Annotated in this window: 81 protein-coding genes and 1 tRNA gene (1 of these 82 running past the window's edge); 32 read left to right on the plus strand and 50 right to left on the minus strand. The window is 37.9% G+C overall.

Annotated features, from left to right (window positions below):
• A partial coding sequence (locus tag K0B81_03050) for a chitobiase/beta-hexosaminidase C-terminal domain-containing protein (GenBank protein ID MBW6515579.1) occupies positions 1–698 on the plus strand: 698 nt, incomplete at its 5' end.
• A gap of 265 nt (positions 699–963) precedes the next feature.
• Here K0B81_03050 and K0B81_03055 read toward each other — a convergent pair.
• Entirely contained in the window at positions 964–1,386 is a 423-nt protein-coding gene (locus tag K0B81_03055) for a hypothetical protein (GenBank protein ID MBW6515580.1), read from the minus strand.
• A 664-nt stretch (positions 1,387–2,050) separates the two neighbouring features.
• Between K0B81_03055 and K0B81_03060 the strand changes: the two genes are divergently transcribed.
• The 4 genes from K0B81_03060 (at position 2,051) to K0B81_03075 (ending at position 8,299) form a co-directional block, all read left to right on the plus strand.
• Complete coding sequence (locus K0B81_03060; protein ID MBW6515581.1) at positions 2,051–4,645, plus strand: helix-hairpin-helix domain-containing protein; 2,595 nt, start codon at positions 2,051–2,053, stop codon at positions 4,643–4,645.
• Positions 4,646–4,670: 25 nt separating this feature from the next.
• Positions 4,671–5,978, plus strand: coding sequence for a hypothetical protein (locus K0B81_03065; protein MBW6515582.1), 1,308 nt, complete (start codon positions 4,671–4,673; stop codon positions 5,976–5,978).
• Positions 5,972–7,666 carry a bifunctional metallophosphatase/5'-nucleotidase gene (locus tag K0B81_03070; GenBank protein ID MBW6515583.1) on the plus strand — a complete coding sequence of 565 codons (1,695 nt, stop codon included), beginning with the start codon at positions 5,972–5,974 and terminating at the stop codon, positions 7,664–7,666. Before K0B81_03065 ends, K0B81_03070 begins: the two co-directional genes overlap by 7 nt.
• 78 nt (positions 7,667–7,744) lie before the next feature.
• Complete coding sequence (locus K0B81_03075; protein MBW6515584.1) at positions 7,745–8,299, plus strand: manganese efflux pump MntP family protein; 555 nt, start codon at positions 7,745–7,747, stop codon at positions 8,297–8,299.
• Between the two features lie 403 nt (positions 8,300–8,702).
• Here K0B81_03075 and K0B81_03080 read toward each other — a convergent pair whose 3' ends face one another.
• From K0B81_03080 to kdsA, 14 genes are all read right to left on the minus strand, one after another.
• Positions 8,703–9,770, minus strand: a complete 1,068-nt coding sequence (locus K0B81_03080) for a bifunctional phosphoglucose/phosphomannose isomerase (GenBank protein ID MBW6515585.1) — start codon at positions 9,768–9,770, stop codon at positions 8,703–8,705.
• Positions 9,767–11,137: a glucose-6-phosphate isomerase gene (locus K0B81_03085; GenBank protein MBW6515586.1), complete on the minus strand. Its 1,371-nt coding sequence runs from the start codon at positions 11,135–11,137 to the stop codon at positions 9,767–9,769. The genes K0B81_03080 and K0B81_03085 overlap by 4 nt, the downstream gene beginning before the upstream one ends.
• Positions 11,138–11,156: 19 nt before the next feature.
• Positions 11,157–12,884 carry a phosphoenolpyruvate--protein phosphotransferase gene (gene ptsP, locus K0B81_03090; protein ID MBW6515587.1) on the minus strand — a complete coding sequence of 576 codons (1,728 nt, stop codon included), beginning with the start codon at positions 12,882–12,884 and terminating at the stop codon, positions 11,157–11,159.
• Entirely contained in the window at positions 12,884–13,150 is a 267-nt protein-coding gene (locus tag K0B81_03095; GenBank protein ID MBW6515588.1) for an HPr family phosphocarrier protein, read from the minus strand. The genes ptsP and K0B81_03095 overlap by 1 nt, the downstream gene beginning before the upstream one ends.
• Positions 13,151–13,177: 27 nt before the next feature.
• Complete coding sequence (gene hprK, locus K0B81_03100; GenBank protein MBW6515589.1) at positions 13,178–14,146, minus strand: HPr(Ser) kinase/phosphatase; 969 nt, start codon at positions 14,144–14,146, stop codon at positions 13,178–13,180.
• A 169-nt stretch (positions 14,147–14,315) separates the two neighbouring features.
• Positions 14,316–14,849: a ribosome-associated translation inhibitor RaiA gene (gene raiA, locus K0B81_03105; GenBank protein MBW6515590.1), complete on the minus strand. Its 534-nt coding sequence runs from the start codon at positions 14,847–14,849 to the stop codon at positions 14,316–14,318.
• A gap of 21 nt (positions 14,850–14,870) precedes the next feature.
• Positions 14,871–15,749 (minus strand): lipoyl synthase, encoded by an 879-nt coding sequence (gene lipA, locus K0B81_03110; protein MBW6515591.1) that lies wholly within the window; start codon positions 15,747–15,749, stop codon positions 14,871–14,873.
• A gap of 124 nt (positions 15,750–15,873) precedes the next feature.
• The gene (gene lpdA / locus K0B81_03115) at positions 15,874–17,271 is read right to left on the minus strand and encodes a dihydrolipoyl dehydrogenase (protein MBW6515592.1); all 1,398 of its coding nucleotides are present in this window, start codon (positions 17,269–17,271) and stop codon (positions 15,874–15,876) included.
• On the minus strand, positions 17,268–18,779 hold the full coding sequence (gene rpoN, locus K0B81_03120; protein ID MBW6515593.1) for an RNA polymerase factor sigma-54: 1,512 nt from the start codon (positions 18,777–18,779) through the stop codon (positions 17,268–17,270). Before rpoN ends, lpdA begins: the two co-directional genes overlap by 4 nt.
• Positions 18,776–19,528 (minus strand): LPS export ABC transporter ATP-binding protein, encoded by a 753-nt coding sequence (gene lptB, locus K0B81_03125; GenBank protein MBW6515594.1) that lies wholly within the window; start codon positions 19,526–19,528, stop codon positions 18,776–18,778. Before lptB ends, rpoN begins: the two co-directional genes overlap by 4 nt.
• 19 nt (positions 19,529–19,547) lie before the next feature.
• On the minus strand, positions 19,548–20,651 hold the full coding sequence (locus tag K0B81_03130; protein MBW6515595.1) for a hypothetical protein: 1,104 nt from the start codon (positions 20,649–20,651) through the stop codon (positions 19,548–19,550).
• Positions 20,620–21,123, minus strand: a complete 504-nt coding sequence (locus K0B81_03135; GenBank protein MBW6515596.1) for a hypothetical protein — start codon at positions 21,121–21,123, stop codon at positions 20,620–20,622. Before K0B81_03135 ends, K0B81_03130 begins: the two co-directional genes overlap by 32 nt.
• A gap of 121 nt (positions 21,124–21,244) precedes the next feature.
• Positions 21,245–21,784: an HAD hydrolase family protein gene (locus K0B81_03140; protein ID MBW6515597.1), complete on the minus strand. Its 540-nt coding sequence runs from the start codon at positions 21,782–21,784 to the stop codon at positions 21,245–21,247.
• On the minus strand, positions 21,785–22,585 hold the full coding sequence (gene kdsA / locus K0B81_03145; GenBank protein ID MBW6515598.1) for a 3-deoxy-8-phosphooctulonate synthase: 801 nt from the start codon (positions 22,583–22,585) through the stop codon (positions 21,785–21,787).
• A gap of 642 nt (positions 22,586–23,227) precedes the next feature.
• On the opposite strand from kdsA, the gene K0B81_03150 reads away from it, so the two are divergent.
• Positions 23,228–26,932 (plus strand): S8 family serine peptidase, encoded by a 3,705-nt coding sequence (locus K0B81_03150; GenBank protein MBW6515599.1) that lies wholly within the window; start codon positions 23,228–23,230, stop codon positions 26,930–26,932.
• Positions 26,933–27,329: 397 nt separating this feature from the next.
• Here the strand turns inward: K0B81_03150 and K0B81_03155 are convergent, their stop codons facing one another.
• Positions 27,330–30,329 carry a CapA family protein gene (locus K0B81_03155; GenBank protein ID MBW6515600.1) on the minus strand — a complete coding sequence of 1,000 codons (3,000 nt, stop codon included), beginning with the start codon at positions 30,327–30,329 and terminating at the stop codon, positions 27,330–27,332.
• 67 nt (positions 30,330–30,396) lie between these two features.
• Positions 30,397–33,405 carry a T9SS type A sorting domain-containing protein gene (locus K0B81_03160; protein ID MBW6515601.1) on the minus strand — a complete coding sequence of 1,003 codons (3,009 nt, stop codon included), beginning with the start codon at positions 33,403–33,405 and terminating at the stop codon, positions 30,397–30,399.
• A gap of 211 nt (positions 33,406–33,616) precedes the next feature.
• Between K0B81_03160 and der the strand changes: the two genes are divergently transcribed.
• From der to rfaE1, 4 genes are read left to right on the plus strand one after another with little or no spacing between them, the layout of a single operon-like run.
• Positions 33,617–34,948 carry a ribosome biogenesis GTPase Der gene (der, locus tag K0B81_03165; protein MBW6515602.1) on the plus strand — a complete coding sequence of 444 codons (1,332 nt, stop codon included), beginning with the start codon at positions 33,617–33,619 and terminating at the stop codon, positions 34,946–34,948.
• A complete protein-coding gene (gene plsY, locus K0B81_03170; GenBank protein MBW6515603.1) occupies positions 34,938–35,555 on the plus strand; it encodes a glycerol-3-phosphate 1-O-acyltransferase PlsY in 618 nt (205 codons plus the stop codon). Before der ends, plsY begins: the two co-directional genes overlap by 11 nt.
• 1 nt (position 35,556) lies before the next feature.
• A complete protein-coding gene (purF, locus tag K0B81_03175; GenBank protein MBW6515604.1) occupies positions 35,557–36,918 on the plus strand; it encodes an amidophosphoribosyltransferase in 1,362 nt (453 codons plus the stop codon).
• Between the two features lie 25 nt (positions 36,919–36,943).
• Positions 36,944–37,933 carry a D-glycero-beta-D-manno-heptose-7-phosphate kinase gene (rfaE1, locus tag K0B81_03180; GenBank protein ID MBW6515605.1) on the plus strand — a complete coding sequence of 330 codons (990 nt, stop codon included), beginning with the start codon at positions 36,944–36,946 and terminating at the stop codon, positions 37,931–37,933.
• 566 nt (positions 37,934–38,499) lie between these two features.
• Here the strand turns inward: rfaE1 and K0B81_03185 are convergent.
• The 3 genes from K0B81_03185 to K0B81_03195 all read right to left on the minus strand — a co-directional run bounded on the left by K0B81_03185 (position 38,500) and on the right by K0B81_03195 (position 53,569).
• Positions 38,500–44,844 carry a M6 family metalloprotease domain-containing protein gene (locus tag K0B81_03185; GenBank protein MBW6515606.1) on the minus strand — a complete coding sequence of 2,115 codons (6,345 nt, stop codon included), beginning with the start codon at positions 44,842–44,844 and terminating at the stop codon, positions 38,500–38,502.
• A 565-nt stretch (positions 44,845–45,409) separates the two neighbouring features.
• Positions 45,410–51,487 carry a M6 family metalloprotease domain-containing protein gene (locus K0B81_03190; protein MBW6515607.1) on the minus strand — a complete coding sequence of 2,026 codons (6,078 nt, stop codon included), beginning with the start codon at positions 51,485–51,487 and terminating at the stop codon, positions 45,410–45,412.
• Between the two features lie 420 nt (positions 51,488–51,907).
• Positions 51,908–53,569, minus strand: a complete 1,662-nt coding sequence (locus tag K0B81_03195) for a nucleoside kinase (protein MBW6515608.1) — start codon at positions 53,567–53,569, stop codon at positions 51,908–51,910.
• A 170-nt stretch (positions 53,570–53,739) separates the two neighbouring features.
• Here K0B81_03195 and K0B81_03200 point away from each other — a divergent pair, with 170 nt between their 5' ends.
• From K0B81_03200 to K0B81_03210, 3 genes are all read left to right on the plus strand, one after another.
• Positions 53,740–54,684: a YitT family protein gene (locus K0B81_03200; protein MBW6515609.1), complete on the plus strand. Its 945-nt coding sequence runs from the start codon at positions 53,740–53,742 to the stop codon at positions 54,682–54,684.
• Positions 54,685–54,803: 119 nt separating this feature from the next.
• Entirely contained in the window at positions 54,804–55,589 is a 786-nt protein-coding gene (locus K0B81_03205) for a formate/nitrite transporter family protein (GenBank protein MBW6515610.1), read from the plus strand.
• Positions 55,590–55,605: 16 nt separating this feature from the next.
• Positions 55,606–56,223, plus strand: coding sequence for a molybdenum cofactor guanylyltransferase (locus tag K0B81_03210; protein MBW6515611.1), 618 nt, complete (start codon positions 55,606–55,608; stop codon positions 56,221–56,223).
• Here K0B81_03210 and fdhD read toward each other — a convergent pair.
• Positions 56,218–57,003 carry a formate dehydrogenase accessory sulfurtransferase FdhD gene (fdhD, locus tag K0B81_03215; GenBank protein ID MBW6515612.1) on the minus strand — a complete coding sequence of 262 codons (786 nt, stop codon included), beginning with the start codon at positions 57,001–57,003 and terminating at the stop codon, positions 56,218–56,220. The genes K0B81_03210 and fdhD overlap by 6 nt on opposite strands.
• Before the next feature lie 184 nt (positions 57,004–57,187).
• On the opposite strand from fdhD, the gene K0B81_03220 reads away from it, so the two are divergent.
• From K0B81_03220 to K0B81_03230, 3 genes are read left to right on the plus strand one after another with little or no spacing between them, the layout of a single operon-like run.
• Positions 57,188–57,550: a DUF2089 domain-containing protein gene (locus K0B81_03220; GenBank protein MBW6515613.1), complete on the plus strand. Its 363-nt coding sequence runs from the start codon at positions 57,188–57,190 to the stop codon at positions 57,548–57,550.
• Positions 57,551–57,553: 3 nt separating this feature from the next.
• A complete protein-coding gene (locus K0B81_03225) occupies positions 57,554–58,780 on the plus strand; it encodes a DUF4097 family beta strand repeat protein (protein ID MBW6515614.1) in 1,227 nt (408 codons plus the stop codon).
• 2 nt (positions 58,781–58,782) lie between these two features.
• Positions 58,783–59,178, plus strand: coding sequence for a hypothetical protein (locus K0B81_03230; GenBank protein MBW6515615.1), 396 nt, complete (start codon positions 58,783–58,785; stop codon positions 59,176–59,178).
• Here K0B81_03230 and K0B81_03235 read toward each other — a convergent pair.
• From K0B81_03235 to K0B81_03265, 7 genes are read right to left on the minus strand one after another with little or no spacing between them, the layout of a single operon-like run.
• Positions 59,166–59,864 (minus strand): DUF4397 domain-containing protein, encoded by a 699-nt coding sequence (locus tag K0B81_03235; GenBank protein ID MBW6515616.1) that lies wholly within the window; start codon positions 59,862–59,864, stop codon positions 59,166–59,168. The genes K0B81_03230 and K0B81_03235 overlap by 13 nt on opposite strands.
• Positions 59,865–59,891: 27 nt before the next feature.
• Entirely contained in the window at positions 59,892–61,130 is a 1,239-nt protein-coding gene (gene rodA, locus K0B81_03240) for a rod shape-determining protein RodA (protein ID MBW6515617.1), read from the minus strand.
• 13 nt (positions 61,131–61,143) lie between these two features.
• A complete protein-coding gene (gene mrdA / locus K0B81_03245; protein MBW6515618.1) occupies positions 61,144–62,949 on the minus strand; it encodes a penicillin-binding protein 2 in 1,806 nt (601 codons plus the stop codon).
• On the minus strand, positions 62,942–63,427 hold the full coding sequence (gene mreD, locus K0B81_03250; protein ID MBW6515619.1) for a rod shape-determining protein MreD: 486 nt from the start codon (positions 63,425–63,427) through the stop codon (positions 62,942–62,944). The genes mrdA and mreD overlap by 8 nt, the downstream gene beginning before the upstream one ends.
• Positions 63,414–64,142, minus strand: coding sequence for a coenzyme F420-0:L-glutamate ligase (locus K0B81_03255; protein MBW6515620.1), 729 nt, complete (start codon positions 64,140–64,142; stop codon positions 63,414–63,416). The genes mreD and K0B81_03255 overlap by 14 nt, the downstream gene beginning before the upstream one ends.
• Positions 64,132–64,926 carry a rod shape-determining protein MreC gene (gene mreC, locus K0B81_03260; protein MBW6515621.1) on the minus strand — a complete coding sequence of 265 codons (795 nt, stop codon included), beginning with the start codon at positions 64,924–64,926 and terminating at the stop codon, positions 64,132–64,134. Before mreC ends, K0B81_03255 begins: the two co-directional genes overlap by 11 nt.
• The gene (locus K0B81_03265; GenBank protein MBW6515622.1) at positions 64,926–65,963 is read right to left on the minus strand and encodes a rod shape-determining protein; all 1,038 of its coding nucleotides are present in this window, start codon (positions 65,961–65,963) and stop codon (positions 64,926–64,928) included. Before K0B81_03265 ends, mreC begins: the two co-directional genes overlap by 1 nt.
• Before the next feature lie 430 nt (positions 65,964–66,393).
• Here K0B81_03265 and K0B81_03270 point away from each other — a divergent pair, with 430 nt between their 5' ends.
• Positions 66,394–68,007, plus strand: coding sequence for an ATP-binding cassette domain-containing protein (locus K0B81_03270; GenBank protein MBW6515623.1), 1,614 nt, complete (start codon positions 66,394–66,396; stop codon positions 68,005–68,007).
• A 177-nt stretch (positions 68,008–68,184) separates the two neighbouring features.
• Here K0B81_03270 and pyk read toward each other — a convergent pair whose 3' ends face one another.
• The 4 genes from pyk to K0B81_03290 all read right to left on the minus strand — a co-directional run bounded on the left by pyk (position 68,185) and on the right by K0B81_03290 (position 73,669).
• On the minus strand, positions 68,185–69,600 hold the full coding sequence (pyk, locus tag K0B81_03275; GenBank protein MBW6515624.1) for a pyruvate kinase: 1,416 nt from the start codon (positions 69,598–69,600) through the stop codon (positions 68,185–68,187).
• 58 nt (positions 69,601–69,658) lie between these two features.
• Positions 69,659–70,996: a replication-associated recombination protein A gene (locus K0B81_03280; GenBank protein MBW6515625.1), complete on the minus strand. Its 1,338-nt coding sequence runs from the start codon at positions 70,994–70,996 to the stop codon at positions 69,659–69,661.
• Positions 70,997–71,161: 165 nt separating this feature from the next.
• Complete coding sequence (locus tag K0B81_03285; GenBank protein ID MBW6515626.1) at positions 71,162–73,138, minus strand: T9SS type A sorting domain-containing protein; 1,977 nt, start codon at positions 73,136–73,138, stop codon at positions 71,162–71,164.
• Between the two features lie 33 nt (positions 73,139–73,171).
• The gene (locus tag K0B81_03290) at positions 73,172–73,669 is read right to left on the minus strand and encodes a hypothetical protein (protein MBW6515627.1); all 498 of its coding nucleotides are present in this window, start codon (positions 73,667–73,669) and stop codon (positions 73,172–73,174) included.
• 236 nt (positions 73,670–73,905) lie between these two features.
• Between K0B81_03290 and K0B81_03295 the strand changes: the two genes are divergently transcribed.
• The 4 genes from K0B81_03295 (at position 73,906) to K0B81_03310 (ending at position 77,651) form a co-directional block, all read left to right on the plus strand.
• Complete coding sequence (locus tag K0B81_03295; GenBank protein ID MBW6515628.1) at positions 73,906–74,508, plus strand: hypothetical protein; 603 nt, start codon at positions 73,906–73,908, stop codon at positions 74,506–74,508.
• A gap of 49 nt (positions 74,509–74,557) precedes the next feature.
• Positions 74,558–75,742: a hypothetical protein gene (locus K0B81_03300; protein MBW6515629.1), complete on the plus strand. Its 1,185-nt coding sequence runs from the start codon at positions 74,558–74,560 to the stop codon at positions 75,740–75,742.
• A gap of 63 nt (positions 75,743–75,805) precedes the next feature.
• Positions 75,806–76,864, plus strand: a complete 1,059-nt coding sequence (locus K0B81_03305) for a formylglycine-generating enzyme family protein (protein MBW6515630.1) — start codon at positions 75,806–75,808, stop codon at positions 76,862–76,864.
• A 1-nt stretch (position 76,865) separates the two neighbouring features.
• On the plus strand, positions 76,866–77,651 hold the full coding sequence (locus tag K0B81_03310; GenBank protein ID MBW6515631.1) for a hypothetical protein: 786 nt from the start codon (positions 76,866–76,868) through the stop codon (positions 77,649–77,651).
• A 220-nt stretch (positions 77,652–77,871) separates the two neighbouring features.
• Here K0B81_03310 and K0B81_03315 read toward each other — a convergent pair whose 3' ends face one another.
• Together K0B81_03315 and K0B81_03320 are read right to left on the minus strand one after the other, a co-directional pair.
• Complete coding sequence (locus K0B81_03315; GenBank protein MBW6515632.1) at positions 77,872–78,666, minus strand: class I SAM-dependent methyltransferase; 795 nt, start codon at positions 78,664–78,666, stop codon at positions 77,872–77,874.
• On the minus strand, positions 78,666–79,424 hold the full coding sequence (locus tag K0B81_03320) for a carbon-nitrogen hydrolase family protein (protein ID MBW6515633.1): 759 nt from the start codon (positions 79,422–79,424) through the stop codon (positions 78,666–78,668). Before K0B81_03320 ends, K0B81_03315 begins: the two co-directional genes overlap by 1 nt.
• A gap of 168 nt (positions 79,425–79,592) precedes the next feature.
• Between K0B81_03320 and K0B81_03325 the strand changes: the two genes are divergently transcribed.
• From K0B81_03325 to K0B81_03355, 7 genes are read left to right on the plus strand one after another with little or no spacing between them, the layout of a single operon-like run.
• Positions 79,593–80,981 carry an aminomethyltransferase family protein gene (locus K0B81_03325; GenBank protein MBW6515634.1) on the plus strand — a complete coding sequence of 463 codons (1,389 nt, stop codon included), beginning with the start codon at positions 79,593–79,595 and terminating at the stop codon, positions 80,979–80,981.
• A 25-nt stretch (positions 80,982–81,006) separates the two neighbouring features.
• Positions 81,007–82,026 carry a dTDP-glucose 4,6-dehydratase gene (gene rfbB / locus K0B81_03330; protein MBW6515635.1) on the plus strand — a complete coding sequence of 340 codons (1,020 nt, stop codon included), beginning with the start codon at positions 81,007–81,009 and terminating at the stop codon, positions 82,024–82,026.
• Positions 82,027–82,045: 19 nt separating this feature from the next.
• Complete coding sequence (locus K0B81_03335; GenBank protein ID MBW6515636.1) at positions 82,046–83,596, plus strand: LysM peptidoglycan-binding domain-containing protein; 1,551 nt, start codon at positions 82,046–82,048, stop codon at positions 83,594–83,596.
• A 16-nt stretch (positions 83,597–83,612) separates the two neighbouring features.
• Positions 83,613–84,092, plus strand: coding sequence for a ribosomal protein S18-alanine N-acetyltransferase (rimI, locus tag K0B81_03340; protein MBW6515637.1), 480 nt, complete (start codon positions 83,613–83,615; stop codon positions 84,090–84,092).
• A 13-nt stretch (positions 84,093–84,105) separates the two neighbouring features.
• The gene (nadB, locus tag K0B81_03345; GenBank protein ID MBW6515638.1) at positions 84,106–85,704 is read left to right on the plus strand and encodes an L-aspartate oxidase; all 1,599 of its coding nucleotides are present in this window, start codon (positions 84,106–84,108) and stop codon (positions 85,702–85,704) included.
• Entirely contained in the window at positions 85,704–86,315 is a 612-nt protein-coding gene (tmk, locus tag K0B81_03350; protein ID MBW6515639.1) for a dTMP kinase, read from the plus strand. Before nadB ends, tmk begins: the two co-directional genes overlap by 1 nt.
• 12 nt (positions 86,316–86,327) lie before the next feature.
• On the plus strand, positions 86,328–87,935 hold the full coding sequence (locus K0B81_03355; GenBank protein MBW6515640.1) for a S41 family peptidase: 1,608 nt from the start codon (positions 86,328–86,330) through the stop codon (positions 87,933–87,935).
• A gap of 202 nt (positions 87,936–88,137) precedes the next feature.
• On the opposite strand, the gene hslU is transcribed toward K0B81_03355, so the two are convergent.
• The 5 genes from hslU to tilS all read right to left on the minus strand — a co-directional run bounded on the left by hslU (position 88,138) and on the right by tilS (position 94,114).
• Positions 88,138–89,508, minus strand: coding sequence for an ATP-dependent protease ATPase subunit HslU (gene hslU, locus K0B81_03360; GenBank protein MBW6515641.1), 1,371 nt, complete (start codon positions 89,506–89,508; stop codon positions 88,138–88,140).
• On the minus strand, positions 89,501–90,046 hold the full coding sequence (gene hslV / locus K0B81_03365) for an ATP-dependent protease subunit HslV (protein MBW6515642.1): 546 nt from the start codon (positions 90,044–90,046) through the stop codon (positions 89,501–89,503). Before hslV ends, hslU begins: the two co-directional genes overlap by 8 nt.
• On the minus strand, positions 90,033–92,048 hold the full coding sequence (gene ftsH, locus K0B81_03370; GenBank protein MBW6515643.1) for an ATP-dependent zinc metalloprotease FtsH: 2,016 nt from the start codon (positions 92,046–92,048) through the stop codon (positions 90,033–90,035). The genes hslV and ftsH overlap by 14 nt, the downstream gene beginning before the upstream one ends.
• Positions 92,049–92,119: 71 nt before the next feature.
• Positions 92,120–92,656, minus strand: a complete 537-nt coding sequence (gene hpt / locus K0B81_03375; GenBank protein MBW6515644.1) for a hypoxanthine phosphoribosyltransferase — start codon at positions 92,654–92,656, stop codon at positions 92,120–92,122.
• A 15-nt stretch (positions 92,657–92,671) separates the two neighbouring features.
• Positions 92,672–94,114, minus strand: coding sequence for a tRNA lysidine(34) synthetase TilS (gene tilS / locus K0B81_03380; GenBank protein MBW6515645.1), 1,443 nt, complete (start codon positions 94,112–94,114; stop codon positions 92,672–92,674).
• Between the two features lie 264 nt (positions 94,115–94,378).
• Between tilS and K0B81_03385 the strand changes: the two genes are divergently transcribed.
• Positions 94,379–94,472: transfer RNA gene (locus tag K0B81_03385), tRNA-Ser, on the plus strand.
• A gap of 700 nt (positions 94,473–95,172) precedes the next feature.
• Here the strand turns inward: K0B81_03385 and K0B81_03390 are convergent.
• Positions 95,173–97,530 (minus strand): MFS transporter, encoded by a 2,358-nt coding sequence (locus K0B81_03390; GenBank protein MBW6515646.1) that lies wholly within the window; start codon positions 97,528–97,530, stop codon positions 95,173–95,175.
• Between the two features lie 205 nt (positions 97,531–97,735).
• Between K0B81_03390 and K0B81_03395 the strand changes: the two genes are divergently transcribed.
• Positions 97,736–98,686 carry a mechanosensitive ion channel family protein gene (locus tag K0B81_03395; GenBank protein MBW6515647.1) on the plus strand — a complete coding sequence of 317 codons (951 nt, stop codon included), beginning with the start codon at positions 97,736–97,738 and terminating at the stop codon, positions 98,684–98,686.
• Between the two features lie 8 nt (positions 98,687–98,694).
• Here the strand turns inward: K0B81_03395 and K0B81_03400 are convergent, their stop codons facing one another.
• The 10 genes from K0B81_03400 to K0B81_03445 form a co-directional block, all read right to left on the minus strand.
• Positions 98,695–100,887 (minus strand): bifunctional alpha,alpha-trehalose-phosphate synthase (UDP-forming)/trehalose-phosphatase, encoded by a 2,193-nt coding sequence (locus tag K0B81_03400; GenBank protein MBW6515648.1) that lies wholly within the window; start codon positions 100,885–100,887, stop codon positions 98,695–98,697.
• 12 nt (positions 100,888–100,899) lie between these two features.
• Positions 100,900–103,293 carry a glycoside hydrolase family 65 protein gene (locus K0B81_03405; protein MBW6515649.1) on the minus strand — a complete coding sequence of 798 codons (2,394 nt, stop codon included), beginning with the start codon at positions 103,291–103,293 and terminating at the stop codon, positions 100,900–100,902.
• 3 nt (positions 103,294–103,296) lie between these two features.
• Positions 103,297–104,883 carry a trehalose-phosphatase gene (otsB, locus tag K0B81_03410; GenBank protein ID MBW6515650.1) on the minus strand — a complete coding sequence of 529 codons (1,587 nt, stop codon included), beginning with the start codon at positions 104,881–104,883 and terminating at the stop codon, positions 103,297–103,299.
• A 382-nt stretch (positions 104,884–105,265) separates the two neighbouring features.
• Positions 105,266–106,045: a L,D-transpeptidase gene (locus K0B81_03415; GenBank protein ID MBW6515651.1), complete on the minus strand. Its 780-nt coding sequence runs from the start codon at positions 106,043–106,045 to the stop codon at positions 105,266–105,268.
• A gap of 3 nt (positions 106,046–106,048) precedes the next feature.
• Positions 106,049–106,216 (minus strand): hypothetical protein, encoded by a 168-nt coding sequence (locus K0B81_03420; GenBank protein MBW6515652.1) that lies wholly within the window; start codon positions 106,214–106,216, stop codon positions 106,049–106,051.
• Positions 106,206–106,946, minus strand: a complete 741-nt coding sequence (locus K0B81_03425; protein MBW6515653.1) for a hypothetical protein — start codon at positions 106,944–106,946, stop codon at positions 106,206–106,208. The genes K0B81_03420 and K0B81_03425 overlap by 11 nt, the downstream gene beginning before the upstream one ends.
• Positions 106,943–108,385 (minus strand): MATE family efflux transporter, encoded by a 1,443-nt coding sequence (locus tag K0B81_03430; GenBank protein ID MBW6515654.1) that lies wholly within the window; start codon positions 108,383–108,385, stop codon positions 106,943–106,945. The genes K0B81_03425 and K0B81_03430 overlap by 4 nt, the downstream gene beginning before the upstream one ends.
• 933 nt (positions 108,386–109,318) lie before the next feature.
• Complete coding sequence (locus K0B81_03435; GenBank protein ID MBW6515655.1) at positions 109,319–110,668, minus strand: chitobiase/beta-hexosaminidase C-terminal domain-containing protein; 1,350 nt, start codon at positions 110,666–110,668, stop codon at positions 109,319–109,321.
• Between the two features lie 520 nt (positions 110,669–111,188).
• Positions 111,189–111,968, minus strand: a complete 780-nt coding sequence (locus tag K0B81_03440) for an ADP-ribosylglycohydrolase family protein (GenBank protein ID MBW6515656.1) — start codon at positions 111,966–111,968, stop codon at positions 111,189–111,191.
• 37 nt (positions 111,969–112,005) lie between these two features.
• Entirely contained in the window at positions 112,006–113,439 is a 1,434-nt protein-coding gene (locus K0B81_03445; protein MBW6515657.1) for a hypothetical protein, read from the minus strand.
• Between the two features lie 740 nt (positions 113,440–114,179).
• Between K0B81_03445 and K0B81_03450 the strand changes: the two genes are divergently transcribed.
• Both K0B81_03450 and K0B81_03455 read left to right on the plus strand, forming a co-directional pair.
• On the plus strand, positions 114,180–114,974 hold the full coding sequence (locus K0B81_03450; protein ID MBW6515658.1) for a hypothetical protein: 795 nt from the start codon (positions 114,180–114,182) through the stop codon (positions 114,972–114,974).
• Between the two features lie 252 nt (positions 114,975–115,226).
• Positions 115,227–115,343, plus strand: the start of a protein-coding gene (locus K0B81_03455) for a TldD/PmbA family protein (protein ID MBW6515659.1). Its footprint extends 1,326 nt past the window's final position; the window shows 117 of its 1,443 coding nt (coding positions 1–117); its start codon is at positions 115,227–115,229; its stop codon lies beyond the right edge, outside the window.

Raw genomic sequence — 115,343 nt, forward strand, 5'->3', positions numbered from 1 at the left:
ATGGTGACAGGACTCTGCAAGGGTATAATGTATATCGTAATGGCATTAAGATAAATCAGCAAGTAGTAATATATACTAACTATTACGACTACAATTTGGGAACTCTGGAAGAGTATTATTATTATGTTACTGCTGTTTATGATTCCGAAGAGTCGATACCATCTAACATTGTCTATGTTGAATTAGAGAACCGTGTTGCTACACCGAACTTTGACCCTATCGGTGGGTATTATAGCGAGCCACAACAGGTGATTCTATCTTCATTAATGGACAATGTAACGATTCGATATACTCTGGATGGTGATGAACCGAATGAGAGTTCTCCGGTTTTTGTTGATCCGATCTCGATAACAGAGACAACTAGGGTCAAAGCAAAAGGATACAAGGATGGTTGGTTACCGAGTCAGACAGGCGAAGAGTATTATGTTATAATGAAAGCTCCTGAGAATGTCACAATCAGTATATCAGGCAATCAGATAAATCTTCAATGGGAGATTTCTGAGGGTGCTACAAGTTATGCTATTTATACTTCAAATAACATCGAAGAAGATAATTGGGAGTTATTAGATATTACCGATAATACAAGCTATCTTCACGAGATAACTCCGCCATTGACTATGGGCTTTTATAGGATCAGGGCAATTTATGGAGAACCGGTTAGGATAGATAGAGCAATACCGAGTCAACTAAATCGGTAATGTTCTGATATTGGTTCGAAAATGCATCCTTCGATACATTCTGCACCAAATTGATCAGCCACATTAAATGTAACAATTCAATTTGGTGCAGAACACTCAGGATGACAGATACGAGTATAAGTTAAGCAATGATGGCACGGTAACTTATTAGAAAGGTAGTTTCTCCTTTTTAGAAATCGAAAACATAACTGAGACAATAAATAGAAAAGCAGATAGGGTTTTCTATCCTATCTGCTTTTTTTATATGTGCTAATAAATTGCTTTGTTACGGTAACCAGTTGGGGTTGATATGACTGCGGGAGACGTTGTCGTCTTTAACCATCCAAGGTCCGGCAGGCAAATAGAAATAGATCTCAGCTCCTTCAACACCAAAGTTTTGATTAGATACAGCTACAATTGTCGTATCGGTCAAAACGTAGTTAAAATAGTTCATCTCAATTAGTTCTTCAACATTTAATTGTCCCAAATCAAAGGCATAGTAACCATTTGCCGGGTCATTTTTAAAAGCGATATTAGCTCTGGTTATAATCCTCATATCTCTAATAGCCTCTCGCACATATTCGTGATTTTTTCTATCTTCTCTGATTGGTATAATTAGGGTAAAAATAATTCCCACTAAAATCAAGATCATTAACAACTCTATAAGTGAAAATTTTTTCTTTACTTCAGGACTCTTCTGGTCACTCATTATTCCTCCACGGAGTGTTTTGATTCTAATGTTGAAAAGAGAGGTGTTCTGTCAAAGTTTTTTTGAAATCTAATTTCACATCCCCCCTTTTTTACAGCAACTAAGTATTGTCATCTCGACTGAACACCCTTCCTTTGTCATCTCGACTGAAGCGAAGCGAAATGGAGAGATCTCAACACCGACTCAAATTATTAAAGCAAAATCATGTATGCTTAGCTAAAATCAGTGATGAGATGCCTCGACTTCGCTCGGCATGACAAAGAGAGGAGGAAGTTTCTCTGGGAGAGAATGTACTATTGCTACTCAAAAAGGAAACTAGTTTTCTGCATGGGATGTCTTCTTAAGAGTTTCACATCAATAAATCGTTATAAACATTAACGGTAAAGCCATTCCTACATTATGTAAATGAATTTTGGGGAGATGTTTGCTTTTTGAAATCTAATTGAGTATGCTACACATCTTAAGCTTAAACATTGGTTAATAAAAAAAAGAATACATTGACCTGCGGTCAAACAGTGTGACATATAATCTTGATAAATAACTTAAAAACAACATGATAGATTTATTAGAGAAAAAGCTTTACAATATATAGTTCGCTAAAATAGTTTACTCGAAATGATACGTAAGGATTTAAAGGATAAATAACATATAAATCGGAGTTGATATGAAAAAAATTCTCCTCTTGAATCTACTGCTTATTAGTGCTGTAATGCTATTGGGACAGTGGGATAAAGTTGACTTAAATACCGCTACTCTCGAAGAATTAAAGAGTTTACCGATCACTAATGAGCAGGCAGAAGACATTTATGATTATCGTCATTATATCTCCTTTTTCCGGACGATTTACGACTTGCGCAACATTCCATCAATTGATCAGGAAACGATGCTGAAGTTACGTCCATTGGTCTCAATATCCTATTATGATGATATGGATGAAGCAGCCCAAAGAAGGGAAGAGATAGCATATTTGATCGAACGTTACGGAAGTTATGAGGGAGAGCAAGAAGCATTGGCTGATATCTGGGAAGATTATTTAATGACCCCTCAGAATCTCAATCGTCTCTCCTATACCGATATTGCTAATATGCCTAATGTTTCTCCTTTAGATGCAGCAGCTATTATTCGCCGACGCAATTTAGGTGAAAAAATAGTCGATTATCGTGATCTGCGTAACACATCAGGTATTTCCTATTATGGAGCAAGTAACCTGCGACATTACATCTATTATGCTGAAGATGAAGAACGAGTAGGGAGACTATTTGTTGATTATCAGTTAAGATATAACGATCGAGAGTATTTCGAAGAACCTGAAGCTATGCTCAAAGAGCTTGTAGTTGAGCAAAATGGACCGAGGAGACGAGATCTCAGTTACTGGGGCTTTTTTGATTTGGGTAGGCATACTGCAGAAGTTACTAATAAGCTTCGTATTCGTTATGAAAACAGGTTTAAAGCAGGATTATCATATACAACAAGGAGAGGAGAACCGACTTTAATGGATGCCAATTTCCGAGATATCTGGGATAATGGTAAGATGTATGTTGGTTGGGAAGATTATGTAGATCTATGGGGTGATAATTCCATGAAGCTATATTTCGGAAACTATCGGGCAGCTTTTGGAGAGGGGTTGGTCATGGAAAATACAGATTTTTATAGTGCCCGAAAAACCGGATATGGCTTCTCAAAACGCCTTACCGGAATCTATGGTGATGTTTCTACTACCCAACAGTATTCTCTAAGAGGTTTAGCTTTCGAATGGAAAAGACCGATGCTGGAATTAGCTCTGTTTGGTTCGATTGATAAGAAGGATGCCCTTGTTCATCTCGATGCCGAGGGAAATCCCACAGATGAAGTATTCTCTCTGATCACAATGACTAACAGATTTGATGATGATGAATTAGCACAGTTTGAAGACCATGTTTATAATAACAGCAACATGCTCCGTAGGATGTGGTTAGCACCGAGAAAAGATTTTGTTGAAGAGAAACTTTTTGGAGGCAACATTGCCTTTTCACCATTCGTAGGAACGCATATCGGGTTTTCAGGTTATGAAGCTATATATGATAAGGACTTCGTGCTTATTCCGGAAGATCCTATATATTCCGATCTACCGAGTGTCTTGATTCGCGAAAGCCGCAATTATCCTAAATTTAAGCTTATAGATAGTGAAATAGCCAATCTATACTCTACAAAGACAGATGAATATGAGAGAGATTATCGTCGTGTCTTGGGTTTGAACTGGCGTACTGTTATAGGGAATACATCTTTTCAAGGTGAGTATGCAGAACTTTCTGTTACTGGAAATGAACTACAGATCGGTGATGATCCTAAAGCTATGGTGGTTAGTTCTTATACCCAATTCGAGAATTTCAATTTCATAGTTCTCTACAGAAATTATGATCTTGCATTTGATAATCCCTATTCCAGAGGTTTCTCCGAACATCCAAAATTCAGGAATTCACTTTTAGATAGTAATGCTCACACTTTAGTTAATCCGTTGATAGCAGATATGTATCTTAATTCGGCACAAGCTCAAGCGGAAGAGGGTGTTTATTTCGAGACCAGATACCGTTTTCATGAAAAGTTTACTATCACCCGAGCTTATTTAGATCTCTGGGAAAGAAAAGCTGATTCCAGAAAGAGTGTCAGATTCCAGGGTGAACTGGAGTACCGACCGATCTTCAGGTTAGTTTCCAGATTAAGATATAAACATCAGATCAATCGTTATGATGACGATGCCGACCGTGGAGTATCGAAAACTGATGAAACTACTGCCTTCATCAGAGCAAATCTTTCTAACAGGGACAGGATACATCTGGAATATCGCTATAATCGTGTTTGGATGTCACCATATACGTATTTAGCCAATAATCCGATACCCGATGGATTTGATATAGCTCAAGGTACTATGCTGATACATGGAGACTATATCTGCGTTGATTATACACATAACTTTAATCAGAATATGAAGATTCAGGGTTCATTCATTTTCTGGGATGGACACGGGATCAGTCATTGGGATTGGGAAGATATGGAGATAGATTTTATGGGAATGCAGGGGATGAAGTACTGGTTAACTTTCTATGACAGGATTTCCAGTAACCTTTATCTCACCCTAAAATATAGAATAAAACGCTATAAGACACGCGATCTTGATATGCGTGCTTGGTGGAATTCGCCCGTAGATGGTATAAACGAAAACTATACTACTGTCTGGAAACAGGTTAACAGTATCAGATTACAACTAGATTGGAAATTTTAAGAAATATATAATTACAGGGGGATAGATGAAGAATATCTTTTTATGCATCATATTGATCGCTTTAGTAGGGCATCTGTTTTCATATTCATTGTATGAGAATTATGAGCTGGGAATAGGAAAACGAATTACTCACCTTGATGCTCGTAGTGCAGCAATGGGAGGAACAGGTACAGCCAGCGGGACAAATATCTTTGATGGGATGCTCAATCCTGCTAATATAGGTTTTCTCAACGACGGATTAGGTTTTCAGTTTGTCTTTGATGTAACCCAGCTGGAAGAGAACCGTTCTATGCCGATGTGGAACTTCTTCGATAGTTATGTAGATGATGCGACTTATGTCAGCAATACAAATTTCTTTACCGATTTTGGATTAGCAATGTCCTACAAGCATAGATTCGGTAATCTGTCAATTGCCGGAGCTTTGGATTATAAGCCATTTGTGAATTTCGATGCTTATTATGAAGAGCAGGTAAGAAATAATGAAGGTTCTGATAATGATAATTACCCTCCGTTGTTAGCAACTAACTTCTTGGAAAATGACGGAAATATTTACTCTTACGGTGTTACTGCCGCTTTTACTTATCATCGTTATGACATACTCTTTAATGAAACATCTTTAGGTTTTAATCTTAATATGCTTTCCGGGAAATCTCGTTCGGAAAGAAAGATTATCTGGTCTGACTATTCTAAAGATGCTGCTGTTGTTGACGATTATGAAATACGATGGGGCTATGATTATAGTGGGTTGAATTTCAGTATTGGTTTAAAATCCGAGATTTCTCAGAGGATAAGTGCCGGGATCATGTACGCACCTAAATTCGAGATGACTGTGGAAGATGCCTTCAGTGATTTAGATCATGATTTCGATTATCCTGCTTCACTCAGACTGGGTGTTCAATACAGACCGAGAAATGTTTTAAGAACGACTTTCCACTTTGACCTCGAGTTTGTTAATTGGTCAGATATATCGGATTTCTATGATAATGTTATGAATTATTATCTTGGGGTAGAACATATATTCCCACATGCTGTACCTTTAAGATTGGGATTTAGTTATGTTACCAGCCCCTCATCATCTGAAACAGATATTCCTTCTCCGATAATTAATCCCATAATATCGGCAGGAACTGGGTTTAGAATTTATGGAGATTTCTTCCTCGATCTGTCAGGCGAGTTTACTCATCGAAAGTATGACACTATGGATCTCTTCCCGGATGGATATTATAATTATTCCGAGTTATGGAATAATTACACGCCAGAAAACAGAACAGAGCCTGATACGGTTAGAGAATATTATGTTCGGGTAAAGAGCTCCTTAACATTTAAATGGTAGGAATTATGAAACAACTTAAAATATTACTTATATTAGCCGGATTGCTGGTAATATTCAATCTGGCTGCTGAAGAGCTACTGCTCGATATTATGTTTACGAATGATATACATGGTGGAATGGATAGGGTAGAGGCGACCTTTATCAATCCGGAGTTTCCACCCATTCTCGGTGGTGGTGGCTCCCATGCCCGCTATATCAAAATGGTCAGAGATAAAGCAGATGGGGTAACAAGAGACAACCTACTTATAGATAACGGCGATTTCTTTATGGGTCGCCCTTTAGGCACAAAAACCGAAGGTCAAGCAATCGTTGATTATTTCAATATGGTCAGCTATGATTATGTGTTAATAGGTAATCATGAATACGATTTAGGCGAAGAACGGTTGATCGAATTGCTGGAAGATGCTGAATTTACTACTCTTGGCGCAAATATTGTATTTGAGGACACAAAAGAACTCGTTCCCTATGTCAAACCTTATGAGATTATCGATAAGATGGGAGTCAAGATTGCGATTATTGGTTTGACTACTTCAGATACGGCTTTGATGAGCTTTCCTGATCATATTCGGGGGTTGGAATTTTTACCCCCTGAAGAAATATTGGGAGATCTGATTGCAGAAGTCCGCGAAAAAGGTGCTGATATAGTTATCGTTGCCGGTCACATGGGTTTACCTTATGAACCATTAGAAGGTTTTGAAGAAAGATATGGTAAAAATGCCGATCCGAACAGAGAAAGACGATGGGGCTATGATGCACAGGAATTGGCTCATGAAATACCAGGGATAGATGTCTTTATAGCCGGTCACATGCATCGCGGGTTTAATGAACCTTGGGTTGATCCTCTGAATCATACATTAGTATTTCAAGGATGGGCTTACGGAAGTTCAATAGCTCATGTTACTCTTAAAATAGATCAAGCGACTAAGACTATTTCCGGCTATGAACTACCATCACTGTATGGTGGAGCATTGATTTCAACTTTTGAAGAGGAATTTATCCCAGTTCCGGAAGTTGGTGCTGAAATAGCCAGACAAACGGCAATTGCCGAAGAGGGTATGGATGATGTTATCGGGGTTACTGAAGTCTATTTATCCCGTGCGGGTGTAGATGCCCAGAACATTATCGGTAACTTTGTCTGTGACGCTATTCTGGAATATGCCGAAGCTGATTTTGCCTTTATAAATCTTGGTGGTATTCGTGGAGAAATTGGGGTCGGTGCGATTACCTATCGTGATATTTATAATGTAATGCCTTTTGATAATCAGCTGACTGTTTTAGAGATCGAAGGTACTATCTTAAAAGATATCTTAGAAACACGTGTTGCCGGAACAAGAGCAGGTTTGAGAGTTGCAGGGATAACAATGGTCTATAGCAGAAGAAGAGATGACTTTGATCGCGTAACCAAACTTCTTATTGGCGGAGAACCATGGCAAGCGGATAAGATATATCGGGTTGCTACAAGTGATTTCCTGGTTGAAGGTAATGCCGGTCTTACTCTGCTGACACGGATTCCCGAAGCACAGATCATCCGCTACGAAACCAATCTTCGGGATGCTTTAGTTGCTTATGTGCAAAATAATTCTCCAATCAGAACGAAAATGGATAACCGTTGGGCTCGAGACGATAACTCAGTACCAACAAAAGAACTTTTACAAGAATTGCAGAAGATCTCTACTAGTTTAAGATAAGTTAATCAAGGGCAGTTTATAACTGCCCTTTTTTATATACCTTAGATATCATAACAAGGAATTGAAGAGGGATCTAATCTGGATTTAATTACCTTCTTTCTCATATCACTCGGTTTATCTATGGATACTTTTGCTGTATCTGTAGCGAGTGGTTCAGCAATAAAGCAACTCCATCTCCATTATGCATTTAGATTTGCACTCTTTTTTGGTTTCTTTCAAGCATTGATGCTCTTGGTTGGCTGGTTTACCGGTCTGACTATCATAAATTATGTGCAAAATTACTCTCATTGGATTGCTTTCGGTTTGTTGACGTTAATAGGTTTTAAAATGATCTATGAATCAACGCTGCTCAAAGATAAGAATAATTCTCAACCGACCGGTTTCTTTATTCTTTTGGGTTTAGCTTTTGCCACTAGTATAGATGCTCTATCAGTTGGGATAAGTTTTTCTCTGCTCCATTATCGGATTCTTATACCTGTTCTTATATTAGGTATTGTAACCTTCTCTGCATCTTTAGCCGGCATTTTTATCGGAGAAAAATTTGGCTCTCTCTTTGAAAAAAGAATGGCTATTTTAGGCGGTATTATACTTATCTTGATCGGACTGATCAATATACTGAAGCATATGAGTTGAGTTTATTAAACAAATAGTCTAATTTTGTTAAATCATACGGGAGCACACGAGTCGGCTCTAGCCCACTCGTGTGCTCCCTATTGATTAAAGAGATTTTTATTATACAATCGATGTCTGTTTTATTGGTCGAGTTTATCAATTGCTGTAGGGGCGACCAAACAACCATCTATGATTCTTTTTTTTTAGTAGTTATATTCTCGAAGTTTCTACATTCACTGATAACTTCTCATAAATATTTAGGATTCTATAAGATCTTGGAGCCGGGATGTTGTAAGCCCATTTTTTCGTCTTCAGTTTACAACGCTACCTGTTTAGTCGAGCTTAGTAGTAAAATGTAATTGTAGGGACGATACACGAATCGCCCTGTTTATTTTTCACTACAAATTCGAGTTCTGTTTATCTTCTAAGAGATTTCATCCTTCAGTTTTTCTATGTAATCGATCTTGGTGGGGTCGATGTTCTGCAAAATGGCTAAATAGTAACTGATCATGTCACTCAAATAGATCAGAGAAAAAACTTTTTCGATATAGTTAGAGCCCTCTGCATAAAAATCGAGGTATTCTATATTTTCTTTTATGAAGAGATCCTGTAGGAATTTTACCCTTTTTTTATAATCAACCTTTTCATCGATATATGAGATAAAGATCGGGATGAATATTTTATGAAAAACCTTATTTTCCCAGGCCTCGATCTCATTATGATTCATTTCCGGTAGAGTGTGAAAGAAGGCAGGATATTTAGCATTCTCATTAATTTGGCACTTCAATCGGTAAGCAACCGGAGTTAAAGAGGGATTAGAAGAATATATTAGAGGGATCTTCTTATAAATCTTTAAAGCAGATTGTTTGGTGATATTGAATTCAGTCATAACATTACCCGATATAGCACCCGCTTTAAGCATCAAAGTAGAAATTGTAGATCTGACATCCCCTTCACGGCGAGGTATTACACCAAATTTTTCCAATACAAGGATGATAGAAAAAAACAAAAACCCGATGGCAGCCCTTGGAGGATATCCATCGGGGAGCTGACACCAGACATGATTATCATCGATCAGTTCATGTAACTTTCCATTGGAGGTAATAGCAGCGAGATAAGCAGCTTTGTTAACACCTTGCTTAAAACAGCTTATTGTCTCTTCCGTATTCCCTGAATAAGAACATATTACGAGCAGATCGTCTTTTTTTATTAATGGTATCTGATAGTCCTTGCAGACCTCGATAGGAATAAGATGAGAGTAGGCAGTTCGCATAATATCACCCGATATGGCTGATCCCCCCATTCCGGCAATAATGACTCTGTTGATCGGTTTACTAAGGTTTAAAACACCATTAGTTGTTGTGAAATGGGCAGGTATATGCATATTAGGGTTAAAATATGCCGTTCTGATTTGATCGGGGAGATGGATAATTTTGTAATACATTTCCTCCCGATCAACGCTATAGACATTATTATTATCGAGTTTACTCATATTTTTGCTCCAAATTTCTCCTTATCTTCTATATGTCTTTCGATTTCTCTCTTTAGTTCTTGAAGGTTTTCTTTACCCATCATTGCCATCGTTGCTTGTTTTCCTGCTTCCACTCCCGGTTGGTCTAAAGGATTTATATTTAAGAGATATCCGGTAAATATAGTTTGTACCTCGAACATCATAATAAACTCACCGAGATGAAATTCTTTGAGAGCAGGGAAAATTATGGAACAGTTAGGTCTTCCGGCATTATTTAAGGCAATTTCTGTTGCAATTTTTTCAGTGTTCAAGAGAGTACTTAGTTTCTTATTGTTTAGATACGAAAAGCTCTCTTCTTGAGGATATAGATCTGGGATTTCGTAATCATAGGCAAATTCTTTGACCTCTAAAAATGTTATTATCTTATCTTCTGGACCTTCAACATAAAGCTGGATCTGGGAATGTTGATCCGTAGTACCCAAAGCTTTTACAGGAGTCTGACCGACCATGATCTCACTTCCTGCTAGATTGTATCTTTTACCCAAACTTTCTGCCCAGAGCTGTCTATACCAATCTGCTAGATCGTAAAGATCATTTGAATAGGGCATCATCACAGAGATGTTTCTCCCTTTGCGATAAAAGATATGGTGTAATAATCCATTCAGATAAGCCGGATTGAGAAATATATTAGGTTCTTCACAATGTGCTCTCATGGCAGCTGCACCTTTGAGCAGTTCTTTAACATCGATGCCTGCAAAAGCTGAAGATAGCAAACCGACAGGAGTGAGGACCGAAAATCTTCCTCCGACATTATCCGGCACTGCAAAGCTCTTATAGCCCTCTTTTTTGATCAGTTCTCTGAGAAAACCCTTCTCTGCATCTGTAGTAATAACGATATGATCTCTGTAACTATCCGGAAATTCTTTTTTCAGGATATCAAGGCAGATGAGAAATACTGCGATAGTCTCGGCAGTGGTACCGGATTTAGTAATCACATTGAAGACGGTTTTTTTAAGGTCCAGGGAATCTAATACCTGATGCAACATATGAGGATCGACATTATCAAGGACAATGACTTTCTTCTTTAGCTGCTTACTATTTGCCAATGCCGAATAGAGTGCTTTATTACCCAAAGCTGAGCCACCAATACCGAGTACTACGAAATTATCAAATCTTTCCTGGAGTTCTGTAGCAGTTTCTATCAGATCATGAATATCCTGATTAGGGAGGTCATAAAAGCCGAGTACTTTATCTGCCCGTTCATTTAAGATTCGTTGATGAGTCTGATTAATGTCACTACAATACTCAGTAATATCGGCATTAGATATGCCGTGAGCCATTTTGTCTGAGCGAAGCAGGTTGCTGAAATCATATACTAATCTTTTCATAGTAAACCTCCGATTAGTCCTATTTGCTGAAGCTATTGATCAATTCTCTGACCTCTTCAGCACGGTTCAATTTAAAAATCTTTCTGATTATTTTCTTAGTTTCAGCAAAATTACAGTTCATGATAGCTTTTTTCACAGCGAGAAGACTATTAGGGTTAACACTGAGTGAATCTACCTCCAAAGCGATCAGCAGGCAGATAAAATCGTATTCTGAAGCTAATTCACCACAAACCGATACATTCTTGCCAAAACGGTGGGCGATGTTCACTGTCATAGCGATGAGTTTGAATATGGCTGGATGATACGAGTCATAATATTTACTTACAATTTCACTGTTTCTATCAGCGGCAAGTGTGTATTGTACCAAATCATTTGTGCCGATACTAAAAAAATCACACCTTTTTGCCAATTCTTCTGCACAGAGAACTGCTGAAGGAACTTCTATCATTATCCCGATTTTTATTTCATTGTTATAGGGTATTTTGTTGATTTTGAGCTCGTTCTTGCATTGAGATACTATTTCTTGGGCAGCAATGAAATCATCTACTGAAGATATCATGGGGAACATCATAGCTACATTTCCATAAAATCCTGCACGTAGAATCGCCCTAACCTGTCTTTTGAACATATCAGGGTATTGAAGCGATAATCTAATCCCCCGGCAACCCAGATAAGGATTGTGTTCTTTTGGGGTATGGACTAGATTAGATATTTTATCTCCACCGAGATCAAATGTTCTTATAATTAGTTGTTTTTCCCCCAATTTCTTGGCAAGAGTACTATATAATTGGAATTGTTCCTCTTCAGTGGGTTGATTATCTCTATTAACAAAAAGAAACTCAGTCCGGAAAAGACCAACACCATCTGCGTTATTACTCAACACAACATCAATTTCTTGTTCTAACTCGATATTCGCCATCAGAGAGATTTTTTTCCCATCCTTGGTAAGACAGGGAAGATTTACAATATCTTCTAATTCCTGTCTGATTTCTTCCTCTTTTCGATATTGAGACAGGTAATTTGATAGAGTTTGTCTATCAGAGTCGACTATAACTATTCCTTTATTACCATCAATAATCAAAGGAGTATTATCAGTGATGTTTTGAAAAAGTGCTGAGATACCAACAATAACAGGTAACCCGAGTGCTCTGGCAATAATAGCAGAATGTGAAGTTTTACTACCCTTTTGCAGGCAAATACCCCTGACATTACTATGATATGATTTAGTAACATCAGATGGTGATATATTATCCATGACCAGAATATAAGATTTATCTTGGTTTTTTAGGAATTCCTCTTCAAAGAGCTTATCCTTCTTTCCAGTAAGACGGTCGATCAGTTTAATGATCACATCTTCATAATCAGCAATTCTTTCGGCAAGATAATCGTTAGACATTTTATCGAAGATATTTGTTATTTCTAATAAGAAATTATAAAGAGCATTCTCTACGGTAAAGTTCTCTTTGTCAATCTGAGCAATAATTCTTTCTGAGAGAAGGGGATCAAGGAGAATGGCTTTATGAGTATTAAGTAGTTCTTTATCTTCTTTAGTTTTAGTATAATTTTCAATGAATCTTTCTAATTCGCTTGTTTCGGCCATTACTGCATGATTAAATCTCTCTATCTCGGAATCTTTATCAGAATTTTCGATATACTTGTTCTCAATACTGATCTTCTTTTTCTGTTTGATGATCGCTTCACCAATAGCAATACCGGGAGAAACAGCAATACCTCTAAGAGTTTTCATTATTCTTCATTAAATTTGGATTTGAAAAGTTCGCTTATCTCATCGACCATGAATTCTTCATCTACCCCGTTAGCAATAAGTTCCAACTCCGATTTGTATTCGGCAGCGAGCATCATGACGCCCATTATACTCTTACCATTGACTTCAATATTGTCTTTTTTAATAAGCAGATCAGATCTATACTTGGATGCAGTTTTAACTAACATCGCACAGGGTCTGGCATGAAGCCCCAATTTGTTCTCAACAATTATCTTTTTCTTGATCATATTTACCAACTCATAATATTGAAGCCATTAAGATTCTTCTTCTGTTTCATTAATCTTTTTTAATCCCGATTTTCGCTGGATGCTCTCCTGAAGCTTTCTTTGATATACTTCTGCTGCCTCGTAACCATAGTTCTTCAAGATATGATTTAAGGCAATTACTTCCAGTATCACTGAGACATTCTTTCCGGGAGAAACGGGTAGATAGATAATGGGGATATTTACTCCTAAGATTTCAACATAGTTGTTAGTTAGCCCAATTCGCTCATAATCCAAATTATCCTGCCAAAGTAGTAATTCTACCTGAGTATCAATTACTGTCTTTTTACGCACTGCCTCGATACCAAACATCCTCTCGACATCAATCAGACCAACTCCACGAACTTCCATAAAATAACCGAAATCGTTGACCGATGTTCCAGTGAGAGTATCATCAGTTTGAATAATTTTTACAATGTCATCGGCGATCATTCTGTGACCTCGCTCTACAAGATCTAGAGCACATTCACTCTTGCCAATACCACTCTTACCGGTGAGGAGCATGCCAACACCAAACGCCTCAACAAGAGTTCCATGCATGGACTTTTGCGGAGCAAAATATTCCCTGAGGAAACGTGTTAAACCGACAATTAACTTATCAGTAGATAATCGGCTGGTCATAATAGCGATATTCATATCATTAGCTAAAAATTCTACCTGCTGAGGGATGGATAAACCCTTAGTTGCTATGATTAGAGGAATGTTAAACTCAAACATCTCTTTGACTCTATCATAGAGAGTTTTATCATCAATGGTTTGCATGTAGCTTATCTCAGTCTCTCCCAGAATCTGGATTCTCTTATAGGCAAATCGTTCTAAATATCCAGTTAAGGCGAGACCTGGTCTGTGTAACTGACTCTCTTGAATATTATTATCTAATGTGTGTGGTTCAGTTATGACCGATAAAGCAAATTCTCTGTTCTTGCTTTCAAAAAAATCTCTTACCGTTAATATCTTCATCTCTTAGTCCCCAACATTGGTCATTATAGGGAATACAAGTAACTCCCCTTCGGTCTATTATGCTTTTTAATATTTACTCTTACAATATATAGTCACCCTGAGTAGTTCTTGGAATGGCTTCCTGCCAGCTCTTACCAAGTATTGTATTGAAGGGCGACACTGATTACGATCACGGCTCAATCAGTTTGTATAACAGGTCACTCTTCTTAACCAATACATTTATCTTGTCTGTTTCCAAGTTTCGAAAAATCATATAGGGTTTATCCTTTTGTGCTAAAAGATCTATAGCATCCGAGACAGTCATTATCTCAGCATGAATTCTTTTTGTTTTAATCATTTTCTTGCCATTGGGATTGGAAGTTCGTTCAAACACATTGGAATAGAAAAAGTTGGGATCTTTCATTACACTCCTCTTCTGATGATCAGTCACTTTATCTTTCAGCTTCTTGAGCTGAATCTCCATCTTATCAACAGCAGTATCGATCGCCAGATACATGTCCATCTCTTCGCTGACACTTTGCAGGTTGAATTTTGCAGCATGTAAGCTCATCTCAACTATGTTTCTGGCATTTTCCAATGAAAGTGTCATATGAATATTAATGATATGGTCAAAATACTTGGTTAATTTGTCACAAGATTGTTCAACATAATCCCGGATTGGTTTAGTTAATTCAAAATGTCTTGCAGTTATTGTAATTTGCATGGTAGGACCCCCTTATGGTTATTAACATTGATTTTTTTTGATGTATAAAGCATTTCTTGCCTTATATGAACTTCTGACAAATGGTCCTGAAAAACACTCTTTGAAACCTAAATTGAGGGCAGTTTGACGATAGAAAGTGAATTTTTCAGGGGTGATATATTCAAAAACTGGATGATGATCTTTTGATGGTGCTAAATACTGCCCAATAGTTAACAGATCTACCTGAACAGAAAGAAGATCTCGCATCAGAGAGATCACTTCAGTCTCAGACTCACCAAGACCAACCATAAAACCACTTTTTGTTAACATGTTCTGATTGTATTCTTTGGCTGCTTTTAACAAATGCAAACTTCTTTGGTAATTAGCTTGTGGTCTCACCTGAGGGTAGAGGCGAGAGATGGTCTCTATATTATGATTAAATACGGTTGGATCAGTATCAATAATCTTTCTCAGATAAAACGCACTTCCCTGTAGATCGGAAATTAAGATTTCAATAGCAACATCCGTTTTGTAAAGAGAACGAATTGCTTGAATTACTTTAATTAAATGTTCAGCACCTCCATCCTCCAAATCATCTCTGGTTACCATCGTTAAGACTACGTAATCGAGTTGAAGTACTTTTACTGCTTCCGCTATTCTTTGTGGCTCTTGCTCGTCTGGTTTTAATAATAGATCTTTGTCTTTACTTACAGCGCAGAAAGTACAATTGCGGGTACAAACATCTCCGAGAATCATAAAAGTAGCGGTTTGGTTATTAAAACACTCTCCCTTATTGGGACATCTGGCGCTTTCGCAAACAGTGTGCAGGTTCAATTTTTGAATAAGTCTCTCTGTAGCAATATTTGCATCGTGGATTCCGGTTCTTTTAATGTGTAACCACTCAGGTTTTCTCATTGCCACTAAACTATCCTTTTTCGTCTTTACTCGTTTCCGTTATCATAGTCTCTGTATATAGATTCTAACGCAAAAAAGATCATATATATCGTTTAATTAAATAATAACTTGCTGCAGTAGAAAAGCAAAATCAAATTTTATGGATTGCTACTTTGTCTAAATCTTCAACAGCTTCCATAATAATTTCGGAAAGAGTCGGGTGTGCATAAACCACTTTGTGCAGTTCGTTGATGGTCAGCCCAAGATTGATCATTATACTGCCCGCTGTAATCAGTTCAGTTGCCTGTGCACCAACAATATGCATTCCCAATATCTTTCTGTTATTTTTATCGGCAATGACTTTTATCATACCATCAGTTGCTCCTAAACCGATGGCTTTTCCATTGCCCATATAGGTGAATTTACCAATCTCTATCTCTGATCCACTTTCTTCTGCCTGTTCTTGAGTCAGTCCGACAGAAGCTACTTCCGGTTCAGTGAACGTACATCTGGGAATATTTTGATAGATCAACTTATACGATTCGGTATCTTTGTTTTGATTGATCCTCCTTTCAATAATCTCTGCTACTAAAAGACCCTGCTTAGATGCTGTATGTGCCAACATTAACTTACCAGTTACATCACCAATAGCAAACATATTCTCAATTGTTGTTTCCATCTCATCATTAATACTCATTGCTTGACGCTCTGTTTCCGGCTGACAATTCTCAAATTCAATATCACAATAAGGAATCCTGCCGGTGCTGATCAATACTTTTTCTGTTACAATCTCTTTACCGTCTGTGAGTTTAAGAAATACTTTTCCGGATTCAATTCTGTATTCATTTACTTTAGTGTTTAGATGAGTCTTAATGCCTTTTTTCTTGAATGCTAAGTGTAATTTTTTTCCGATCTCTCTGTCTTCATTATTTAAAAGATTGGGTAGTAGTTCGATTATTTCGATTTCTACGCCTAAATTAGCACAAATGGAAGCAAATTCACAGCCGATAGTTCCACCTCCAATAATAGTCAGATGTTTCGGTAACTCTGTTAGAGTTAGAATGTGACGGGAAGAGAGAAAATTTTCTCCATCGAACTTCATATTGGGAAGTTCAGCAGGCCGTGAACCTGTTGCTATGACTATGTAATCAGCTTCATAGGATTGTTCGGCTGTCTTGATTGTGAATTTTGATTCTCTCTTTTGTATTGATATAACCTTTTGTGATATGAGATTGATTTTTCTTTTCTTGATTATAAATTCTAAACCAGAAACCAGCTTTTCTACGACATCATTTTTCCGATCACCAATTTTTCTATAGTCAAAGCCAATATTCTCAATGTTGATACCAAATTTTTCTGCATGTTGGATTTCATTGTATAGATCGCCAATTTTTACTAATGCTTTTGTAGGAATACAACCCCAATTAAGGCATTCTCCACCCAGTCGTTCTTTTTCAAATAGAAGTGCTTCAATTCCTTTCTGTTGAAAACGAATTGCTGTTACATATCCACCGGGACCACCACCAATTATTGCTACCCGAAAAGTCATCTCTCTAACCTCCTTAATCTGCTGTTTAATATCCCTAAACTCTCACGATATTTTTGTACAACCCTACGGGAAACACTTATATTCATTTTTTTCAGCATTGCTGTGATCTCTAGATCAGAAAGTGGATGTGCCTTGTCTTCCGAATTGATTATTTGTTGAATCTGCTTCTGGACATTATCACGGGATATATCTTCATAATTCTCCGTCTTACCTGCTGATGTAGTAAAAAAGTCTCTCAGACAGATCATCCCCAATGGGGTATCAGCATACTTGTCTTTTACGACTCGAGAGATTGTAGATTCGCTAACATGTAGTTCCGTGGCTATAACATTATAGGTTAAGGGTTCCAGTATTCCGGAGTGATTGTAGAAGAAATTTCTTTGATGCTCAATAATAGCTTTAGTAACTTTGATGAGAGTCTGATTACGCATATAGAGAGATTTGATCAGGAATTTAGCAGAATTGATTTTATCCCTTATATATCCAAGCATCTCTTTGTCTTTTACTCGTCCCGTCATTATCATATCTCTATAATAACGGCTGATAGTTAGATGGGGGATATTGAAGTCATTGACGATAATCACAAATTCATCTTCAATTTTCTTGATAATCACATCAGGACTGACATAATCAATATTATCGGCTAATAACAATAACCCCGGTTTAGGATTGAGAAGTGAGATCGCATCACGACAGAGAAGAATTTTATCAAGATGAACTGATAATTTAGCCGCTATTTTCTGATATCTGCGGTGAATCAGATCATTAAAGTGATTTTTGATAATATATGAAAGTAACTCGTAATCGTTGTCTCTTTCATTGAGTTGGGCAACAAGACATTCGCTAATAGATCGAGCAGTGATGCCTCTTGGCTTTAATTTTAAGATAGTTTGATGGATTTCTTCAGCTCTTTTCTTAAGTTCTTCATCGTCAGTTACCGATAAGAGATTCTCTTTCGACAGTTCATAAATATCAAAGTCTGGTGTAAGATATCCGAATTCGTTAGTATTCTCTACTAATTCTCGAGCGAATTCCAATTCTTCCTCAGTTAGTGGCAAATCTTCCAGTTGATAATAAAAACTGTTCTTCTTATCTTTTATTGTGTCATCATATTGGGTATTATTATAGGTCTCAAAGATATCCTTATCTCGGATTTCCTCTTTTACTTCCCGGTGGTAATCATTCCATTCGTCTAAGATATCACTAAATTCTTTTATCTCATTGATACTCTCTTTCAGTAGCTGCTCATCCAATGATTCTTCATCAGGAGTTTCTTCAGATTTAACAGTTTCTTCTTGTTCATCAGGTGTCTTTTCCCTGTCTTCTTTTATATTTTCTTCTTCTTCCTCTTGCAATTCGAGTATCGGGTTTAATTCAAGTTCTCGCTTGAGTTGCATCTCAAGCTCCATTTGCGGTAAAACCAACAATTGTAAAGATTGCAACATCTTTGGTTTTAGTGCCAGTTCCTGTACTTGCTTATGAGATAAAACCTGTTGGATCTTAGTCATTTGTTTTCTACAAAAAACGGGTTGAGAAATTTATCGCCTAAATATAATTCTCTTGCCTTTTCATTATGGATCAATTCTTCAGAAGTTCCGGTTAAGAGAATTTGACCTTCAAATATAATATATGCTCGCTGAGTTATAGACAGTGTATCTAAAACATTGTGATCTGTGATCAAAACACCAATATTCTTCTCTTCTTGGAGTTTTTTGATAATGTTCTGAATGTCATTAACGGCAAGAGGATCTACCCCGGCAAAAGGTTCATCCATAAGAAAGAACGATGGTGAGGTGACTAAAGTACGAGTTATCTCTAATTTTCTTCTTTCTCCACCCGATAAAGTATAAGCTTTCTGTTTTGCCAGCTTAGTCATTGATAACTCTTCCAAATGTTCTTCTAATCTTCTTTTACGTTCTTTTTTGCTGATATGCAAGGTTTCCAGAATTGCCATTATATTCTGCTCAACTGTTAGCTTATGAAAAACCGAAGGGGCTTGAGCTAAATAACCAATCCCCAGACGTGCTCTTTTATACATCGGTTTATGGGTGATATCGATATCGTTATAAAAAACTATTCCTTTATTTGGTTTGGTCAATCCTAATATCATGTAAAAAGTAGTTGATTTTCCAGCTCCGTTGGGGCCTAATATGCCGACAATTTCACCCTGTTCTATATGAAGATCAACATTCTTTACAACGGTCTTATTCCCGTATTTTTTCACTAAATTTTCGACTCTGATTTTATCTTGTTTCATAATTCTTTTGATGAGCTTTTTATTCCGTTCTGTCAATTACTTTGTCACTGAACTTGTATCTTCCTGATACTTTACCAAGAAACTTGACCGATTCAATCTCATTTTCATCATTGAAAGTAACCACAAGCTCTTCACTTTCAGCATAATTAATGATCTGATCGCGATCAGATGATTCACTGACGTAATTAGAGATCACATTATAAAATGCCTGCATTTCAGTTATCTTGCCTTCTGAAAATTGCAGCTCCATTAAATTACATTTTACGGAACTCTTTTTCTCTGCACCTTCTTTAGTAGCAAAAAAAGTCAGACAGTTATTTTCCAGAGTTGCACTTTTGATTTTTCTATCTTCGAAATATAGATAGAATTCCTCAGCTACTGCCTCGGCAATATCTGATGTGAATCTAGGTTCTCCAAGGAACACAGCATATTCATCATCAATGAAAAAGAGTAGAAAGTCACTGGTTACCAGATAATCATCATAAATAGTATTAACATTAAATGTAGCTGCAAGGCGATTAAAATCTTTATAGAACTCTATTTTCTCTGCAGTAATTGTCAGCGATTCATCTCCTTCAACTTTGATCTCAGGATTATTAGTGATGAGACCGTAACCTGATTCTATATTGTAATCAAGATAATGACAGTACCCATATATACTCTCCCTTTGATCGTAGAAAAGGATATTGTCATAGGCATAAATCTGACGTTCATTGCGTAAATACTCTCCTTTGTCCGACTGAAAAGTCCTTTCTGTGCCATCTTCATGCTCTTCAAGGATTAAAACATTGCCGGTGAGTATTAACTCTTCTTTCAAACGATAGTAATCAACTATGTCAGAATAGATAGTTAAAGAGTCATCGATTACTTTAACATTACCAAACATCCGTGCTATCTTACTAACTTCGTATAGTTCTGCCTGATCAGAAAAAAATTCAGTATCACCATAAAAGAAATGTACGTTTCCAACCAAACGAGTCAAATATTCATCTTCTATTCGGTCAACATACAATCTGTCTGCATTGATCAATCTATAAGGGCGTAAATCCCTCTCTGCTGCATTAAGCGATATGGAATGCAGAATTAGCATACTACCAAACAATATCAGCAAAATCTTCGTCATCTAAATGACCTTCAGCAGTTACTCTGCTCAGTTCAATCCGAGTAAAATCGGCATCTGTTACCAACTCATATCCTTTCAGAACATTATCCCCTCTGACGATAATAACCTCATTAGGAGCAAATATTTCATCATTGTTCTGATCCCATGTCAGCAAGTCAGTATAGAGAATTGCATTTTCGTGATTGATGACTACATTATCTTTCGCTTCATAAGTATTATACGACTCATCAATGGTAAGAAAATCAGCATAAAGAGTCATCCTTACGGTTTCATCTTCATTATAATCAGTTATGTTAACTACTTTGGCATCAATCCTGTTTTCTTCATAATAACGGTCTATTCTGCGAGCTGTGATCAATCGTTCTATCCGTTCTCCGTATATCTCATATATAGTGACAGAATCACTCTGTTCTTCTGCGTAATCTAGGTCGATGGTTTCATAAAATCTCTGTTCTGTCATATCACAAGCCATTAACTGAAGGATTATTAAGACGAAGCTCAAGCATATAAATCCAAGATAAATAAATCTCTGTTTTCTACCTACTTTCCTGAAATCAGAAGTAGTTCTGTAAAAACTAAAGCTATTCATACCGCTAATTCTGATTTCCTTCTTCTTTGGTATAATCAAGAAACTTCTTGATCACATTGTCAAAGATCCCTTGCCCATGAAGGATATATTCAATAAATTCTCTAACTGCACCATCACCACCACGGTGTTGAGAGATGAAATCAACGATTTCTTTGATCTCTTTTGGTGCCTGTTGAGGTGTTCCAGATAGAGCAACTTTCTTGAGGAGATGAAAATCATTCCAATCATCTCCTATAAAGGCCGTATTCTGCCAGTCCAGAGAGAGAGATTCCAATATTTCGTTAACTACAGAAACCTTATCCTTAACACCCTGAAAGAGAAAATCAATATCAAGATCCTGACAACGCCTTTTTAAAGCATGTGAATTTCTGCCTGTAATTACTGCTGTTTTAATATCTGTAAAGCGTAATAATGATAACCCCAAACCGTCTGATACAGCAAATGCTTTTGACTCCCATCCTTTCTCCGTATAAATAACTTTGCCATCAGATAGTACTCCGTCACAGTCCATGATCAATAACTTTATATTTTCGGTTTTATTCATCTAAGACCTCTCTACAAGTTCCAGCAGTCCATCAAGGATTTGAGATAAGAGTTCAAGCTTGATCATACTCATCCCGTCACTTAAAGCTTCTGCCGGCTCAGGATGGGTCTCTAAAAAAAGGCCATCCACCATCCCGGTTGCCAATCCTGCTTTTGCCATCATAGGTGCCAGTTCGGGAGTACCTCCGGATACTTTAGATATGGAAGGCATCTGTAAGCTATGGGTTATATCAAACACAACCGGATAACCAAGTTGTTTCATGATCGGAAAAGAGCGAAAATCTACTACCAGATTATGATACCCAAAAAAAGTTCCTCGTTCTGTGAGTAAAATCTGGGAGTTATTCTCAGCTAAGATTTTTTCTGTCACTGAACTCATGTCTTCTGGCGCCATAAATTGTCCCTTTTTAATATTAACGATTCTGTTTGTTCTTGCTGCTGCTTTTAAGAGAAACGTCTGACGAGAAAGAAATGCTGGAATTTGTATAATATCTGCTACCTCAGCTGTGATATCTGCTTCTTCTGCTTCGTGAATATCAGTCAATATAGGAATATCAAGAGCATGTTTGATTCTTGATAGTATTTTTAGCCCCTCCTCTTGACCCAAACCACTGAATGATGACTCTGATGTTCTGTTAGCTTTGAGATAAGAGGATTTATAAATAAACGTTAGTCCTCGCTGAGAAGTGAGTTCAGTCAGTTTCTCTGCGACCCGCATAGTTATGTCATAATTCTCGATTACACAAGGACCGGCAATAAGAAAGAAAGGCCTACTGTGAAGAATCTTGTTGTATAATTTCATTTAATCCTCTCTTTGGCAATATTCTTGCATCAATATATACTAAGCAATATCCTTTTGTCAATCATTTATTTCAATTTCTTTGCTATCAATCTGACTGATCAGTTTATTACTGCAACTTAGACAAGTATTGGCTTAAAACAAAATCTTTTCTCTGAACTTTGACAGGGAATGATAGAATAGTGTAGCATATTTATTACACTAATGTCACTATTATATTAATGGTAAGGTTGTTATTCGTTTTCTGTACTTTATAGTCTACCTATCAAAGTATTCGACGAGACAGAATAATTCATCAATTTAGACTGTTTAGCAGCGATGTACAGTTTTTTAAGGATCAAATAAAGCATGATTTGTGCATTAATTAATAGTTCGAGCAATAAAATACTTGACAAAGAGAAATGCAATGGTTTTGTTACTATTAGATGGTTGATGTAATTTTTTTATTTTTTTCAGTGCTCTTGAATAGAGTTTTTACTTATGAAATGTTGATCTATATATTAACATCTGCACCGCTTCTTGCTTTATTCTCAATATATAGCAAACTGCTATTCAGAAAAACAACCGCATTTAAAAATATAAGAATTAGCAATAGAGTAGAGAGAATTTATAGTAAATAGATAGAAAATTATTAAGGAGAGAGTTATGAAAACTATCTTAAGAAGTATGTTTTTAGTTTCTGTCATTTTTCTGATCGTCACTGCTTCTTGGGCTTATGAAGTCCGTTTTGGTGAACGACCGGAGATTGATGTAACTAGAATCCCCGATGATGCGGTATATCACACCCATATTCGCATCAAATTTGAAAGAGATTTAACCGAATATCTTGATAACAATCCTGTCGGTTATGACGATCAGGGTTATGTAATGTTTAAACTCCCTGAGATTGATGAATTGAACCATTATTATTCTGTCAAAGAAGTGAGTCTTCTTTTCGATAGTCCTGCCTTTGATGAAAAGCACCGTGATCGGCGTCGTGCCTGGGGTTTTCATCTTTGGTATGAATTACGCTTTCCTGATTACCATGATATCAGAGAGATAGTCTTAGCTTATGATAAGCTCGATATTATTGCTGTATCAGAACCAGAATATATAAAAGTTCTATTCGATGATACGATCCGAGAAGATTATCTTACTCGTTGGACTCCTGATGATCCTCGCTTTGACGAACAGTGGCATTATCATAACACCGGACAGCAGAATGGAACTCCGGGAGCAGATATTAGTCTGGTAGATGCCTGGGATATTGAGAAGGGAAACCCCGATGTAATAGTCGCCATCATTGATGATGGTATTCAATATACTCATCCAGATTTAGCAGGAAATATGTGGCCTGATTTGGGATACAACTTTGCTCAAGGAACTTCTACTATCAATCCCGGAAATCATGGTACACACGTAGCCGGAACTGTAGCAGCCGTTAACGATAATAATGTTGGAGTATCGGGTGTAGCTGGAGGGTCTGGTGCCAATGATGGTGTTCGTTTAATGTCTTGTCAGGTGTTTTCTTCAGGTGGTAATGGTGGTTTCCATCTTGCTCCGATCTATGCTGCCGACAATGGTGCTTCGATTTCTCAAAACAGTTGGGGATATACAAATGATGGTTATTATGATCAAAATGTCCTTGATGCCATAGATTATTTTAATGCCAATGGTGGTGGCAATGCCCTAAATGGAGGGATAACAATCTTTTCTGCCGGTAATAGCAATTCTACGGGAATGCGTTATCCAGGTTGCTACGAAGGTGCTTTCTCAGTTGCCGCGACCAATAATCAAGACATTAGATCATGGTATTCGACTTATGATACTTGGGTAGATATTTCTGCTCCCGGTGGAGAAACAAATTCTGTTACTGAACGTGGAGTTTTGAGCACTCTTACCGGTAGTAGTTATGCGTTTTATCAAGGTACTTCCATGGCAAGCCCTCATGCTTCCGGAGTTGCTGCTCTAATGATTTCTCATGCCTATGGTCTTTTAACTGCAATGGATGTTGCATCTATTTTACGAGATACTACTGATGAGATCTATCACTTAAATCCGAGTTATATCGGAATGCTGGGGACAGGTCGTCTCAACGCTCACTCGGCTTTGATACTGACAATGAACTATATGGAACTGGGGACTTTAGAGGGTTATGTTACCTTAACCGGTGGTACTAGCGATGTTACAGAAGCAATAGTTCAAGCGAGTTATTATTCTACCAATCCTGATAACACAGGTTTTTATCAACTGGTTTTGCCTGTCGGAAATTATGATGTAACAGCATCACACCCCTATTATGAACCGCAAACGGTAACCAATGTAGTTATATTGGAAGATGAAACCACATCAGGGGTCAATTTTAATCTTATCTACGTTCCTCAACCCCAGATCGATGTAACACCTGATTATTTGGCGGTAACAATTAATCATGATCAAGTAATAACAGAACAACTATTAGTAACAAATGATGGCGAAGCCACTCTGACTTTTACAATCAATCCACAAGGAACAAGAATCTTAGCCGTTGTTAATGAATTAGATAATGCTATCAATGAACCTATAAATATGGAAAAAGAGAGAAGAATAGATGAAGTAGAGTTTATCCAACCGATAGGAGCCATTCGCACCGATTGGCTTTCGATATCACCCCTTTCCGGCACTGTTCCAGCAGGAACCAGTCTCATCATTGATGTAACATTCACAGCGACTAATCTTTCTTCTGGCGAATATACAGCAAACCTTGTATTTGATAACAATAGCGTAGTAGAGGTCAGTGTTCCTGTTTCCATGACAGTAAATCCACCACCTGGTGAGGTAACTATTGGAACAGGAACTAGTGTAAATAGTACTACAACTGCCGCCCCAATTAATATCTGGTATAGAAGCTTAAGAGGGCAGATGGTCTATACAGCTGCAGAGATCAATGCTGCCGGCTTTGAAGGACCGGGTGACTTGATACGAGTAGGTTTTTACGTGCATCAAACACCAGCACATAGTTTGCCTGATTTTATCATCAGAATGAAGCATACAGCAGCTGATGATGTCTCAAGCCACGATGATGGTCCCTTTGAGTTGGTCTATTCTACTCCGAGCTATACCCCTGTAGCAGGAGGATGGGATATGTTACTTTTAGATGTTCCTTTTGCATGGAATGGAGTAGATAATATCTTAGTTGATACTGCCTTCAATAGGGTCCCTAATTATAGTTCCTCAGGACAACAACGAGTATTTACCCATACTAATGGCTTCAGATATTCCTGGTCGGATAGTGCAGATCAAACAGACGCTACAACAAATAATACAAGCAGCAACAAACCTCAGATCAGAATGCTCTTTGCCGATAATGGTGCTCCTTATTTAGCTCCTCCCACAGATCTAATAGCAGATGCAGGTGATGGTTTTGTCAATTTGAACTGGACACCCCCTGTAAGCAGAACTCTCTTAGGGTATAATATCTACAGAGATTCAGTGCAAATTAATAGCTCTTTGATACTAAACCCTGAATTCACTGATTCTAATGTTGTAAACGGTACAACCTATAGTTACTATGTGAAAGCTCAATATGATGAAGGAGAATCCGGCAGGTCTAATATTGTTACTGCCAGACCAAGTGGAGTAATCTATCTAGAAGAGGATTTTACAGGTGTTGCTGTTGGAGATATTCCACTTGATTGGACAAGAACTCATAATCATTGGGGAGTAACCAATTCCTCTATTTCTGGTGGTGAAGCACCTGAATTAAGATTTTATTGGAGTCCTTCCTTAACGGATGTATTCAGAGTAATGACACCTTTAGTAGCTCTACCGGGAGGATCAGATATGACACTCTCATTCAAACATATGGTAGATCATTATTCAGGGAGTTATACTCTTAAGATTCAAACTTCAACCGATCAGACTAACTGGAATACTATCTGGGAGATAACACCGACAGGTAATGTCTCAGCTCAAACAGTCAACATTGAACTTGGTGAACAGTCAGTAGATCATCTCTATTTTGCTTGGGTATTTGATGGAAATAGTTATAATATAAACTATTGGTATATTGATGATATCGAGTTAACCGGTTCAGGAACTCCAGAACTGCCTGCTCCGACTAACGTTAATGTTTCGATCATTGATGATCATGCTATTTTAAGTTGGGATCTTGTTGAAGGAGCTAATTCGTACAAGATTTATGCAACAGATGATCCTTATCTACCAGAAGATGAGTGGACTCTTGTAACAACAGTTGGAAATAATGAGTTTTCAGAAGCGGTCTCCGGTGAAAGAAGATTCTATATAGTCATTGCCTCGACGGAAACACTTCCAACGATGATAAGAATTGATCAAAATGACTCTGAAAATAGAATAAGAATCAGAAGATGATCGGTCTAATTGTCATAGTATAATCAGACTAATACTAACAAAACTTCAAGAGAGGCAGCTTCATTGTTGCCTCTCTTTTGTTTTAACAAGTAGTTTTCAACTTCAAAATATTTCTCTATTCTTTCTTTAGGGAGGAGCGTAGTTAGCCCAAGCCGACTACGTTGCTTCCTAAAGGTATACGAAAGAAAGAGACTATAAATAAGTTAGATACGAGATAAAATTAAAGTGATTTATTAGATAAGCAGCATAATTAACGATAAATTAATGAGATAAGGATATTATAGTATCTGTTACTTCACTAATATTGCTATGACAAGTTTCATGGTCTTTCGGTACAGAGTTCTATCTAATCTGTAAGATTAAAGATAATGAAACCAGATTGTAAATATTGCTAATGCTACTTTAACAGCAGGCATTTTTTTATGGATATTGGTTTGTTATCAATGAGCAGTTGATAGAAATAGATACCACTGGCTACATCTTTCCGGAAATCGTTTTTCCCATCCCAGATCAGAGTGATCTGAGAGTCACTATCAACATGAGCTTTGTATAGATTACGAACTCTTTGTCCTTTGATGTTATAGACGATCAGTTCTGCTTCACCTGGAGTGTTAACTGAGAAAGAAAAATGGGTAATGGCATTAAAGGGATTGGGGTAATTACTATGTAATTTGGCTGGCTGTATTGTTCTATTGGAAGATGAGTCAGCTGCCAACGATCTAATTTGTCCACTGCTATAAGTACGTTCGGTATAAGTCAGGGTAGCTAAATCTGTTTGACTTGGTGTTTGAAATTGCACATAATAGAAATCGTTAGGGTTTACCATTGGTTGGTTGTTATCATATTGTTGCCAGGGTGTCCATTCTATGAGACCTACATTGTCAAACCAAACAGAACCAGCTCCTAAATCCTGCCCGTTACTCATCAGATAAATATCAAAATACCCGGCATTTCCAGGAACACTTAACTCTTTGTGAAAGTAAGTCCAATCATTCGTACCCGATAATGAAACTACTAAATCTTCGCTACCAAGAGCATAAGAAATTGTCCGGGTAGTATAATAACGGATCTGTATGTTGGCACTACCAATGCTCTCTGTTTTAATATAACCATTCAGTGTATAGCCGGTATTCTCGTATTTTTTTATCCTTAGCTTGAGATTGTTGGAGAGAGAGCCGGTACCGGGAGCTCTGTTATGTCTAAGAGAACGTTCTCCTTGATAGGCTGTTATGTTGTCATAAGAGACATTAGAATTGGACGTATTCCATAAGGTGCACCCTTCATCTTCAAAATTACCAAACCAGATAAGTTCTCTTCCCAGTCGGTATTGGTAATTACCAGAAGGTTGTATATACATCAGATTTGCTGGATAGGCATTTCTTGTAAAACGCAAAGGTCGGGAATACCAGATGTTGTTCTGTTCTTGAAAGCTGAGTACTCCTTCATAATGGAAATCTGAGAAGTTCATTGACAGAGTATCCATGATAACATAAGCCCTGATCTCGTCTCGGTCTATGTCGAGATAAGTGTCGAGTTCTTTGGAACGACGGGCGAGATAATCGAGAATATGTAGTCCGAGCTGTCCTGTAGCCGGCTGTGGGATATAATCGTCTATATAGACCGGTGTAACGGAATAGCCGACAAAGCCGGTTTCATCGGCTTCGGCATTGAGGATCATAGTCGGCATGGTTTCCGGATAATCGAGATCGAAGATATAATTACCGAGTGAATGAGCGATCAGTTTACCGTTATACACTTCCAAACCTTGAATAATATGCGGATGATGGGAAACAACAAGATCTGCACCCGAATCAATCATGTAGTGACGAATTTCTCTATCCCACATCTTTGGAATATCCAAACGACCAAGAAACTCTTCTCCGACATATAGCTCACCATATCTGAAATAGTCGTAATCACTGACCGGACCGAGAGAATATTCGCTTCCGGAATGAAGATACATAATCACTAAATCTGAAATATCCCTTACAGAGTTGATCTGTTGCTGAACATAGTAGGGTGTCATATAGGCAAAACCTGGTCTGTTGTATCCGGCTTGCAAATAGGGCTGGAAGTTGTTATAATGTCCTGTGCGGTCACTAGAAGAGAGAAAAGCGACATTGATCCCTTTCTTAGTAAAAAAAGCCGGAAGATATGCTTCATATGAGTTAGCACCTGCACCGAGGTGTTTAATACCGGCAGTCTCTAAAACCTGCTGTGTTTGTTGTAAACCGGGTAACATATAGTCTAAGATATGGTTATTTGCCAAGCAGGCAAGATCAACTCCGGCATAAACGAGTCCAGCAACGTTATTAGGGTGTCCTTTAAAACAGATAGTTTTGGTGGGGTGGGTGGTTGTAGCAGTGGTCAGAGGGGATTCGAGATTGATAGCAGTGATGTCGGCTGCATTTCCGAGCAAATGGAGAGTCGGTTCAAAAATGGCCTGCACACCCTGAGTAGGAATGATCCCACCGGCTTGTTCATAACTACGTGCTAACATTACATCACCCACAAAATTGATCCTGAGAGGTAAATTAGAATCACCATCAGGTATATCTACCTGTGTCGAAGCAAAACCCCAATTACCGGCAGGATTGATAACAGCCAAAAACACTGTAAAGGGGTAATCAGCTACTATCAGATAAGTATGAGCCGGATTCTGTTCATTGCTTGTTCCTCCATCTCCAAAATCCCAATAATACTGATGTTCATCATAATCAGGGTCATCAACAATACTGTAAAACTGCACATCAAATTGGCGTTGATGTGAGCTTGTGTGGTAGATTCGATTAGAATTATAAGTGATCTGTACCTGTGGTTGCGAAGGGAGTATTTCTGTGATATCCAAGATCATATCGAAAAATAGGACCCCCGGCTGAGGTAGATTGTCGTTGTCATTAACAAAGACGATACTCGTGATAGTTGGTTCATATTCGAACCAAGCCATCCAATCATTTCCGACAGGCAATTGATAGAGATTCCATGTATTATTGGGAAAGTAGCCCTGATAAACAGAGAGCCACTCTTCAATATCGAGCATAGTTGTACCAGCAAAAGAATAAAAGAGGACATTTTCATTGTCCATTAATCCAAAACCTTGATATCTACCGACAGATTGGATAAAAGAGGCAACTTGCCAGACAGAATCGGTGGTTAATGGTAAAGGGTCTATCTCCAATATCTTCCAGGTATTACCGAAAAGTTTTAAAGAGTATTGTGAATCACCATAGGTATTACTTGAATCTAAAGACCAAGCATCAGGTTGCATATCTTCACCGGGATAAGAGAGAAGATCAATAGTACCCAGATTAAAATCTTCTATTACATATTGAGCATATAAAAAAGATGAAAGTAGAAACAGAAAGCCCAATATCAAGAACCTGCTTGATTTATACATAGTTCCCCCAACGCAAGGTTTGATCAAACCAGAAAATTATTTTAAGTATTTTCATATACAGGTGATCCTATTTCAGCAGAAGCATTTTTCTTACTTCTGAGTATTCATTTGCTTGCATACGATAGAAATATACTCCACTGCTTACCTGTTTATATCTCTCATCACGACCATCCCAAATTATTCTATGTTCTCCGGTCGGCAAGAAGTCGTCTATAACACTTTTCACCAGCTGACCGCGATTATTATAGATAGAAATAGTAACTTTGCTCGGTTCCGATAAACTGAAACAGATCGTAGTCTCCGGATTAAAGGGATTGGGATAATTGCCTTTGAGAGTGGTTATCAAAGGAGTTATTAAATCTTGATCTACTGAAGTTACTGTTACTTCGACAGTGTTAGACGGTTCTGATTCTGCTTCATCATACAGTGCTGTGACATAGTAAGAATATGAAGTTCCAACAGTGACTTCATAATCATGATATAAAGTTGATGTAATTGGTACTTGGTTAATCATTACATCGTCACGATATAAATTGTAACCTTCTAATACCCAACGGCTATCATGATTATAACTACTTGGCCTTGTTCTGATTTGAGAATTTATTCTTTTTTTATCCTGTTCATAAGATTCTCTTAGAGCACCATAAGGAACTTCCCAACTGAGAAGCACTCCATTGTTTGTAACCTCTGCTGCAAGATTACGCGGTGGATTATAATAGATAATTGTAAAAAACCCTTCACTAACCCCATTGATCATGGGATTTTCAATTTCACTTACTTTTATTTTACCTGCCATAGTTCCGATTTGCGGTATCTCCCAGATATAGGGTGAACTGGTAGCAGATAGATTCTCAGCAATGATCAACCAGTTATCTCCTCCATCATAGGAGTATGATATGTTAACTGTCTCCACATTGACGGTTTGCCAATAAATAGATTGCTGAGTGCCGGGGTACCAAACTTCTCCACCAGACGGTTGTGTTACTATTATTTCTCTATCACTGATAGTAAAGGGAGAAACACTGATACCAAAAGCGTTTACATTGATCACATTTATGACCTTGACGAGACATTGGGATGAAAAAGTGTCTGGTATTGTCCATTCAAAAAAGCCGATAGCTGCCGGATAGGGGATGTTTTGGACAGGTAACCAGTTAATCCCATTATCTATTGAATAATCTATCAAGACATTAGATACTTCATTCGTTGCCGTCCATTCGATAAGATGAGTTGAACCGATAATTAAATTTTCCCCCCCGAGAGGGGAGAGGAGAGTAATCAAGGCCGAGATACTGAAAGGTTCCGATTCTGCAGCAATATCGCTATTATAATGATCTTCTAATCGGAGTAATGCTTCATTTGAGTTGTGATTAGGGATAAGCCAATTATAATTGGTTTGTTGAAGGTCTTCTATGATTATTTGCCAATTATCTCCATTATCAAGTGAATAATAGAGATTAAACTGATGACTATTAAAAGCCGTGATATTGATCTCGTAATAATTACCACCGATCAACTCTAAGCCAACTATAGGGTAAGCAAAATCGAGTTTGACGATAGAGAAAAGGGAAGAGCTGATACTCTCTGTTTGAGGGTTACTGCTATCTTGTATCCTTATTCTTGCATAATTTGTCGGTAAATCAGGAACATTCCAGATATAGTAACCGGTATGTGCATCAATTTGTGAAGCAATTTCAATCCAGCTATATCCATTATCAATACTCAATAAGATATCAACGTTACTAACTTCAGTACTGTTCCATAATATCTCATAAGATTTTCCTACTTGCCATCTGATGTTTGAATCTGTGGGGGAGAGAAGAGATAAACTGGGTAGTATTTCGTCGGTAACAGAAAAAGTCGTATCGCTTTCAACAGTGTTCTCTGTATCATCAACGTAAAATTGTGCTCTGATCTTGTATTGATCAGAGATCAGAGTCGGAGTTAACCAAAGATATGCACAATCTGAACCGTTAACTGTAGCGATATCGTTCCAGCTCGTACCATTATCAGTTGAGTATTGGAGATTAAAGGCAACATCAGGTCCTTTAAAATACCATCTGATGAGATGTTCTGTACTTGATTGCCATATTTCACCACCATTAGGTGTTATTATGCCGTATTGCAGTGAAGATATTGCCAGACTATGTTGATAACCTGCTGCTATCGAGGTAAAATGATTACCTGAGGGTACTTCACACTGCTCAGAACTGTTCATACCCCAAGCAAGAAGAGTCCCATCAGACTGAATAGCCAAACTATGCTCTCTACCTGCTGAAATGGATTGGAATGAATATCCTGCCGGTATATTACATTGACCGGAAGTGTTTCTACCCCAAGCAGAGATCGAACCTTCCTCTCGAAGAGCCAGATTATGGTAGCTTTTTGCTGAGATACTTATAAAATCATTGCCCACGGGAACAGTTATCTGACCATAGTTATTTCTACCCCAAGCTGAGAGAGAGCCGTCATTTCTGAGTGCTATACTGTGAGTAGCTCCGGCAGCTATCATGACATAATCATTACCAGCAGGAACAATGCTCTGACCATAGTGAGGATATTCACCAGTATTAGTCGTTCCAGCACCCCAAGCTGCTAAAGTTCCATCCTCTCTGAGAGCAAGATTATGTATTCCACCACAGGCGATAGCTATAAAATCATTCCCTGTGGGAGTGTTTATCTGACCATAATTGTTTCTACCCCAAGCAACGAGAGTTCCGTCTGAACGTAAAGCAAGACTGTGCAAATCTCCCGCTGCAATAGCTATGAAATCATTACCTGTCGGTACTACACTCTGACCAAAATGTGGATAGATTCCTGTATTAGTAGTCCCTGCACCCCAACCTACTAAAGAACCGTCTGTCCTAAGTGCTACAGCATGAAAATCTCCGGTAGCTACTGCAATAAAATCATCACCAGCAGGGACATTTTCTAATCCATGACCAGAAGAACCCCAAAAACTTAAGGAACCGGGAAGCGGGTTCTCAAGAATTACAGTAGTAGATAGACATTTAGCAGAAGGTGATAAAAAAAATACAGACAGAATTAGTGTGGCAAAAATTCTTCTGTCTTTCATTGTGCCTCCCTGAATTTTTGAATCTCTATCAGTCACGGCAAATAGTTTAATAATAACTGAAATTATCAATTCTCTTTTCTTACTTCAACAAAGTTAGGTTAAGATTGTCAATATTTTTCTGAAAGACCAGTTTGCTTGCTTAAGTTAACCTGATATTCTATTGACAAATATAGTTACGGTTCGAATGTGACAAAAAAAATCAAGGAAGCTCATGAGAAAGGGAATTGTCGCTATTGTAGGTCGTCCTAATGTTGGGAAATCGACTCTCTTTAATCGTCTCTGTCGTAAGCGGAGTGCCATTGTTGATGCGATGGAGGGGATTACTCGCGACAGGAAATATGAAATTGTCGAGTGGACTAATAAAACCTTTTATCTTGTTGATACCGGTGGTATTGTTTTTAATCCGGAAGACGATATTACGAAAGCAGTCAAGACACAGGCGGAGATAGCAATCTCCGAAGCTGATCTGATACTCTTTATAGTAGATGCTAAAGTTGATGTAACTGCTTTGGATATGGAGATCGGAAAATTACTAACCGCTCATCATCACAAGGTTCTCTTAGTTGCCAATAAAGCTGATACACAGGAAGAGGAGCTTGACGTTTTCGGCTTCATGAAACTCGGTTTTGGAGAACCGCAGGCAATTTCAGCTACCCACGGGAGACATATTGGTGATCTCTTGGATTCGATAATTGAGCGTCTCGAAACATCAGATTATGAAGAAACTGAGATTGATGAGATCAAGGTTTCGATTGTCGGGAAACCAAATGTCGGCAAGTCCTCTCTCCTGAATAGATTAGTGGGAGAAAACACAGCTATTGTTGACAAAGTACCGGGTACTACTCGCGACGCTATAGATTCAAATCTTCGTTATCATGCAAAGAATATCCGATTGATAGATACAGCCGGCTTAAGACGCAAAAAGAGCATTAAATATGGGGTTGAGTATTTCAGCGTGATGCGTACAATAGAGAGTATCGACCGGAGTGATATTGTCGTGCTGATGATAGCAGCCGATGATGGTGTTACCGAGCAGGATCAGAAGATTGCCTCTTATGCTGCCCGTAATTATAAAAGCATTATCATAACCGTTAATAAATGGGATTTGATCACTAAAGATAACAAAACTATCGGAAATTTTGTTAAAGATATCCGGGAAGATCTCTCTTTTATCAATTATGCACCTATAGTCTTCATCTCTGCCCTGACTAATCTCAGATTGAGAAAGATACTCGACCTGATACTGCAGATAGACGAAGAGAGCAAAAAGAGGATATCAACTTCCGAACTGAATGATTTTATGGAAAAGGTTGTAGGGAAATTTCCTCCTGCTCATTCCAGTGGAAAACATACCAAGATCTATTACTGCACTCAGCCGAGTGTTCAGCCCCCGGTATTCATCTTTTTCTGTAATAACGCCAAGTTTATAACAGAGAGTTATCGTAGATATCTACATAATCAATTACGGGAACGCTTCAAATTTGAAGGGGTAACGATAAAAACGATATTTCGTAGCAAAGAGAGACAAAAGAATGCTAAGTAATCTTGTTTTGATAATAGTAGTTTCTTATCTAATGGGTAGTGTACCATTCGGATATCTGTTAGGGAAAATCATTAAAAGAATTGATATCAGAGAACACGGAAGCGGAAATGTCGGAGCTACTAATGTATTGCGTGTTTTAGGGTGGAAAATTGGGTTGATTGCCTTTTTATTGGATCTGCTCAAAGGATTTGGAGCTGTTTTATTTGCTAAGTTGATCATGCCTGAGAGTAGTCTGATATATATCTTCGCCGGTTTGACCGCAATTGTTGGGCATATGTTCACTATCTTTCTCCGATTCAAAGGGGGTAAAGGGGTAGCTACTTCAGCCGGTGTTTTTGCTGCTCTGATCCCGGTTTCTATTTTGATCGCTCTACTCTGCTTTATTGTTGTTACGATTATCAGCCGTTATGTCTCTCTTAGCTCAATAGTGGCAGCAATAGCATTAATTGTTGTACAAAGTGTATTCACATTCCGAAATGGAATGCAAAACATAGAATATCTGATATTAGTTATCATAGTGGCAGGATTTATCGTATTTAAACATAAAACCAATATTAGCCGTTTAATAAACGGTACAGAGAATAAGATAAGTTTTAGGAGCAAATAAAGTGTGTGGGATAATTGGGGTCTTCAATAAAGAAAAAGCTGCTGAACTAGCTATGTTGGGGCTTTTTGCCGAACAACACAGAGGACAGGAAAGCTGCGGGATGGCAGTCAGCAACGGAAAGGTTTTTAAATTAAAAAAGAAAATGGGTTTAGTTAAGCAGGTCTTTACCCCTGAGTTATTAACAGATCTGAATGGATATATAGCAGTGGGACATGTTCGTTACCCAACCTGTGGATCAGCAACAGAATTCAACTCCCAGCCCCATACTGTTGAGACTTTAGCAGGGCCCTCTTTTGCGTTGGCAAGTAACGGTGATATCGTCAATTATAAACAGCTCCGGCAAGAATTAGAAGATAAAGGGGTCTATTTCAATAGTGATAATGATGGTGAGTTGCTGCTTAAATACATTGTCTATCAGGTTGAGAAAGAGAGGAAGACAATTCCTGAGAGTATCTCCCAGTTGATGACTAATGTTAAAGGGGCTTACTCAACTGTATTAGCAACGCGTGATGAACTCTATATGTTTAGAGACCCACATGCTATCAGACCAATGGTTTGGGGTAAACGGTCTGATGGGGTAGTTGTTGCTGCTTCGGAAAGTTGTGCTCTTGATATAATCGGGATCAGACAAGCAAATGAAGTCGGAGCTGGAGAGATTATCATTGTCAGCAAAGATAAGTTAGAAACTCAGTCGGGAATATCAGCCACATTAGGAGAGAAACAAAGTTCAACTCACTGTATCTTTGAACATATCTATTTCTCCAGACCGGATAGCTTTCATTTTGGTGAGAATGTCTTTCAAGTCAGGCAAGCTCTTGGCTATTATTTGGCTGAAAATGATGATTGTGAAGCAGATATGGTCATTCCTGTACCTGATTCGGCAAATTTTATAGCTCTCGGATATGCCAGAAGAAGAAACATTCCCTATGAAATGGGTCTGATCAGAAATCACTATGTTGGAAGAACTTTTATCAAACCGGAACAAACAATCCGTGATGAAAGCGTGCATCAAAAATTCAATACCCTTCCGAACTTTCTGGAAGGGAAAAGAATCGTTCTGGTTGATGATTCTATAGTGAGAGGTACAACGATCAGGAATTTGATCAAATTGATCAAACAATCGGGAGCAAAAGAGGTGCATCTTCGTATTGGTTCACCACAAGTAAAATTTTCTTGCTATTACGGCATTGATACACCTAATAGAGAAGAACTTATTGCCAATAAGTTACCTTTGGAGGAGATAAAAAACTATATAGGTGCTGATTCACTTTTGCATCTCTCGATTGATGCCTTAAAAAAGACAGTCAGGAAACCGGAAAACTACTGCTATGCTTGCTTTAATGGGAATTATCCGGTAAAATGATCATTAAGGAAGTGGAGGACGAACAATGGATCTAAACCAAATTAATGAGATTATTGAAAGCTATAGAGACAAGAAAATTGCTGTTATTGGTGATATGATGCTCGATCATTATCTCTGGGGCAAAGTCGAAAGAATTTCTCCGGAAGCTCCTGTTCCTGTAATCGATGTAGAAAGAGAAGAATATCGGCTCGGAGGAGCTGCTAATGTAGTATTTAATCTAAAGGCACTTAATGCTATACCTTTCACTATAGGTACAACTGGGAATGATATGTTTGGTGACCAGATTTTCTCAATATTGGAAGAAAAAGGCATAGAAAAAAGTTTTTTATTGCGTGATAAAAGAAAACCAACGACTAGAAAAAGCAGGATAATTGGTCATCATCAACAGGTAGTGAGAGTAGATTATGAGTCTCGAGACGATATTGACAAAGAGTTAGAAGATAAAATTATCAATGCCTTCCAAGAACTGATCTCTCAAATAGATGGTGTGATTATTGAGGATTATAACAAAGGACTTCTAACTGCCAGAGTTATAGAAGAGATCATGAAAACAGCTACTATGGCAAATAAACCAATCACCGTAGATCCAAAATTCAAAAATTTCTTTCTCTATCGTAATGCTACCATATTTAAACCAAATTTTAATGAATTGCAGAGGAATACAGGGCTACCGATCGAGAGTGAAGAGGACTTTGATTATGCAGCAAGGGTTTTGATGCATAAACTTAGCCCGGAGTATCTAATTATCACAAGAGGGGAGAAGGGGTTGGTCATTTTTACTCAGAAAGGAGATCGTATCGATATCCCTACCTTTGCTCAGGAGGTTTATGATGTCTCTGGTGCCGGCGACACAGTGATCAGTACCCTGACTCTTGGACTTTGCAGTGGGGTAGATATAGAGAAAGCAGCTATCATAGCCAATCATGCTGCCGGAGCCGTTTGCGGGAAAATAGGAATTCAACCTGCCTATCCGGAAGATATTATCAACTCTTTCAGGAGTTTTAATAAATCCTGAGCATTGAGCACTAAATTGAATTTCTACAAAGAGTAGTTCTATCAATTTGATGTAGAGTTTATTGTGGGATAAAAATCCCTGAGCCACAGAAGACACGGTGAGAAAACACATTATAGGGGGCGACCAATGGTCGCCTTTTTAGTAGCATAGAGTTTTGATTGTGTATTATTTTTTTTATTCCCTACCACGTGTTATAATGATGATTAACACAGGCAAGATGACGGTTGAATAATCTGTGTAGGGGCGGTTCACGAACCGGCCGTTTTTTTAATAATTATCCGACAAATTAGCTGTTTCTTGATTCAAAGATGAAACGGTTCACGATAAAAAGATGAAAAATACTCTAATAGGCGGTTCGTGAACCGCCCCTACACTGCATTATAAAGCTATTATGAGCTAAATATAATCCAGAGTACTTACCAAATCTTGCTAACCTAATCCCTGTCATCTGAGTGTTCTTCATCATATTTGGTACAGACTACTCAGAGTAACAACGGTGTCGAACTGACAAGAATTCCAAAAATCACTCAAGGTGAAACGAGTAAAGTTTCCTTATATGAAATATTTTATCGAATCATATTCCTTCTTGGAGGTAAGCTCTCCCTGATTCTGGTGGGGAATCTTTCTACCGTTATGCGATAGAAAGATCTTGGTCCGGTAACGAGTTCATAATATGTAGTTAGCGTACTTACCGGTCGGACAATCAGGTTTTCAGGTCCGGCAGTAAAGTAGGGGTCTTCTTCTTTGTAGATATTAAAATTATCTACACTCAAAGGGTATGACCATTGTAACTGAATAGCATTGTTATTTGATGAATATAGTATAGTTAAGTCATCAATAGGGGGTAAAGGGAGCCACGTGATTTCTATTGGTCCATAAGTATTATTTAACTCATCACTCTCATCAACCTCTTCATCGGTATCGATCTGAAACCATGAGTTCCAATTTTCTGCTACGTAGTACTCGAACTCAAAAGGAACAACAATTGGACTACCCGGAGTAACAGAGGTAACATTAGCATAGAGATCTCCAACCATACGTGGTGTTGGAGCATCATCGAGATTAAAGTACAAGTCCAGATAAACTGGATTTGGAATATCCATTGTACCATTATTCGCTACTGTAGCCGAAAGAATGATCGTATCACCAACATAAGGATTCGATATTGACCAGTCGATATCTATAATTTCCAGATCAACGTAGCCTAATACTACCCAAGCAATTCGACTATATAGGTCATCTTCAAAACTATCACCACTAAAAGCACCAGAGACATTATTAAAGGTTACCGATCCCTGATCCAGGGTTTTTCTTACATTATTAGTACCACTCCAGGTATTGGCAGGAAAAATGGCATTATTAACCTGTAATGTTTGATTATTATTTATCGTTAAGAGAGTACCTTCTGCTATACCATTTCTGAAAGTACAATTATGAAATGAGTGAACAGGATCTACAATAGCTCCATCCATAATATTTATACCATTCGTACTCGTGTATTCAAAAATTGCTCTATTAGCTGAGATAGTTCCACCCGAATAAACATTAAGATTATAATGACCTTCTGTGTGGGTAATTAACGCATTTTGAGCAACAGTACCGGCTATAGTAAGAGTACCACCAAGATTAACATTGATAGATCCATTGTTACCAATCTCTACTTGGTTGTTTTGGACACTTAACTTAGCTCCGTTACTAATGTTGATATTTGATCCTACTCTAAGGATGTTTCCGTCCATTCTTAGTTCATTTCCGCTTAAGATGTTCAGATTACCCAGAACTTTCAATGGTTCGGTACTATCTGATGAATATACATAGAGTTCGTTCTGTCCATCAACACTAATTACTAATTGCCCAAAATGAGCTAACGCACTTTGAATTCTTATCGCACCACCATAGTAACCTCTCATTACAGTCACAACGGACAATGGTAATTGTACTGTAGCACCATCGTAAGCGAACCAATTACTATAGCATTGAATTTCACCATTTGATATTTGTGCTAAAGAACCAGGATACCAGTTGATATTCCATCCGGATCTTAACAATTCCATATTGCTATTCATCAGTATCTTATCATGAACCAGAATATGTTGACCCACATTGGCTTCGTATCCGTTTAGCTTGAATGTTCCGTTGTATACGATCAAACTTCCTGAGCAGTTAAAATTACCTAGTAAAACAACACTGTTTGACCTGGTATCAATGTTTATTGTGCTTAATGTTGACCTAATCACTCTTCCAGAATCCGCGATAGTTATACTTTCATTTTCTCTAGCGATCTTATCAACAACTACATTGAATGGACTTCCTGATGAGGTAAGAACGTATGAATCATTTGCAGAATGTAGATAAAAAGTTCCTCCCATTGGATTAAAATCAGCCCGATCGCAATAAAAATTGCCTACTGTACGGATAGTTCCACCTGTTATATTATCTGTTAGTGTAAATACGGTTTCAGAATTGATAAATAGATGATGGTTGGACATTTCTATCACACCATCACTCATATTTATGATAGCACTTCCTTGTTCTGATGGCCAGTAGATAGTACCGTCTCCACCAGTAAGGTTCATTTCACCACCCGACATAGTTATACTACCCCATAGATCGAGGAAACCGGTCGGGGATTGATGCAAATTCATTATTCCATCTGAAACACTGAAATCTCCTCGCATTACTACTTGAAATAAGTCATTTGCAGTGAAAGTACCACCTGATACGCTTAATGTTCCGGAAGTCCATTTATAAAAATCGCATTCTGTAACACTTTCTGGGAAATCTAAATATGCACTACCTGATTTATTGACATTTAATAGATAAAAATGCTCACCATAACAAGAACTGTTTCCAGTCCCCGTAAAAATTACTTCTCTATTACCCTCCTCAAATCCAGATGGACCGACCAAATTAGTCCAATCACCTGAAATTTGAATTATCGGAGGAGCGATAAGGACTCCATTTTCAATCAGCATACTACCGGCAATGTTAAGGGTTGTTGTTGCAGTTACAGTATTATCAGTTCTTGCTGCTTCAATTGCATTACCAAATCTATCTATTTTAGATACTGAACTAATATTATCGCTTCTATCAGTAACATTCTTATTTATGTGCAAATCATAGACATTGGCACCATTCACCATACTAATTATTGAATCAAAACTACTATAGAGCTCTAAAGCGCCACCAGTAGGATTAAAATTGCTCCTATTACATACAAAATCCCCTACTGTTCTAATGACTCCACCTGTTATATTCTCTGAGAATGTATAAGTTGTACTATTATATACTCTAATTCCCTGATCTTTGAAATCTAATATTCCCCCACTCATATTTATAAAAGCATCTCCACCCCAAGACCAATAGGATAAATCAGAACCACCATAAACATTAAACTCTCCTCCCAGAATAGCAATATTTCCGTTTAGATCTATATAACCATCATTATGGACATTAATGATCCCTGTTGGGTAAACCAGCCAGTGTCCTGCAATTCCATTATCAGCTAAAGAAGTTGTGTTGAATACTCCAGTATCGGCTACTAATGTTCCCGATGTCCAGTTATAAGAATTACAGTAAGTTGGATTTGTTGATATACGTAAGCTGGCAGTCGGAGATTTGTTTAACTCCAAGTTATTGAATGTTTCTCCGTAGCAATAGCTGTTGTCAGTACCATAAAATACTACTAATCCTGACCCTTCTGTAAATCCCTCAGGACCAACACTATTGATCCAATCACCGGAAATATTTATCACCGGTGGAGCTACCAGAATACCCTCTATGATCCATAGTTGACCGGTAATGTTTAGATTAGTTAAAGCAGTGACAATATTAGGGTCAGTTCTTTGACTTACTGATCCGGAAAGAAGTTGGTGATCATATCTTGAAATTTCCTTATTAATATACAAATTGCATAAACTAGAACCACTTACTTGAGATATTGTAGTGGAATTGCTTCCATAAAGTTCTATAATGCCAGCAGATGGATTAAAATCTGGTCTCTCAATCAATAAGTTACCCTTGATTTTTATTGTACCGCCTGTTATTGTTTCAGTAAAGGTATAGATAGGGTTGTTGTGAATTCTCACCCCTTGATCCTTAAAATCAAGAACACCATTACTCATGGTAATTGTTGAATTATTAGTAGCTGGCCATAATGAGTAAGAAATACCACCATAGACATTAAATTCACCACCATGAATATTTAGGTCTCCATTTAGATCGATAGACGAACCTACATTATGCAAATTGATTACACCAGAAGCAATTGACCAGGACCCCACTATTCCGTCATCAAGCAGACTGTTTGCTGTAAAAGAACCAGTACCTACATAAACAGTACCTGCAGTCCATTTAAAAGCAGCACATGTTATATGTCTAATATAACCTGAGATTTTAAATTCTTTACCTGGCTTGTCTATCTCCAGAATATGGAAATCTTCACTTTGATTACAGGTCTGATCATGACTGCTACCGTAGAATACAACTCGCGAACTACTTTCAATAAAAGCATGAGGTCCAACAGTGTTATTCCAGTCTCTGCGGATTCTAATAGTATGACTATTGGCGTTGAAGAAACCGTTAACAAGATTAAAAGATCCTCTTATCTCAATATCACTGTTAAGATTTACAATAGAAGCTGGAGAGATAGTCAGATTTATTAAGTGGTCACTAGAATTATTAAAAGATATAGTTTGAGATTCACCATTCATCTTTAATTCACCGTCTGTAAAAGCAATACTACCTGTACTTGTTAGATTCCCCTTCAATTGCGTGATTTTATTATGATTCGAAGCATACGTACTGCCGGCTAAATTCCAGAGATTTCCGTTAATAGTGAACCCAAAAAATGATGTACTACTGATTATCAATTTACCGGGTGCTGTCTTATTAGATATTAAATGATGAAATTGAGTGTTAGCGGAATTATTAATAATAGTAGAATCATTACTTCCAGTGAATTCCACATAACCTAATTCCATCTGTACATTTGATCCAATTTCGAAAACCATATTGCCATTGCAATATATATCAGCATTACTGTGTGTAATAGATACCGAGGAATTAGCTAACCATGTTACATCACCATTAACGATCAAATTTCCATAAGAATGGGTCATTATCAATTGCCCGTCAATGATCAATTCATCAGAAATGTTTAGATGATTTGCATTGATCTCGACACTTGCTCCGGAGTTTATTTTCAGACGATAGATAAATACTTCAGCATCAGCAATAACTGGGTAACGAACTTGTCCTTCTGGTATGATCACGTCATCGGTTATACCCGGAACCGTACTTTTTAGCCAGTTACCTGCTGTATGCCAATTAGTTGAAATGTCACCTGTCCAGACGTTTGGTGGACTGTCTCTTAACATGAAGGTGATCGTTGGATCCCCTGATGGTCCAACATCTGTTATGACAAGATCACCATCCGGAGTAGTAAAATTATCGATATACAACCAAGGTTTCGGGTCAGTATAGTTATGGATTTCAGTTCGTCCGACATTATTTGAATAATTCGCTTCATTAAGGATGCCATTTACATCGATTGTACCCCCGGGTCGATAGATATAGATCTCGTCTGGTGGACCATTTATGTTTCCTCTTAAAGTTGTTCCGTCATAGCTTGTTTGTACCCGATAGATTATTAAACCAGTAGCTGGTAGATGATACTCATAACGACCGACTTTCCGTCTATATTCAACAATATAGAATTGATCAGGGTCACTTGATAGTATTTTGTAGGCAGCGAATGGTGACTGATCAATAGCTTCAAGAGTGTAAGTTGTTGGAGTCACAGTGGGAGTTATCACAGGTATGGATGCAAACCAGGTTCCATATTTCAGTTTACTATAGACAAGAGAGTGTCCACGGCCATTAGACATCAGACACCAAGCACCAACAGGAGATATTCCAGACCAGGGTTCATTATCTACCGGTTTATGATAAAAATCCGGAAAGCCGATCTCATGACCCATTTCATGGCACAAAACTCTTACTACCAATGATGTTTCAAACTGAAAAATCAAACTTCTAACATTAACACCATGAATAGTACCTACCGAACCAGAAAAACCCCACCGTGTTGGCCATAAAATATTTCCCCAATTGTCTTTTTCTCCACGAAAGATGAAAGTAAGACCATCTAGTCTTCCGTCATCATCATTATCATAGTCTAGATAATCCGGTACATGCTCTTCAATTTTTTCTACCAGTTCAGTTGCTAACGCTACTAGTCTACTATTATATTCAGATTCTGTATAGCCAATAGGATTAGTTACTTCATTATAAGGTGAATAGTAGCCACGGGGATTATCTAATACGATTGAGACAACACTGCTTGAAGGACCGGCAGTTGGCCGCAGAATACTATTGATCGACAACTGACTATTGGAAACCTCATTGTAATAGTCTTTTAGAGACGATTGAGATGTTGAATTGAACATATTCTGATAGTAGGTATAGTTATTATCTGTAGGAAATTCAGTCTGATCGCTGAAACGCACAAAACCCACTATATTGTTAATCGTACCGATCGGTGAAGTTCGATATCCTTCTCCTCGATAATGCTGTTGCTCTCGACGACGTTGATCAATGGCCGGATCTTTTTTCAACAAGCCAGGAGATATTCCTAATATAGAAGGATCATATTGACCAACAATATATTCGGAATGGGTAATTGAATCTCCATCAGGTATGGCATAAACTATATATCCTGTTCGGGGGTGAACAAGCATTGTATAATTGTTTTCATCGTGTACGCGCCGATAGTATTCATCACCAGTGATAAATGCTTCATAAGTAGAACCATCTGGCTGGGTGATAGTATATGGCATGTTTTCTACAAAATGAGCAAATAATGTGCAAATTATAAAAGCGAAACCTAAGATCACAAGTAACTTTTTCATAGCAACCTCCAAAATTTTATCTCGAAAAATTGGTTTTGAATCGGAATCTTATTATTAACTACAAAGAATATGGAATCTGACTCTAACTATATATAGCAGTAAAAATCTTATGATGAGTTGATTATTATTATATCAAAAAACAGCACCAATTGTAACATAATAACCTTCATTAATATCTCCTCATTTGAGGATTAAAAGGTTCTGTTAGCAAATCTCGTATCAGCAAATAATTACAATAAAATGATATCACTATCAATTTATCTATTAAGAAATTGGAGATATTTTGTCAAGAACAATTTTGGTACTAAGCAAATTTAATTGTTTTGTTTGATTGCTTTTGGCTAATGATAAAGTACAAACTACTCATATCTGAAAAGATCATGACTAATTAATCGATTATAAAATTACCTAAAGCAACCATAAGGTGTCTCTATAGTCGGATACCATCCGACTATAGAGACACCTTATGGCATATCATTTCTTCAACTGTGGTTAAGAAGTCATAATTATGACCATATAAACTCTGTTTTATTTACAGGTTAATCTTAACAAATAATTACTTCATTTATTCGCCCATTATAAAGTTGCCATTGGCTGGTCTATCCAAATATCGTTCTGCACTAACCCTATAAAAAAAGAAAGGTCCGCTTACTGTTTCAGTATATTCGGTTTGGTTGCTGGGTGGACGGATGATCAAGTTATCTTCACTCGGAGTAAAATATGGATCAGTACTGCGATAGATCTTGAAATTGTCAGCTGAGGTTGGATATGTCCAGCTAAGATGAATTGAATTTGTAGCAGATAGATATTCGATATTAAGGTCTGTTATCATTGGTAATCCTAACCACGTGATGGGTACAGGGCCAAATATATTGTTTGATGTGTCTATATCGTCCACGAGCTGATCAGGGTCAAGATACAGCCATGTATTCCATTCTTCGGGAATTCCATGTTCTATCGTGAAATTATGGGTTATCAATTCCCCGGGAGCCATAGCCCGGATCATTCTATTTTCGTCTCCGTTACTAAAGGGAGCCGGCGGATCATCAAGATCATAATACAAATGAAGGTAAATGATTGCTGAAATATTGGATGATCCGGAATTCAGGATCGTCACAGTAAGAGTAGAACTATCCCCAAAATAGGGAATAGGATTTGACCACTCTGCACTGACGATCTGGATATCTATAAATCCGGCATCAGACCAAATAATACGATTATATGTATCATTATCGAATGCTTCTCCACTGAAATCACCATATGATTGAATAAAAGAGACACTTCCCTGATTAACTGTTTTTGAGACGTTACTCAAGCCACCCCAGGTATTTGTCGGGAAATGAGCCAGAGGAATTGTTACTACATCACTGTTGTTTATAGTTAATAAAGTCCCATCTATACTACCATTTCTGAAAGAAGAGTTTCCTAAAGAAAAAACTGGATCTATTGTTGCTCCGCTTTTAACGTGGAGACCATTAGATGTCATATATTCAAATAATCCTTGAGTAGCTGCAATTGTACCGTTTAGTTCCACATTAAAATCATAATAGCCAAAAAAACTCGTAACTGTTGCTGGTATTCCGGAGCTTCCATAGACTTCCAAGCGGCCACCACCGTTGACATTCAAACTCTTAAAATTCCCCATATAGAGAGTTGAACCGGCATCGAGCTGTAAAATTGCCCCATTGTTGATGTTTAAATTCCCTGTACAAATTATGTTATGACCGTTAGAATCGAGAAAACCTGTTTCAATTGTGAGATTTCCTTCATTCATCAGAGGTAATGAAGAACCGAGACTGACCCTTTGATAGCGTAAAGTCCCATCATCAGTGTCTGTTCGGCTAACTGATTTGTCTATAATAACATCATAGAAATTACCTGAAGTGCCATTATAGGTAATAACCTGATCCTCGGCACCATTAAAATGCACACTGTTTTGTGTATTGGAATTGAATCCGCCATTAGGATTAACAGTAAAATTATTATAGAAATGATGATTGAAGTAATTACCCGTATCATGCCAGAGTCCTCCATTTAGTTCGAAGGAACCATGAACCTCCACTGGATTATTGATAAAGCAATAGCTACTGGCTGGTTTTTCGATGATCAAATTGTAGAATTCTAAAGGAGCTCCAGTACGAATAACACTCTGATTACTTGTACCATTGAAAATTACCGTAGATTGATCATAGAAAAAACCGGTTTCATTACTACTGGTGGAATTATTATCGATCCAATTGCCATTGACAACGATATACGACTCATTGGAGTAATATGTGTTCAGTCCTGCCATAGAAGATATTGTTAGATGATAGGTAATTAGATAATTGTCTTCTGCCAATACCAGTGTTCCATTATCTATAAGGAGATGATTGTGGATGTGCATTACGACACTATCAGACATTATAAAATAAGGAAAAGAAGTCTTATTCAGAGTCAGATTATAAAATTCTTCATTACTGTTAATAGATTGGAGCGAACTGCCATTGAAAACTACCAAACCATTTCTCTCATTAAAAGCTGTAGAGCCGATATTATTAGTCCAGTTGCCTCCAATAACTATACTGTAATTGGAAGGAGATACGTCAAGATTTCCTGATGCAATGGTTAGAGAACCTTTAATAATAAGATCATTAGCTAAGAAAAATCCTGTCGGATCAGAATCGATAATCAGATTCGGTAACCAGTTACCGTTTGATATGTTCAGAGCATAGTTCCCACCGGAAAGATTTGTATTGAAGATTACTGTTCCTCCGGCAGGTTGGAAAGTATTCGGATGAACCGCATTAATACCGTTACATTTCAAGGTACCGCTATTTATCGTAGTTAAGGAACCGGCTTCTACTTCCAGGGTGTTATACCAGGCTTCAAAATTACCGGAGTTGATATTAAGAGTACCACGTAAGTAATTTGTTCTTGGTAGAGTAGAGTCAAAATAGTAGAAATTTCCACTGTTAATAGCTAAAAGACTGGTAGGGGCGAAATCAGGTTTACCCTGGATCATAGCTGTCGTAGTATGGATATCGAGTTTGCCGTCCAGATCGAGATTACCCAGAACATAGAGGTCTTTGTTGCCAAGATCAAGTTCATTGTTTGCTGCGATGGTAAGATTACCCGTAACCCATAGATCGGTTGTACTCGAGTTATGTGTTGTATAAGTACCCCCCGTAGTTCCATCTCCGATGATCAAATTACCAAACTGGGTACTGGTATCTCCCAAGAGGATAGATCTTGACCAAGGTGATTTCAGGTGAGTTGTCACTATAGCTGGGAGCACTACATTAGCTCCATTATAAACACTCCAGTAAGAATTGCATTCTATCGTACCCGCTGTAATTTGTGCTTCCGAACCATCATACCAGAAGAAATTTCCACCTGATATGATCTTATCGAGAGGATCCCACATTCTGAGTTGATCATAGATAAAAATGTCGTTTGTAATATTGGCTTCGCGTCCCCAGAGCCAGAGTGTTCCATCTTCCAGGGTAAGATTATTATTAGCGGTAAGATTAGACATCAATCTTACTGTATTTGCCCGGGTTTCACGGATAATATTTCCCTCTCTGTCACGTCTGATGATATCCGATCTTGTGACAGGTCCGTTGTCAATGCTACGATCAGTTTTATTGATCTTCAGATTATAAAGAGTTCCGACTGTCATATTTAATTGGGCATCTATCGAGGAATACAGCTCTATTGTACCACCGGAAGGGTTAAAATCGTTTCTATGACAGGAAAAGTTTCTTGATGTCCTGATCGTACCACCGGTAATATTGGTATTGAAAGTTTCAGCTGAGGCAATAAAGATGCCATTGTCGTGAACATCGATCAGACCATCCTGCATATTCAGGGCGGCATATCCATCATAAGGCCACCAAGAGTCACCATTACCACCATAGAGATGCAATTCTCCCCCTGTGATGTTCAGTGTAGCTCGTAGATCAAGATATTGGGAACTCTCTTGATGTAGATGGATAAATCCTGAGTTGAGATTAATTATTCCTCTGATCCAGGGGTCTGCCATATCCAGAGCAGTGAAAGTGCCACCATTGACAGTAAGAACTCCTCCAGACCATTTATAGGAATTACTGGTAACCGTGTTTCCGTAGGGTATTATAAGCTGACCATAACCTGCTTTACCGAGCTCGAGTTCATTAAAAACTTCATTGTAACAATAACTGTCGGTAGTGCCTGTGAAAATTACTTTAGAATTAGCTTCATTAAAAGCGGCTGAACCAATAGTATTATCCCAATGACCAGATAGCTTGATAGTATATGAAACCGGATAGAGTACTCCACTCCAAATAATTAAATTTCCTGTTATAGTAAGATTACTGTTCAGAATAACGCTGTCAGAAGGATTGATCTCAAGATGATGAAAATGAGCATTTGTACCTGCTAAATAAATTGTCTGATTATCACCACTCATCTTGAGAGTTCCTGTATTCCATTGAATACCTGAGTTGTTATTTAGATCGGATAAATTACCTAAAAGTGTAACAGTACCACCAAAGTTATTATTGGTAACACTCGTACTACTATTAACTAAATTACCATTAATGTTAAAAGGATGTAAAGTTTCTGATGAGATAGTTAAGGTACCGGGTGATGATTTACTGGAATGCAAATTGTTGATTATTCTTCCGGGGCTTTTTATGATCAGTTGAGAGGGGTCAGAACCATAAAATTGCAGGGTTCCGTTGTGCATGTGGAATAATGAACCGGGTTGAACTATAAGATCTCTATAACAGTTAATGGCAGCACCAGGATTAAAGATATATACTGATGAGCCGTCTTCCCAGACCAAATCACCATGAACAAAGATATCACTATCGGCATTTACCAAGTTGATCTGATTCTTCACTGTCATATCACCAGAAGCAGAAAGATAGTAATTCTGGATCGTTAAAACGGCATCATCCATAATCGTAATATCTTTACAATAGGCATTACCTTCAGATATAATAGGGTCGTACCATGGACTGCCATGAATAATGATGTTATCATTTCCTGTAGGAACAGTTTCAGGCTTCCAGTTGTTAGGATTATGCCAATCTGATGAGTAAAAACCTATCCAATAATGAGGGATAACATCCCTTAAAACAAAAGAAATAGTTTCACCTCCAGCAGGTCCTATATCCGTAATAATAAGTGAACCATCAGGAGTAGAATTATTATCATAATATAACCACGGTTTTGGATTCATATAGTTATGGATAGCTGTGCGTCCCTGTGGGGTTGGATAAGCTGCCGCATCAGGTGTTCCATTAGTATGTATAGTTCCATCAACACGGTAAACATATACCTCATCCGGAGGACCATTTTTATTACCATTTATCGGTTGTCCGCCGTAACTTGAGATAATGCGATAGACTATCAAGCCGCTATTGGGATTACCTATCTCATAGCGACCGGTTTGTCGACGGTATTCTACTACATAGTACTGATCGGGATTTGTACTCTCTATCTTATAAGCAGCATAGGGAGAAATATCTACTGCAGGAAGTGTATAAGTGGTTGGAGTGCTTGTTGGAGCAATAACAGGTATTTCCGTAAACCAGGTTCCATATTTCCATTTGTTATATACCAGACTATGATTGTTATTACCGGAAGCCATTAAACACCAACCGGCAACTGGTGCTATGGTATTCCAGGGCCATTCATTACTGTAATGATAAAAATCGGGAAAACCGATCATATGCCCCATTTCATGACAGACTACTCGAACTCCGATACGTTCTTCGAAATTATAGACACAGTGAGTTACATCTATACCATTTATAGTACCAACAATGTTACCAAAACTCCAGTGAGTTGGCCAGAGAATATTTCCCCAACCATCTACATCACCACGAAAGACAAAGGTCAACGCATCCAAAATACCATCATTATCATTATCTAAGTCCATCGTAGGTATATATGGTTCAATTTTCTCGATCAACTCACCGGTTAAATCATATAGTCTTGACCACATTTCGTTTTCATCATTATAACCCGTTGGATTAGTCGTTGCATTATAGGGAGAATAGTAATTTCTCGGGTTATCTGCTTGGATGGATAATACAAAGCCACCCGTTTGTGGAGGAGGATACAAATGAGAATTTACAGTCAGTTGACCACTGGAAACCTCAGTATAATAATCTTTTAATGATCTGTCTGAAGTAGAATTGAACATATCATTATAAAAGTTAAACGAGGTCGTGTTAGGAAATTCAGTCTGGTCACTAAAACGTACAAAACCAATGATGTTATTAAGTGTACCTACTGGAGAACCGCGATTCCCGGCATCACGATTTGCCTGCTGCTCTTCTCGCAAACGATCTATTGCCGGATCTTTTTTAAATAGATGAGGGACTATACCCAAAGTTGCCGGGTCAAACCTTCCTGCTATATAATCGGATTCTTTTATTGAGTCACCTTCAGGAATAGCATAGACTGCATAACCCGTTTTCGGATGAAGGACAAGAGTATAACCATTATCGTCGTGTACTCGACGATAATACTCATCACCTGTTACGAAAGCTTCCAAAGTCGAACCATCTGGTTGAGTGATAGTAGTAGGCATATTTTCAACAAAACCTGCATAAAGAAAAAAAGGCACTAAAGCGATAGTCAAAATCATAAGTAATATGAACTTATACATGTAAAACTCCTATTTCGTTTTGTTAGGGAAATTCTTATTTTTTTTCTTGTTGTTCCTTCAGAAAAAAGCAATTATAAGGTAGATAATAAAATGAGATTTTTGTTGTTTCTCTGTAAGGAATTATAAAACAAAATCAATAAAAATCAAACTTGATGAACAATTCCATCATTCCTCCATGTAAGAGGAAAAAGTACTTTCAGAAAAATACGCCTCAGCAAATAACTAATATAAAATGTTATCTCTAACAGGTTAGATTGTAGAAAATAGTTAATATCTTGTCAAGAATTAATTAAATCTATAATAATATTGTGCTTTAAACTATTTTAGATAATCCTTTGTAGCAATGAGTTTCAACTTTTTTGGAAGGTTGGTAAGCTAATAGTAGTTCTGTAAATAAAAGAGAAAAAGAATTATACTGCTTTAGTACTTAAAGATACTACCTCCAATAAACTCACGTAAGATGGAATTAGAGGGAACCATATCATCGGGGATATCGAGCATGTGTTCCACAAGGAAAATGATTTTCTGAGCTTCCGTATAAACAGGAGAGTATTTAGAAATTCTATAAAGAAGGGGGAGGAGGTGTTTTTTCAGAACATTGATTTCATAGGTTAAGCCGCTATTAAACATAATATCGGCATTTTCCTGATAGGGGAAGATATTCCTATTCTCACCGTCGCTGATCTCAGTCCAACGTTCTAAAGTAGCTTCAGCCGAATAGCCTCGGAAAAAATTATCTCGCACTATACGACGGATCTTACGAAAATAAGTTGTAGCAATACGATTATGATTATCTATATTTAGTTGATTCAGACAGCTAATATATACTTTGATACTCTGTTCGTTTTTCAGAGAAGCGGATAAATGTTCATTGAGTCCATGAATCCCTTCAATCATAATGATATTATTTTTATCTAACTTTATGCGGTGATTGCCTTTTTCTCTTTTACCAGTCAAAAAATTATATTTGGGAGGTTCAATAGCATTTCCTTTGAGTAGCTGTTTGATATGCTCATTAAACAGATCAAGATCAATAGCATGGATGTTTTCAAAATCATATTCTCCTGTTAACTTAACAGGTGTAATAGATCGAGGATGAAAATATTCGTCCAAACCAAAGATTATTGGTTTGATCCCATTAACTTGCAATTGAATAGATAGTCTTTTAGCAAATGATGTTTTGCCTGATGATGAGGGTCCTGCAATAAAAACAGCTCTGACATCTTCTTTTTTACTAATAGTTTCTGCAAAGTTCACGATCTTTTTCTCGTGTAAAGCTTCTTCAATTTGGATCATATTAAGAATTTCGAAATTCTCTATCTTGGCATTAAGATCGCTGACATTATGAACATTAAAGATGTTCAACCATTTATCTGATTCTTGATGCACTAGAAAGAGTTTCTTAGGATAGTTAAAGTCGGGATGAACTTTCCTGGTACTTTTTATTGGAAAACGAAGGGCAAAGCCGGGAGAATTCATATTCAGTTCGAATTCAGTAATGATTCCCGTGTTATCACAGAGCTGTCTGATATAGTAATCGTGATAATCTCCACACTTGAAGACGGGAACATACCCTTTATGATTATACTTCAGGTTTTTAACAACATCCATTCGATTCTGATCTGTAAAGATCTTTCTGGCTTCATTGATACTGATCTCGATATTTTCTATATAGAGCTCTTTCTCAACTATATTAAGCATTTCTTGTTTTATTTGAGAAAGGTGCTCTTCTGTAAATTCATCAGTACCAAAGACCTCACAGTAGATACCATCACCGATCGAATGTTCGACCACCAAACTCCAATTCTTCGGGAATAATCGATAAAAAGCTTTTGCCATGATGAATATTGCTGAGTCTTGGTATATACGGAATCCCTCTTCAGATTCGAAACCTACACAAACTAAAGTCGAATCTTCAACGATAATTTTATTACTGTTCGCAAACTCATTGTTAAGTTTGAAGCTTATAGTATCAAAATTTGTCAGATTTCGCTTAGATATTACTTGTTTTATAGTTACCGGTTCTTCATATGTATAACTCTCTAAAAACTCTTTATCCTGGTATAGATCAACTTTGAACACTTCTTTTCCTCTTAGTCATTTTTTTTCTAACAACAAGACAGAAATTGGGAAACAATTATAAGTCAAGTGAATACTACTTAACTCATGGCGAAATATCTGTGCACTTATTTTATAGATTTCAATTGACCTTTAAACAGCCAAGATAAGTTTGGTACTGACAAGAGGTTGAGATGAACAGAAAGAAATTAAGAGTAGTAAATCAGTATATCGGGATAGTGTTTGGATCACTATTTTTGGCTATTGCCTATTCATGGTTTTTAGTGCCTTATAAGATAGCTCCGGGTGGTATTGGTGGATTAGCACAAATATTCTATCACTTCTTTGGTTTTCCTGTGGGATTGAGCATGATCATGATGAACATTCCATTGTTTGTCATCAGCTTCATCTTTCTTGGGAAGACTTTCGGGATAAGATCATTTTACGGTATGATTGTATCGGCAATTCTAACAGACTTAGTAAGTATAGAATCTTTATTTCGTTTTGGGATCATTAAAGACCTGCTACCTTATACTTTTCAGATCAATGATAAAGTTATCTACGCTATGTTAGGTCCTGATGATATTTATCTATCAGCACTAGCCGGTTCAGTTTTATTAGGTTTAGGACTCGGTATTATTTTCCGCTTTAGGGGCTCTACTGCAGGTACTGATATTCCGGCAGCCATCATTAAACAAAAGACAGGATTATCATTAGGAACCGGTTTCTGGATCGTTGAGACGTTTATAATTTTCTTGATTGGATTGGTCTTTGCAGATCTAAAATTGATCATTTGGGGATATGTAAACCTCTTTATCAGTTCCAAAATAACCGATATAGCGAGTGAAGGGCTGCCTTATTTAAAGGGTATATATATCATATCGGATTTCACGGTTGATATCAGAGCAGAGATCTACAATCAACTTGATAGAGGAGTAACCTTTATAAAGGGTGAAGGTAGCTATACAGGCAAAGAATTCAATATCCTTTTTACTGTAGTTCATCGTCGCCAGATTGCAACCGTTCGAGATATAGTAAAAGATATAGATCCTAAGGCATTTATGATCGTTACTGATGTTAGTGATGTGATGGGTTATGGTTTTAGAAGTCGGAATATTGATTTAAGCTCTTCCAGTTAGCTATAACAAATATATAGATCCCTTTTCCATCATTATTTTATCAAACTGTTAATGATTATTATTGACAGAATATCTTGAGATTTTCGATTTATCTCAAAAAATTGCCGAGGAGGAAAGAGATGGCAAATTTCAATGCACCGGAGAATATAGCAGAAACTGTAATTGAAAAAGTAGGAACGAAGAAGTGTCAATTAGGAATGATGCAAGTCATTATTTTAGGTATTTTAGCAGGTGCTTTTATCGCTTTTGGAGCACAGTTAGCAACGAGAGTGATGACCGGGATTGATAGCTTTGGATTACGTGTTTTTATGGGTGGGGCAGTATTTAGCGTTGGCCTTATGTTAGTTGTTATTGCAGGTGCCGAACTCTTTACGGGAAACAATCTCATAATGATGTCAGTCTTAGCTGGAAAGAAGAAATTCTCTACAATGCTGGGATATTGGGCAATAGTATATCTGGCAAATTTAGCCGGTTCATTACTGATCGTTTGGTTTATGCATATGAGTGGATTAGTTTCGGGTGCTGTTGAAGGCACAGCAGTTAGTATAGCCAGTACTAAAGCCAATTTACCATTTGTTCAAGTATTTTTTAGAGGTATTCTTTGTAACTGGCTGGTTTGCTTGGCTGTGTGGTTAGCACTTGCTTCTCACGATATACCCGGCAAAATACTCGGTATCTTCTTCCCGATCATGGCGTTCGTTGCTTCCGGATTTGAACATAGTATCGCCAACATGTATTTCATTCCAATAGGTATGGTTCTAGACTCCAGTATTACTTTTGGTGGATTTATCAATAACTTAGCTGCTTCTACACTTGGAAATATAGTTGGTGGAGCCGGTTTTGTTGCTACAATCTATTATTTAGTTTTCCGCAAGTGTACAGTTAATATTAATCCCGGAAAATAAATTATTTTTGCTTGAAATGACCGGAATTAAGTTGATACCTCAAATAACAGCAGCTATATTAGCAGGTGGTAAAAACAAGAGAATTGCGACTGAAAAATCCCTATTACAGATCAGCAATGTTGTTTTGATTGATAAGATCGTTGGTCTATTAGAAAATATTTTTCCGGAACTAATAATCATTACGGGAAAAGAGTCACTTAAAAAGCGGTTTCCTGAACATAAAACAGTAGATGATTATTACAAAAATTGTGGTCCTTTAGCAGGGATACATGCTGCTTTGAAAACGGCATCTTCTGATGCCGTTTTCGTTTTTGCTTGTGATATGCCGAACCTTAATAGTGGTCTTATCAGAAATATGTCCGATTACTATATCAACCAGAAAGATACTCCAAAACTTTTAGTACCCAGACATAAAGAGGGTTATGAGCCACTCCACGCTTTGTATAACCTATCTCTCTTACCATTAATCGAAAAGCAATTATCTCAACAGAATAATAAGATTAGTTCTTTCTATTCTCTCATTGGAACAGAATATTATGATGTACCTGACAACTACATACCGATCTTTTATAACATCAATACGAAAGAGGATCTGCTAAAACTTAGTCAAACTCAACAAGCAAGCTATTTATAGTCTTTGTTTTTTAATTTCATTTAATCCTGTATATACATTAAATCTCTTTCCCCGTGCAAAACCGATCAGATAGATACCATTTTGCCACGCTAATGATATCGCTTTTGAAGTAGGAGCTGCTTGAGAGATAATTAGAGGGATTCTAAGGCGGATAACTTTGCGAACTATTTCTGATGATATCCTGCCACTGATCAAAAGGTAATAGTCACTCATATTCTTATTGTTGAACATAGCTGCTCCAATTACTTTATCAACAGCATTGTGACGCCCAATATCTTCAGCAAAGAAGACAAGATTATCCTTGATTCCTAAAGCTGCACTATGTACTCCACCGGTCTCTTTGAATAATATCGATTGTTGTTGAAAATTGAACATCAGGTCAGGAATGAGGGAGAGGTCTAAGGATATTTTTTGAAATGGTCTCTTATCATTAGAAGATAGCTCTCCTGATATGCCACCTCCACAGCCCGTAGTCTGTTCCATTTTACTGAGATATTTTTCCAAGTCTCTGGTTTTGATGTTGGTATCTATCTCTAAACGGGTTCGTTTGTCACACAAGTTGACTTCTTTGATATCGGAAGCTTTAGTCAATAATCCTTCCGAGAATAAGAAACCAATACCAAGTTCTTTTAGTTGATTATCTAAACAGGCAAGAGTAGTAAATCTATACCCATTAATTATTAGACTTAGAGAGAGCTCCTTGATCACTATATCTGTCTCAAGATGATATGCATTATCATAGTAACGGAGTATTTCAGTTAAATACCGTTGATTATCCATTATTACCTCTGAAAGATAAACTATTTTCCTTCATACTAATGTCAACCTCAAAAATCAATGCTTGCTTATTGATATATATTAATGATTAGCTTAATATTATTAAGTAAAGAGTAAATAATCTTAATTATTACTTGACATATATTGAGGTTAGATTTTTTTTGGTGCAGATGAGCAAGGAGGTTATATGATCAAGAGGTTAAAAAAATGTCCGGTATGTAATACTGACTTAGTTATTAGGGAGTTTCATTGTCCTGATTGTGATATAGTTATCAGGGGAAAATTCAATCAGAGCGAACTGGCTTCACTCAGCTTAAGTCAGCAAGAGTTCGTGAAAGTTTTTTTATTGAGTCAGGGGAATATTAAAGTGGTAGAAAAGAGGTTAGGGATATCCTATCCGACAGTAAAGAATCGGCTTTCTGAGGTAATAAATGTACTAGGAGGTTCAAGCAGAGCTGATCAAGATTTATTGGGACTACTCGACGAAATCGAAGAGGGAAACATCTCCGTAGAGGAAGCCATAAACAAAATCAAAAAGAAGAGGGATTAGATTATGTTGAATTATGACAAAACACTACAAGTCAAAGAGGGTTTGAAAGTGAATATCGAAACTTCTCTTTTTGCAGTTAAGGCATTCAGAGGTGATGATAACACAGTTTCTATCAAGTATAATTGTGATTACAAGGGAGATACTCTACAAGCTGAAGACTTATTTGCTATCTATTATAATGAAAAGGATAATGTCCTAAAGATAGAAGAACGGAGTTTTAAAAGTGACCGATCTTTTTCTGAAGCACTTTTATTGATCGGACTTCCTGATTTACGCGAACTAAAGCTTGAAAATGAGAATGGATCGGTAGAGATCAAAGGACTTAATAGCAAGATCAAAATAGAGAACGAAAATGGAGCAATAAGTGTTTTAGAATGTAAAGGTTTATTAGATATCGAGAACGAAAATGGGCTAATAAAGATAAAAGGGTTTTCAGGAGAGCTTGATATCGAGAATGAAAATGGCTCAATAAACGTAATAGAAGGAAGTGGTTTATTGAAAGGAGAAACAGAGAATGGGCATTTTAAAGTATTGAAATCTCTTTTCAGTCAGGTAGAAATAGAATCTGAAAACGGAAGTATTTTCTATCATCTTCCTATGTTAGATAAGGGGAAATTCATTATGAAAAATGTTAATGGCAAGATCCATCTTATCATACCCAACAAACTATCCTTGAATTTGAAAGCAAAGAATGAAAACGGTAGATTTCATATCGGTTTACAGAATAATTATGAAACTGAACGAGATAATGGTTCCAAAACCATCAAAATGGTAAGAGGAGTTGGAAAAGTTGATATCATACTGGAAAATGTAAACGGTTCGATCGATCTGTTAGATGATAAACCTGGTAATTTCGGTTTCAAATTCCACCATTTTGGGCATAAGCATGGATTCGAGCATATGAAGCATGAGATGTCGGATATGTTTGAAAATATGGGAGACCTTATGGGTGATAAGATACGTCTGAAGATCATGAAAAAGATGAAAGACAAGGGTTGGAAGATGGAAGATATCCCGGATAAGTTTCGTCATAAATTTTACTCATTTTTCAATGATATGAAACTAGAGGAAGATGAAGATGAGAGCACTAACGAAAGTGAAGAAACGCATAGTGAATCAGCTCAAGAAAATTATCGTGAATTGGAAGAGAGAATCTTAAAAATGGTTGAGAAAGGTACAATAACAACAGAAGAAGCGGAAAAGCTATTAAATACACTTAAGGAGGAATAATAATGGATGATAAGAGAAAAATCTTGGAAATGTTAGCAGAAAAAAAGATAACTTCAGAAGAAGCGATGAATCTATTATCTGCGATCAACGAGAAACAGGTTGAAGAAAGCAAATCAGCAGGTCGGTTTCTGAAGATCCTTGTTTATAAGAACGATGAAACTAAGCCAAAGGTCAATGTTTCAATACCAATCATGCTGATCAAATTGGGTATTAAATTCATACCAAAAGATAAGCAGAATCTCAGTGCTAAGATCAACAATACTGATATTGATCTTTCCGGTCTTGATTGGGATGAACTTCTCAAACTTGCCAGCAAAGGTGAGATTGGAGATATTTTCAATGCCGACATAGAAGAAGATGACGGCGGAGTTACCAGAGTAAGGATCTATATTGAGTAACGATTCTTAATTGGGGTAATAAACTGATCACCGGGATAATTATCGATAAAAATCCTTATGATATTGTAGGGATATTCATTACTTTGGAGAATAACAAGGGTATATAGCTCATTATTTTCCAGAAATGCTGTGTAAATTGATTCTATTTCAGCTTTAACGATACTGATAGTGTAAAAACCTTCCGGGAGGGTCTGATAACTTGTGATATCTGCTTCTTCAGTTGAGAATGTAAAATGATAATCATCTTTGCTAAGAGAAACCTCTATGTCTTCTATCAAAGTCGGAACAGGTAAGTAACGTATAGCTGTTTGCTGTTTATTAGTGACTTTGGGTGAAGTTAAATATAAATAATCTAATTTCTCCTCATCATTGTAGAGAATAACAGTGTTGAAGCAATCGCCAGACAGTGTGATATCGGTATTGATCAGTTCGTTATCAGATCCTTCTTGCACAAAAAGATTTAATGATACCTCTCTATTACTGAGAGAAAAATACTCGCTACTCGTTCCATAAGCAATATCATAAGGAACAGTAAAATCATTGATCGTGAAACTTAAGTTTTGCTTGTTCGAGATGAGATTGATTATTCTCACTTGTATCTCTTTACGGGAGTAATTTTTATAGATTGATACAGCAGCTATGATCAGTATTATTAAAGATAATAGAAAAAGCATCACCCGTCTCATTTTATCTCACTAATTCCTTTTCAATAATCAACGCACAAAACTCTTTTCTGTTAAGAATTTCATGATTATTGCCACTGCAATAGTATTAGCCAGCAGACTTGATCCACCGTAACTAATAAAGGGGAGAGGGAGACCTGTTGTAGGGAACACACCTAGATTAATCGCGATATTAACAACAGCTTGTGAGGTAAAAAGAGTAATGATTCCTACAATTGCTAATCTTTGTTCTTTATCGGTAATTGATTTAAGGCTTCTAATCAGTCGATAGATAAAGAAGTAAAAGATCATTATAATCAGCATAGAACCTACAAAACCAAATTCTTCAGCTATTACAGAGAAGATAAAATCAGTATGTCTTTCCGGCAGAAAATTAAGATTTTTTTGTGTTCCTTCTAAAAATCCTCTTCCCCAGAACATACCGTTACCTATAGCAATTCGAGATTGGATTGCTTGATAACCTGCACCTAAAGGGTCTCGAGTTGGATCGAGAAACGATAATATCCGATTTTGTTGATATTCTTTGAGACCATTCCACAAAAAAGGTACTAAAAAGAAGATAAAAGTATTTATAACAGCTGTAAAACCTAAGGCGATCCAAGAGAGGTTATATTTATAAAGGACAAAGAGCAATATTAACATAAAGATAATAAATGCTGGAAAATAAAAAGATGTTACTATAGCAATGAAGGGGCTGACAGAGAGGATAAGCCAATAGTCAGATAAATCAGAAAAAGCGAGAATACCAAAGACTATAGCTCCAAAAATAACGGCAGAGCCCAAATCCGGTTGGAGTAAGAGTAGTAAAATTGGTGGTAATCCGATGATTACGACTTTTATTAGAATCTGCATGTCTGTAATATATGGTTTTGACAATTCTTTTGCTAAGAGTAATATGGTGGTAATTTTAGTAAACTCTGCTGGTTGTAATTGGAAAGGTCCAAGCATGATCCATCTTGTAGCTCCTTTGATCTGGGGCATTGTCAAAACTAGTAAGAGGAGTGCTAGGCTAAAAAAATATGCCGGTAAGATCATCAGTTCAAAGACGGGATATGGGATCGCTATTACCAAAACGAAAATGATCAGAGCTACAACGATCCAGACAATCTGTCTGATGTATTCACTCTGTGTATGACTGTCTTCACCAATACGACTTGTCAGTGCTGAATAAATAGCAATAACACCGATAATCATGAGAACTATCATACAGGCAAAGAGCCACCAGTCAAAATGGCGGAGTCTTTTCTTTAATGTTTTCAACAATAACATTTTCTTATTTATTTCAATAATTAGAAGCTATTGTTCCATTCAGTTGGCGCACATTATCTTGATAAAACTTAATGATCTGGCCAGCAAAGGGAGCAGCTACTCCACCACCTGTTCCAGGATAGTTTTCGAAGAGTACAACGATAGTAATTTCTGGTTTATCCCAGCCAGCATAGCCGGCAAACCAAGTATGCGGATTTCTGCCTGCAGGATTTTGTGCTGTACCTGTTTTCCCATAAACTTTAGCTCCTTGTACTCGAGCACCCAATCCGGTACCACCAGTTTCATTTACTGCTCTGTAAAGACTGTTTTGAATGAAGGAGAGTGTTGAAGGAGTAATATCCAATCTTTTAGTGCTTTTGGGTTTATTATACACTTCATTGTTCTTATCGGGGCTAATAAATCTTGAAAAGAGATGTGGTTGCGTCCATTCTCCATTATTAGCAATAGCGTTATAAAAAGCACCGATCTCTATAGGTGTTAACAATACTTCACCTTGACCAATAGAGAGATTAATCTTATGCCCTGTGATCAGGACTTTACTGCCCAGCCTTTCAATATACCATTCCTCTGAGGGGAAAAAGCCGGTTCGTTCAGTTGGTAGATCAATACCAGTTCTATCCAGGAGATAGTTGTTTTTAACAAAGTTTTCTATAAGAGGAAGTTCGACTCTCATTGATAGGTCAAAGAAATAGACATTGCAGGAATGCTTAATAGCGTCAGAAAGGTTTAAACTACCATGTCCGTGTGGATTCCAGCAACGATAAACTCTATTTCCATATTGATAACTTCCCGTACAATACGCCAGCTTTGTTTCCGGGCTTATAATATTGTTATCTAAAACGGTTCCTGTCATCATTATTTTAAAGAGTGATGCGGGTGGATAGGTTGCCATAGTAACTCTATCCATTAGCGGAAAAGAAGGGTCAGTAACCAAGTTATCCCAATAATCTCTACTCAATGTTCTGGAAAACATATTAAGGTCAAAAACAGGACGGCTAACGTAAGAAAGAATACCACCCGTTTCGGTATCGAGCACTAAAACAGCACCATTATAACCTTTTGGGAAAACTGACTCAATGTAATTCTGAAGTTGTAAATCGATTGTCAGTAGTATATCTTTACCATGTTGAACCTGATTTTTCTCTTCATCGGCAGGATTTTCTTTAAAAAGCTTTCCTGAGGAATCTACTTGGATCAATCTTCTTCCTGGTTTTCCTCTTAAAACCGTCTCATATTCTCTTTCAATACCGGTTTTTCCGATCTGGCAGTTTATGGTGTAACCTGAATAAGGAAATTGTGCCCTGTAATTTTCAAACTCTGTTCGATTAATTTTGCTTATATATCCTGAAAAATGATTATTGATCGAATAGTTTCTAACATGCTCGGTCTTGAAGAAAAGTGAGGGATAATTATTGAGTTGCTCTGACATTTCAACAACTTTTTGAAAATCAACATTCCGATAGATGATCAATTCTTGATAAGCCCGAAAGCGGCTTTGAAATATCAACTCCTTGATCTCTTCTTCTGGTATTGGTAGGTGCTGGTTGATAAATTTTGCAGTCTCTGAAAGGTTTGTCAACTTTGCCGGTAGTATATAGAGATTATGGGAAGGTTCATTTATTGCGATTGGGCGGAAATGTCTATCATATATCTCTCCTCTGGTAGGGAAAATAGTCTGTACACGGATAGAATTGTGTTCTGCATATTTCTGATAAGTTTCTCCCTCTACAAGTTGAAAGCGAAAGAGAAAGAAGACCAATATCAAGAATGGTGCTAAAAAAATGTAAGTTAGTGCTTGTATTCTATTACCATTAAACATCGATAACTACCCTTAATTTTTGTATTACATTGAAAATCATGATCGCCAAGAAAGTTATAATGCTATTATAAACTATTCCGATAAAAAAATCACGGAGAAGTTTTGTCTCATAGCCATATAGTTCAGCTTTCACTGGAAGTAAAGGAAGTAAATATAATAGATTTATCAGCAAGAGACTAATTGCGACCGGTCCGAATTTATCTTTATTTACAGAAGCGTGATATTTGGTAACTAAAAAACAGATGATCAGCAAGATAAAAACATTTATACCTAACAAATGAGGAGTATAAAGGTCATTTGCTAAAGCTAAAATAAAGGTAATTGTAGAGGATTCAATCAGTTTAAGATTCATGCTGATAAAGACAACAAAGGGAAGAAGAAAGAATGGTACGATACCCATGATCGATAAATTACTGGCAATCAGTAACTGGAAATAGAGAACAAAAAGAGCACCCAAGGAATATTTAACTATTCTCATTATTCTCCTTATTTATAACAGCCGGATCATCAATAAGACGAACCAGACATATAGGGGTAAGTTCAGCTCCTTGTCCCTGAGGATTGTCGAGCATGATAGTCTCTAAAGTCTTTTTTTCTATCCCCTCACTACAGCCAATAACCCAAGAACCACCAATATCATTGATATCCATGATAGCTGTCTCGTAACCCAATTCATTCTTAATTCTTTTTGCTACTCCAGCAGGGTCTTTAGGTCCCTTGATCACACAAGAGTTATAAGGAGGGACAGGTGATGTATGTGCTGCATCAACCAATGCTGCCTGCATGCCAGCAATACGATAAAAATCCCCTTTTCTGCCAATCAGTTTACCAAAGAAGGAGACAATTGCTGCCAAAAGGATTCTCAAATGTCCTGTCTCTTCGATAGCACATTGCATACTGGTAGGAGAACGGAGTCCAATTCCATATCTCACTTTTCCTACAAAACGCCATAGAATTGATGCTAGCAATCCTACCTTGATCTCTTCAACTGGTATTGCTCTTCCCTGAGTTATTGCCAGAGGGCTTTCACTGATCACAATGATATCGTCCTTTTCGATCACCCCTTTAGTATATTCTCTAACTATCTCTAACATATCGTCACCGGTAGCCAAAATCCGTGTCTGTATAGGAATTCGTAAATAGCTTTTTTCTCTAAAGCTGAAGGGATTATCAATATCTGTTTTACAACTCATCAGGTATATCCTTATTATATAAAAGAATAATTACATGTTCAAGCGTATCAATATCATTAAAGGGCTCGATCTCTGCTTTCATACTAACTTCTTGAGGGTCTTTGATCAATCTGGAGACAGTACCTACCTTATACCCTCTAGGGAAAATAGTCGAGTAACTGGATGTAATCACAACATCTCCAACATTGATCTGAGCGCCGGAACGGATCTTAGTCATAAAAATCTTACCGTCTAAATCTGCTTCTAATGTTCCATGGATATTTGATTTTTCGGTGATTACACCAAGTTTGAACAATGGATTAGTGATTGGTAAAACTATTGCATGATAATTAGCCACACTTAGAATCTTTCCAACAATACCATGAGAAGTAATAACAGGCATATTAACTTTGATCTCATGACCTCTTCCTTTATCAATGAGGAGGGTTCTGGAATCTCTGTTACCGATATGACTAATGATGGTAGAGATGATCAAACTATCGGCTTGTGATGGTCTCCAGTTTAAACTTCTTTGAAGTTCTGCTATACTGTCATGAATATGGAGCAATTCTGTAGTTTCTCTCAATTCTTGTTCTTTTGCAGCCAGTAGAGTTTTGAGACGCTGATTGTCTCTTTCTGTTGTAACTATTTTAGTGATCCATTTGATAGAAGAATTGAGTGGTAAGAAGGTATAATTGAGCAAAAAATCTGCTTTTTTTATACGTTGTTGAGGATTCCCAAAAAATAGAACAAGACTTATCAGAAGATAAGCTAACCAGATCAGCTTGTCACGGCTAAGGCGCATTACTCATCAATTTTTTTGATCAAGACATTGCGATATCTTTCCAGATTATCCAGAATCATTCCGCTACCTTTGACAACACAAGTCAGAGGGTCATCTACTACATGTACCGGTAAATCTACTGCCTCCATTATTTTGCGATCCAAACCACGTAACTTTGCTCCGCCACCGGTTAGGATTATACCTCTCATTGCTATGTCGGCTGATAGTTCGGGTGCTGTTTTCTCAAATAGTCTCTTGACAGCATCGATCATAGTAGCTACGGTCTCAGAGATTGCTTCTCTGATATCTTCGGATGATATCTTTATCGTTATGGGATAACCTGTAATTATATCTCTTCCGCTTACATCCATGGTGAGTTCTTCTTCCAAAGGATAAGCAGATCCTATCTCGATCTTGATTCTTTCGGCTGTTTGTAAGCCGACAAAAAGGTTATTTTTCTTTCGCAGATAATTGATAATATCAGTATCCATCTTATCACCGCCGACTCGGATTGAGTTGTGTATTACGATATGTGATAATGAGATAACTGCTATCTCACTGGTCCCGCCACCAATATCCATTACCAAATTACCAAACGGTTTCTCAATCGGTAGATCGGCTCCGATTGCTGCTGCTATCGGTTCAGATACAAGGTGTACTTCTCTTGCCCCGGCATGTAAAACACTATCACGGACAGCTCTCTTTTCTACTTCGGTAATCCCTGAAGGTACCGATACGATTACTCTTGGTTTGATCAATAATCTTTTCTTTTGGGCACGCAGTATGAGATTTTTTAACATCAACTCAGTGATCTGAAAATCTGCTATAACTCCATCTTTTAGCGGTTTAATAACTCTTACTTCATCCGGATTCTTTCCCAGCATCTCTTTTGCCGGTTCTCCGATAGCAATTATTTTTCTTGTTTCATTAGAAACTGCTACGACAGAAGGTTCGTCTATTACAATACCACCACCTTTACGGTAAACTAAGGTATTGGCAGTACCGAGATCAATGGCAATATCATTGGTAAAGAAATCCGATAGACTGAATAAGAACATTAAACCTCCTTGATTATAGGTGTTTGACCAATAGTTAAATGTGCCAAAAGGTTGTATTTCATATATTTATTACACTCTTTGTAGTTTCTTAATCCATTAAAACAATTTTTTCTCAAGGATATTGTCAAGAGTTTTGAACGGTTTCTGCCATATATATTATAATCATGTCTTCTCAGTGAAATTCTTAGGGCTGAAACATAGACTTTAGTAAATATTGCAGAAAATGCTTTTTTGATTCAATTTTCGAATTTCCTTGACGAATCAATTCTTAAGTCATAAATAGCTCCAAAATTAATATAGGAGTCAAAGCGATGTTCATAGTCATTCACAACTAGTAATGACTGGGTTACGTTAGGCTCTTTCTACTCTTTTTCCCTATCTGCTCAGTTGTTACTGCATTTTTTAAAATCCTAACTGAAGAGGTAAAATTATGCAGTTTATACATTTGAGCAACATATCATACACATACGAAGGTCAATATCAGCCGGTCTTTTCCAATATCACTTTTGATATCGCACCTAATGAAAGGATAGCATTGATTGGTAACAATGGCGAAGGGAAAACAACCATCCTAAAGATCATTATGGGCGAATTGTCAGATTTTCAAGGTGAAATCAATTATCCTAAGAAAAAGCCACGTATAGGTTATCTTCCTCAGGATATGTCCCTTCTTTCTGATTTGACAGTCCATAATGAGTTATTAGCTACTAATAACGATTTTTATGAAATAATACGAGAGCTAACTATCTATTCTCAGAAGAATAGTTTAAATGACAAGGAAGGGGTTAAATTAGCCGGTCTCTGGGAGGAATATAATCGATTGCATATCAACGACTATGAAACGAAAATAACGTCGATTTTAGCCGATCTCGATTTAGCTAAATATGCCGATACTAACTGTCAGGAGATCTCTGAAGGGGAAAAGACCAGATTACAACTTGGTAAACTGCTCGTTAACGACCCTGATATCTTGATCTTAGATGAACCGACCAATCATCTTGATCTGGAAAACATGCTCTGGCTGGAAGAGTGGCTCTGTAAATTTCCGGGGGCGATTTTATATGTTTCTCACGATCGGGTCTTTATCAATCAGACAGCCACCAAGATAATAGAGTTGAAAAGAGGATCTGCTACTATCAGAGGTGGAAATTATGATACTTTCGTTACCGATAACGAAAATGCACAGGCACATCAGTCAGTACAGTATCAGGAACGTCAAAAACTCATCGCAAAACTTCATACAGCAGCACGTAAGAGAAGGGACTGGGCACGGTCCTTCCAACCGGATACTAAAGGAGAGGGGGGTGGTAAGGTTTTTGAATCGATTTTTAATCCGGTTAGAACTATGCATCAACAGGCAGTCAATATCGAAAAGAGGATCGAAATGCTGCAAAAGAGATATGCAGTAGAAAAACCTTGGATAGAGAAGAAAAGGACTATAAAATTCTCCAATTCATCGTCTGCTCCGATGATAATTGTAACCTGTCAGAAGTTAACTAAAAAATACGATCAGAATATGGTCTTTCAAGATCTCTATTTCCATGCCAAAAATGGTGAAAAGATCTGGCTATCGGGCAAGAACGGGAGCGGAAAGACTACTCTGATGAGGGTAATAGCCCAGTTAGACCAAGATTATCAGGGTGAAGTGCTTTGGGGTGAAAGAGTGAAATGTGCCTGGTTTGATCAGAACCTGAACAATTTACCTCAAGAATTAACTTCACTTGAATATACTAAAAGTAAAAATAAGGAAGAGCACGAGATTCGCAATTTCTTCGGCTGTCTCGGACTTTCCGGAGATATTGTTAACAGGCAGATTGCCTCTCTCTCCTGGGGTGAAAAGACTAAAACTCAATTGGTTAAACTCCTCACTGCCGATTATAATCTACTTCTATTGGATGAGCCGACCAATCATTTAGATATCAATACCAGGAAAATGCTGGAAGAGGCACTCAATGAGTATTCCGGTACAGTGGTCTTCGTCTCTCACGACCGCGCCTTTATCTCCAACCTCGCCACCCGCGAATTCTCTATGGATAGATATTGAGGATCTATCGGGAAGTACTAGGGAAGTCTATAGTCGGCTGGGTTCCGACTATAGACCTCCCTAAGGGTAATAGAAAGGATAAATGTATATAGATCAATGATTAAAGTGCGATACTTTTTTGAGTTCTATTAAAGATATATCTGCATATCTAATAGTTATCTGATTGATATAAGAAAACTAAACTTTCTCCAACTTGATCATGTTGATCTCATTAGTTTCACTGATCGGTCTGCCGGTGACGAATACTATTATATCCTCTTTCTCGATCAAACCATTATTTAAGGCGTATTCTTTGGCGTGAGCCAAAGTTTCGTCTGTATTACCTGAAAAATCCAACAAGACCGTTTCTACACCCCAACTGAGTTTCAGTTTTGTTATTGTCTCTTGATGAGGGGTAAAAGCGAGAATAGGTATTTTAGTTCTGTATTTGGAAAGAAAACGGGCAGTTCTACCTGACTTAGTCATGGCTATTATCACAGCTGCTTTAGTGTCTTGGGCGATACTACAGGCAGCTTTGGAAAGATCAACTGCAAACTGAGTTTTGGTAATTGTTGAACTGTCATGGTGAAATATGGGATCAATGTAATCTGTCTGTTCAGCCCTGGATAGGATCGAATGCATTACATTGACAGCAGTTACCGGATGTGAGCCGATAGAGGTCTCACCACTCAGCATAACCGCATCGGTTCCGTCAAATACTGCATTGGCAACATCACTAACCTCGGCTCGTGTGGCACAAGGATTAGAGATCATTGATTCGAGCATTTGGGTAGCTGTGATCACTGGAACGTTGTAACTCAGGCATTTGCTGATGATCTCTTTTTGCAGGATGGGGACTTCATAGGCACTCATCTCAACACCCAGATCACCACGAGCGATCATGATTGCATCGGAGCTTTTGATGATCTGCTCGATATCTTGGATTGCCTGAGGTTTTTCGATCTTGGCTATTAGCGGAATATCGCTCTTTCTATCTGCTAAATATTGCCTCAACTGAATAATATCATTGCTGTTACGGACAAAAGAGAGTGCCAGAAAATCTAGTTCATTTTTCAGAGCGAATTCGATATCCTCTTTATCTTTCTCCGTCAAGGATGGTGTACTCAAGGGAGAGTCTGGAAAGTTAACCCCTTTTCGGGAACGAACTAAGCCACCGACATTAACTTTGCAGTAAATCTCGGATCCGGATTTGTTGATAGTAATGAGTTCGATCAGACCGTCATCTATCAATATCTTATCACCGATCTTAACATCCTCATGAAGTTTATCATAATTGATCCTCAATGTTTTGTAATCCGATGAGGGTGAGGTTTCATAGGATAGAATGACTATTTCATCTTTTCCCAAGTTAACCGGATTTAAAAGGTCTCCGATCCGCACCTTAGGTCCACCGAGGTCACCAATGATAGGAACATTTTGTTTTAATGAGGCAGCAGCTTTCCTGATATTATTGATCAGCTCGAAGTGCTCTGCCTCCGAACCGTGCGAAAAGTTCAAACGAGCGACATCCATCCCTTTTTCAATCAATGAGATAATAGTTTCTTTGCTCTTTGTAGCAGGTCCTATCGTGCATATTATCTTAGTTTTACGCATCAGATTCATCCTTCTTTCCTATTTATAATTATTAGCTGTTGATCTATAACATCTTTCATTATTTACTTTTATCCTCTTCGTTCTTCTGCTTGTTTTTGAGTTTTTCCCACCAGTCGAGCCGTTTCTTGATCTCTTTTTCGAACCCAAAATCTGTGGGCATGTAATAGATCTTTTCCCGCATCGTTTCCGGGAAACACTTCATATAGGCAAAATGATATTCAAATTCATGGGCATACTTATAATCCTTGCCGTATTCGAGATCTTTCATCAACTCTGTTGGAGCGTTTCTGATCTGGAGAGGAACAGGGAGATGACCGGTTTTATGAGCATCTTCTGCTGCTGCGGCATAGGCGGTATAGAGTGCGTTACTTTTCGGAGCAGTAGCTAAATAAACGACCAATTGAGCTATGGCGTTATTCGCTTCCGGCATTCCAATAAAATGAACGGCATCTTTCACGGCTATTGCCTGCACAAGCGCATTTGGATCGGCAAGACCAACATCTTCTGAAGCGAACCTAACCAGTCTTCTCACGATATAGAGAGGGTTTTCTCCTGCCTCCAGCATGCGAGCGAGCCAGTACAATCCTGCCTGCGGGTCACTTGCTCTAAGTGATTTATGCAGTGCGGAAATGTGGTTGAAATGCTCGTCACGGCTCTTATCGTAAAGCAGGGTTTTACTCGCCAAGATCTTCTTCATCTGCTCTACGGTCAGATCGTCATCCGTTTTATGATAGGTCAATACGACTTCCAGATTATTGAGAGCTTTACGGGCATCACCTCCGCTCTGGGAGACGAGAAAATCAATAATATCTTCTTTGAAAACTATCTTATGTGGATTATAGATCTTGAGTGCCTTGTGGATTATTGTCCGGATATGATCATCTTTCAACTGCTCTAATACCAAAACATGACAACGGGAGAGAAGAGCAGGGATGATCTCGAAAGAGGGGTTTTCAGTGGTAGCACCGATTAAAATGATGGCACCCTTCTCGATATAGGGCAGAAAGGCATCTTGTTGGGCTTTGTTAAAGCGGTGGATCTCGTCAATAAAGATCACTGTCGGTTTTTCTGAGAAGAGGAGAGAATTTTCGGCATCTTTCATGACCCCTTTGACCTCTTTGATGCTGGTTAGAACGGCACTGAAGGGGATAAAATTATAATTCTGCATCTGCGAGATAAGTTTGGCAATTGTGGTCTTTCCGCTTCCCGGAGGACCCCAGAGGATAAAGGAGGATAATTTGCCGGAGCTGAGCATCTTGCGGAGTAGAGAATCTTCAGAGAGGAGCTTCTCCTGTCCAATGATCTCATCAAGCTTTTGGGGACGGCATTTTTCAGCGAGAGGGATATGTTCTTGCGGCAATTTGCGTTCGTTAAAGATATTTATCTGTTCACTCATTAATTACTCCCATGATCAGGAAATGATATCGGAATATCCTTAACATGATGAACTATCTGTCAATAGATTTATCGGGGAGTTTGATTTGCTTATGATGATATTAAAGAAAGTGCTGTAGGGGCGATTCATTAATCGCCCCTACTAATAATTCATGTCTGTTCAATATTATCTTAAAATGATGATCTTCCTGCGGATCAGATCCTCTCCGGTTTTCATTTTCAAGAAGTAAATACCGCTGGCGATCCTGTTTCCGTCAAGGTTATTAAAGTCCAGATTGAACTCGTTCCAATCATTGCTATTCGGGAACATGACCGTCCTATAAACCAACTGTCCTTTGATATTTATAATACTGATCTCGACTGTCGAAACTGGTTGATTAAGGTTATAACGAATAGTGGCTGTAGAATGTATAGGATTGGGATGGATCAGTAAAGATGCCATTGGCCGGATAATATCATCAACAGAGGTTCCGGATATGGTTGCCGAAACTGTTTCAGAAGGTGCTGAATCAACACTTTCAGGGTAGTTAGCAACAAGATAGAACTCATAAGTTCCCGGAGTTAGATCTGAAAAGAGATAGGAAGTCACTCCATAATCCACAAAAACTTCTAATTGATCGTTCATAAATATCTGATATGTCTCCGGTGGATAGGAATGATAGGCAAATGTCCAATTCAAATCAATGCTATCCGGTTCTATAGCAAGAGCAGAAAGATCATGTGGTGCTGGATAGTACATGGCTATAGTACCATTACTGTTCAATCTGGTAGCGTAAAGATCATAATCCTCTTCCCAAGAGAGTACAAACCAACCTTCAGGATGATTATTTACGGCAGGATGTACTTTTGGAGTATTAGTCGTCACTAGATCAAGATAACCGTCGTTCCAGAGATAGTTGCCCTGATAATCAAAAGCAGCTGCTTTTATTTGCATTGATTGATCATTGTTGGGTACATTGCCTTCTTCATAGATGACTATGGCTCCCTGCTGAGTTGTGAAGGCATCTATCGGAGAGGCGACATAACTACTCAAGGGAATTATTACCATCCCTGTATCACCCCAGAGACGATTTCCTGCAAAATCAAGGAGTTGACCATTCATACCGTCCTGAGTCTGGCTACTATTGGTCTGTTTATAGAAAGCAAAAATATGCTGATTAACCTGATCAACAGCAATTTTTGGGTAATATTGCTGGTTTTGCATGTCTGTTGATATGAGAGCTCCGTCTGTAGGCATCGTTAGGGCTCCATTAACAGTCACTCGTTGTACATAGACCTCATTGACCATATCACTGTTACGGTCATCATGCCAGGCAATGACAGCTCCACCAGTACCATCCGGCTGGAATGAGAGGATCTGTGTCCATGCCGTGATACCTCCAGCAGTTGTTATAGCTGTTGTCCACTCAGTTGTACCATCTTGATCAAATTTAGCAATATACATAAACCTTGTAGGTGCCCAAAATGGACCTATATCAATATAATATTTAAGCAGTATACCATCATCGGTTTCTAATAATTGAGGCCAATTGATAGAGGTCTCCGGAGATTGTAACACAACCCCGTCCTCACCCCAAAGCTTTGCTCCCTCCGGACTTAGCCGGTTCAAGTGAAGCGAAGTTCGTTCAGCAACTCTTTGCCAAGCGATATAACTGCTGCCATCATTAGTGCATAAGACAGTAGGCGAGGCATTCATGATGTCTATATCAGTATCATTGGTGAGTGCAACTCCGCCTGCAGTCCATAAGAGTTCTCCGTTAGGACTTATCTTATAAGCATAGATGTTATTGGTAACATTGCGTATGTCCTGAAAAGTTATCACTGCATTACCATCTGGATCAACATCCATGTCATAGTCAGTCAGCCAGCTCATAGCTGGATGATCACTTACCAGTACTCCGCTCTCATCCCAAAGATGAAATCCTAATGGATCAAGCTTTTGCAACCAAACATCATAATTTCCCGATGCATTATCAAATCGGCTGATATAAATATTCCCATCATCAGTTATACTAACTTTGGGTATAACCTGTTCTCCAGTTCCACCCGCAATTAGTAAAGGATCAGAAGTCTGCTCACTCCATTGAGAATAAATTACAGTCAACAACAGTAAAAAAAATACGATTACAATGAGTCTTTTCATATACACCTCTCATTGGATTAAATTTTTTTCATCTTATTCTTCATCTTCGCAAGTTGTAGTTTCTTCGTCGACATTTAAAACAGGTAATATATTCTCATCTGCCAAGAGAGAATGGTCTTCGAGAACTCTTCTGAGATCATCTATTGACCAATTTCCCTCATGTCGTCCGATACCCTTCATGAATAACGGAAAATGGATAAAAGAAACAATACGCTCATCTATTTGGGCAGTATATTTTCCATTGATCACTACGGCAAAAGGAAAATGTGTAGTTGGTAAACCTAATGTAGTGATTTTATCACTGCTGCTTTCATCATCGATGATCAGATATTCTATGCTGTATTGATCTTCGAAGTCTTCTAACATTTTATTAACTCTTTCCAAAACCTTGATTGAGGGTTCTCTTTCTTTATAGAAGACTAATAAGGTCCCTTTATCAGAAGAAATTAAGCTGGTAATCAAGGTAGTTAAAAGTATTTTCAATAGTAGCAATAAAGTCACTTTTATTAGATACTCCTTATTGAAAATCATTAATGAGGATTGGAATTGTTGTCAATAAAATCATGCTCAGACGTTGTATCATTTCGTCAAGGAGCAGATTCATCTTATCAATTGATAAAGTTGTTTAGATTGTATGAGTAGAAAAAAAATTGACAGTTGATTATCAATTTCACTTTGTTGAATAAAAGTTTTTCTCGTTGATCAGAACAGAAGCAGAGGTTGTATGGTTGAGAAGTGGGTTTTCATTATTAACTCAAGAGCATAATATGATAAGTGATTTTAATCCAATTCGACTAAACAGAGATAAATTTGCTCTTGAGACCCTCTACGATATCCTCTCTACTGGTTCATCATTAAAGGGTGGTTGGGGCTACAGTAAAGAAGATGCATTTGTCTTTTTAAAAGAGGATATCGATACACTAAATATCCAAAATATGATCATCAAGTTAAGAAATGAAAATGAATTATGGCAATCAGCACGAGATAAAGAAACTTATCAAATAATCAGAATCATATTAGAAGACGAAATGATCTTTGCAGATACCGGGAAGATTTATGAAGTTTTATATCTGAAAGTTGTTTTATTTCCTAAAAAAGAGTTAGAAAAAAATATTGAATATGATGAGGATAAGATGTCTTTTCGGGTCAATTTAGTAAATATCGAAAAAAACTGCAGCGACTTAATTACATCTTATACTGCGGAATGCTGGTTTGATATAACTAAGCCTTTTCCTATTATTACACAAAAACTCCAAGCCAAAGAAGAAAACAATTTGTCAGAAAAGAAAAAGATAACCAGAAGAGTAGCGATCTATCTCGATATTATACCATCGACCTTGCTTGCTTACTTCAAAAACGTGTTTGGTTGATCAGATACATGAAATTTGTTTAAGAAAAAATGCATAGAGAGGAAAGTTTATGAAAACAAAGTGTTTGAGTAGTTTAAGGAAGAACCTCACTTTAAAGCTAATCTTATTGTTGTTGTTTGTAATCATCAGCCAGATCATTGGCTGTACTAAAAGAGAGAGAGAGATTGTGGCTGATAAGTTTCTGCTACAAAAGAGTTTGGAATCGATCTCGATAAATTCTTACATTGATTCGGAAATAGTTGAGTTGGATACTTATCCAATAGATGAGTATTCACTATATGCAACCGATGGTATAGAATATACGGTTGTGGTTGATATAGAAATGGAAGCGATAACAATTTACGGTATATCAGAAAATACTATCAAGATTGAGATTGTACCGTATAATTTTGAGATAAACACTGTCACATTATATCAGGATAAGGTGTTTCTTGGTGGGTACGGACCGACAATTGCTCAGTATAGCATTAATACTGGAGAATGGTTTTCTTTGGAAATGTCTGACGATATTGTGTCATCAGGAAAAGCTGTTGATGATTTTCTTGTTGAAGGACACAAGTTGATGGCTGTAGATAACCTTGTCTTTCCGAAGTATATGTTGATTTATAAACTAAAAGGGGCTCAGAAAGCAAGATTATCCAATGTAATTGAATTGCAGGAAAATGGCCCCTATGAGCAGATCTTTCAAGCCAGAATGAATGACAGATATATTGGAATGTTATCCACTAGTTTTAGTAATTATACAGGTAAAGCAGATCATCTTACTATATATGACAAGAAGAGAATGAAGAAAAGTTTTACGATCACCTCAACTGAAAAAGATGAGTTAGGTCTTAACGACAATGACATCCGGTTAGTTAGAGATGCTGATAATCAGAATATGAGCGGATCAATTGGCATCGGTATTACTCCTCAGGATATTGATAATATTACGACCTTGTTTCAACTAATGAGAAGACCGAATGTAAAAGATTTTCTGTTGATTCGGGATAGGCTTATTATAATGGGTCACAAAAGAATTGCGAATCTTTTGATTGATGAAAGCCTATTTGGCACAATAAGGCATAAACGAGTTATTCCTGAAGGTGTTATCAGCTGTCAGGTTATACCGATAGACGAACCAAAACAACTAATTGGGTTGACTCTTATCCCGAATTCGAATATCGCAGTGGCTACTATCGTTGATCAGGATTATAGCTTCACCCATCAGATAATGAAGTTTTATGGGTTATAGTTCAATACATGAGACTCTGAAATTCTGGATGTACTATCCAAAAAAAGAAATAAGAGGAAATCTATGTTAGTAAGAATGATATTTATTGCTATAATTGTATTCGTAGTATTCTTTATAATATTCAATTCATGGGAAAAAGAGAAGATACCCCTATGGGAAGAATATAAGATACCGGTCTCTTCTCTGCCTGAAGATATGCCGGACTTTGAATGGTGTCTTGTTCCTGCTGGTGATTTTACTTATGGGCCACCAAAGGACACATCGAATTATTCCAGCGTTGAAAACATAGACTATGACTATGAGATTATGAAATATCCGGTAACCAACGCTCAATATCTGGCATACTTGAGACAGGCACTTGCCGCAGAAATTATTTGGGTAGATGAAAGATCAAATGCGGTGTATGGTAATCATCCCAGGATAAAGAAAAATCCTTATCATAAGGGTGGTGAAGTTGCATTTTATTATCTTGGTGATGTTGAACAATATAGTTATTATAGACAAAAGGAATTGAAGGAATCAGATTCTCTCCTCTATGAACATTTTGAATGGTTCTTATCTTATGATTTTAGTCAGATCTACTATTCAGAAGGTGAATTCAAAATATTTGTACCGTCAGGATACGAGCAAGATGGTTATCTTGACCACCCGGTCGTCTTTACTACCTGGTTTGGTGCCTCACATTTTGCTCAGTATTACGGTTTAAGATTACCCAACAATCTTGAATGGGAAAAAGCGGCTCGTGGTAACAGAGGATATATCTACCCTTGGGGAAATGAAATCGATGGTACAAGAGCAAATTACAGAGATAGCGGAGATCCTTGGGATAACCGTTCTACTCCGGTTGGGTATTATAATGGTATTAATCCAAATACAGTTGATAGTCCTTCACCTTATGGAGTTTATGATATGTCTGGAAATGTCAGAAATTGGGTACAAGACTGGATAACCAGTGAAGAACTTTGCGGAAATTATCCTGTAAATCGTAATGGTAGTTGGTACGATTGCACAGGTCATATGCATTCATGGATAAGGGATGATTATCACTTTCCGGTTTATAATGCCTACTGGGCTTATGGATTCCGTTGTGCAAGATCACCAATAATAGAAGATTATGAATGATATGAAAAAGATCAACTCTTTATTGATCATAGTGATATTTAGTTTTTCTGTTTCCTGTGGACAGGAAGCAGATTTTCACGTGCAGAATTATGAATATGAACCATTGGCTATACCTGATTTCTTTCTTGCTTTGATCGATAATCATCTTGAAGGTTTTTATCATCTTGAAAACAGTTATTATCATCTGATTTGCCAGGGTAATGATCTTGATCCAGCAGAGTCGCAGAACTTAAAAAACTATTTCACTATAAGTATTCTGCACGATCTCTTTACTACTCAGACTGCAGCAAACTATTCACGGGGAGAAATCTTTTACATACCTTATCTATGGCATTGGGTTAATCCTAATCCACGCCACAGAGTATATTTTGTTGAGAATGACCGGTTATTAAGCAACACAAATCCACCTCCTGAGTTTGGGAACTATCAGACTTATGCCGATATAGACCGTACCCCTTATCTCTTTCTGAGCGACCTGGTATTGGAAAAACCTAAATATTATACTGAGAGAGGAGGTTCTTTTTCTTCTTTTGGTTGGTGCAGTGAAAGAGAAATGGCTTTTATTGCTTTGACCACTTTAATGAATTTTGAGGGAAAAATAGTCGCATCAGGAAATCATAGCTGGTCTGAATTACTGATCCCAATGATAAAAAATGATCGTTCTCAAGAAAAGTTTAGAGTAATAGTTGATAATACTTTCAATACGCTTCAATGGAGACCATTTGATCAGAATGATCTCACCGCTTGGAATAATGATATTGGTTCTTCAAATCTGGCTAGTTGGTAAAACAGGCAAGCTAAATCCGAAACAGAATTAGAGAAGATAAGTACACATATTGTTACACCAGAAGCAGCTAGGAATATTGATGGTGAAGTTGTCAGATATTTACAGAATAAATTAGGGAGATGAAGAATTATAAGACATTTTTTTTACTCATATTGTTTGGGAAACATACTTGAGAAATTCTACTTGATTCTAATGATAAACAGAGATTAGAAGAAGCAAATTAGTTTCTAAACTTCTTTAGTACGGGCACCATTCTCCAAGCCGATTCGTCATTATTAAAAGGTACTTTGATATCTAAAGAGCCATAGGTTTCTATCCATTGAAAGCTTCCAGAAGCTTTGACTAATGCCTGCATTTCATTTGCTGTAAAACAGCGCTGTTTTGCACAATAAACCAATTTCTTAGATTTATCTTCAGATACAATTTCTATCTCTACATTTACTTGAGTGATCTGGTCTATAGGGTCAAAGAAATCATTTTCTTTTCCCCATTTAATGTGTACCTGAATACCTTTCCGTTCTGAAGTCCATTCTGCCACGGTTGACCTCCCTATACCAAAGCAGTCACGTGGATGTGTCATTTCTAAGATATAGAGACCATCTTCTGTCAGGTGGTCAGCTACTGAAGCTAAATGATTCAGGACTGCTTCATTATCCAGTAAATAAGCTGTTGAATCCATCAGTATGACAGCCAGATCATATTTTTCACCAAGAGTAAACTTCTCCATGTTAGCACATTCATATCTGAGATATATTCCTGTTTGCAAAGATAGCTGTTTGCCATATTCTACCATCTCTGGCGATAGATCTATTGCAGCTTCTTTTAACCCTCGATGACTAAATTCCAACATATGACGGTCAGGACCAGCTGCTAACTCCAGTACACTTTTTGGTTTTCTACCGTTAACCTGTTGAAAGACATTTTCCAGAAAGTCACACTCGGCTTTGATGTCCCTGAAGTCGAAGGCAATGTCATAAATTTCTGCTAATTTGTAAAAATCGTTATGAGTATTCATTATCCTAGTTCCTGAATTAAAAGTCCTTCTTCCAAGATTGGTTTTGAAGCTATTACTTTCCCTGAAGGATCAATAATCCAGGCACCACCACAGTAGAATTCGTCTCGAGAAGGAATGTCAAGATCAATGGCATTTACAGCTAAAATAGATTTACCAAGCTCTTGCCAGTGTTTTAAGTAATAATCCTGCATCTCTAAATCCCAGTAACTGTGTATTTCAGAGTGCGTGTTAATTGCTCTGGCAAACGGATATATGATATAATCAGCATCTGATTTACTAATAGTATCCACAATATAGGGCTCTCCTAAATCACCACAGATCAGAAGAGTTATCTTTCCTAATCGGGTTTCTGCAAACTTAACTTCTGTTCCGCAACGATATATTTTGGGATCGGTATGAGGATAAGTCCAGCCACGATGTATGCGGCGATAATGAAGCAAAATATCTCCCTGATCATCGATGAGTAGAGCGCTATCAAAGAGAGAATTGTTGATCAACTCTATCAGACCAAAAACAATATGAATCTTGAACTCTTGTGCACAGTCAATAATTGATCTGATCTCTAAAGAATCTAAGCTCAAACCGATTTCTTTGTCTTCGATGAAATTACCTGATATACCAAGACCGGTTAGACATGCTTCCGGAAATATGATCAAATCACAATTATGATCTGCTGCTTTGATGATACAATCTTTCATCTTGCTCAATGCCAGTTGGATCTCAGGATAGATCGGAAATACTGAGAGTGCTATTTTCATAATTACTCCTTATTTCTATTGAAGAATATGTTTTTGAAAAATACTCATATGTCAAGGTCACTCTCATAATCGATAATTAGTTGACTTTTTATAAGAGTTAAATATTATGCCAATCATTATCATTTATATGGTGAGAAGAAGAGTGAAAACTAGAAAGAGAGGTAGGATATGGCGAAGATTGGTTTTGATTACCCGAAAGAGCCGCGTAAGACAGCTTTGTTTGAAGTAGAGGAATGGTATCAGGATTTTTTAGCAAAGAAACTGGGTCGTTCTTATGAACCGGTCAAAAGGAATAATTTCGGTCAATATGCTATGCCGGTCAATTTTTTGACATCAGTAATGGAAGAGGCACAAGCAGTAAATAAAGTAGCAGTTTTCAATATAGACCACATGGCTCAGATCAGAGTGCGGGGCAGAGATGCAGCTAAATTGCTGCAGAGAGTTTTACCTGCCGATATAGAGCAGATGAATGTCGGACAGTGTAAATATACTTTGCTCCTAACACCTAATGGAACAGTAATAGATGATATGATCATAATGAGATTAGGAGATAATGAGTTTATTCTCGTGATCAATGCCGGGCATGATATTACTGATCAGGTTATTATTGACGGTAAAGAGGTCGTAATGGTCTCTGATGCCGATTATATCTATTCTTTTCTGCACGATGGGGAAGAGGTTGATATTACTGATATCTCCGACCAATTAGTAAAGATCGACATTCAGGGTATGTATTCCTATAAAGTTATTTCTCAATTATATGGGCAAGAGGTATTAAGAAATCGTCATAACCCGGAAAAGAATATGAGTTTCTTTACTTTTAACGAGTTTGAGTATCAAAATCAACGTTGCCTGTTAAGCAGAACCGGATATACCAATCGCTGGGGATGGGAGATGTATTTCCCTAAAGCTATTGCAGAACAGGAGTTTAAGCGTATCGTGGAGATTGTATATCCTTTAGGTGGTTTGGTAGTAGGTTTAGGTGGCAGAGATGAAAATAGAATATCAGCCGGAAACTTCGGGCTACCTCTCTACGGACATGAATATGATAAATATCATACACCAACTAATGCTCCCCTCTTTAAGGCGGCTATAGATATGCATAAAACCGATTTTATCGGCAAATCGGCTTTAGATAGGGATTTATCAAACCGAGTTGATAAACGGCTTGTACTCTTCATTTCTGAAGGGATCGTAACCGGCAGAGGTATCTATAAGGATGGAGTCCGATTGGGTTCAGTTACTTCGAGTATCAATTCTCCCAATATTCCATTGGATAAACGACTCTTTATAGAATCAGAACGACGCGGAGTCAGTGAAGAGAATGGTATTGCCGCTATTGGTCTGGGTTGGTTATATCATAATCCATTCGATACAGATCAAGAAGGGAATGACATCTTGGAAAAAGATGGGAAGGAAGTAAAAATTAAGGTTGAATTTTATAGGGAAGACAATGACCGAAAACCTGTTGGAAATCCTGTTAAGGGGTATATATCAGGGAATGGAGTCAATCCTGCTACAGCTCCACGTGCTTTGAAAGCTATCGAGAAGCTATAAAGTTAAAGAGAGAAATTAAGTATATATGACAAATAATAAACGAGTTTTGGTAACCGGTGGTGCCGGTTTTGTCGGCTCTAATCTTGTCCGCTATCTGTTGAAAAAGTATCCTCATTATCAGATAGTTAACTTTGATAAATTAACCGAATCAGGCTCTCTAAGCAGATTAAGTGCTGAGAATAATAATCCCAATTATCTGTTTGTAAATGGCGACATCTCTTCAGAAAGAGACGTCCAATATGTCTTTGAAGAGTATAAGCCCGATTATATAATCCATTTAGCGTCACAATCATATATTGACCGTAATATTCATCAACCTGGGATATTTATCCAAACTAATGTTATTGGTACACAAAATATATTATTGAATGCACGAACTACAAAGACCGGTAAAATTGTGCAGGTTTCAACCAGCAAGGTTTACGGAAGTACAAGATTTGGCACTGGAAAGGTTAACGAAAATACTCCGATGAGACCATGTGATCCCTACTCAGCAAGTAAAGCAGCAGCAGATCTATTTGTTCAGGCAGCTTATCGGGCACACAATCTGGATATTAACATAATCAGACCGACTAATATATATGGTCCCTTTCAATTTCCGGAAAAGCTTATTCCGACAGTTATTGGTAATATTCTGAATGAAAAAGATGTCCCCGTTTTTGGTGATGGTCAGAATTTGAGGGACTGGATATATATTGATGACTATTGTAATGCTATTGATCTGGTTTTGCATAAAGGTACTCCCGGAGAGATATATAACATCAGTTCTGGTGATGAGAGAAAAAATATTGATTTGATTAGAATGATCATGAAGATGATGACAGCCGAAGAGACAAGATTGGAATTCTTGAAAGACCGATTGGGTGATGAATCATATCCCTGTATCAATTCGGATCATTTCCGGGCTGAATTAGACTGGAAACCTAAATTTTCTTTGGAGAAGGGGCTGGCAAAAACAATTGATTGGTATAAAACTCATACTGATTGGACTGATGAGATCTATTCAGGAGATTATCAGAAACAAAATCAAGAACTACAAGAATAAGGAGAATTGTTATAACAATATGAAGTTTCGTCTTACATGCCTGATTTTCATAATACTAATAACAGCTTTTTTGAGCGGATGTTCAACTATACTGAACTATTTTCCTCAAAGGGAGATTGAAAAAGAGACAACAATTATTGAAGAACCTGTCAGTCAGGTAGCACAAGATCTTTCCGACTATGCTTATCTGAAGAGCATCTATTCGGATGATGTCAACGAGCTGCTTAATCTTGTTTATTATAAGGATAAGAAGATCGATTCTCTTTATACACTGATAGAATACCTCTATTTCAAAACCGATTCGCTCTATCAGGATTTGGATTATTTCAACGGCAGGGTCATGATCAATACGGATTTCGAAATACCAAAATCTTTCGTTTTTGCAGGTAGGGTATTCGATATAAGTAACGATAGAATATATCATAAATTCAGTGAGATCTTTGACCAAGAACTAAAGGCAGCTCATCGTTTCATACCCCGTAGTAGTATTTATTTTCCGCTATTTGATGAAGTTTTTACCTCTCATGGTGTACCTCTCGATGTAAAGTACTTAGCAATAGCAGAAAGCGGTTTAAGTTCTATGGCGACTTCATCGGTAGGAGCCGGTGGAATCTGGCAGTTTATGCCTTCAACTGCAAGGCAGTATGATCTGAGAATAGATAACTTCATTGATGAAAGACGTAACATCTTTAAAGCTACCGATGCAGCTGCGAGATATTTGATCAATAGCTATCAATTCATGCAAAATCTGGGAAGTGATGACTGGCTGCTGGCTATGTGTGCCTATAATGCCGGTAATAATGGTGTAGCAAGAGTGATGAGAGAACAACAGGCAAATGACTTCTTTGATCTGATAATGAGGGTGGACGAAACAAACCGCTATGTTTGGCGTGCTGCAGCAATAAAGCTTATCTTCGAAAATGAAGAGTTACTTTTTGGTAAGAGATTCAAGAGAGAACCTTCCTTGTTGGAAGTGACGAGAATAGAAACACTTAACTTGAACGGTTATTACCAGCTAAATGATTGGGTACAGGCACAGGGAACTGTTTTAAGACGAATTTGGGAACTCAATCCTTGGATCAATCTCTCTCAAAGACAGAGACAGAGATATTCGGCTATCAATGATATGGTTTTACCCCCCGGTGAATATGAAATCCTTGTCCCTAAAGAAAGTGATAAGAATGAAGAGCAACTGGCAAGAATCGAAAGGGGTTTTTTAGACCGTAATGCCGGATATTTTACTCACCATACTGTTCAGAGAGGAGATACTCTCTATGATATTGCTCGTCGTTATAATACAACCGTTGCCAATATCAGATCAATTAACAATCTGCAAGGTAATACAATATATCCCGGGCAGAGATTGCAAATATTGGGTTCTCCTTCAGCCGGAGGTAGTGGATCAGGAAGCAATATTTATGTCGTTCAGAGTGGAGATTCTCTTGATTCAATCGCTCGAAAACTTAATGTATCACTTAGTCATCTTCTAACCCGTAACAATTTGTCAGTTCAGGAACGTAACGGAAGAAGGATCGTCATAATTCATCCCGGACAAAGAATACACTATTAAGTTCAGAGACTTGTACATGAAAGAAACTGTTATCAGATTAATGAAAAGCGATGATTTATCGGAGGTATTAATAATTGAAGAAGAGGTCTTTACCGATCCTTGGCTTAAGGACATGTTTATTCAGGAAATAGAACAAGATAGTGCATTTGTTTTGGAAACCAAAGATGATAAAGAGCTAATTGGATATATATGCGGTTTGAAAGTGCTTGACGAGTATATGATAACCAATATAGCAATTACAAAATCTGAGCAGCATAAAGGATATGGTAAATTATTGTTACGTTACTTGTTCCGCGAGTTGATTAAAGAGGGTTGCAAAAAGTGTTTTTTAGAGGTTAGAGCATCTAATAAGCAGGCGATCACTTTCTATACCAGTCACGGATTTGATACCATAGGTAAGCGTAAAGAGTATTATCAAAATCCTATAGAAGATGCATTGATTATGAAACTCGATTTTGCTGAACCTATTCAGCGATGGAGTGATACAAAGATATAAACAGAGAAGAAAAATGATCAAAACAGATTTCTTAGTTATCGGTAGTGGAGTAGCTGGTTTAGTTTATGCTTTGGAAGTGGCGAAGATCGGTAAGGTTATTGTTATTTCCAAAACAGAAGCGAATGACTGTAATACAAATCACGCACAGGGTGGTGTTGCAGCGGTACTCAGCGAAACGGACAGTTTTGAAAACCACGTAGATGATAGCTTTAAAGCGGGATGTGAATTAGGAAAGTATCCGGTAATTGAGACGATAGTTCGTCAAGGACCTGAACGGATAAAGTATTTGATCAGTATAGGAGCAAAATTCTCCAAAGTCCGAAATGATACTTCGCAGAATATAGAAACCCTTTCTCTTACTAAGGAGGGTGGACATACACGTAATCGTGTGGTCTATTCTGCAGATTCTACCGGTCAGGAGATAATGAAGGTCTTGTTGGAACAAGTTAAGAACAATCCTAACATTGCTATATATGAGAATCATATTGCAATTGATCTGATAACTCAACATCATATCTCTGAACAAAATGGTTTTATACCTTACATAACCTGTTGGGGTGCTTATGTCTTGAACACAGAAAATGGAGTAGTGGAAATATTCCGAGCCAAGAAAACTATGTTAGCTACCGGTGGAGTAGGGCAAGTTTATGAACATAGCACCAATTCTTCTGTATCAACAGGTGATGGGATTGCTATGGCATATCTTGCCGGAGCTAGAGTCGTTAATATGGAGTTCATCCAGTTTCATCCTACAGCATTCTATTCACCGGGGGGAAACTCCTTCTTGGTAACAGAAGCATTGAGGGGAGAAGGGGCAGTTCTTACTTTGCCAGATGGCTCAAGTTTCATGGAGAAGTACCATCCACAAGGTTCTCTGGCACCTAGAGATATTGTTTCCAGAGCAATAGACCATGAAATGAAGACAAAGGGGTACTCTCATCTATATCTGGATGCAACCAGCATTGATAAAAACATCCTCAAAGAACATTTCCCATTTATAGATCAGATGTGCCGGGAAAGAGGAATAGATTTCACAACTCAACCTATACCTATAGTCCCTTCGGCACACTATCTCTGTGGCGGGATATTGGCTACTGTCGATGGGGTCACAGATATAACGAATCTCTTTGCTGCCGGTGAAGTTGCCTGTACCGGTTTTCACGGTGCTAACCGTTTAGCATCTAATTCAATTTTAGAAGCACTGGTAGTTGCCTATAGAGCAGCACAGCATTCTTCAAACAAAGAGGAAGTGGATTTTCCGGAGATCCCTTTATGGCAGAATACCGGTGCTTTCAATGAAGCGGAATGGGTCATCATATCTCATAATTATGCTATTATCAAAAAGATCATGCAGGGTTATGCAGGCATAGTACGTTCCAGAAGACTTCTCAAATATGCTAATTCCCGTATAAACGGTATATATGAAGAAGTTAATAAATTTTACAATAACAACCCTGTAAAGAAAGAGGTTATCGAAACCAGAAATCTGGCTATAGTTGCTAATATCATCATCAGATCAGCATTATCACGTAAAGAGAGCCGTGGTGTTCATTATGTGATTGATTACCCCGAGATGGATGATAAATATAAAAGGGATACAGTTATATACTAATGAGCTATTTTATAACTTTTGAAGGAATTGAAGGTTGCGGAAAGAGCACCCACTCGATCTTATTGGCAGAATATCTTCATTCGATTAACTATGATGTTCTTTTAACAAGAGAACCGGGTGGTCCTCCGATATCAGAGAAAATAAGGGCTATATTATTGGATAGGAATCATTCAGAAATGTTGCCACAAACTGAGTTGTTACTCTATATGGCTAGTCGTTCTCAACATACAGGAGAATGGATCAAACCTGCCTTAAAAGAGGGGAAGATCGTTATATGTGATCGCTATTATGATTCCTCTTTAGCCTATCAGGGTGGAGGCCGTGATCTTGATCTAAAGGTTATCCGTTCTATAACCAAATTTGCCACTTTTGGTTTAGTTCCTGATTGCACAATTCTGATTGATATACCTGTCGAGATAGGGATTGAGAGAATAAAGCAAAAAACTCCAGATCGGATAGAATCTGAGTCAATACATTTTCATGAAAAAGTAAGGAATTTGTTTCTTGATGTTGCAAAAGAGGAGTCCAAGCGTTACATTATTATAAATGGGAATAAAAACATAGAAGATATTCAGGCACAAATAAGAGAGTTAGTTTTAAGAAGAATATAAGGATGGTATGTAATGAAAATTACTAAAACAAACAAAACAATCTTATCAGTTTTCTTGGTTTTATGGTTGTTTGTCGGTCTATCAGTGATAAATTATGCTTTCGCACAAACTACCCAACAGACCGATTCTGTTGATACATACAGAAAACTACGACTATTTACCGAAGTCTTTAATCGTTTAAGACAGAATTATATCTACGACATTGATGTTGATAAAGTAATAGATGCCGCTATTGAAGGGATGTTGGATGAGTTTGATGTTCATACTCATTTTTTTCTACCCGATGATTTTGATGATTTTCGTACAGGAACACAAGGAAAATTTGGTGGCTTAGGTATATCCATTGATAAACAGGGAGATTTTATAACTGTGATTTCACCTATTGAAGGAACTCCTGCATATGAAATGGGTATCTTAGCCGGTGATAAGATCATCAAAGTAGATGATGAAAGTATCGTTGGAATGAATACTAACGATGCCATTAAGCTCATGCGAGGCGATGTCGGAACTAGAGTTAAGATCACTATCAGCCGTCCCGGCGTAGAGAACGATCTGGAATTCAATATTATCAGAGACTTGATTGAGATCAAATCGGTACCTTATACCTTCAAGCTCGATAACGGAATTGGCTATATCAGAATAAGACAATTCAATGCCAATACATCAAAAGAATTGAGAGACGCTTTGGATGATCTGGAAAGTCAGGGTATTAGAGGTCTTTTGATCGATCTCCGTTTCAATCCGGGTGGATTGCTTAACGAAGCAATTGATACTGTAAATGAGTTTGTCGGAAAAGATAAAAAGGTTGTCTTTACGAGAGGAAGATTACCTCAAGCTAATCAAGAGTTCTATACGAGATACGATCGTATCAGAACAGGATATCCGATTATTGTTTTGATTAATGAAGCTTCTGCCAGTGCATCAGAAATTTTTGCCGGTTCTATGCAGGACTGGGATAAAGGTTTGGTAGTCGGAAAAACCAGTTTCGGTAAAGGTTCTGTTCAACAACTTTTCCCACTGCAGGACGGATATGGGATCAAGATCACTACTTCAAAATACTTTATTCATTCCGGCAGAGGAATACATAAAGATGTTAACGATAGAATCTTAAGAGGGGAAGAGCTCTCCGAAAGTGATTTACAAGCAATTGAAGAAGAGATCCAGAGAGATATATATTATACTGAAAATGGTCGTGTAGTTTATGGTGGTGGTGGTATTACTCCTGATATTGAGATTACTGCTGAACGAATGAATCCATTCCAAACTGAAGTCAGAAGAAAAAATCTCTTTTTCCCCTACTCAATTGATTTCATGTTAGAACATGAAGATCAAGTCACAGAGCGGTTTGAGATCACTGATGAAATTTTTCAAGATTTTTTGAAATATTTAGATGACAATGGAGTTACATATATAAATGAGGATATTGAACAGTCGGAATCATGGCTCAAGATATCGCTGCAAAGTAACATTATCGGACGTAAGTTCGGAGAAAATGCAGGATACATAGTTGGGTTGGGATTAGATGATCAGTTACAGGAAGCTCTCTCCCTGTTTGATAGATTCGAAACACTTGACGAGATGTTTGCCTATGCAGAATCTCTCAAAGTAGCCAACAAGTAAAGCAACATAGTAAATCTCCTAAGACAAGAGGGGGGGTGATTAAGTTCACTCCCCTTTTTGGTTTATATTTACCTCTTAAATAGCTAAATTAATCGTATGAATCTAAGAGATCACTTTATATTAATGCGTGTAACTATAAGAAAAAAGGTAAAATAAATAGTATATCATTATGTAGCTTAAAGATTTTGTCTATCTTTAGATATTAGAGAATGTATTTTGCGAGGTCTTCGTCTTCGATGATCTTGTTCAGTTTTTCTCTAACTGCCTTACCATCGATAATTATTTTCGAGATCTTCTTTTCTGGTAGATCAAAGAGATACTCTTCGAGAAGAGTGGTCATGATAGTATGTAATCTGCGTGCACCGATATCTTCCATTTTTTCATTTGCTTTAGTAGCGAATTCGGCAATTTCTTCTATAGCTTCCTGATTGAATTCCAGCACTGCTTTTTCAGCATTGAAGAGGGCAGTATATTGTTTAATTAGTGAGTTTTTCGGGAATTGCAGTATCTTGATAAAGTCATCTTTTGATAAGCTTTTCAATTCCTCTCTTAAGGGAAAACGCCCTTGTAGTTCAGGGATCAGATCAGAAGGTTTAGCCGTATTAAAAGCACCAGCAGCAATGAATAGTATATGTCTGGTATTAATCATCCCATATTTTGTAGGTACATTTGATCCTTCCACAATAGGGAGCAGGTCTCTCTGCACTCCGGATCGAGAAACATCAATGCCCGGCTTTTTATCAGAAGTAGCTATTTTGTCTATTTCATCGATAAAGATAATGCCGTTATTTTCGACACGTAGTTTAGCTTCAGAAATAACTATATCCATTTTAACCAATCTATGTTGTTCAATGGAAGCGAGATATTTAATAGCTTCCGGAACTTTCATCTTCTTTTTTTGTGACTCACCTTTTGCCGGGAAAAAAGAGCCAAAAATTTCACCTAGATTTAAGTCGACATTGTCCATCCCAATATTAGAAAGCACTTCTATATGGGGAGCTCTTGGCTGTTCAAGTGTAATTTCCAATTCTCGATCATCTAATTTTTTACTCTCTAACATTACCCTCATCTTTTCGCGAGTTCTTTGTTGTCTTTCCTGTTGCTCTTTATAAGTATCTGTGTCTTCGATGTTAGTATAATCACTTTTCGGTAAAGGTACCAAAAGATCCAGTACCTTTTCTTTAGCATTTAGCAGAGCTTGTTTCTGAACCTTAACAGTCATCTCATAACGGACGTCATTTACTGCAACATCCATTAACTCCCTAACCATTGATTCCACATCACGTCCGACATAACCAACTTCTGTGAATTTGGATGCTTCTACTTTGACAAAAGGAGCATTAGTTAAATTAGCAATTCTTCTGGCTATCTCTGTTTTCCCTACACCGGTAGGTCCGATAAGAATAATATTATTGGGAACGATCTCCTGTTGTAATTCACCTTTGACCTTAAGTCGTCGCCATCGGTTTCTAAGAGCAATTGCCACACTTCTCTTAGCTTTGTCCTGTGAGATGATATACTTATCGAGTTCTTTTACTATCTTTGTTGGTGTCAGTTTATCGAGATTATTCATTTATCTTCAGTACCTCTACGCTGATATTCAGGTTAGTGTATATACAAATATCACCAGCTATCTCCAGAGCTTGACGCACTATATCTTCTGCTGTCATATCGGTATGTTTAGCTAAAGCTCGTGCAGCAGAAAGGGCATAACTTCCACCTGAACCAATGGCAATGACATCATCATCAGGTTCCAGTACATCTCCTATGCCGGTAAGAATTAGTAAATTATCACGATCAGCTACGATTATCATTGCCTCTAAACGTCTTAAGATCTTATCAGAACGCCAATCTTTAGCCAATTCTACGGCTGCTTTTTTAAGATTACCTTTGTATTCCTTCAGTTTATTCTCAAATTTCTCGAAGAGAGTAAATGAATCGGCAGTAGAACCGGCAAAACCGGCGAGAACAGTGTCATTGTATAATCTTCGGATCTTATTGGCCTTACTTTTAATAACCGTATTACCGAGAGTTACTTGTCCATCACCACCGAGAGCGATCTGATTACCCTTTCTGACACCGATTATGGTTGTTCCTTCAATTCTCTCCATCTTGATCCTCTTTCTTAGCTCTCTTCTTTTCTTCAGGATTTTTGTTAGCTACTTTTTTGGTTGTCTTATTCTCAGTTGCAGTATTATTCTCTTTCTTAGTCCTACTTTTTTTGGGAGCAGCTTTCTTTTCCTTCTCCGGCGGTGTTTTAAGATGAGAAGAGGAATCTATTTTGATCTCTTTAGCTTTTTCGTATTGTTCGTTTACAAATTCTTTATCTGAGTCCGGAACTTGGGCAAGAATAAGGTCATAGATGTCATCGACATTGAGGATTTCCTTTTCTAATAACTCTTCAGCCATAACCTTGAGTAGTTCTTTCTTATCTTTAAGTATACTGAGAGATCTATTATGAGCATCATGAATCAGTTGCCGTATCTCAGCATCAACCAATCTGGCTGTCTCTTCACTATAAAAGTCACGTTGCTGAATATTTCTTCCTAAGAAGGGATTTTCTTCATCTTTTCCTACAGTCATTGGTCCGACTTTTTCACTCATACCCCATTGACAAACCATCTTTTTAGCCAGATCGGTAGCTCTTTCAATGTCCATGCCAGCACCAGTTGAAAGTTCATTGAATATCAATTCTTCTGCTGATCTGCCACCTAAGAGTTCTATCAGTTTCTGCTGCAGATAACTTTTCGAATAATTAGATTTTTCTGTCTGTAGGAAGTGAGTAGCTCCACCGGTAAAACCACGCGGAATAATAGTAACTTTATGAACCGGTTCTGTTTTATCGAGGAAGATGGAGCAGAGAACGTGTCCAATCTCATGATAGGCAGTGATCTTCTTCTCTTCTTCACTGATAGCTTTGCTCTTGCGCTCTTTACCCATAGTGACTTTATCTTTTGCCTCTTCAAAGTCGTCCATTTCAATATGTTTTTTCTCTTTTCGGGCTGCAAGCAGAGCAGCTTCATTGACCAGATTTGCCAGATCTGCACCACTGAAACCAGGTGTAGAGCGAGCAATAACAGATAGGTTAACGTTTGGTGAGAGGGGTAATACCTTGCAATGAACCTTTAGTATCTCAATTCTACCGTTTATATCGGGCATATCAACAATGACCTGCCGGTCAAATCTTCCGGGTCGCAAGAGAGCCGGATCTAAGACATCAGGGCGGTTTGTTGCAGCAATAATGATCACAGAATCATTCTTTTCGAAACCATCCATTTCAACCAGAAGCTGATTCAGTGTCTGTTCTCTTTCATCATGTCCACCACCCAAACCGGTACCACGATGCCTTCCTACAGCATCAATCTCGTCAATAAAGGCGATACAAGGAGCTGAACGTTTTGCCTGATCAAAGAGATCTCTAACACGGGAAGCTCCAACACCGACAAACATCTCCACAAAATCAGAACCACTGATACTATAGAAGGGAACTCCCGCCTCTCCTGCTACTGCTTTTGCTAACAGGGTCTTACCTGTTCCGGGTCTTCCTAATAACAGAACACCACGGGGGATTCTACCACCCAGTCTCTGAAACTTGCTCGGTGCTTTGAGAAAATCTACGATCTCTTCCAACTCTTCCTTTGCTTCTTGCACACCGGCAACATCTTTGAAAGTAACGTTAGTTCTGCCACCTACAAAGAGCCGAGCCCGACTTTTTCCAAAACTGAAGACCTTGCCACCACCTGCTTGCATAGAACGCATAATAAATATCCAGAGACCAATAAAAATCAGAAACGGTAACCAACCCAACAAGACAGAGAGAAATCTGGATGGTTTCTGTGATTTGATCGTTATATTCATCTCATTAAGGGTTTTAACCAATTCCGGGTCACGATAGGGGAGATGCGTTGTATAACTCTGGTTTTCTACATCTACTGCAGTAATGTTCTGATCGTCGAAAGTGACTTCCCTCAACTGCCCTTGCTCTGCTTTTGTCATAAATTCGGAAAAAGATATCTCTTCTACTCTTCTGCCGCTTGAGACCAGAACTTGGTAAACCAATATTACTAACAAAGCTAAAATAATCCAGAGTGTTATTGACTGAGGAGTTTTCATCTTGGAAGGTTGTTTGTCGTTTTTCTTTCCTTCGCCTCTTTTATCAGGATATCTATCTTTCTGTTGATCGTTCATTTATATACTTCCTCCTTGAGGATTGCCACGTAGGGCAGATTGCGGTATTTTTCGGCAAAGTCCAAACCATAACCGACCACAAAATCGTTTCCTATATCAAAACCTTTATAATCGATTTTTATTTCATCTTGATGAGCAGAAGGTTTATCAAGCAATACACAGGTTTTGACAGAGGAAGCATGATGCTTTTCGATATAATCAACAATATATTTCAATGAGAGTCCTGAATCGACAATATCTTCCACAATGATCACATCTCGTTCGGAGACATCTATATCGAGGTCTTTTTTAATGCTTACAACTCCGGAAGAAACGGTACTCGAACCATAACTTGAAATAGCCAAAAAATCTATTTCTACAGGAATAGTAAAACTACGAACGAGATCTGCTAAAAAGATAAAACTTCCCTTAAGAACACTGATTATGACAGGGCTCTTATCTTCATAATCTTTTGAGATACAGGCAGCCAGTTCGCTGATCCTTTTTTGAATCGTCTCTTCATCCAGTAATATTGCTGAAATATCGTTACTCATTTTCACATCCTTATGTTATTTTTTCTTTTTTGGTACGTTCTTCCTGCTTCTGATACGGATATTTTCCATCTTTAGCAGTAATAGACTCTGAGTTGAGTCATTAATCTTAACACGGTCGTCTATTCTTAATCCGGCTATCCAGACAATTTTTTCACTGTCTCGAAAGATTAATACCTTATCTCTTTCAAATTTACTGATCTTTTCGTCAATGAAAAAGTCTTTTAGCTTCTTGGTTCCTTTCATACCCATTGGGATAAACTTGTCTCCATTCTTTCGGAAACCTACACTAATAGGTAAAGTTAGCTTATCAATATCTAATAAAGCTATATTATCATCTTCGTAGTAAGTTCGTTTTATATCACTGCGGTTGATTCTCTTACTCAGAATTCTCTTATTACCAAAGACATGGTACTTCTTCGAAATATCAATTGTCAATGATAATGTTTCTTCCACTCTCATTAATTTATCCGGTTTTTCTTCATTTACGAAGGTGAGTTGATCATATTCCTTTCTGACGGTCAAATTACCAGTGAGGTGAATCATTTTCGATCCTTTTGCTGAAAGAATCGAGCAGATCTCCTTAAAATGACTATGATAAAAATTGGTTTCGCTGCCGCTTATTATACCGATTGCTTCTCTAAAGAGGTAGAATAGGATAATCGTATTTTTGTGCTCGATCTTTGTCAGATCAAGACGTAACTCAAAGTAATTATGATTGAGAATAGCTTTCTTCAAGATCTTTCCAGCTACATCCCTCAGATAATCATCAGTCTCTCTAAAAATTAACGAATTGTCGTAAAGAATATCGGTTAACTTGTGATTGATGTTCTCTTCCAGCCACGGAACCATATTATTACGCAGCTTGTTACGAGTGTAAACAGTTTCGATATTTGAACTATCCTGACACCAGTTAGTGATCTTTTGCGATTCGAGATATCCGATAATCTCTTCTCTCTTGAAACAGAGCAAAGGACGGATAATATTATCATTAGAGGGGACAATTCCTCTCATACCAGTTATTCCTGATCCTCGGAAAAGATGCAATAGCATTGTCTCAATAACATCATTTTTATTGTGTCCTATAGCTATCTTATCAACTTTATAGATTTTAGTGAGTGAGTTGAAAAAATCGAAGCGGATCTTGCGAGCTTCATTTTCCAGATTTGCTCCCTGTGTCAGTTTGACATCCTTGATCACCAATGAGATATTATGTTGGAAACAAAACTCCTTCACGAAATTCATATCGGAAATAGATTCAGCTCCTCGTAAATTATAGTTCACATGGGCTGCTAATAGATTAAGATGATAGTTAACCTTCAAAGTCATTAGAGAATGTATCAGAGCAGTAGAATCTGCTCCACCTGAAAAGGCGATTAAGATCTTATCTCCTCTCTTGATCAGCTTGTTTTCCTTAATAAACTCTTTCATTCTGTTAAGGAACTGACTTCCCAAATCCATCTACTAACTCCGTCTAATTTCTTGTATTTTAAGCTCCTGAAATCTCTCTTAAACTGTAAAGGTTTTTTTATATGTAGTACTTATGATAACTATAAATCTTTAGATTTAACCAGCATAAACTCATAAATATCTGAAAGTTAGCGAACAATAATGTATAGGTGCTGATGCTTTTTGTTCCGTTTATTGTTTTTATTGATTGTTTAACGGGTTGCTTTTCAAAAAAAGATTTACAAAAAACGAGCTCTTTTTTTCCTGTTCAGAAACGGAGATGTGTCCGAGCTGGCTGAAGGAGCACGATTGGAAATCGTGTATACGTTTAAAAAGCGTATCTAGGGTTCGAATCCCTACATCTCCGCCATTTCTTCATAAGAGGGATGAGAACCGTTTGACCACGAAGTCATTACCACAGGTATTGATGTAGTAGCGACGAGCAATGCAGCTTTGCTGCCATTGCGCAGTCAATCCCTACATCTCCTGAGTATTTTATCCACGAATGAACACGAATAAAACATAAATCAACACTAACTTTTTAAACAATTGTCACCCTGAGTGACCCTTCACCAAATTTGTAAGCACAACTGACTTCGTCGAGCTCGGAAGCAGCCACAAAGAAGTGTTTTCTTCGGTTCTTGTAGCTATAAGATTTGGTGAAGGATTGTATCGAAGGGGACGAAAATCTAAAACAGAGTCAGTGAATATAATCCTTGTTTTTGTCATGTCGAGCGAGGTCGAGACATCTCATCACTAATGTTGGTATAGCAAGCATGCATTTATGTTTATTGTAAGTCTGTGATGAGATCTCTCCATTCCAAACGACTCACTACCGTGATTCTTTCTCCAGTCGAGATGACAAAGGAAAGGTCTTCACTCAGGATGACATTAAGTCAGGCAACTATTCTGTTCAAGGTATCAGTAATCTACCTTCTAGGGAGTCCTATAGTCGGCACCCAACCGACTATAGGGTTCCCTAAGGGTAGAGAAGAGTTAAATTGTTATTAATAGGTAAAATAAGCTGACAAGTTTCAGATTCCGGAAGAATATAACTGGAACAAGATATGTTATCTTTTAGTCATAAATCCGACTTCATTAACCAGGATATGTCCTTTGGGTGTTATATCAAAGACCAATTCGATTATTGAGACACGCCTGAGATCAAAGTCAGGGTTCAGAGCATGCTGTTCTGCTAAATTAAAAACAAACAGCTGCTTAATGCTCTCGCCGTAAGGAGTAGGGTGGATCAGGTCGAGCTTTCCGAGTTTAGCTTCTATCATCGGTTGTAGCGGAGAAAAATCACTGAGCGGGAAAGAGATTATATTATTACGATGATCGGTCAATCTGATAGTGAAATCGATCAATTTGGGCTCTTCAGCTTCTGAATCCTCATCATCTTCTTCCTTTGGGGTCTGATCTATGTTATTAGAATCATGGTCGTTATCATTCTGGTTATCTTCTTCATTGTTTTCGATATCATTCTTCTCCTTGGCGGTGGGTTGATTACCAGTATCGGCAAGAGTTAAATAGAGAAACTGTTGTGAGTTATAATAAGAGGGGAGTTCGATGTTGTAGGAGGCGATGAGGGTATCTTCTTCAGCGTTCCAACCGAGATAAACGGCTTTAGAGTCCATGCTATAACCCTTGAGACGGATCCGTCTTTCATACCAATCAGTAAGATTATCCCCTCTGATGGTTCCATCGGCGATAGTAGTTGTAGTCAGATCGAGATCCTCGTCGAAGTTAGCGATTGGGTACATACCTGCTCTCTTGTATTGTTGCAGATAAATAGTTTCGGGTAACCAAGCTTGCGGAGCAGAGCGGTAATCGAGGAAGAGTTCTTCATATTCGGGAGCAAACATCAAAGTTCTTTCCAGAAAGGCAGTCATAAAGACCTTACCGATCCTCCGCTGATCTTCTCCACTGATCAGTTGTCCTAGGTTATAGTGATTGATATGCGGAGATGAGCTGTCTTTTCTACCCCAGACTGTGTTGAACTGACCATGATTAGCCCCATAAATGTAAAGAGTAGCTGCAAATCCTTCGAAATCGGGTGAAAAAGTGATCCGTTCAAACTGTCTTTGTCCGGAAAATGAAGTCACATCTGCATCATGAGAGCCGTGCAGAGCAAGATAATTGATGTCTCTGAGCGGAGTTCTGACGACAGATGGTTGATATTGGGCATCACAGGGGGCTATAGCAATTAAGGAAACGATAGAAAAATTATAATCGAATGCCAGAGATGCATCATCGGGGTAATAGGGGAGAGTGTTAAAGAGAGCAGCGTGAGCAATAGCTTCGCCTCCGCGGGAATGACCTATCAAGGCAATGTAGTCTAAATCAACCCGACGATAGAAAGGATTATCCGGTTTCTCTTCCCATTCCTTCCACTGTCTGATATGTTCCAGAAGCAACCAGCCTCGAGCATCGTTTTCATCGCTAAGACCACCAAAGATATCTGTAATAGAGCCGTTTATGAAGTTCTGATCGACAGAAACTGTGATCATACCGCGACTTGCCCACAATTCGCCTAGATAAGCATAACCGGGATCTGAGTATTCCTGAGCCAAATGATTACCGTGAACTATCAAGATCAAGGGAAAAGGTCCAACTCCATCAGGATACCAAACCCTACCATTGAGAGGTAATTCTTTGGCATCAAACCCAAAATATTTTGTGCGGAGATTACCGCTGAATCCCTTCCAGCTCGAAAGCATTTTTGAGCCGTCAACAGGTTGAGTTATCAATTCTGTATTTTCTCCAAATTCAGGGCGGTGCAGGTCTTTTCCACTCCCATAAGTCGTATAAACTACAGGGTAGTGACCATATTCCGCAGGATTGGGTAGTTCAATAAGAGCTGGTCGGTAATCGGTCTCTAAAGAAGCAATAAGCGGCATTTCGACTTCTCTGCCGGGATGAATGAGCCAATAAGCCCAAGCGATTATTGCTGCTAATCCGATCACAAGAAGCAGGTAATTAGCTATCCGATGGATAGTCTTCTTTCCAGCTTTTTTTTGTTTGATGATGATGTAGAGAGATATGCCAACCAAAGAAACAGAGGTAGCCAAATAGAGAAAAGTAAGTAACATCACCCCTGTATTGACAGAGAAGAGAAAGAGAGTGAAAATCAGCAGAGCTACCAGAGTAGTCCGGAAAAACTCCGGGATCTTGATGAGCAAAGAGATGATCAGATTAAAGAGCAATCCCGATAGTAGAGAGATCAGAAAGATCGTTATTATGAATGCTGCTGTAAAGAGTAAGCCGATGGGCTTAAAATATGGTGTTGCAACAACTATTATCACCAGAGCAATGAAGATAAAAATCAGTTTGGAAGCCCATTTTAAAGAGGGTAGTGAAGGGGTTAGAAATGATAGCACCTTGAGAATAAAGGTAAACAGAGCATAAAAGATCTTTTTAAACAACATAGTAACTCCTTTTATCCTATAGTAACCTTTTAGAATTAGTGCTTAAATGAATCAAGAGAAAAAATTTAGATTCCGAGATATTGCCAATAATCAGTTAGAGAATAACATCATAAAGATTAAAAGCTTGACGTTTAGGAGAAAAGAACTTATAATATCTATATATGTGTAAACTAACAAGTTATAGCAATATCCCGGAGGAAACTGTATGAAATCAAGGAGATATATCAAGAAATTTATTACACCTATCCTACTGGTTTTAGTAGCTTTTATGATCAGATATCTGATAGAGATGCAATATCTTTTTCCGGAGAGTATGCTAAATATATTGGCGAAATTAAGTTCTGTTCTTTTCATAGCAGGTATTGCCTGGGCGATAAATGTTTTTGTTAATATAGCCAAAATAAATCTTCTCAGTAAGTACGATATAGGAGAAGCAGACAATCTTAGGGCTCGTAAACTCTATACCCAATACAATATATTAGAAAAAATCATCTTCTTTATTGTTATTCTTATTGCGGTCGGGACTATCCTAATGCTTTTTGACGGTGTAAGAAATATCGGGGTCAGTCTCTTTGCTTCTGCCGGTATTGCAGGTTTGATCATAGGTTTGGCAGCTCAAAAGGCGTTAGGAACTATTTTAGCCGGCTTACAAATAGCGATCACGCAGCCGATCAGATTAGATGATGTAGTAATTGTGGAAAATGAATGGGGCTGGATAGAAGAGATAAATCTGACCTATGTTGTAGTCAGGATATGGGACAAACGGCGATTAATTGTACCATCAACCTACTTTATGGAAAAAACCTTTCAGAATTGGACAAGAACCACTGCGGAAATTCTTGGTACTGTCTTTATCTATACTGATTATACTATCCCCTTTGATTCCATAAGGAACGAATTAACGAAACTTTTAGAAGGGAATCCTAATTGGGACGGTAAAGTAAATGTCTTGCAGGTAACCAATGCGAAAGAGGATGTAATTGAACTGAGAGCATTGATGAGTGCTGATAGTTCTCCTAAAGCCTGGGATCTGCGTGTCTATGTGCGTGAAAAACTTATTGAATATATCCAGAGAGAACATCCTCAGTGTCTCCCCAGAACGAGAATAGTTATTGAAGAAAAGAAGTCGCAAACTGACTCTGTGACAAAAAGTTAAGGGGGATCTTATGTTTTAGTCAAGCACTCTAAAAGTTTTATAGCATCAGCTTGGGTTTTAAGCATATATCTGGCATCGGTATAGATCTTGCCTACTTTTATGGAGTAGGTATTATCAGGCAGCACTTTGAACAACTCTTCATCAGACCAATCATCACCGATAACCATAATAAAGTCATACTTCTTCTTTTCCAACCAGAACATCATCAATTCACTCTTATCGATCCCCGAATGAAATACCTCTACGACCTTATTCCCATGAGAAACTTGGATATTGAGATTGAGAGTTATAGACAATAGATTATCAACGAGCTCTTTCGATATATAAGATGCCTGTTCGATATCAGCTTTATGATAGTGCCAACTGACCGATAATTCCTTTTCTTCTATCATGGAACCAGGTAATCTGTCAGTATAGGTCTCCAAAACCGGAATGATCTCTTCTTTCCACTCGGTTGAAAAAGGTTTATGTAGCATCCATTCTGCTTCGTTTGCCTCTTTGATCCATGTTCCATGCTCTGCTGTAAGGTGTAACGGTATCTTCGCCAGATACTTATCCATGTATTCTTTGCTACGTCCGCTGTTGATTATTACATCAGTTTTCCCTTTAGCTGCCAGAGCTCTCAGAAGTATTTTTATTTCCGGAGTTGGTATTGCGTCCCGATAGTCTTTTGTCATAGGGATCAATATTCCGTCATAATTGAGAGCAATGAATCTTTTTTGGGCTTGCTGGTAGTCTGCCAATATCTTATTCTTTATCTTAGGAATGAATCTCTTTTTGTTGAATGAGGTGACGGATAATTGATGTATTTCCTGTAATCTGTCAATGAAGTCAGTAGCCCATCGGGTTACATTGTATCGTTTTAAACGTTCCTGCATGATGGAATTATAACGAACTTGTTTCTTTATAGGGATCTCAAGTGCTTCTGCAATTGCGTCGGCAATTTCTTCTATATTGTTGGGATTGATGATAATACTTTCACTCAACTCTTTAGCTGCTCCCGTGAACTCACTCAGTACCAAAACCCCCTTCTTATCAGTCAATGAAGCCACATATTCTTTAGCGACCAGATTCATCCCATCCCTTAGTGGTGTTAGTAATGAAACATTGCTCATCCTGTATTGTGCAATGAGCTCTTTATGAGGTAGCGAAGTATATTGATAGATAATAGGCGTCCAGTCAATACTACCATAATCACCGTTGATCTTTCCAACTAATTCGTCCAGGTTACTCTTGATCTTTTGGTATGATTGAACTCCGGTACGAGAAGGTACAACGATCATATTCATATAGACCTTTTTATGCCATTGAGGATTTTTTTTCAGAAAGAGTTCAAAACCTTCCAAACGGTTAACGATCCCTTTGGAGTAATCTAAACGATCTACCGAAAGCACGATCTTCATTTCATTCTTTCTTGGTTTCGAGGAACGAAATGGAGTGACATCCATATCGTGAAACTTCTCATAATCAATACCCATAGGAAAAGTACCGACTTTTACAATTCGATCATGGAATGAAATTTCTCCCATATAGCTTTCATAACCGAGGATACGGAGTACACACCGCAAGAAGTACTGCGTATAGTCGTGTGTATGAAAACCGATAAGGTCAGAACCGAGAAGCCCTTTCAGGATCTCACTTCGTGGCTCTTTGGGAAGAGTACGATAAACTTCGAAGGCGGGGAAGGGGATATGCAGGAAAAAGCCGATGGGATTATCGATTTTCTTTCTTAAAAGAGCCGGCAGCAACATCAGATGATAATCATGAACCCAAATTATATCATCGGGCTGAATAGCTTTTAAAAGTTCTTCACAGAAGATCTCATTCATCTTTTTATAAGAATCCCAGAATTCCATATCGAACTTGGTATAGTTGAGAAAATAGTGGAACAGCGGCCAAATAGTTTTATTGCAGAAACCGAGATAGACCTTATCCATCAAAGATTGAGAGAAAAAGACCGGTGCTGCCTTAAAGATCTCTTTGACTTTTTTACTGATCAGCTCTTCATCTGATCTATCTATCGACATGCCGGGCCAACCCATCCAGAGAAAATCATCTATTGTTGACTTTGTTCTCTCTAACGAGTTGAGATAATCAGTCAAACCAGAGACCAAACCACCGGCACTTTTTGTTAATTCATAACGGTTATTCTTTTTACTTACTGCTACAGGTAAACGGTTAGATACTATGAGTAACCTCATGAGAATTACCTCCTATAGTTTAAACTCCTTTGTATCGTCCTTCTTTAAGAGAAATACTTTATCTCTGAATCCGATCTTTACAGGGTTAGACCAGCCCTTATCAAATTCGAGTCTAAGTTTTTTATGATTGATAGTGAGATTGATCCAGTGTCCACGGTAATGGACATGAAATTTCATCGATTTGATATCATCCGGTAATGTCGGTTCTAACCAGAGAATGTTATCTCTGATATCGAGACCCGAATAACAACGTTGGATCAGATCCATCGTACCTGCCATAGCTCCCAGATGAATACCCTCATGGGTTGTGCCACCCTGAACATCCTTAAAATCACTCATCAAGGCACTCTTGAAACTCTTCCAAGACTGTTCCCGATGAGAACGGGCATAGACCCAAGAATGAATGACCTGACTCAGCGTAGAACCGTGTGCTGTTCGTTTCTCATAATATTCGATATTTTTTGGTATCGATTGTGGATCAAAATCATAGTTCAATTTCTTGAGTATCTTTTCTAATTCGGAAGAGGAGAAAATGTAAAAGAGCATCAGAACATCTGCCTGTTTAGAAGCTTTGTAATGGTTAGGTGAATCACCTTCGCTTTCCAGAATACGGTCGAGCCGGAGATGTTCGCCATATTTCTTATGATAATGATCCCAATCGAGTTCTTTGAGTTTTTCGAAACCCTCGAATTGCATGATTATATCACCATCATAAAAGGGAACATACATCTTCTGCGTTATATCTTGCCATCTCTGTAGATCACTGTGAGTAAATCCTATCTTCTCCGCCAAGTCATTAGCACAGGTATCATCAAGGATATTGAGCAGCTCTAAAGCGTGTTGTAAAACCCAAACAGCCATGATATTGGTATAAGCATTGTTATTCAGACCCGGCTCTTTAGTACCCGGATAATGGGTATGATACTCATCCGGACCCATCACATTATGAATTTCATAACGGTCTCTTTGGGGATTATAATGAGCTAAACTTGACCAAAAGAGGGCAGTAGCAATGATAATTTCAGCACCGTGAGCAACGAGGAAATCCATGTCGTCGCTACATTGGTAATAATGCCAAACATTCAAGGGAACTGCAGCATTGATATGATACTGCAGATGAGAAACATCGGGTAACCATCTACCTGATTTGGGATTGAGATGCATCTTTTGAGTCTCTTCACGACCGTTACTGCCGCTCTGCCAAGGGAAGAGAGCACCTCGACACCCGATCTCTTTTGCCATCTCATAAGCTTCCGTTAATCGGCGATAACGATACATGAGGAGTGATTTAGCTAATTCTGGTTGATGCAGATTGATAAAGGGTAAGATATAGATCTCATCCCAGAAGATATGACCACGATATGCTTCACCATGCCAGCCACGGGCGGGAATGCCAATATCATAACCTATACTGTTCTTGGAAACCGTCTGATAGAGGTGGAAGATATGAAGGCGTAGAACAAATTGATCTTCAAAATCAGCATTTATCTTGATATCATTATACTTCCAGATCTGTGACCAGGAAATACAATGCTTAGCAGCGATACTTGAAAAGGTAGTCAGACGCTGAATTTTTGTTTTTGCTTCTGTTAACGGGTCACTGATGGCGAAATCTCTCGAAGTATAAAGAGATACGAGTTTCTCTATCCTTATCGGTTGCTGTCTTGAGCATTTGATCTGAAAATCACCAGCAATGAATCCTTTTTTGTTGATTACTTTATGCTTTGTGGACTGCTTTTTTTCCTTGATATAGATATTGGTTTTTGCTGCTTGTGTCATGAGTATTTTTGATTGTTTCGTTCTGCTGATAAGGTAGATACTGTTGTCGAAGAAGGCATCCTTTTCTAACACCTCGATATGACCCTGATTGAGTTCCCGATAACGTGCAACATTATTATTAATGATATCACCATCGATACCTGAACGAATAGTTATCTTACCAGACCAGTTTTCCGGGATGATCTGCCATTCTATAGCAGCTACATGATAATCATTCATACTGACTATTCGTTTACTGATTAGGGTTGTCTCTCTTTTTTTGCTGTCACGAAAACGTATTTTTCGTAATAGATATCCTGCCTCCAGATCGAGAGTTGTAGTATATTCAAGAATCTCAACGTCAACAAGATCAAGCCACTTACCATCGCCGATCTTGAAGGTTAAGAAGAGCCAATTTGGCCAGTTTACAAGATCTTCATTTTCGATCTCTTTCTTCTGGATGACAGATTTCAATCGATTATAACCTCCGGCAAGATAAGTACCCGGGTAGTTGAAATCGTTATCCCGATAAAACTCCAGAGCAGCTCGTGTTGCGAAATACCCGTTACCTAATGTACATAATGCCTCTTGCAGAGGATGATCTTTCTTATTCCATTCTTCGTACTCTATTGTCCAACCTTTCTTCATAATTTATTCATTCCCTTTCTTGTTTTTATGTATCTCAACTATCTTTTCAAAAAACTCTTTGACCTGAAAGACATTTTTTAGCGAATAATTGGCAGCAGTTTCTTGTCCATGGCTTCCGACCATAATACCTATTCCTTTGTCTTTGAGTGCTTTAAAAGCATCTTCATCCGTTATATCGTCACCGATAAAGATAGGTAAATACTTGCTAGAGTCATCTAATCCGAGTTCTTCTAAAATCCAGAAGACAGCTTTGCCCTTATGCCAGTCCAGATCTGGTTTTATCTCTACCACCTTCTTGCCTTCTCCCTTTTTCAAGCCCTTGTTGTTCTTAATGATCTTATCTACTACTTCGTAAATATAAGGGATATCTGATTCTCGGGCATTACGATAATGATTCGCAATGGCGTAGCGCTTTCTTTCTACCTGGACACCTTCTGTTTTATCTTTGAATCTATCAACTAGTTCTTGTTCTATCTTATCGAGTAACTGAACTATCTCACCGGCTTTCTCATGTTCTTTCTTCATACCATCAGGACCAATTATATCGTAACCGTGACTACCAGCATAGATAAGATTATCGAGTTGCACTAAATTCTGTATGTCTTTGGTATCTCTTCCTGTAATAATGGCTACAGTAAAGTTGTCTGCCAGTTCTTTCAAGGTCTGTTTCATTTCTGGAGATATCTTGGCATCTTCCGGTCTGCTAACAATGGGTGTTAGCGTACCGTCATAATCGAGAAAAAAAACAGGTTTGCTGGCAGAAATACTCTTAAATATATCGGTCTTTTGGGTGAATATCAACGGCTTGGGAATATCAAAGTACTCAGCTATCATGGGATTATCGAAAAGGTCTAAATCAGCGAAGTTATTGATAATTATGTCAGCTCCGTTAGCTAAGAGAGCATCACCATTGTTGAATCTATTTACTCCTACCACTAATCCGAAATGACCTCTTTGACCCGCTTCTACGCCCGAAATAGCATCTTCAAAGACAACCCCGTTTTCCGGAGAAATATTTAGATACTTAGCTGCTTCTATAAATATATCCGGATTTGGTTTACCCTTTAAATGACGCTGTTCGGCTACTACTCCATCTATTCTAACATCGAATAGTTTGTCTATTCCAACCCGTTTGATGATCTTTTCACAATTTTTGCTGGATGATACTATTGCTGTTTTTAATCCTAAATCTCGCCATTGTTTTAGCTTTTTGACAGCATTACGATATGTTTCGACTCCGTTCTTCTCTATCATCTCATTAAATATTTGATTCTTTCTGTTACCTAGTCCGCAGATAGTTAATTTATCGGATGGATCCTTCTTATCCCCATACGGGAGTTCTATATTTCTCGATTTTAAGAAACTCCTAATACCTTCATAGCGTGGTTTCCCATCAATATAGATTTTATAATCCATGTCGGTCATTGAAGTGGTATCAAATTTCTTATCATCTACGGTAAGTAGATATTCATCAAACAACAATTTCCAGGCAGATTTATGAACTTCCTGCGTCTGGGTTAGCACTCCGTCTAAGTCAAAGATCAAACCTTTGATTCGTTTTGTTAACAATTCTCTGATATTCTCTTTCATGATACTTTTTTAGACACCTGCCCGTGCCCATTATAACCTCCGTTTTCTTTTTTTTAGGTTGTTTGTGGACTACTTAGAAGTTAGTGTTCTTGCCACAACATAGAATCAAATTTTTAACTCGTTTAGAATTTTTTCTCTTTAACAACATAAGTGATATAACTTTACCGACAGGTTTCTGATGTGTCAAGAACTTATTTATTTTTATATATAATGTCTGTTTGAATAAAATCTTGCTTAACAAAAAAAAATCATAGAGGATGAAAGCACTATTTTTTATCAACAAGTTATTGTAAGACAAACTGAATGAAGTCTTGCTGTTATGAAAGAAAAAAGTTAGAATTCTATACAGAATAAGTAATAAAGAATGAATTTAAAAAAGGGCTTATCTGCTTTGATTTCTTGCAGATCGATATTCTTGTTTATAGGTTCTACCGATTATTAGTACTTTGTGACCTATCCGGGCATCCTGAAATACTCTGTACATATCGTCCCTTTCCAGAGCTATGCAACCATGAGTCCAGTTTCTGCGAGTAGCCGGTCTGTTATCATGAGCACCACGGGTATGAATACCGATGGCATCACCTAAATTCGTACCTCTGATACCACCGTCAAATGTCTCCAATCCCTGTAATATTCTTCTCTCTTCAGCCGGAGTTATCAAGCCATCACTTAAACCCCTTTCCACATCGAGATGATTGGGATAACTAATCTCCAAGAAGTATTTGTAGTTAGCTGAAGCGTGTTTATCATAGATAAAGTATTCACCTTCCGGTGTTCTCCCGTCACCTCTTCTCTCTTTTCTATTTACCGGGTCGAAGCCGAGAGCGACATGTACCGGAAACCCTTCTTTCATTTCTCCGTTTTCGTAAAGGTATAAATTTCTGATGGTCTTATCGATCACTATGAGCCTTTCTTCAGGATTTGTAGCAACAAAGTTGTTGATTATCTCTTGGGAGAGACTACTCGCATAGAGCTTGGTTGAACGAGGGTATCTGACTAAAAAGTAGTTATATACTCTGCGGGCAAAAGCTCTGGGGAGAGACAGAAGACGATTATTATTATTGAAAGTGATAATAGCTGTCAGTAAAGTAATTGTTAGAAATAACAAGAGAAAGAGAGTGAAGATAATGACCTTTCTTTTCTGTGATCTTCTTGCTTTCATAGCTTAGTTTTTTGCCTTGAAGATTGCCCTGATAATCGATACTAATCCCTGGATCAAGAACAATCCTGCTATCCAGTAGTAAAGAAACTCTTGGTAAGTTAGAACTAAAACACCAACTAATACATAAGCTAATCCTGTGAAAAGAAAGCTGAGTCTCACATTAACCTTCATCTTCTTGATCCCCCTTATAGGTTATAAAAATGGTGACGTATTCAATACCCTGTATGAAGAAGATTATCGATATCCAGTATCTTAAAGTTTGCGGGTAGAAGAAAATAACGATAGCAACAAAGATGTATAACAGACCGGTAAAGATCAAACCGGTTTTTTCTGGTTTACCTGTTTTTTGGCTTATATAATCAGCTAAATTAAGAAATGTATTGTGCTTCAGTACTGAACTCCAGAAAAACGATTGGGTCTTTGACCGGACAACATTATCCCTCACACTCAACCAAAAATCGTGGAAGAAGACGATATTGAGAAAGATCCCGGCTAATAGAAGGGTCAGCAGATATGATAGTTGACTAAAATAATCTCCCCAAGTTAAAAGCAGTCCGATCTCATCAAAGAAGAGTCCTAACCCGACACCGTACATCATCGCCAGATGCTTTTTTGATAAACTATTTGTCCCAACCAGAGATAACCAACCAGCCAGAGCTATCAAGGCAAAACCGATGTAAAAATGGTGGATATGATACCCGAATAAGATAATATTCCTGCCGATATAGAAATCTACTCCCGGCATTTCACCCATCTTGGCTGCCTGAGCAAATTCAGTATTAGCTGCACCGGCTAAAAATACACTCAAACGGATAAAGATAAATCCGGCTAAGTAGGAAAGTGTTATAATAAAGGGGATCTCTTTTGATTTCTTAACCATACTCTTCTTCTCAGATATCATTTATCGATTTTTGCCTTTTCCCATTTACCTTGTTTATATATGATCAGAGCAAGTGTAGCTGCTAATATATTACTAAACAACATTGACCACCAAAGTGCATCATAGGGATTATCTGCCAGTGGGCTTGATAGCTTATTGAGAAAATCTTTAAAGAATCCTCTCTGAAGAAAAGGTAATTCCATTAATTTACCTGAGAGCAGATAGACCATTGGTACTCTTAACGCCCAGAAGCGAACTAAATTAAACATCATTGCTGACATGGTCTGTCCTGAGCCGTTAAATACCCCCATCAGTACAAAAAGCACTCCGAAGAAATTGGAAGCTACAGCAATGATCCTAAACATACGACGACCTACCTCGATAACCTCCGGGTCATTAATAAAGAATCTCGTTAATTCAGCTCCGAAGAGAAACATCAAAATACCACCACTGATCATGATCATCATAACAAGAGAGAAAGTATGCTTGATACTTCGATAAACCCGTTTGATATTATTGGCACCCAGGTTCTGTCCTACTATAGCAGCCAAACCATGACTTAACCCCATTGCAGGCATCATGAACATGCTGACCATTCTGTTGCCTATAGCATTGACACTAATAACTACAGTTCCGTAAGAATTAACGAAACCTTGTAAGATAAGAAAACCAAAGCTGATCAATGATTGGGATATCGAAGCGGGAAGGCCTATCTTGAGAATTGCTCTGATATAATCAAAATTGGGGATAAGCTCTCTTCTATGAGGGATGAATTGTGGTGTTTTCTTGGTGAAATAGATGATACATAGGAGGGCTGTTAAGAGGCGACAGAAGAATGTAGCGTATGCCGCTCCCATAGCTCCATAACTTGGGAAGATCCACCAACCGAAAATAAGAAAGGGATCTATGATAACATTGAGTGTCAGTGTGATGATCTGTATCTTCATCGGTGTTACCGTATCTCCCAATCCATGATTAAAGCTCTGATAGGCGAGGAAAAAGAACATGAAGAAGATACCAATGATCGTTACTTGCATATAGTTACGGGCTAACTCGAAAACTTCTGGTGGTGTTTGCAATAGTTCTAAAAGAAAATTTAGCGAAGAAAGACTTATCAAGATAAAGAGGAGAGAAATAACGGAAAAAACAAGCATGAATTGTCCGGTTACTTCTCTGATCTTAGTATGTTCCCCTGCTCCTCGAAATCGGGAGATCATAGCTACACCGGCAATAGATAAACCCATGCCGAATGAGGCGAAGAAGAAAACTATCGGGAAGGCAATACCGGCGATAGAAACAGCATTTCTTGCTCCTTCTCCCAGCTTACCTAACCAGAAAGTATCAGCCAGATTATAAAAGGTCTGCATGAAATTGGAGATCATGATCGGAACAGATAGTTTTAAAAGGTTTTTGATATGACTACCTTGTGTCAGATCAAGTCCGGCAGTTATTTCCTCCATGTCGCTTCCCAAATTATTTTGCACTACAAATATTTTCTTTCACTGATTATGTCAAAGAGTAATCTAAAAATTGATCAATCTGTTGCTGATTCTTTAACATATACTTCAGTCTGTGCCTTATGTCATCCTGAGTAACAATATACTGTGTCATCTCGACTGAAGAAAGGATCACGGAAGTGGATCTTTACTAACACCACATTTGTCATCTCGACTGGAACGAAGTGAAATGGAGAGATCTCATCGGAGACTAACTTATGATTATTATGTTCTTTCTTTTGTGTCGACAAAAGAAACGAACCAAAGAAAAACTCCCGGCTCTACAATTAACGGTTAAAAACCTTCTCGACTCTGCATCTTTCGCTAAACTTCTCGCTTCACTTGTCAAACAGTAGCTGCGAAGCAGATTCTCGTACAGTTTTCTTAACACCGTTATTTGTAATGCCGGATGATCTATTCCCACCCGCCACCCAAATGGAGCGAAGCTCCATAAAAATATAAGTTGTCATCTCGACTGAAGAAAGGATCACGAAAGTGGATCTTTACTAACAGCACATTTGTCATCTCGACTGGAACGAAGTGAAATGGAGAGATCTCATTACCGACCCACTTCAAATATGAAATCAAACTCGCTATTCCAATATTAGTGATGAGATATATCGATTACAATCGAATTGACAAAAAAAAAGAAAAGAGCAAGCAAAGATGAGACATATACTTCAGTCTCTGACTTATGTCATCCTGAGTGATTCAGCTCTTTTGCTGAATTGTATCGAAGGATGAATGATCTGAAAAGGTTTTCTTTTTACCTTCACCCTTTTTTATTGAATCCTATAACTTATCATGCAATTGAGCCCGACTATACAAACCGAATATGTTATCATGTCTTACAATCCCCAATTACCTTTTCAAAGACAAAAAAAGAAAAAGTAAAAGTTAAGGGGAAATCCTACTGACTCGGAACCCTAAGTTGTTATCAATGTAAGTAGCATTAAGTTCGATACCACGATAAGTAACGGTGCAATAGTAGCCACTACTCCTCCAACAGCCGCCACGTTTCATACGTCTGAGACCACTAACGGGACCTGTTGGATTAGTATAAGCTCCTGATGGATAATTTTCCTGTGATATATCCCAACACAATTCCCAAACATTACCACTCATATCATAAGTCAACAATTCATTAGGAGCTTTAGTTCCTACATCGTGAGTTCGATTACTGGAGTTATTTAAATGCCAGGCAACTTCATTAAGATTATCACTACCACTGTAGAAATAACCTTGTGTTTGATTACCTCCCATAGCGGCAAACATCCATTCCATCTCTGTTGGTAATCTATAACCGTTAGCTGTCCAGTTGCAGGATACATTAATATGATTGGCATTGCTTGTATCCCAAACTGAAGGCCAGTTATCGGGATCTGTACCATAGGTACTGTAACTGTATGCAGGAGTTAGTCCTTCCAGCATGCTGAGACGGTTACAATACTCTATCGCATTGAACCAAGAAACTCTTTCCACTGGACGGTCGGGATTATACCCCCAGTAGGAAGGATTGGTACCCATGACAGAAGCATACTCTGCTACGGTAACCTCATATTTTCCAATATAATATGATGACAGGGTTACAAGATAATTACCTCCGTCAGGACTGAAGCTTCCACCTTCGACAAATACAAGATTGTCTGCTATTGTTTGAATAATATAATCGGCTACAGCTATATCACTTTCCAGCCAGCCCGTCTTATATGCCCTCGCTTTGATAGTAGTGTTTCCGTCTATCATTATCGGATCTGAATATACGGGTGATATCTCGTTAGGATCGGTGCCATCGGTTGTATATCTTATAGTTGCTCCCTCCGTAGTGCAGGTAATTGTTACCGTCTGCGGTGCATCGTATGTCCCACCAGGCGGATCAAATGTCGGGGTTGCTACAGTTTCAGATGGTAGATCTTCTTCTATGGTATAGACTGCAGTTGCTATCTGACTTGCATCCCAACCATTTTTAAACCCTTTGGCAATTAAGGTAGTATTCGTAGACACAATGATCGGAGTGACATATACTAATGATGATTCTGTTGGTTCAGTACCGTCTGTTGTGTATTTGATTACTGCTCCCTCAGTCTGACAAGTTATAGTTACTTCCTGAGTTTCTGTATATGTACCCCCAGCAGGACTGAATATTGGTGTTGCTACCTGTTTCTTCGGTTCTGTAGAATCTGAACACGAATTGATTACAATCAAGACTATTAGACAGGCTAAAATAAATACTAAACTCTTCTTCATCCTTTCCTCCTTTATTTGATTTGTTAAAATCGATTTTTTACTTTACCAAGACCTCAACATGACTTGTCGGAGTAAGTTCTCGGCTTGTACTATCATTATCTAAGCAAGCACGAATTTTTCTATCCCCTCGGAGAAGAGGAGAACAGTAGAGCAAAGCAAAACTAAAAATACTAGGTTTTTCATAAAACCTCCTATCGATTCTAACCTATTCTCCGATATGTAATAACGTCAATTTTTTTTTGATCTTGCTTATTTTTCTGAGATAAATCTGAGGAATTGGCTTTTTTATGGTCGCTATAAAGTACTATTAAGTCAATAAAGAATGCCTCAGACATACTCGGTTTTTGCAAGTTCTGTCCCCTACGATACAATTCTTGGTAGGAAAAGCAAGGAGCCACTCCAAGAATCACTCAGGGTGACAGCAGTCTATGTTATGAAAGGTGTGTCATCTCGACTGGAACAAAGTGGAATGGAGAGATCTCAACAGAGACTAACATCAAACACAAAAACACATTTCACCTTAAAGATTCTGAGGGATGTATTTGTTATAAAATCGCTCACAGATATCCCATAATTCAGGGGTCAGGATCTCCTGTATCTTATCTACTATGGCTTGATCAATTTTACCGTAATATGCTTCGGCAATACCACCGGCTATACAAGCCAGAGTATCACTATCACCACCCAATGATATGGCATTTCGAATAGTATCTTCATAAGAGTCGGCATCGAGGAAAGAGATTATCGCTTCCGGAACTGTTCCCTGGCAAGATTCATTAAAACTATAATAGGGTCTGATCTCATCGACAGTCCGAGTCAGGTCGTAATCAAAACGTTCTGTGATTTCTTTTCTGATAACTTCCTTATCATGAGTATTTCTTGCTAAGAAGATGCTTAAGGCAGTTGCTTGTGCACCCTTGATCCCTTCAGGATGGTTATGTGAGAATTCGGCAGATCTGGCTGCTTCTCTCAATACTTCGTCAATATCGTTATAAGCAAAGCCAACGGGACTGACTCGCATTGCTGAGCCGTTACCCCAACTGTTATATGGTTGCGGATCAGCAGAAGCGAGCCAATGAATAAATGAACCACCATAACCGGAGTTAGGATATTTTCTGCCAATTTCTAATACAGCTCTCTTATAGTCACCATCACTCAAGATAGCTTGAGCAATGGCAACAGTAAGGACTGTATCGTCTGTAAAAAAACATGTAGAATGGAACAGAGGGAAATCTTTTGTTTTGATCGGATCAAACTCATAAACAGAACCAATAATATCACCGGCGATAGCACCGAGCATCTTTACCTCCATCTTTTATTATTAACAAACAGAGTAATTATTCTAAATCTGATCTGATCAGATCGAGAGTGAAATTTAGGACAGTGTCCTTACCGGAAGCTAAATCTTCAGAAGTTTGTTCTACATGATAATGGGGTTTAACACCTTGGTAGAGGTTTTCCTCATGGTTTGTTCCGATGAATGCTTTATGAGATACGAAATATTGCAGACCGGTATTGGGGAGCGAAAAAATGTATAGATCACCAAAACACTTGATCATACCTCCCGTCTCTTCCCCTATTATAACGGCAATATCATAGTATTTAATTGCTGCGGCAAAGTCTGAAGCACTCGAGAAAGTAAATGGTCCCGTCAGGAGATAAACCTTCCCTTCGTATCGGAAAGGATTAGGTTCGGGAGTTTTCTCTTCTATTGGAAAGGTATAAAGTGTTCCTATAGGTGCTTTTAATACTTCATCCCATTCTTTATAGATCTCTTTGATCTGTTTACTGATCTTGATCTCTACTGCAGAATATAGGGTAAAAGGTTCGGAGGTGAGATAGTTAAGAAATGCATCCCCTAAGAGCGAATTACCTCCGCCATTATTTCTTATATCAATGATCAGATGTGAAATATCTTTTTCTTGAATTTGACGGAAAGTATCTGCTAAAAACTCATTGAACTTCTCTAATTCGATAAAAGAACAGAAATCTATAAAGCCGACATTCAGGTCCTCTATGATCTTGAAACTGTAAGGTTTTTCTTGCGTATGAGAGATAGCCGGTGTATCTTCGAGAGTTATTCCCTCAATTGTTGCCGATCTTAGATCATTTTTTTTAACACACAGAAATTCGATCATAAAATCATTTTTTAAGTTATATATAGTCCAAAGCAATATATGAAATACAGTTTCGAGTCTCTTTTCTCGAAATGATATTCTCTCTCCACTGGAATAATCGAGCATTCTAGTGATAATTTCATCCATTCTGAGACCATTGATCGAGAGGATTTCTGATCCTGCTATGATCTCCAGATCATTAAATGTATGATCAGTAATCAGTATTGCTCTCTTATCACGGATGTTAACTTTCAGCGGGAAAAATTTGCCACCCTTTTCCAAGAATTGATTCCACCCATCTCTAGGTATTCCACCACCTGTATGCCCATCTCCCAGCATAGTAATGATAGGAGTCGCTTTCAGGAAAAAATCTAACCGGGTGGTTGGTTCTTGTAAATCTGATTTGACTTTTTCCAGCTCTGCTCTGACTGTTTTTTCTGGAGTAAAAGCGAACAGATCAGGATGTACTTCTTCCATAGTTTGGAAAAGGAAATTCAGGTCTTCGAGCAACTCTGTAGGTGAATAGAGTTTACCAATCTCATCTTCGGGAATACCAGTCTGAATTATTGAGCTAGTACTGCACCCTGTGGTTAAAAGTAATATGATAAAACAAAAGACTAACAAAGAGAAAATGATGGATCTCTTTCTTAACATCAGAACACCTCAATCTTTTTCTTCTTTAAAATGCTCTTTTAGAGAGTCGATTCTATTAGTTTTGAGTAGTTCAGAGGTGTCAAATATTTTTGTAGTTTCTTATCTATTACATTTTAATGTTGAAACATGTTATGGCTTAAAGAATATGATGTTATCCATGTTCCAGAATGTAGTCGAGGTATCTCAGAACTGATGTTGGGAAAGCAAGTATGATCTTAGGTTTATTGTTGGTCGGTTATGAGGTCTCTCCATTGCGAAAGACTCACTTTCGTGATTCTTTCTCCAGTCGAGATGACAAACTTTTTATAATATAGACTACTGTCACCCTGAGTGATTCTTGGAGTGGCTTCTTGTTTTGGCTTTCCAAGAATTGTATCGAAGGGGACAGAACTTGCAAATCCGAGTCTGTACAATGTATCCTTCGATACATTCTGTCCTATGCAGAGCAAGAAGAATAGGCCAGAACACTCAGGATGACATATGATAGTAGTTTAAAGTCGTCAATACTGTCCTGAGCTTGAAGAAGGCTCGGAAGCAGCCACGAAGCCAACGAGGATGTTGACTTCGTCGAACTCGGAAGCAGCCACGAAGAAGTGTTTTCCTCGGTTCGATACAATTCGGAAAAAGAGCCGAATCACTCAAGATGACAATTTATGGTTGTTTAGACTCAGGAATGCGTGGAGATTTATACTACTTGACAATAAGATACGTGCAATTAATGATAAAAAAAGGAGGTTGCTATGAAAAAGAACTTATTACTATTATGCGGTCTACTCACTATTACTTGTTTCTTAATGCTTTTTGTCGGTTGTTCAAGCAGCGACGGAGATTCTTTCTCACTTGACGATATGATAGGTCCTGAGGGTCCTGACTTGGCAGATTTTGATTATTTTATCAGTATTGAATACTGGGACTTCATAGGTGACTTCACAAAACAAGCTGTATATTCTGTATATATCGAAACTACAAATCCTGAAGGTTTCCTTGAAGAGATAAATCTCATGATCGATGGAGAAGAAGTTGCTCTCATTTACAATGAATTCCATGAAGATTATTCAGCAAATATTACTCTTGAGCAAGGAGTGACTTATGATTTCGTTTTAGTGACTGAATCAAAGAGCTATTCAGCGACTTTAATGACACCATTTATCCCATCTGTTGTGACATTTCCCGATGAACTAGACTATGAAGTCGATCAAACTATTAGCTGGGTCTTGCAAGAAGACAACAAATATCAGTTAGTTTCTTTCACTTCAATTTTCTGGGATGAAGATGTTATTGATACCTCATCCTACATAAAGGTTATTGAACCATCTGACAGACAACATACTATTCCTGCCAATTCAATAGTGTCTTTAGGAGTGGAATCTAATTTAGCGATGTCATTAGCTCAGATAGATTTTGTAGCTAATAACCGATTATTAGTAGCTGCCAGAGCAATTAATCAGAAGGATAATTTTGAAGATTATGCTATAGAAAAGATGATCAAGCAATCAAGAGAAGAACTTATCGAGCTTATTAAAAGCTTACAGTAGCTTTAGACCTTTTTTTCCCAGACACTAAGTGTCTGGCTATCTTATACCATACCCCTGTGTGGCATTAAAAATACCCGGAGCGTAAGCGATGGGTGATATATGATTACCTGAGGTTTTTTAACCTCAGGCATGGGGCATAGTGCCATTTGGAGGAGGGTAGGCTTGTAACAATTAATTAAAGTCATTTATCTTGACAGTTAAATCTCAGAACCGAATCTACTTTTCATAAAAAACTATACCTAAGGAGTTCTTATGAAGTTTCTCGACATAGCAATGGAGAAAGCAAGATCTTTAGGTGCCGATTATGCTGATATCCGCATCCAAAAAACTCAAACAGAGATCATCTATTTGCGCAACATGAGTCTCAAG

The sequence above is a fragment of the Candidatus Cloacimonadota bacterium genome (genome assembly GCA_019429305.1).
GTDB lineage: Bacteria > Cloacimonadota > Cloacimonadia > Cloacimonadales > JAJBBL01 > JAHYIR01.

Excerpts from the sequence above, each read along its gene's own strand:
- K0B81_03055 (MBW6515580.1), bottom strand. The coding sequence starts at position 1,386 with ATGAGTGACCAGAAGAGTCCTGAAGTAAAGAAAAAATTTTCACTTATA.
- K0B81_03060 (MBW6515581.1), top strand. The coding sequence starts at position 2,051 with ATGAAAAAAATTCTCCTCTTGAATCTACTGCTTATTAGTGCTGTAATG.
- K0B81_03065 (MBW6515582.1), top strand. The coding sequence starts at position 4,671 with ATGAAGAATATCTTTTTATGCATCATATTGATCGCTTTAGTAGGGCAT.
- K0B81_03070 (MBW6515583.1), top strand. The coding sequence starts at position 5,972 with ATGGTAGGAATTATGAAACAACTTAAAATATTACTTATATTAGCCGGA.
- K0B81_03080 (MBW6515585.1), bottom strand. The coding sequence starts at position 9,770 with ATGAGTAAACTCGATAATAATAATGTCTATAGCGTTGATCGGGAGGAA.
- K0B81_03085 (MBW6515586.1), bottom strand. The coding sequence starts at position 11,137 with ATGAAAAGATTAGTATATGATTTCAGCAACCTGCTTCGCTCAGACAAA.
- ptsP (MBW6515587.1), bottom strand. The coding sequence starts at position 12,884 with ATGAAAACTCTTAGAGGTATTGCTGTTTCTCCCGGTATTGCTATTGGT.
- K0B81_03095 (MBW6515588.1), bottom strand. The coding sequence starts at position 13,150 with ATGATCAAGAAAAAGATAATTGTTGAGAACAAATTGGGGCTTCATGCC.
- hprK (MBW6515589.1), bottom strand. The coding sequence starts at position 14,146 with ATGAAGATATTAACGGTAAGAGATTTTTTTGAAAGCAAGAACAGAGAA.
- raiA (MBW6515590.1), bottom strand. The coding sequence starts at position 14,849 with ATGCAAATTACAATAACTGCAAGACATTTTGAATTAACTAAACCAATC.
- lpdA (MBW6515592.1), bottom strand. The coding sequence starts at position 17,271 with ATGACTTTTCGGGTAGCAATAATTGGTGGTGGTCCCGGTGGATATGTA.
- rpoN (MBW6515593.1), bottom strand. The coding sequence starts at position 18,779 with ATGACTAAGATCCAACAGGTTTTATCTCATAAGCAAGTACAGGAACTG.
- lptB (MBW6515594.1), bottom strand. The coding sequence starts at position 19,528 with ATGAAACAAGATAAAATCAGAGTCGAAAATTTAGTGAAAAAATACGGG.
- K0B81_03130 (MBW6515595.1), bottom strand. The coding sequence starts at position 20,651 with ATGACGAAGATTTTGCTGATATTGTTTGGTAGTATGCTAATTCTGCAT.
- K0B81_03135 (MBW6515596.1), bottom strand. The coding sequence starts at position 21,123 with ATGGCTTGTGATATGACAGAACAGAGATTTTATGAAACCATCGACCTA.
- K0B81_03140 (MBW6515597.1), bottom strand. The coding sequence starts at position 21,784 with ATGAATAAAACCGAAAATATAAAGTTATTGATCATGGACTGTGACGGA.
- kdsA (MBW6515598.1), bottom strand. The coding sequence starts at position 22,585 with ATGAAATTATACAACAAGATTCTTCACAGTAGGCCTTTCTTTCTTATT.
- K0B81_03150 (MBW6515599.1), top strand. The coding sequence starts at position 23,228 with ATGAAAACTATCTTAAGAAGTATGTTTTTAGTTTCTGTCATTTTTCTG.
- K0B81_03155 (MBW6515600.1), bottom strand. The coding sequence starts at position 30,329 with ATGTATAAATCAAGCAGGTTCTTGATATTGGGCTTTCTGTTTCTACTT.
- K0B81_03160 (MBW6515601.1), bottom strand. The coding sequence starts at position 33,405 with ATGAAAGACAGAAGAATTTTTGCCACACTAATTCTGTCTGTATTTTTT.
- der (MBW6515602.1), top strand. The coding sequence starts at position 33,617 with ATGAGAAAGGGAATTGTCGCTATTGTAGGTCGTCCTAATGTTGGGAAA.
- plsY (MBW6515603.1), top strand. The coding sequence starts at position 34,938 with ATGCTAAGTAATCTTGTTTTGATAATAGTAGTTTCTTATCTAATGGGT.
- rfaE1 (MBW6515605.1), top strand. The coding sequence starts at position 36,944 with ATGGATCTAAACCAAATTAATGAGATTATTGAAAGCTATAGAGACAAG.
- K0B81_03185 (MBW6515606.1), bottom strand. The coding sequence starts at position 44,844 with ATGAAAAAGTTACTTGTGATCTTAGGTTTCGCTTTTATAATTTGCACA.
- K0B81_03190 (MBW6515607.1), bottom strand. The coding sequence starts at position 51,487 with ATGTATAAGTTCATATTACTTATGATTTTGACTATCGCTTTAGTGCCT.
- K0B81_03200 (MBW6515609.1), top strand. The coding sequence starts at position 53,740 with ATGAACAGAAAGAAATTAAGAGTAGTAAATCAGTATATCGGGATAGTG.
- K0B81_03205 (MBW6515610.1), top strand. The coding sequence starts at position 54,804 with ATGGCAAATTTCAATGCACCGGAGAATATAGCAGAAACTGTAATTGAA.
- K0B81_03210 (MBW6515611.1), top strand. The coding sequence starts at position 55,606 with ATGACCGGAATTAAGTTGATACCTCAAATAACAGCAGCTATATTAGCA.
- fdhD (MBW6515612.1), bottom strand. The coding sequence starts at position 57,003 with ATGGATAATCAACGGTATTTAACTGAAATACTCCGTTACTATGATAAT.
- K0B81_03220 (MBW6515613.1), top strand. The coding sequence starts at position 57,188 with ATGATCAAGAGGTTAAAAAAATGTCCGGTATGTAATACTGACTTAGTT.
- K0B81_03225 (MBW6515614.1), top strand. The coding sequence starts at position 57,554 with ATGTTGAATTATGACAAAACACTACAAGTCAAAGAGGGTTTGAAAGTG.
- K0B81_03230 (MBW6515615.1), top strand. The coding sequence starts at position 58,783 with ATGGATGATAAGAGAAAAATCTTGGAAATGTTAGCAGAAAAAAAGATA.
- K0B81_03235 (MBW6515616.1), bottom strand. The coding sequence starts at position 59,864 with ATGAGACGGGTGATGCTTTTTCTATTATCTTTAATAATACTGATCATA.
- rodA (MBW6515617.1), bottom strand. The coding sequence starts at position 61,130 with ATGTTATTGTTGAAAACATTAAAGAAAAGACTCCGCCATTTTGACTGG.
- mrdA (MBW6515618.1), bottom strand. The coding sequence starts at position 62,949 with ATGTTTAATGGTAATAGAATACAAGCACTAACTTACATTTTTTTAGCA.
- mreD (MBW6515619.1), bottom strand. The coding sequence starts at position 63,427 with ATGAGAATAGTTAAATATTCCTTGGGTGCTCTTTTTGTTCTCTATTTC.
- K0B81_03255 (MBW6515620.1), bottom strand. The coding sequence starts at position 64,142 with ATGAGTTGTAAAACAGATATTGATAATCCCTTCAGCTTTAGAGAAAAA.
- mreC (MBW6515621.1), bottom strand. The coding sequence starts at position 64,926 with ATGCGCCTTAGCCGTGACAAGCTGATCTGGTTAGCTTATCTTCTGATA.
- K0B81_03265 (MBW6515622.1), bottom strand. The coding sequence starts at position 65,963 with ATGTTCTTATTCAGTCTATCGGATTTCTTTACCAATGATATTGCCATT.
- K0B81_03270 (MBW6515623.1), top strand. The coding sequence starts at position 66,394 with ATGCAGTTTATACATTTGAGCAACATATCATACACATACGAAGGTCAA.
- pyk (MBW6515624.1), bottom strand. The coding sequence starts at position 69,600 with ATGCGTAAAACTAAGATAATATGCACGATAGGACCTGCTACAAAGAGC.
- K0B81_03280 (MBW6515625.1), bottom strand. The coding sequence starts at position 70,996 with ATGAGTGAACAGATAAATATCTTTAACGAACGCAAATTGCCGCAAGAA.
- K0B81_03285 (MBW6515626.1), bottom strand. The coding sequence starts at position 73,138 with ATGAAAAGACTCATTGTAATCGTATTTTTTTTACTGTTGTTGACTGTA.
- K0B81_03290 (MBW6515627.1), bottom strand. The coding sequence starts at position 73,669 with ATGATTTTCAATAAGGAGTATCTAATAAAAGTGACTTTATTGCTACTA.
- K0B81_03295 (MBW6515628.1), top strand. The coding sequence starts at position 73,906 with ATGATAAGTGATTTTAATCCAATTCGACTAAACAGAGATAAATTTGCT.
- K0B81_03300 (MBW6515629.1), top strand. The coding sequence starts at position 74,558 with ATGAAAACAAAGTGTTTGAGTAGTTTAAGGAAGAACCTCACTTTAAAG.
- K0B81_03305 (MBW6515630.1), top strand. The coding sequence starts at position 75,806 with ATGTTAGTAAGAATGATATTTATTGCTATAATTGTATTCGTAGTATTC.
- K0B81_03310 (MBW6515631.1), top strand. The coding sequence starts at position 76,866 with ATGAAAAAGATCAACTCTTTATTGATCATAGTGATATTTAGTTTTTCT.
- K0B81_03315 (MBW6515632.1), bottom strand. The coding sequence starts at position 78,666 with ATGAATACTCATAACGATTTTTACAAATTAGCAGAAATTTATGACATT.
- K0B81_03320 (MBW6515633.1), bottom strand. The coding sequence starts at position 79,424 with ATGAAAATAGCACTCTCAGTATTTCCGATCTATCCTGAGATCCAACTG.
- K0B81_03325 (MBW6515634.1), top strand. The coding sequence starts at position 79,593 with ATGGCGAAGATTGGTTTTGATTACCCGAAAGAGCCGCGTAAGACAGCT.
- rfbB (MBW6515635.1), top strand. The coding sequence starts at position 81,007 with ATGACAAATAATAAACGAGTTTTGGTAACCGGTGGTGCCGGTTTTGTC.
- K0B81_03335 (MBW6515636.1), top strand. The coding sequence starts at position 82,046 with ATGAAGTTTCGTCTTACATGCCTGATTTTCATAATACTAATAACAGCT.
- rimI (MBW6515637.1), top strand. The coding sequence starts at position 83,613 with ATGAAAGAAACTGTTATCAGATTAATGAAAAGCGATGATTTATCGGAG.
- nadB (MBW6515638.1), top strand. The coding sequence starts at position 84,106 with ATGATCAAAACAGATTTCTTAGTTATCGGTAGTGGAGTAGCTGGTTTA.
- tmk (MBW6515639.1), top strand. The coding sequence starts at position 85,704 with ATGAGCTATTTTATAACTTTTGAAGGAATTGAAGGTTGCGGAAAGAGC.
- K0B81_03355 (MBW6515640.1), top strand. The coding sequence starts at position 86,328 with ATGAAAATTACTAAAACAAACAAAACAATCTTATCAGTTTTCTTGGTT.
- hslU (MBW6515641.1), bottom strand. The coding sequence starts at position 89,508 with ATGAATAATCTCGATAAACTGACACCAACAAAGATAGTAAAAGAACTC.
- hslV (MBW6515642.1), bottom strand. The coding sequence starts at position 90,046 with ATGGAGAGAATTGAAGGAACAACCATAATCGGTGTCAGAAAGGGTAAT.
- ftsH (MBW6515643.1), bottom strand. The coding sequence starts at position 92,048 with ATGAAAACTCCTCAGTCAATAACACTCTGGATTATTTTAGCTTTGTTA.
- hpt (MBW6515644.1), bottom strand. The coding sequence starts at position 92,656 with ATGAGTAACGATATTTCAGCAATATTACTGGATGAAGAGACGATTCAA.
- tilS (MBW6515645.1), bottom strand. The coding sequence starts at position 94,114 with ATGGATTTGGGAAGTCAGTTCCTTAACAGAATGAAAGAGTTTATTAAG.
- K0B81_03390 (MBW6515646.1), bottom strand. The coding sequence starts at position 97,530 with ATGTTGTTTAAAAAGATCTTTTATGCTCTGTTTACCTTTATTCTCAAG.
- K0B81_03395 (MBW6515647.1), top strand. The coding sequence starts at position 97,736 with ATGAAATCAAGGAGATATATCAAGAAATTTATTACACCTATCCTACTG.
- K0B81_03400 (MBW6515648.1), bottom strand. The coding sequence starts at position 100,887 with ATGAGGTTACTCATAGTATCTAACCGTTTACCTGTAGCAGTAAGTAAA.
- K0B81_03405 (MBW6515649.1), bottom strand. The coding sequence starts at position 103,293 with ATGAAGAAAGGTTGGACAATAGAGTACGAAGAATGGAATAAGAAAGAT.
- otsB (MBW6515650.1), bottom strand. The coding sequence starts at position 104,883 with ATGAAAGAGAATATCAGAGAATTGTTAACAAAACGAATCAAAGGTTTG.
- K0B81_03415 (MBW6515651.1), bottom strand. The coding sequence starts at position 106,045 with ATGAAAGCAAGAAGATCACAGAAAAGAAAGGTCATTATCTTCACTCTC.
- K0B81_03420 (MBW6515652.1), bottom strand. The coding sequence starts at position 106,216 with ATGAAGGTTAATGTGAGACTCAGCTTTCTTTTCACAGGATTAGCTTAT.
- K0B81_03425 (MBW6515653.1), bottom strand. The coding sequence starts at position 106,946 with ATGATATCTGAGAAGAAGAGTATGGTTAAGAAATCAAAAGAGATCCCC.
- K0B81_03430 (MBW6515654.1), bottom strand. The coding sequence starts at position 108,385 with ATGGAGGAAATAACTGCCGGACTTGATCTGACACAAGGTAGTCATATC.
- K0B81_03435 (MBW6515655.1), bottom strand. The coding sequence starts at position 110,668 with ATGAAGAAGAGTTTAGTATTTATTTTAGCCTGTCTAATAGTCTTGATT.
- K0B81_03440 (MBW6515656.1), bottom strand. The coding sequence starts at position 111,968 with ATGCTCGGTGCTATCGCCGGTGATATTATTGGTTCTGTTTATGAGTTT.
- K0B81_03445 (MBW6515657.1), bottom strand. The coding sequence starts at position 113,439 with ATGTTAAGAAAGAGATCCATCATTTTCTCTTTGTTAGTCTTTTGTTTT.
- K0B81_03450 (MBW6515658.1), top strand. The coding sequence starts at position 114,180 with ATGAAAAAGAACTTATTACTATTATGCGGTCTACTCACTATTACTTGT.